This is a genomic window from Antribacter sp. NEAU-D49 (genome assembly GCF_057158775.1).
In genome coordinates this window covers 228,618-343,960 of record NZ_JBXTSN010000001.1, presented here as the reverse complement: position 1 = coordinate 343,960, position 115,343 = coordinate 228,618, and the positions used below count along the sequence as shown (strand labels likewise).

General features: G+C 74.1%; 100 protein-coding genes (2 of these 100 cut by a window edge). 50 read left to right on the top strand and 50 right to left on the bottom strand.

From position 1 onward, the window contains the following. A protein-coding gene (locus AC060K_RS01560; RefSeq protein WP_483763683.1) for a LacI family DNA-binding transcriptional regulator crosses the window boundary here: on the bottom strand, window positions 1-708 show its 5' portion. 273 nt of this gene lie to the left of the window's left edge; 708 of the gene's 981 nt are visible here — the first part of the coding sequence; it begins with the start codon at window positions 706-708; the stop codon falls past the left edge of the window. A gap of 175 nt (window positions 709-883) precedes the next feature. Here AC060K_RS01560 and AC060K_RS01555 point away from each other — a divergent pair, with 175 nt between their 5' ends. Further along, window positions 884-3,664, top strand: a complete 2,781-nt coding sequence (locus AC060K_RS01555) for a substrate-binding domain-containing protein (protein WP_483763682.1) — start codon at window positions 884-886, stop codon at window positions 3,662-3,664. A 52-nt stretch (window positions 3,665-3,716) separates the two neighbouring features. On the opposite strand, the gene AC060K_RS01550 is transcribed toward AC060K_RS01555, so the two are convergent. The 4 genes from AC060K_RS01550 to AC060K_RS01535 all read right to left on the bottom strand — a co-directional run bounded on the left by AC060K_RS01550 (window position 3,717) and on the right by AC060K_RS01535 (window position 7,547). Continuing rightward, complete coding sequence (locus AC060K_RS01550) at window positions 3,717-4,250, bottom strand: hypothetical protein (RefSeq protein WP_483763681.1); 534 nt, start codon at window positions 4,248-4,250, stop codon at window positions 3,717-3,719. 82 nt (window positions 4,251-4,332) lie between these two features. Then, window positions 4,333-5,637: a phosphoribosylamine--glycine ligase gene (purD, locus tag AC060K_RS01545; RefSeq protein ID WP_483763680.1), complete on the bottom strand. Its 1,305-nt coding sequence runs from the start codon at window positions 5,635-5,637 to the stop codon at window positions 4,333-4,335. Between the two features lie 23 nt (window positions 5,638-5,660). Further along, on the bottom strand, window positions 5,661-6,953 hold the full coding sequence (locus AC060K_RS01540) for an adenylosuccinate synthase (protein WP_483763679.1): 1,293 nt from the start codon (window positions 6,951-6,953) through the stop codon (window positions 5,661-5,663). A 117-nt stretch (window positions 6,954-7,070) separates the two neighbouring features. Then, a complete protein-coding gene (locus AC060K_RS01535) occupies window positions 7,071-7,547 on the bottom strand; it encodes a DUF3151 domain-containing protein (protein ID WP_483763678.1) in 477 nt (158 codons plus the stop codon). Between the two features lie 165 nt (window positions 7,548-7,712). Here AC060K_RS01535 and AC060K_RS01530 point away from each other — a divergent pair, with 165 nt between their 5' ends. After that, window positions 7,713-8,120 carry an STAS domain-containing protein gene (locus tag AC060K_RS01530; RefSeq protein WP_483763677.1) on the top strand — a complete coding sequence of 136 codons (408 nt, stop codon included), beginning with the start codon at window positions 7,713-7,715 and terminating at the stop codon, window positions 8,118-8,120. Between the two features lie 60 nt (window positions 8,121-8,180). On the opposite strand, the gene AC060K_RS01525 is transcribed toward AC060K_RS01530, so the two are convergent. Further along, window positions 8,181-10,490, bottom strand: a complete 2,310-nt coding sequence (locus tag AC060K_RS01525) for an ATP-binding SpoIIE family protein phosphatase (protein WP_483763676.1) — start codon at window positions 10,488-10,490, stop codon at window positions 8,181-8,183. Window positions 10,491-10,634: 144 nt separating this feature from the next. On the opposite strand from AC060K_RS01525, the gene AC060K_RS01520 reads away from it, so the two are divergent. Then, window positions 10,635-11,129 carry an STAS domain-containing protein gene (locus AC060K_RS01520; RefSeq protein ID WP_483763675.1) on the top strand — a complete coding sequence of 165 codons (495 nt, stop codon included), beginning with the start codon at window positions 10,635-10,637 and terminating at the stop codon, window positions 11,127-11,129. 71 nt (window positions 11,130-11,200) lie between these two features. Here the strand turns inward: AC060K_RS01520 and fbaA are convergent, their stop codons facing one another. Both fbaA and AC060K_RS01510 read right to left on the bottom strand, forming a co-directional pair. After that, a complete protein-coding gene (fbaA, locus tag AC060K_RS01515; RefSeq protein ID WP_483763674.1) occupies window positions 11,201-12,223 on the bottom strand; it encodes a class II fructose-bisphosphate aldolase in 1,023 nt (340 codons plus the stop codon). 141 nt (window positions 12,224-12,364) lie between these two features. After that, entirely contained in the window at window positions 12,365-13,018 is a 654-nt protein-coding gene (locus AC060K_RS01510; protein WP_483763673.1) for a TrmH family RNA methyltransferase, read from the bottom strand. A 93-nt stretch (window positions 13,019-13,111) separates the two neighbouring features. Here AC060K_RS01510 and AC060K_RS01505 point away from each other — a divergent pair, with 93 nt between their 5' ends. Both AC060K_RS01505 and AC060K_RS01500 read left to right on the top strand, forming a co-directional pair. After that, window positions 13,112-13,798: a VTT domain-containing protein gene (locus AC060K_RS01505; RefSeq protein ID WP_483763727.1), complete on the top strand. Its 687-nt coding sequence runs from the start codon at window positions 13,112-13,114 to the stop codon at window positions 13,796-13,798. A 193-nt stretch (window positions 13,799-13,991) separates the two neighbouring features. Next, a complete protein-coding gene (locus AC060K_RS01500; protein WP_483763726.1) occupies window positions 13,992-14,732 on the top strand; it encodes an HAD-IIA family hydrolase in 741 nt (246 codons plus the stop codon). 52 nt (window positions 14,733-14,784) lie between these two features. Here the strand turns inward: AC060K_RS01500 and AC060K_RS01495 are convergent, their stop codons facing one another. Both AC060K_RS01495 and pyrE read right to left on the bottom strand, forming a co-directional pair. After that, on the bottom strand, window positions 14,785-15,510 hold the full coding sequence (locus tag AC060K_RS01495; RefSeq protein ID WP_483763672.1) for a type III secretion system chaperone family protein: 726 nt from the start codon (window positions 15,508-15,510) through the stop codon (window positions 14,785-14,787). 98 nt (window positions 15,511-15,608) lie between these two features. Further along, on the bottom strand, window positions 15,609-16,187 hold the full coding sequence (gene pyrE / locus AC060K_RS01490) for an orotate phosphoribosyltransferase (RefSeq protein ID WP_483763671.1): 579 nt from the start codon (window positions 16,185-16,187) through the stop codon (window positions 15,609-15,611). A gap of 38 nt (window positions 16,188-16,225) precedes the next feature. Between pyrE and AC060K_RS01485 the strand changes: the two genes are divergently transcribed. Continuing rightward, a complete protein-coding gene (locus AC060K_RS01485; RefSeq protein WP_483763670.1) occupies window positions 16,226-17,266 on the top strand; it encodes a magnesium and cobalt transport protein CorA in 1,041 nt (346 codons plus the stop codon). On the opposite strand, the gene AC060K_RS01480 is transcribed toward AC060K_RS01485, so the two are convergent. After that, window positions 17,244-18,365: an FAD-dependent monooxygenase gene (locus AC060K_RS01480; protein ID WP_483763669.1), complete on the bottom strand. Its 1,122-nt coding sequence runs from the start codon at window positions 18,363-18,365 to the stop codon at window positions 17,244-17,246. The genes AC060K_RS01485 and AC060K_RS01480 overlap by 23 nt on opposite strands. Window positions 18,366-18,427: 62 nt before the next feature. On the opposite strand from AC060K_RS01480, the gene AC060K_RS01475 reads away from it, so the two are divergent. Further along, complete coding sequence (locus AC060K_RS01475; RefSeq protein ID WP_483763668.1) at window positions 18,428-18,967, top strand: TetR/AcrR family transcriptional regulator; 540 nt, start codon at window positions 18,428-18,430, stop codon at window positions 18,965-18,967. A 19-nt stretch (window positions 18,968-18,986) separates the two neighbouring features. On the opposite strand, the gene AC060K_RS01470 is transcribed toward AC060K_RS01475, so the two are convergent. After that, complete coding sequence (locus tag AC060K_RS01470; protein ID WP_483763667.1) at window positions 18,987-19,763, bottom strand: SDR family NAD(P)-dependent oxidoreductase; 777 nt, start codon at window positions 19,761-19,763, stop codon at window positions 18,987-18,989. Window positions 19,764-19,835: 72 nt separating this feature from the next. After that, window positions 19,836-20,267, bottom strand: coding sequence for a rhodanese-like domain-containing protein (locus tag AC060K_RS01465; protein ID WP_483763666.1), 432 nt, complete (start codon window positions 20,265-20,267; stop codon window positions 19,836-19,838). Between the two features lie 71 nt (window positions 20,268-20,338). Between AC060K_RS01465 and AC060K_RS01460 the strand changes: the two genes are divergently transcribed. Further along, entirely contained in the window at window positions 20,339-21,313 is a 975-nt protein-coding gene (locus AC060K_RS01460; protein ID WP_483763665.1) for a helix-turn-helix domain-containing protein, read from the top strand. Window positions 21,314-21,317: 4 nt separating this feature from the next. Here AC060K_RS01460 and AC060K_RS01455 read toward each other — a convergent pair whose 3' ends face one another. Further along, the gene (locus tag AC060K_RS01455) at window positions 21,318-21,932 is read right to left on the bottom strand and encodes an alpha/beta fold hydrolase (RefSeq protein ID WP_483763664.1); all 615 of its coding nucleotides are present in this window, start codon (window positions 21,930-21,932) and stop codon (window positions 21,318-21,320) included. A gap of 114 nt (window positions 21,933-22,046) precedes the next feature. On the opposite strand from AC060K_RS01455, the gene AC060K_RS01450 reads away from it, so the two are divergent. Beyond that, entirely contained in the window at window positions 22,047-22,910 is an 864-nt protein-coding gene (locus AC060K_RS01450) for an exodeoxyribonuclease III (protein ID WP_483763663.1), read from the top strand. Window positions 22,911-23,072: 162 nt separating this feature from the next. Continuing rightward, complete coding sequence (locus AC060K_RS01445) at window positions 23,073-25,856, top strand: AfsR/SARP family transcriptional regulator (RefSeq protein WP_483763662.1); 2,784 nt, start codon at window positions 23,073-23,075, stop codon at window positions 25,854-25,856. On the opposite strand, the gene AC060K_RS01440 is transcribed toward AC060K_RS01445, so the two are convergent. Next, complete coding sequence (locus tag AC060K_RS01440; RefSeq protein WP_483763661.1) at window positions 25,845-26,840, bottom strand: ArsR/SmtB family transcription factor; 996 nt, start codon at window positions 26,838-26,840, stop codon at window positions 25,845-25,847. The two genes, AC060K_RS01445 and AC060K_RS01440, sit on opposite strands and share 12 nt — an antisense overlap. A 148-nt stretch (window positions 26,841-26,988) precedes the next feature. On the opposite strand from AC060K_RS01440, the gene AC060K_RS01435 reads away from it, so the two are divergent. Further along, window positions 26,989-28,488 carry a septum formation family protein gene (locus tag AC060K_RS01435; protein ID WP_483763660.1) on the top strand — a complete coding sequence of 500 codons (1,500 nt, stop codon included), beginning with the start codon at window positions 26,989-26,991 and terminating at the stop codon, window positions 28,486-28,488. 173 nt (window positions 28,489-28,661) lie between these two features. After that, window positions 28,662-30,110, top strand: a complete 1,449-nt coding sequence (locus AC060K_RS01430) for a family 43 glycosylhydrolase (RefSeq protein WP_483763659.1) — start codon at window positions 28,662-28,664, stop codon at window positions 30,108-30,110. A gap of 82 nt (window positions 30,111-30,192) precedes the next feature. Here the strand turns inward: AC060K_RS01430 and clpB are convergent, their stop codons facing one another. Beyond that, window positions 30,193-32,808, bottom strand: a complete 2,616-nt coding sequence (gene clpB / locus AC060K_RS01425) for an ATP-dependent chaperone ClpB (RefSeq protein WP_483763658.1) — start codon at window positions 32,806-32,808, stop codon at window positions 30,193-30,195. Between the two features lie 125 nt (window positions 32,809-32,933). Between clpB and AC060K_RS01420 the strand changes: the two genes are divergently transcribed. Genes AC060K_RS01420 through AC060K_RS01410 form a run of 3 tightly spaced genes read left to right on the top strand, consistent with a single transcriptional unit; the run spans window position 32,934 to window position 35,612 of the window. After that, on the top strand, window positions 32,934-33,695 hold the full coding sequence (locus AC060K_RS01420) for a metallophosphoesterase family protein (RefSeq protein WP_483763657.1): 762 nt from the start codon (window positions 32,934-32,936) through the stop codon (window positions 33,693-33,695). Then, window positions 33,692-34,597, top strand: a complete 906-nt coding sequence (locus tag AC060K_RS01415; protein WP_483763656.1) for an LppM family (lipo)protein — start codon at window positions 33,692-33,694, stop codon at window positions 34,595-34,597. Before AC060K_RS01420 ends, AC060K_RS01415 begins: the two co-directional genes overlap by 4 nt. A gap of 16 nt (window positions 34,598-34,613) precedes the next feature. Next, window positions 34,614-35,612, top strand: coding sequence for an alpha/beta hydrolase (locus AC060K_RS01410; protein WP_483763655.1), 999 nt, complete (start codon window positions 34,614-34,616; stop codon window positions 35,610-35,612). Window positions 35,613-35,722: 110 nt separating this feature from the next. Here the strand turns inward: AC060K_RS01410 and AC060K_RS01405 are convergent, their stop codons facing one another. Further along, a complete protein-coding gene (locus AC060K_RS01405) occupies window positions 35,723-40,309 on the bottom strand; it encodes an SCO7613 C-terminal domain-containing membrane protein (protein WP_483763654.1) in 4,587 nt (1,528 codons plus the stop codon). Window positions 40,310-40,448: 139 nt separating this feature from the next. On the opposite strand from AC060K_RS01405, the gene AC060K_RS01400 reads away from it, so the two are divergent. Together AC060K_RS01400 and AC060K_RS01395 are read left to right on the top strand one after the other, a co-directional pair. Continuing rightward, a complete protein-coding gene (locus AC060K_RS01400; RefSeq protein ID WP_483763653.1) occupies window positions 40,449-42,086 on the top strand; it encodes an AlkA N-terminal domain-containing protein in 1,638 nt (545 codons plus the stop codon). Next, window positions 42,083-42,616, top strand: a complete 534-nt coding sequence (locus AC060K_RS01395) for a methylated-DNA--[protein]-cysteine S-methyltransferase (protein ID WP_483763652.1) — start codon at window positions 42,083-42,085, stop codon at window positions 42,614-42,616. Before AC060K_RS01400 ends, AC060K_RS01395 begins: the two co-directional genes overlap by 4 nt. A gap of 63 nt (window positions 42,617-42,679) precedes the next feature. Here the strand turns inward: AC060K_RS01395 and AC060K_RS01390 are convergent, their stop codons facing one another. From AC060K_RS01390 to AC060K_RS01380, 3 genes are all read right to left on the bottom strand, one after another. Beyond that, window positions 42,680-43,639, bottom strand: coding sequence for a carbohydrate ABC transporter permease (locus AC060K_RS01390; protein WP_483763651.1), 960 nt, complete (start codon window positions 43,637-43,639; stop codon window positions 42,680-42,682). Beyond that, a complete protein-coding gene (locus AC060K_RS01385; protein ID WP_483763650.1) occupies window positions 43,636-44,628 on the bottom strand; it encodes a carbohydrate ABC transporter permease in 993 nt (330 codons plus the stop codon). The genes AC060K_RS01390 and AC060K_RS01385 overlap by 4 nt, the downstream gene beginning before the upstream one ends. A 122-nt stretch (window positions 44,629-44,750) precedes the next feature. Continuing rightward, complete coding sequence (locus tag AC060K_RS01380) at window positions 44,751-46,142, bottom strand: ABC transporter substrate-binding protein (RefSeq protein ID WP_483763649.1); 1,392 nt, start codon at window positions 46,140-46,142, stop codon at window positions 44,751-44,753. Window positions 46,143-46,377: 235 nt separating this feature from the next. Here AC060K_RS01380 and map point away from each other — a divergent pair, with 235 nt between their 5' ends. Continuing rightward, window positions 46,378-47,157 carry a type I methionyl aminopeptidase gene (gene map / locus AC060K_RS01375; RefSeq protein ID WP_483763648.1) on the top strand — a complete coding sequence of 260 codons (780 nt, stop codon included), beginning with the start codon at window positions 46,378-46,380 and terminating at the stop codon, window positions 47,155-47,157. Between the two features lie 39 nt (window positions 47,158-47,196). Here map and AC060K_RS01370 read toward each other — a convergent pair whose 3' ends face one another. Both AC060K_RS01370 and serS read right to left on the bottom strand, forming a co-directional pair. Further along, a complete protein-coding gene (locus AC060K_RS01370; RefSeq protein WP_483763647.1) occupies window positions 47,197-48,021 on the bottom strand; it encodes an HAD family hydrolase in 825 nt (274 codons plus the stop codon). 5 nt (window positions 48,022-48,026) lie between these two features. Next, window positions 48,027-49,298, bottom strand: coding sequence for a serine--tRNA ligase (serS, locus tag AC060K_RS01365; protein WP_483763646.1), 1,272 nt, complete (start codon window positions 49,296-49,298; stop codon window positions 48,027-48,029). A gap of 62 nt (window positions 49,299-49,360) precedes the next feature. On the opposite strand from serS, the gene AC060K_RS01360 reads away from it, so the two are divergent. Further along, complete coding sequence (locus tag AC060K_RS01360) at window positions 49,361-50,461, top strand: diacylglycerol/lipid kinase family protein (RefSeq protein WP_483763645.1); 1,101 nt, start codon at window positions 49,361-49,363, stop codon at window positions 50,459-50,461. 62 nt (window positions 50,462-50,523) lie between these two features. Next, complete coding sequence (locus AC060K_RS01355; protein WP_483763725.1) at window positions 50,524-55,182, top strand: hypothetical protein; 4,659 nt, start codon at window positions 50,524-50,526, stop codon at window positions 55,180-55,182. Here the strand turns inward: AC060K_RS01355 and AC060K_RS01350 are convergent. The 4 genes from AC060K_RS01350 to AC060K_RS01335 all read right to left on the bottom strand — a co-directional run bounded on the left by AC060K_RS01350 (window position 55,139) and on the right by AC060K_RS01335 (window position 59,461). Beyond that, a complete protein-coding gene (locus tag AC060K_RS01350) occupies window positions 55,139-55,939 on the bottom strand; it encodes a glycosyltransferase family 2 protein (RefSeq protein WP_483763644.1) in 801 nt (266 codons plus the stop codon). The genes AC060K_RS01355 and AC060K_RS01350 overlap by 44 nt on opposite strands. Before the next feature lie 185 nt (window positions 55,940-56,124). Further along, window positions 56,125-56,949, bottom strand: a complete 825-nt coding sequence (locus AC060K_RS01345) for a DUF5926 family protein (RefSeq protein ID WP_483763643.1) — start codon at window positions 56,947-56,949, stop codon at window positions 56,125-56,127. Between the two features lie 50 nt (window positions 56,950-56,999). Then, complete coding sequence (locus tag AC060K_RS01340) at window positions 57,000-57,854, bottom strand: hypothetical protein (protein ID WP_483763642.1); 855 nt, start codon at window positions 57,852-57,854, stop codon at window positions 57,000-57,002. A 107-nt stretch (window positions 57,855-57,961) separates the two neighbouring features. Continuing rightward, window positions 57,962-59,461 carry a glutamyl-tRNA reductase gene (locus AC060K_RS01335; protein WP_483763641.1) on the bottom strand — a complete coding sequence of 500 codons (1,500 nt, stop codon included), beginning with the start codon at window positions 59,459-59,461 and terminating at the stop codon, window positions 57,962-57,964. Between the two features lie 49 nt (window positions 59,462-59,510). Here AC060K_RS01335 and hemE point away from each other — a divergent pair, with 49 nt between their 5' ends. The 11 genes from hemE to AC060K_RS01280 all read left to right on the top strand — a co-directional run bounded on the left by hemE (window position 59,511) and on the right by AC060K_RS01280 (window position 72,220). Beyond that, entirely contained in the window at window positions 59,511-60,671 is a 1,161-nt protein-coding gene (hemE, locus tag AC060K_RS01330) for a uroporphyrinogen decarboxylase (protein ID WP_483763640.1), read from the top strand. Continuing rightward, window positions 60,668-61,894, top strand: a complete 1,227-nt coding sequence (locus tag AC060K_RS01325; protein WP_483763639.1) for a protoporphyrinogen/coproporphyrinogen oxidase — start codon at window positions 60,668-60,670, stop codon at window positions 61,892-61,894. The genes hemE and AC060K_RS01325 overlap by 4 nt, the downstream gene beginning before the upstream one ends. After that, complete coding sequence (locus AC060K_RS01320; protein ID WP_483763638.1) at window positions 61,863-62,315, top strand: hypothetical protein; 453 nt, start codon at window positions 61,863-61,865, stop codon at window positions 62,313-62,315. Before AC060K_RS01325 ends, AC060K_RS01320 begins: the two co-directional genes overlap by 32 nt. A gap of 160 nt (window positions 62,316-62,475) precedes the next feature. Continuing rightward, window positions 62,476-63,594, top strand: coding sequence for a hydroxymethylbilane synthase (hemC, locus tag AC060K_RS01315; RefSeq protein ID WP_483763637.1), 1,119 nt, complete (start codon window positions 62,476-62,478; stop codon window positions 63,592-63,594). Then, window positions 63,591-64,640 carry a uroporphyrinogen-III synthase gene (locus AC060K_RS01310; protein ID WP_483763636.1) on the top strand — a complete coding sequence of 350 codons (1,050 nt, stop codon included), beginning with the start codon at window positions 63,591-63,593 and terminating at the stop codon, window positions 64,638-64,640. The genes hemC and AC060K_RS01310 overlap by 4 nt, the downstream gene beginning before the upstream one ends. 50 nt (window positions 64,641-64,690) lie before the next feature. Then, entirely contained in the window at window positions 64,691-65,632 is a 942-nt protein-coding gene (gene hemB / locus AC060K_RS01305; RefSeq protein WP_483763724.1) for a porphobilinogen synthase, read from the top strand. A gap of 14 nt (window positions 65,633-65,646) precedes the next feature. Continuing rightward, the gene (gene hemL, locus AC060K_RS01300; RefSeq protein ID WP_483763635.1) at window positions 65,647-67,029 is read left to right on the top strand and encodes a glutamate-1-semialdehyde 2,1-aminomutase; all 1,383 of its coding nucleotides are present in this window, start codon (window positions 65,647-65,649) and stop codon (window positions 67,027-67,029) included. 52 nt (window positions 67,030-67,081) lie between these two features. Next, complete coding sequence (locus tag AC060K_RS01295; RefSeq protein ID WP_483763634.1) at window positions 67,082-68,911, top strand: ABC transporter ATP-binding protein; 1,830 nt, start codon at window positions 67,082-67,084, stop codon at window positions 68,909-68,911. Between the two features lie 57 nt (window positions 68,912-68,968). Further along, window positions 68,969-69,343: a metal-sensitive transcriptional regulator gene (locus AC060K_RS01290; RefSeq protein ID WP_483763633.1), complete on the top strand. Its 375-nt coding sequence runs from the start codon at window positions 68,969-68,971 to the stop codon at window positions 69,341-69,343. 20 nt (window positions 69,344-69,363) lie between these two features. Next, window positions 69,364-69,672 carry a heavy-metal-associated domain-containing protein gene (locus tag AC060K_RS01285; RefSeq protein ID WP_483763632.1) on the top strand — a complete coding sequence of 103 codons (309 nt, stop codon included), beginning with the start codon at window positions 69,364-69,366 and terminating at the stop codon, window positions 69,670-69,672. A gap of 79 nt (window positions 69,673-69,751) precedes the next feature. Then, the gene (locus AC060K_RS01280; protein WP_483763631.1) at window positions 69,752-72,220 is read left to right on the top strand and encodes a heavy metal translocating P-type ATPase; all 2,469 of its coding nucleotides are present in this window, start codon (window positions 69,752-69,754) and stop codon (window positions 72,218-72,220) included. A 58-nt stretch (window positions 72,221-72,278) separates the two neighbouring features. Here AC060K_RS01280 and AC060K_RS01275 read toward each other — a convergent pair whose 3' ends face one another. The 4 genes from AC060K_RS01275 to AC060K_RS01260 are packed head-to-tail and all read right to left on the bottom strand — an operon-like array spanning window position 72,279 to window position 74,932. Continuing rightward, entirely contained in the window at window positions 72,279-73,091 is an 813-nt protein-coding gene (locus AC060K_RS01275; RefSeq protein WP_483763630.1) for an ABC transporter permease, read from the bottom strand. After that, window positions 73,088-73,996: an ABC transporter ATP-binding protein gene (locus AC060K_RS01270; RefSeq protein ID WP_483763629.1), complete on the bottom strand. Its 909-nt coding sequence runs from the start codon at window positions 73,994-73,996 to the stop codon at window positions 73,088-73,090. The genes AC060K_RS01275 and AC060K_RS01270 overlap by 4 nt, the downstream gene beginning before the upstream one ends. Next, the gene (locus AC060K_RS01265) at window positions 73,989-74,294 is read right to left on the bottom strand and encodes a transcriptional regulator (protein ID WP_483763628.1); all 306 of its coding nucleotides are present in this window, start codon (window positions 74,292-74,294) and stop codon (window positions 73,989-73,991) included. Before AC060K_RS01265 ends, AC060K_RS01270 begins: the two co-directional genes overlap by 8 nt. After that, window positions 74,291-74,932 (bottom strand): hypothetical protein, encoded by a 642-nt coding sequence (locus tag AC060K_RS01260; protein ID WP_483763627.1) that lies wholly within the window; start codon window positions 74,930-74,932, stop codon window positions 74,291-74,293. The genes AC060K_RS01265 and AC060K_RS01260 overlap by 4 nt, the downstream gene beginning before the upstream one ends. 146 nt (window positions 74,933-75,078) lie before the next feature. Here AC060K_RS01260 and AC060K_RS01255 point away from each other — a divergent pair, with 146 nt between their 5' ends. From AC060K_RS01255 to AC060K_RS01245, 3 genes are all read left to right on the top strand, one after another. Further along, a complete protein-coding gene (locus AC060K_RS01255; RefSeq protein WP_483763626.1) occupies window positions 75,079-75,921 on the top strand; it encodes an MBL fold metallo-hydrolase in 843 nt (280 codons plus the stop codon). Between the two features lie 55 nt (window positions 75,922-75,976). Further along, entirely contained in the window at window positions 75,977-76,777 is an 801-nt protein-coding gene (locus tag AC060K_RS01250) for a CPBP family intramembrane glutamic endopeptidase (RefSeq protein ID WP_483763723.1), read from the top strand. A 90-nt stretch (window positions 76,778-76,867) separates the two neighbouring features. Beyond that, window positions 76,868-79,423 (top strand): flippase-like domain-containing protein, encoded by a 2,556-nt coding sequence (locus AC060K_RS01245; protein ID WP_483763625.1) that lies wholly within the window; start codon window positions 76,868-76,870, stop codon window positions 79,421-79,423. 100 nt (window positions 79,424-79,523) lie between these two features. Here the strand turns inward: AC060K_RS01245 and AC060K_RS01240 are convergent, their stop codons facing one another. From AC060K_RS01240 to AC060K_RS01205, 8 genes are all read right to left on the bottom strand, one after another. After that, window positions 79,524-79,805, bottom strand: a complete 282-nt coding sequence (locus tag AC060K_RS01240) for an HU family DNA-binding protein (protein ID WP_483763624.1) — start codon at window positions 79,803-79,805, stop codon at window positions 79,524-79,526. 196 nt (window positions 79,806-80,001) lie between these two features. Next, window positions 80,002-80,775, bottom strand: a complete 774-nt coding sequence (locus tag AC060K_RS01235; RefSeq protein ID WP_483763623.1) for a copper resistance CopC family protein — start codon at window positions 80,773-80,775, stop codon at window positions 80,002-80,004. A gap of 129 nt (window positions 80,776-80,904) precedes the next feature. Continuing rightward, a complete protein-coding gene (locus AC060K_RS01230) occupies window positions 80,905-82,941 on the bottom strand; it encodes an NAD(+) synthase (protein ID WP_483763622.1) in 2,037 nt (678 codons plus the stop codon). Between the two features lie 35 nt (window positions 82,942-82,976). Beyond that, entirely contained in the window at window positions 82,977-83,441 is a 465-nt protein-coding gene (locus tag AC060K_RS01225) for a nuclear transport factor 2 family protein (RefSeq protein WP_483763621.1), read from the bottom strand. Continuing rightward, window positions 83,438-84,595, bottom strand: coding sequence for an NAD(P)/FAD-dependent oxidoreductase (locus AC060K_RS01220; RefSeq protein WP_483763620.1), 1,158 nt, complete (start codon window positions 84,593-84,595; stop codon window positions 83,438-83,440). The genes AC060K_RS01225 and AC060K_RS01220 overlap by 4 nt, the downstream gene beginning before the upstream one ends. Continuing rightward, window positions 84,592-84,783, bottom strand: a complete 192-nt coding sequence (locus AC060K_RS01215; RefSeq protein ID WP_483763619.1) for a ferredoxin — start codon at window positions 84,781-84,783, stop codon at window positions 84,592-84,594. The genes AC060K_RS01220 and AC060K_RS01215 overlap by 4 nt, the downstream gene beginning before the upstream one ends. Before the next feature lie 2 nt (window positions 84,784-84,785). Continuing rightward, entirely contained in the window at window positions 84,786-85,676 is an 891-nt protein-coding gene (locus AC060K_RS01210) for a hypothetical protein (RefSeq protein ID WP_483763618.1), read from the bottom strand. Next, complete coding sequence (locus AC060K_RS01205; RefSeq protein ID WP_483763617.1) at window positions 85,676-86,125, bottom strand: VOC family protein; 450 nt, start codon at window positions 86,123-86,125, stop codon at window positions 85,676-85,678. The genes AC060K_RS01210 and AC060K_RS01205 overlap by 1 nt, the downstream gene beginning before the upstream one ends. Window positions 86,126-86,293: 168 nt before the next feature. Here AC060K_RS01205 and AC060K_RS01200 point away from each other — a divergent pair, with 168 nt between their 5' ends. The 7 genes from AC060K_RS01200 to AC060K_RS01170 all read left to right on the top strand — a co-directional run bounded on the left by AC060K_RS01200 (window position 86,294) and on the right by AC060K_RS01170 (window position 92,073). After that, window positions 86,294-86,902 (top strand): CGNR zinc finger domain-containing protein, encoded by a 609-nt coding sequence (locus AC060K_RS01200; RefSeq protein WP_483763616.1) that lies wholly within the window; start codon window positions 86,294-86,296, stop codon window positions 86,900-86,902. Window positions 86,903-86,951: 49 nt separating this feature from the next. Beyond that, window positions 86,952-88,187, top strand: coding sequence for an amidohydrolase (locus AC060K_RS01195; RefSeq protein WP_483763615.1), 1,236 nt, complete (start codon window positions 86,952-86,954; stop codon window positions 88,185-88,187). Between the two features lie 99 nt (window positions 88,188-88,286). After that, on the top strand, window positions 88,287-88,763 hold the full coding sequence (locus AC060K_RS01190) for an SRPBCC family protein (RefSeq protein WP_483763614.1): 477 nt from the start codon (window positions 88,287-88,289) through the stop codon (window positions 88,761-88,763). Between the two features lie 182 nt (window positions 88,764-88,945). Further along, complete coding sequence (locus AC060K_RS01185) at window positions 88,946-90,214, top strand: sensor histidine kinase (RefSeq protein ID WP_483763613.1); 1,269 nt, start codon at window positions 88,946-88,948, stop codon at window positions 90,212-90,214. After that, entirely contained in the window at window positions 90,211-90,876 is a 666-nt protein-coding gene (locus AC060K_RS01180) for a response regulator (RefSeq protein WP_483763612.1), read from the top strand. Before AC060K_RS01185 ends, AC060K_RS01180 begins: the two co-directional genes overlap by 4 nt. 141 nt (window positions 90,877-91,017) lie before the next feature. Continuing rightward, on the top strand, window positions 91,018-91,353 hold the full coding sequence (locus AC060K_RS01175) for an SHOCT domain-containing protein (RefSeq protein ID WP_483763611.1): 336 nt from the start codon (window positions 91,018-91,020) through the stop codon (window positions 91,351-91,353). A 276-nt stretch (window positions 91,354-91,629) separates the two neighbouring features. Further along, on the top strand, window positions 91,630-92,073 hold the full coding sequence (locus AC060K_RS01170; RefSeq protein ID WP_483763610.1) for a hypothetical protein: 444 nt from the start codon (window positions 91,630-91,632) through the stop codon (window positions 92,071-92,073). Window positions 92,074-92,225: 152 nt separating this feature from the next. Here the strand turns inward: AC060K_RS01170 and AC060K_RS01165 are convergent, their stop codons facing one another. The 7 genes from AC060K_RS01165 to AC060K_RS01135 all read right to left on the bottom strand — a co-directional run bounded on the left by AC060K_RS01165 (window position 92,226) and on the right by AC060K_RS01135 (window position 99,495). Beyond that, the gene (locus AC060K_RS01165; protein WP_483763609.1) at window positions 92,226-94,466 is read right to left on the bottom strand and encodes a penicillin-binding transpeptidase domain-containing protein; all 2,241 of its coding nucleotides are present in this window, start codon (window positions 94,464-94,466) and stop codon (window positions 92,226-92,228) included. A 205-nt stretch (window positions 94,467-94,671) separates the two neighbouring features. Then, window positions 94,672-95,985 carry a MalY/PatB family protein gene (locus AC060K_RS01160; protein ID WP_483763608.1) on the bottom strand — a complete coding sequence of 438 codons (1,314 nt, stop codon included), beginning with the start codon at window positions 95,983-95,985 and terminating at the stop codon, window positions 94,672-94,674. Then, window positions 95,972-96,130, bottom strand: coding sequence for a hypothetical protein (locus tag AC060K_RS01155; protein WP_483763607.1), 159 nt, complete (start codon window positions 96,128-96,130; stop codon window positions 95,972-95,974). The genes AC060K_RS01160 and AC060K_RS01155 overlap by 14 nt, the downstream gene beginning before the upstream one ends. Window positions 96,131-96,244: 114 nt before the next feature. Further along, window positions 96,245-96,931, bottom strand: a complete 687-nt coding sequence (locus AC060K_RS01150) for a TY-Chap2 family putative peptide chaperone (RefSeq protein WP_483763606.1) — start codon at window positions 96,929-96,931, stop codon at window positions 96,245-96,247. Between the two features lie 50 nt (window positions 96,932-96,981). Next, window positions 96,982-98,319: an RNA polymerase sigma factor gene (locus tag AC060K_RS01145; RefSeq protein WP_483763605.1), complete on the bottom strand. Its 1,338-nt coding sequence runs from the start codon at window positions 98,317-98,319 to the stop codon at window positions 96,982-96,984. 12 nt (window positions 98,320-98,331) lie between these two features. Then, window positions 98,332-98,703: a YciI family protein gene (locus AC060K_RS01140; protein WP_483763604.1), complete on the bottom strand. Its 372-nt coding sequence runs from the start codon at window positions 98,701-98,703 to the stop codon at window positions 98,332-98,334. 84 nt (window positions 98,704-98,787) lie between these two features. Further along, entirely contained in the window at window positions 98,788-99,495 is a 708-nt protein-coding gene (locus AC060K_RS01135) for a hypothetical protein (RefSeq protein ID WP_483763603.1), read from the bottom strand. Window positions 99,496-99,788: 293 nt separating this feature from the next. Between AC060K_RS01135 and AC060K_RS01130 the strand changes: the two genes are divergently transcribed. The 9 genes from AC060K_RS01130 (at window position 99,789) to AC060K_RS01090 (ending at window position 109,888) form a co-directional block, all read left to right on the top strand. After that, the gene (locus tag AC060K_RS01130) at window positions 99,789-100,007 is read left to right on the top strand and encodes a hypothetical protein (RefSeq protein WP_483763602.1); all 219 of its coding nucleotides are present in this window, start codon (window positions 99,789-99,791) and stop codon (window positions 100,005-100,007) included. Between the two features lie 89 nt (window positions 100,008-100,096). Next, complete coding sequence (locus AC060K_RS01125; RefSeq protein WP_483763601.1) at window positions 100,097-103,237, top strand: helix-turn-helix transcriptional regulator; 3,141 nt, start codon at window positions 100,097-100,099, stop codon at window positions 103,235-103,237. Between the two features lie 76 nt (window positions 103,238-103,313). Further along, window positions 103,314-105,542 (top strand): SpoIIE family protein phosphatase, encoded by a 2,229-nt coding sequence (locus tag AC060K_RS01120; protein ID WP_483763600.1) that lies wholly within the window; start codon window positions 103,314-103,316, stop codon window positions 105,540-105,542. A gap of 3 nt (window positions 105,543-105,545) precedes the next feature. Beyond that, entirely contained in the window at window positions 105,546-106,577 is a 1,032-nt protein-coding gene (locus AC060K_RS01115; RefSeq protein ID WP_483763599.1) for a sigma-70 family RNA polymerase sigma factor, read from the top strand. A 24-nt stretch (window positions 106,578-106,601) separates the two neighbouring features. Then, the gene (locus AC060K_RS01110; protein ID WP_483763598.1) at window positions 106,602-107,072 is read left to right on the top strand and encodes a universal stress protein; all 471 of its coding nucleotides are present in this window, start codon (window positions 106,602-106,604) and stop codon (window positions 107,070-107,072) included. Then, window positions 107,069-107,608: a fluoride efflux transporter FluC gene (locus AC060K_RS01105; RefSeq protein WP_483763597.1), complete on the top strand. Its 540-nt coding sequence runs from the start codon at window positions 107,069-107,071 to the stop codon at window positions 107,606-107,608. The genes AC060K_RS01110 and AC060K_RS01105 overlap by 4 nt, the downstream gene beginning before the upstream one ends. Beyond that, window positions 107,605-107,994 (top strand): fluoride efflux transporter CrcB, encoded by a 390-nt coding sequence (gene crcB, locus AC060K_RS01100; RefSeq protein ID WP_483763596.1) that lies wholly within the window; start codon window positions 107,605-107,607, stop codon window positions 107,992-107,994. Before AC060K_RS01105 ends, crcB begins: the two co-directional genes overlap by 4 nt. Before the next feature lie 150 nt (window positions 107,995-108,144). Further along, window positions 108,145-109,086, top strand: a complete 942-nt coding sequence (locus AC060K_RS01095) for a 5'-3' exonuclease (RefSeq protein ID WP_483763595.1) — start codon at window positions 108,145-108,147, stop codon at window positions 109,084-109,086. Between the two features lie 40 nt (window positions 109,087-109,126). Further along, window positions 109,127-109,888: a VOC family protein gene (locus AC060K_RS01090; RefSeq protein ID WP_483763594.1), complete on the top strand. Its 762-nt coding sequence runs from the start codon at window positions 109,127-109,129 to the stop codon at window positions 109,886-109,888. A gap of 7 nt (window positions 109,889-109,895) precedes the next feature. Here the strand turns inward: AC060K_RS01090 and AC060K_RS01085 are convergent, their stop codons facing one another. The 5 genes from AC060K_RS01085 to AC060K_RS01065 all read right to left on the bottom strand — a co-directional run. Beyond that, window positions 109,896-110,630: a sirohydrochlorin chelatase gene (locus AC060K_RS01085; protein ID WP_483763593.1), complete on the bottom strand. Its 735-nt coding sequence runs from the start codon at window positions 110,628-110,630 to the stop codon at window positions 109,896-109,898. Between the two features lie 84 nt (window positions 110,631-110,714). Continuing rightward, the gene (locus AC060K_RS01080; protein ID WP_483763592.1) at window positions 110,715-113,402 is read right to left on the bottom strand and encodes a phosphoenolpyruvate carboxylase; all 2,688 of its coding nucleotides are present in this window, start codon (window positions 113,400-113,402) and stop codon (window positions 110,715-110,717) included. 69 nt (window positions 113,403-113,471) lie between these two features. After that, the gene (locus AC060K_RS01075; RefSeq protein WP_483763591.1) at window positions 113,472-114,338 is read right to left on the bottom strand and encodes a DNA/RNA non-specific endonuclease; all 867 of its coding nucleotides are present in this window, start codon (window positions 114,336-114,338) and stop codon (window positions 113,472-113,474) included. A 98-nt stretch (window positions 114,339-114,436) separates the two neighbouring features. Next, entirely contained in the window at window positions 114,437-115,219 is a 783-nt protein-coding gene (locus AC060K_RS01070) for a deoxyribonuclease IV (RefSeq protein WP_483763590.1), read from the bottom strand. Window positions 115,220-115,285: 66 nt separating this feature from the next. Further along, window positions 115,286-115,343, bottom strand: partial view of an outer membrane protein assembly factor BamB family protein gene (locus AC060K_RS01065; RefSeq protein WP_483763589.1) — the 3' end only. The gene runs 1,493 nt beyond the window's last position; the window shows 58 of its 1,551 coding nt (coding positions 1,494-1,551); its start codon lies beyond the right edge, outside the window; the stop codon is at window positions 115,286-115,288.

Genomic DNA, 115,343 nt, shown 5'->3' with positions numbered 1-115,343 from the left:
GACGCCGGCCGTGGCGTCGTCGTCCGTCACGATCGCCGTGGGCCGGTCCGGCGCCGAGAGGAGCGGGCGCACGGCGGCTGCCGCCTTGTCGGCACCCTCGCCCGCCACGGTGCGCAGCGAGGCGCCGCGCTCCCCCAGCGCCGCGCGCAGAGCCGCGGTGCGACGCCGGGGCGCGAGCAGCTCTTCCGAGCCGGCGAGCATGGCGACGCGTGTGTGGCCCAGGTCGGCGAGGAACGAGCCGAGGCGCGCGAACGCCGCGGCGTCGTCGAGGATGACGTGCCGCCAGCCGGGCGGCGACACCCCCGGCACCTCGCCCACGACCACGGCGGGCGCGTTGAGGCGCCGCAGGGTGGCGAGCCGGGCGTCGTCGGACCGGGCGTGGGGGACCACGAAGGCGGCGTACCGCCGCTCGGTCCACCAGGTCTCCATGAGCGTCGCGGCGCCCGCGACGGTCGGTGCCACGTGGACCGCGAGGGTGGGCCCGTCCACGCCGAGCGCCTCCTGCGCGCCCACGACGAGGTCGAGGGCGGAGGCGGCCCGGGCGCCGTTGCGCCCGTCGTGCACGAGGACGAGGCCCGCTGCGGCGGGCCCGCTCCGGAGCGACCGAGCCGCGGTGGCGGGACGCCAGCCCAGCTCGTCCGCCACGCGCAGCACGCGTTCGCGGGTCGACGCGGAGACTCCCGGCCGGCCGTTGAGCGCGTACGACACGACGGCCGTCGAGACGCCCGCCGCCCGTGCGACGTCGACGATGGTGGGGCGCCTGTCGGGGCGCGTAGTATGCGGATGTACCGGATCATTCGGTCGCGACGATGAGACCATGATCCCGTAGCATGCACCCTCGGAAGAATCTTTGCACGGCGTCGACGGAGACGGGTGTACGGGCATGGCTTCAGGAAAGCGGAGGTATACCGTCGGGGTCCTCTCCCCGGTGGTCGGTGGACACTACTTCGGTCGGATGCTCGCGGGGATCGCCCGCGCCGTCCGAGCGGACGGTCATCGCGTCATCGCGGTGCAGACGTATCCCGCCGATCTGGAACGGGAGCAGTTCCCCGAACGGCCCCCACAGGGCGTCCCTGTGGGGCTCGACATGGTGGACGGGCTGATCGTCATCACGTCGGCGGTGGACGGCGAGACGCTGGCGCGCCTCCAGGGGCGCGGTACGCCGCTCGTCCTGGTCAGCGAGCGCGCGGACGGGATCTCGGCGCCGGTGGTCACGCCGGACAACGCCGGCGGCACCCGGGCGGCGGTGGAGCACCTGCTGGGCCACGGCCACCGGCAGATCGGGTTCCTCGGCAGCCTGCGGCAGTCGGACATCCTCGAGCGCTACGAGGCGTACCGCCTCACGCTCCTGGAGCACGGCATCGAGCCGCAGCCGGAGTGGTTCTACGGCACAGCCGACAACCAGGAGGCGTCCGGCAGCGCCGCGGGCCGCGCGGCCCTCGCCGCCGGGCTCCCCACCACCGCCACGCTCGCGGCGACCGACCGCAACGCGGTGGGCTTCGTCCGGGCGCTCCAGGCCAAGGGCCTCCTGCTCCCCCGGGACCAGGCGCTCGTCGGGTTCGACCACTCCGACGGGGGTGCCCGCCTCCGGCCGCGGCTCGCCTCCGTGGACCCCCACCACGACCGGGTCGGCGAGCTCGCCGTGACCGTGCTGCTCGCCCAGATCCGGGGCGAGCGGGTCCCGGGGCAGCACCTCTCCCAGACCACCCTCGTCACCCGCGAGTCCTGCGGCTGCCTCGACGGGTGCGCGGGCGCCGTCGTCTCCGGCGTGCCGCACGAGCCCGGCCGGTCCGCGTGGCAGCGGCTCGGCGACGTGGCCGAGGCCGTCTTCGACGGGGCCGACGCCACGCTCGGCGTGGGCGCCCCGGCCCTCGACCACTGGCTGCGCGGTGTCCAGCGCATCTTCCGCGCCGCCGCCGGCCTGGGCCAGCGGCCCGGGCGCGAGGCGCTGTCCTCCCTCGCGGAGAGCACGCGCGCCCTGCGGCCCCACCCGGAGGCGCTCGAACAGCTCGTCCCGGCGCTCCGGGCGGTGGAGGACGAGTTCGCCGAACAGGTGCGACGACGCCGCGCCGAGCCCCCGGCCACCACCGGCAGCATCCCGGTGGTCCCCCCGCAGGGCGCACCGACGACGCCGCTCCGCCCAGCAGTGCCGTCCGCGCTCGTGGCCGGCGGCGGACCCGGAGCACGGGGCTCCGCCACCAACCGGCTCAAGGCCGCGGCGAAGGCCCCGACCCGCCCCGAGCGGCTGCGCGCCGTAGCCCGCTCCGGTACCGACGTGCTGGTGGCCGTCGGCGCCGGCTGTACGCAGGCGCTCCTGGCCCGGTCCGGCCAGCTCGAGCGCACCATCGTGGACCAGTACGAGCTCGACCTCGAGCTCCTGCACGCCGACGCGCGGTCGATCCGCTCGCTGCGCTGGCTCCCCCGCGGGCACCGCGGCCCCACCACGCTGGCCCTGTGGACGGACGTGGAGGACGGTGCCTCGACCGGGCCCCGGGACGGCGAGCCGCAGGACACCAGCAAGCGCCAGCTCGAGATCGTCGGCACCACCGCGACCTCCCCTCAGGCCCGGTCCCTGGTGGGCGCCCGCCTGCCCGTGGCAGCGTTCCCACCACCGGCGCTGGTCGCCGAAGGGCTCGGCGTCACCTTCCTCATCCCGGTCACGTTCGAGCAGAGCGACTGGGGCCTGTTCATGACCGGCGGCAGCGTGGACACCCACGCCACCAGCGCCCGCGACAAGTTCGACCACTGGGCCGCCCTCCTCGCCGTCGCCCTCGACCGCGAGGCCCGTCTCGCGTCCCTGCGGCGCCAGCAGGCCGCGCTCGCCGAGGCCGCCGAACGGGAGAAGGCCCTCGCCCTCGACCTGCGGGCCGGAGCCGAGCGCTACGCCCTCGTCGAGGACGTCGCCCTGGAGGGCACCTGGGACTGGAACATCGCCACGGGCGAGGTCTACTACTCGCGTACGTGGCGGGCCCTGCTCGGCCTGGCCGACGACGAGGTGGGCACCGGGATCGAGGAGTGGACCGGCCGCGTCCACCCCGACGACGTCCGCGAGCTCCAGGTCGCGGTGGCCGCCCAGCTCGCCGGCGCGACCGAGCCCCTCGACCTCGAGCACCGGATGTTCGCCGCCGACGGCCGCGAGATCTGGGTCCGCTGCCGGGCCACCACCGTGACCGACGACGCCGGGGTGCGCGCCCGCATGGTGGGCGTGCTCATGGACATGTCCGACGCCAAGGCCAGGGAACGGGCGCTGCGCGGCCGTGCGCTGGCCGACCCGGTGACCGGCCGGGTCCACCCGGAGCTCTTCGCCGACCGCCTCAGCCGGGCGGTCGAACGCGCCCGGCGTGAGCCCGGCTTCGACTGCACCGTCCTCGCCGTCGACCTCGACGTCGCGCCGTCCGACATGCTGCTCACGGCCGTGCGGGCCGGGCTCTCCGACGGGGACTCCCTGTCGGTGCGCGGCCGGGTGCTGTTCGTGCTCCTGGACGGGACCCAGCCCGAGGCGCGGGCGCGGCGCGAGCGGGGGGTGCGCGCCGTCGTCGGGCAGGAGGCGTGCTGCGCCTCCGTGAGCTCGTTGCGGCGGTACGCCGACGGCACGCTCGTGCTGCGGGAGCTGCGCACCGCGCTCGCCCGCGAGCGGGCGCAGAGCACGCGGGACCCGAGATGACCGCCCCGCCGCCGGGGCAGATCTGTCGTCCGCCCCGGGGGCGGGGCGGACGTCAGATCTGGCCCGACACGTCCAGGTACGCGACCCAGCCGCCCACACCGGCCATCACGAGGCCGAAGGCGGCGGCGGCCAGCCCGATCTTCTGGTTGGTGCTCAGACCCTGTGAGAAGCCCAGCCGCTTGGCCGCCGCGGTGACCAGCTTGCGACCCTCCTCCGAGGAGAAGGTGTAGTCCACGACCTTGCCGACGGTGGCGTCGTCGCGGATGCCGAGCTGGATCTCCCGGCGGTACGACACGACACGCCCGGACACCCGCTCCGCCTGCGCCGAAACGTGCGGCACGCCGGCGGTCCACTCGACCCGGCGCAGGTCGTCGGTCACCTTGTACCGGCCGGGAGCCGGCACCTCGACGTGATGGGTGTAGACCATGCTGAGCTTGTTCCGCGCGAAGAGCGTCCACCACTTCGCGTCGACGACGTCCAGGGTCACGTCGAACCCCTTGTCCGTCGGGGTCACCACGTACGGCGTGTCCTGCGTCGCCTCCAGAACTGCCTGGTAGAGCTCGTTCGCCGCAGCCGGCATCGCCATCTTCAGTGTCCCCTCGTCGTCGCGCCGACGGCCGCCGCCGGCGTAGGCCGGGCGACCCTCCGCCCGGCACAGGTCGCCCGCGTCAGGCGGGGACCGTCACCTCGCCCGCGGCCGCACGAGCCGCGATGTCCGTACGGTAGTGGGACCCGGGCAGGGTGACCAGGCCGACGCCCGCGTACGCGGCGCGGCGCGCGTCGGCCAGGTCGGTGCCGAGCGCGGTGACCGAGAGGACGCGGCCACCCGCGCTGAGCAGGTCGCCGTCGGCGGACAGCGCGGTGCCCGCGTGCAGCACGTGGACCCCGGGCAGTGCGCCTGCACCCTCGGTGCCCGTGATCACGTCGCCGCTCCGGACCGCGCCCGGGTAGCCGTGCGAGGCGACCACGACGGTGACCGCCGCATCGTCGCGCCAGCGGAGCGGCTCGAGCCCGGCCAGCTCGCCGCGGGCCGCGGCGAGCAGCACCGCAGAGAGCGGCGTCGTGAGCCGGGCCAGGACCGACTGGGTCTCAGGGTCGCCGAACCGGGCGTTGAACTCCACGACCCGCGTGCCCCGCGACGTGAGCGCCAGGCCCACGTAGAGCACGCCCACGAACGGCGTGCCGCGGCGGGCCATCTCGTCGACGGTGGGCTGCGCGATGCGGGTCACGACCTCCTCGACGAGCCCGGCCGGAGCCCACGGCAGCGGGCTGTACGCGCCCATGCCGCCGGTGTTGGGGCCCTCGTCGTCGTCGAACACGCGCTTGAAGTCCTGCGCCGGGGCGAGCGGCACCACCGTGGAGCCGTCGCACACGCAGAAGAGGGAGACCTCCGGGCCGTCCAGGTACTCCTCGACCACGACGACCGGGTCGCCGCCCGGGCGGGGGCTGGCGAAGCAGGCCTGCGCGTGCTCGAGCGCCGCCTGCCGGTCGGACGTCACGACGACGCCCTTGCCCGCCGCGAGGCCGTCGTCCTTGACCACATAGGGCGGGCCGAACGCGTCGATCGCCGCGGCGACCTGGTCCACGTCGGTGCAGACGTGAGCCATGGCGGTGGGAACTCCCGCGGCAGCCATGACCTCCTTGGCGAACGCCTTGGACCCCTCGAGCCGCGCGGCCTCGGCCGACGGGCCGAACACCGGCACGCCCGCCTCCCGCACGGCGTCCGCGACGCCCGCCACGAGAGGCGCCTCGGGCCCGATCACCACGAGCTCGGCACCGAGCTCCACGGCGAGCGCGGCCACCGCCGCGCCGTCCAGGGCGTCGACGGCGTGCAGCGTGGCCTCCGCGGCGATGCCTGGGTTCCCCGGGGCCGCGTGGAGCTCGTGCTCCTCGCGGCCCGCGGCGGTCTCCGCGGCCAGGGCGTGGACGATGGCATGCTCACGGGCACCGGAGCCGACGACGAGGATCTTCACGGCGACAGTCTCTCCCAGGAGGCTCAGCGGGGGTGGATCAGATCGTGGATCGGGATGATCTGGTCGCGGGCAGGGCCCACGCCGATCGCCGAGATCCGCGTGCCCGACATCTCCTCGAGGGCACGCACGTACCGCTGGGCGTTGACGGGCAGCTCCTCGAACGTGCGGGCGTGGGAGATGTCTTCCCACCAGCCGTCGAACTGCTCGTAGATCGGCTTGGCATGGTGGAACGCCGTCTGGTCCGTCGGCATCTCGTCGTGGCGCACGCCGTCCACGTCGTACGCCACGCAGACGGGGACCTTCTCCATGCCGGTGAGGATGTCGAGCTTGGTGAGCACCAGGTCCGTGAGGCCGTTGATGCGGGTGGCGTAGCGCGCGATCACCGCGTCGTACCAGCCGCAGCGGCGCGGGCGGCCCGTGGTGACGCCGTACTCTCCGCCGGCCTTGCGCAGGAACTCGCCCTTGTCGTCGAAGAGCTCCGTGGGGAACGGGCCCTCGCCCACGCGGGTCGTGTACGCCTTGATGACGCCGATCACCGAGTCCACCCGGGTGGGCCCGATGCCGGAGCCCGTGACCGCACCACCTGCGGTCGCGCTCGACGACGTGACGAACGGGTAGGTGCCGTGGTCGATGTCGAGCATCGTGGCCTGGCCCGCCTCGAACAGGACCGTGCGGTCGGCGTCCAGCGCCTTGTTCAGCTCGACGGACGTGTCGGCCACCATGGGGCGCACGCGGTCCGCGTACTTGAGGAGCTCGTCGACGGTCTCGTCCACGGTGATGGCGCGGCGGTTGTAGATCTTCACCAGGAGGTGGTTCTTCTGGTCGAGAGCGCCCTCGACCTTGGCGCGCAGGATCTTCTCGTCGAACAGGTCCCACATGCGGATGCCGACGCGGTTGATCTTGTCGGCGTACGCCGGGCCGATCCCGCGGCCGGTGGTGCCGATGCGCCGCTTCCCGAGGAAGCGCTCGGTCACCTTGTCCACGGTGCGGTGGTAGGGCGCGATGATGTGCGCGCTGCCCGACACGAGGAGGCGCGACGTGTCGACGCCGCGGGCGCTGATCGCGTCCAGCTCCTGGAACAGGACCTCGAGGTCGACGACGACGCCGTTGCCGATCACCGGGATCACGCCCGGCGACAGGATGCCCGACGGCAGCAGGTGCAGCGCGTACTTCTCGTCGCCGATCACGACGGTGTGGCCGGCGTTGTTGCCGCCGTTGAACTTGACCACGTAGTCGACCCGGGAGCCGAGCAGGTCCGTCGCCTTCCCCTTGCCCTCATCGCCCCACTGGGCACCGACGAGCACCACGCCTGGCATGGATTCCCACCTTCTCGGTTTGCTGAGCCGTTGTGGGAGGCGTCTGTCCGCCGTCCCGGGCCGACCCGAGTTTACCCGGGTGACATCTCGTGGGTGCCGCGCCTCGCTGAGGGCCGGTCAGGCGCGGAGCGCCGCCACCTCTTCGGCGGAGGTGCCCGAGTCGACGAGGAACTGGGTGCACCGCTCGTGCTCCCGCGTCTCGCCGACGAGCCGGGCCGCCTCGGCGAGCGCGAGCAGCGCCCGGAGGAAGCCCTGGTTGGGCACGTGGGACGCCGGCACGGGGCCGCGACCGCGCCAGCCGGCTCCACGGAGGGCGTCGAGGCCACGGTGGTAGCCGGTGCGGGCGTAGGCGTAGGCCTCGACGTAGGCGCCGACGCCGGTGCCGGCTGTGACGTTGCCCGCACTGTTGCCCGCTGCCAGGGCACGCTCCGCGAGGACCGCCCACGCGAGGGAGGCCGCCGGGAGGTCGGCGGCGACGACCGCAGGGTCCTCACCTGCCGCGAGACGGTCTCTGACCTGCGGGAACTCATCGGGCAACAGTGTGGGCGCCGGGGCCGCCCCAGATCCGGCCAGGAGGTTCTCGTGGGTGCTCATGCGGGCATTCTGACAGCCGGCGCCCCACCCGGCCGAGCGGGCCGGCAAACGCGACGGGCAACAGTCCCCCGGGTGCGAGGCAACGAATTCACCACTTCTCATCCAGAGCGGGCGATTTTTGCCGCTCGCCCGGTGCGAACGCGCAACAGTCGATACGCTCGCCTCATGATCGAGATCGCGACGTCTCCCACGACGACGACGCTCGTCATCGCCGGCGACCTCGATCTCGCCGAGCGCGACCAGTTCCCCGAGATCGCAGCGCGCGTCGTGGGCCTCCGCCGGCAGCTGCTCGTCATCGACATGTGCCGGGTCACCTTCATGGACTCCACCGGCGCGGCGTTCCTCATCTCGCTCGCCGACTCCGGCCGCAAGCGGGGCGGCGCCACGGTGCTGCGGGGAGCCGACGAGCGCGACCTCTTCGTGCTCGAGGTCTGCGGCGCGCTGGAGATGTTCCGGGTCGACTCGGACCACCGGTGCGAGCCGGCCACCCCCGCGTCGGGCTTCCACGTGGTCTCCGCCCGCGGGTCGGCGGACGACGACGAGGAGGACAGAAGAGGCGCTTCGACCGGCTAGTCGAAAAACGATTTACACCGTCGTGCGGACGCCCGTCGTCCCCACGGTGACGCGCGCCGTTCAGCGGGCGCGCTGAGGCTGCTGCCGCAGCTTGGCCCAGACGAGCTTGCCGGAGCCGGCCGGGCGCCAGCCCCACTCGGCCAGCCGCTCGACGATCTGCATGCCGAACCCGCCGAGCCGGTTCGGGTGACCGTCGGTGGACACGGGGGGCGCCGGGTTGGAGTCCTCGACCTCGATGCGCAGGCCGTCGCCGGTGTCGAAGAGCCGCAGCGAGATGTGTCCCCAGCCGTGCAGCACGCCGTTGGCCACCAGCTCCGACACCACGAGCTCGGCGGACGCCGACTCGGCGATGCCCCAGGCCTGGCAGGTACGCAGCACCGCGTGCCGGGCACGGCCGATCGACGACGGCTCGCTCGGCAGCAGCCACCGGCGCCACCGCGGAGACAGGGCAGGCTCCCGGGCGTCGCCCACGGGGTCCGGGATCCGGACCACGACGATCGCCACGTCGTCCTCGGGCGCGTCCGCAAGGCGCGACAGCAGCTCCTCGCCCACCCCGGCGGCGTCGCGCGCCGTGATGGCCGACGCCGTGTCGAGCAGGACCTCGAGCCCGAGCCGCAGCGACCGGTCCCGGCGCTCGATCAGCCCGTCCGTGTAGAACAGGAGGGTGTCTCCGGGCTGCAGCCCGTGCTCACCGGTCGAGCGCTCGCGCGAGCCGAAGCCGACGAGCGCGCCCCCGCCGTCGTCCAGCCGGATCACCTCGCCGTCGCGCAGCAGGAGGGGCGGCAGGTGCCCGGCGCGCGAGTACTGGATGGTCCAGCGGCCCTCCTCCTCCTCGCGGTGCAGGGCGGCGTAGACCATGCTCGCGGAGCGCGGGATGCCCATGCCGGCCACGAGCTGGTCCACCCGCTGCAGCACCTCGCCCGGCCGGGACAGCTCGAACGCGTAGGAGCGCACCACGGAACGCAGCTGGCCCATGGTGGCGGCCGCCTCGACGTCGTGCCCCACGACGTCGCCGATGACGATGCCCACGAGCTCCGGGGCGATCTGCAGCACGTCGTACCAGTCACCGCCCACCTGGGCGTGCTCGGCGTTCGGGGCGTAGTACGTCCAGACGTCGAGGCCGGCCACGTCCGCCTGCTCGGGCAGCATCGCCCGCTGGAGCGTCTCGGCGAGCCGGTGCTCGCGCGCGTACATGCGGGCGTTGTCGATCGCCGAGCCCGCCCGGCGGGCGACGACCTCCACGACCGAGCGCACCGCCTCGGGCTCGTCCGTGCCGTCGGCGAACATCAGGTCCTCGGCAGTGGGCTCGTGCGGCCAGACGACCAGCACGCCGAGCACCTGCCGGCGCCCGGCCACCCCGTGCACCACGACGGACCGGGGCAGCTCACCGGCCTCCTCCGCGACGCGGCGCGAGAGGTCGCGCTGGAGCCAGCCGGAGGCCGAGTAGGGAGCGTGCGCGATGTCGAGGTGCAGGGTCACCGGACCGTCGAGGACCCCGTCCAGCACGTCCTGCACCGAGTCGACCACCTCGAGGAGCGGGGCGGGCGAGCCGCCCACCACGTCGCCGAGCGCGTCGGTCACGACACGGCGCTGGCGGTCCGCCTGCTGCGCCGGGTCGTCCCCCGGGATGTAGCGGGCATGCCGGCGCCCGCGTCCGCTCGGCGGCGCGCTCACGTCGATGCCCTCGGCGTGCATGAGCCCGTCGTCGTTCACGTAGAAGCCGGCCCAGCGCACCATGGTGCCGAGCAGCTCCGCGATGTCACGCAGCGCGTACGGGTACTCGAGGTCGGTGAGGATCTCCGTGGTCTGCGCGATGAGGTCGAGGTCCTCGCGCTGCTGCCGCTCCAGCTCGAGCGAGGCGAGCTGCGTGGCGTGCTGCTCCATGTGGTCGGACACGTCGACGCTGAAGCCGATCCAGTGCGTCACCTTGTCGTCATGACCGGCGCGTGCCGGGGTGAGCGTCAGCTGCGCCCAGCCGAACCGGCCCCCGCGCAGCGGGCTGCGGATCGTCGCCGCGGCCTCCTGCCCGGACGCGACCAGCTCGGTGAGCCGGTCCAGGTCGTCGGGCTCGACGAGCATCTCGGCCAGCTTGCGCACGCTCTCGCCCGCCAGGTCGGCGAACCGGATGCCCGAGTAGTGCTCGAACGCGGCGTTGGCCCACAGCATGGGCATCGAGTCCTCGTAGGGGCCCGTGACGAAGACAGGGATCCCGAGCGTGGACGCGGCGCGGAGCAGGATGTCGCCGACCGAGGGCGGCGTGGCGCGCGGGATACCTGTTCCTGGGGTCCGCGAGGCGCCCCCGCCACCCAGATCCGGAGAAAGGTTCTGGACAGGCGGGGTGGAGGGCGTGAGACCGTTGATATCGGTCATACTTTCCTCCAACCCCTGTGTCTTCAGCGTGCCCTGTATCCCAGCAGGTCATTCAACCGTAGATTGGGACAGTCCGAGACACGAACGCGCACGCAATATCATCGGACCGCTCGACCTCGCCCAGGCGCTCTCGGAAGGAGAACCGTGCAGGACGGACCGAACGACGCACCACGCGGACCGCAGGTCGCGGCCCCGCAGGAGGTCGCGGCGCACCAGAGCTACCCGGAGATCGGCGATCCCGCCAGCGTGCACGTCATCGTGGGCCGCTCGCGCGCCCGCATCGTGCTGTCGGGAGAGATCGACGCCGACATCGGCGGAGACCTCCACGAGGCGACCGCCGCGGCGGAGGAGTCACGCCTCCCCGTGGAGATCGACGCCCACCACGTGACCTTCATGGACTCCTCGGGAGTCGCCTTCCTGGCGCGGCTCGCCAGCCGCAGCCCGCACCCGGTGCGTGTGCTGCGCGCACCGCCCACCGTCCGGTTCCTGCTCGAGGTCACCCGCATCGGTGACCTCCTCGAGATCGTGGACGAGGATCCTGGCTTCGACCTCGACGAGGACGGCCCGCGCCCGACGTCGGCCCCGACGTCGGCCCCGACGTCCGCCTTGGCGCCGGTGCCCGGCGACGACACGGCCTGAGGCCCCTGGTACGACACGAGGCGCCGAGACCGTCAGGTCTCGGCGCCTCGTGTCGTCAGGCTGTGGCCTGGTCAGGCCATCTTGTTGCCGGCCGAGCGCAGCTGCTGGCACGCCTCGACGATGCGCGACGCCATGCCGGCCTCGGCGAGCTTGCCCCAGGCGCGCGGGTCGTAGGCCTTCTTGTTGCCGACCTCGCCGTCGATCTTCAGCACGCCGTCGTAGTTGGTGAACATGTGGCTCACGACGGGACGCGTGAACGCGTACTGCGTGTCCGTGTCGATGTTCATCTTGATGACGCCGTTGTCGACGGCCTCGCCGATCTCCTCCGCCGTGGAGCCCGAGCCACCGTGGAACACGAGGTCGAACGGGTTCTCCTTGCCGATCTGGTCGCCCACGATCTTCTGGATCTCGGCGAGGATCGACGGGCGGAGCTTGACCGCACCCGGCTTGTACACGCCGTGCACGTTGCCGAAGGTGAGGGCGGTCAGGTAGCGGCCCTTCTCGCCCGCGCCCAGAGCCTTGATCGTGGCCAGGCCGTCCTCGGGCGTGGTGTACAGCTTGTCGTTGATCTCGGCCGTGTGGCCGTCCTCCTCACCACCGACGACGCCCACCTCGATCTCGAGGATGGTGCGCGCGGCCTGCGAGAGCTCGAGGAGCTCGGCGGCGATCACGAGGTTCTCGTCCAGCGGGATGTCGGAGCCGTCGAACATGTGCGACTGGAACGTCGGGTTCTTGCCGGCCTTGACCTGCTCGGCCTCGAGGGCGAGCAGCGGGCGCACCCAGGAGTCCAGGTTGGACTTGGTGCAGTGGTCCGTGTGGATCGCGATGTTCACGCCGTAGCCCTTGGCGACCTCGGTCGCGTAGGCGGCGAGGGCGAGGGAGCCCGCGACACGGTCCTTGACCGTGGAGCCCGACGCGTACTCGGCGCCGCCCACGGAGACCTGGATGATGCCGTCCGACTCCGCCTCTGCGAAGCCCTGGAGGGCGGCGGTGACCGTCTGCGACGAGGTGATGTTCACCGCCGGGTAGGCGAACTTGCCGGCCTTCGCCCGGTCGATCATCTCGGCGTAGACCTCAGGGGTTGCGATGGGCATCTGCGGAACTCCAAATGAAAGGTGACGGTGGGCGGCCGTTCTCTCGAGGTCCGGGTCCGCCCGGGTATGCACCTCGATCTTGCCACGTCCTTGAGGCGCTCGTTGCGACGGATCGAGGCGCGGACGGGTGGTTCCGGAGGGTTATGCGTGCTGCGTCGCCCACGTGTGCATCGCGATCGCCGCGGCCGCGCCCGCGTTGATCGAGCGGGTCGACCCGTGCTGCGTGATGTGCAGCACGACGTCGCACGCCGCCTGGGCCTGCGGCGTGAGCCCCGTCGACTCCTGACCGAAGAGCAGGACGCACCGCTCCGGGAGCCGGTACCCCTCGATCGGCACGGAGCCGGGCACGTTGTCGATGCCGACCACGGGCAGCCGCCCGCCGTCCGGGCAGGCCGGGCTGACCGGCCCGGCCGTCGCCGCCCACGCCGCGAGGTCGGCGGCAGTGGCGTGGTGGTGCACGTGCAGGTAGCGGTCGGTCACCATCGCGCCCCGCCGGTTCCAGCGGCGGCGGCCCACCACGTGCACGCCGGCGACGTTGAACGCGTTGGCCGTGCGCACCACCGACCCGATGTTCAGGTCGTGGGCCCAGTTCTCGATCGCCACGTGCACCGGGTGCCGGCGGGTGTCCAGGTCGGCCACGATCGCCTCGACGGTCCAGTACCGGAAGTGGTCGGCGACGTTGCGCCGGTCGCCGTGCTCGAGGAGCTCCGGGTCGTACCGCGGGTCGTCCGGCCAGGGGCCTTCCCAGGGTCCGACGCCGACCTGCACGTCCTGATCACCGATCTGCTCGTCCACCTGCTCATCCTCGCCCGTGCGCGCCGCTAGGCTGACCCCGTGCCGATCCTCGACGCCGTCGCGCTACTGCCCGCCCTTGCCGGCCCCGTGCCGATGCTAGGACCGGATTGGATGGACCCCCAGCTCCTCATCGACCGGTTCGGCGACCTGGCGCTGATCGGGATCGCCGTCGTCATCTTCGTCGAGACGGGCCTCCTCTTCCCGATCCTGCCGGGTGACTCGCTGCTCTTCACCGCGGGTGCGCTCGTGACGCAGGGCACCCTCGACATCAACATCTGGGTGCTGTGCGCCATGCTGTTCGCCGCCGCGTTCCTCGGCGACCAGACGGGCTACCTGATCGGGCGCACGGTCGGCCCCAAGATCTTCGACAAGCCCGACTCGCGCTTCTTCAAGCGGGCCTACATCGACCAGACCAACGCCTACTTCGACAAGTACGGCGGCCGGACGATCATCGTGGCGCGCTTCGTGCCGATCGTGCGCACCTACGCCCCGGTCGCCGCCGGCGTGGGCCAGATGGGCTACAAGCACTTCGTCACCTACAACGCCGTGGGTGCGCTGCTCTGGGCCGTGGGCGTGACGCTGCTGGGCTACGCGCTCGGCAACATCCCGTTCGTCAAGGAGAACATCGAGGCGCTCCTCCTCCTCATCGTCGTCGCGTCCGTCATCCCGATGGCGATCGAGATCTGGCGCGCACGCCGGGAGGCCAAGGCCAACCCGGCGCCCGAGGTGGCCGACGGCGAGCCGCAGGTCGTCACAGGGCCGCCGCGCCACAGCCGCTGACTGGGCGCTGACCTGGCGGGCCGCTGACCGGCGAGCCGCCGGTCGGGCGAGCCGTACGGAGGGTGAGACGACCGCGCCGGGCGAGCGCCCGGCGTCGGACACTAGGCTGAGGCGCAGGGCGACCGCACTGCCCTGCCGCAGCGAGAGAGGCGTCACCGTGCCCGAGCGTGTCATCGAGTCCTGGCTCACCGACATGGACGGCGTCCTGGTCCACGAGGGCACAGCCCTCCCGGGTGCGCCGGAGTTCGTCAAGGCGCTGCGCGAGAAGGACCGGCCGTTCCTGATCCTCACGAACAACTCGATCTTCACCGCGCGCGACCTGCGCGCCCGGCTCGCGACGAGCGGGATCGACGTGCCGGAGGAGTCGATCTGGACGTCGGCGCTCGCCACCGCGCAGTTCCTCAAGGACCAGATCCCCGGCGGCAGCGCCTACGCCATCGGCGAGGCCGGACTCACCACGGCGCTGTACGAGGCGGGCTACACGCTGACGGAGTCGGACCCCGACTACGTGGTGTTGGGCGAGACCCGTACCTACTCCTTCGAGGCGATCACCAAGGCGATCCGCCTGATCCTGGGCGGCTCCCGCTTCATCTGCACCAACCCGGACACCACGGGCCCGTCGCAGGAGGGTCCGCTGCCGGCCACCGGCTCCGTGGCGGCGATGATCACGGCGGCCACGGGCCGCAAGCCGTACTTCGTGGGCAAGCCGAACCCGATGATGTTCCGGTCGGCGCTCAACCGCATCGATGCGCACTCCGAGGTCACCGCCATGATCGGCGACCGGATGGACACCGACGTGGTGGCGGGCATCGAGGCCGGGCTGCAGACGTTCCTCGTGCTGACCGGCTCCACCAAGGCGGGCGACGTCGAGAAGTACCCGTTCCGTCCGAGCCACGTGGTGGACTCGATCGCGGACCTCGTTGGTCTGGTCTGAGCCCGGAGCGGAGTGCCGGCCTCGGACCAGCACGTGGATGGTCTAGTCCTCGTCAGATCGTCGGGATGCCGAAGCCCGGGATGCTGCCGCCGCTCTCGAACCGCGGTGCGCCCTTCTCGAGCGGCAGCACGATGCGCGCCACGTCGGCGACCCGCTGGGTGCGCTCGGCGAGAGACGTGGGGTCGGTGCGGCCGTACTTCCACAGCAGCACCGACGGACCCTCGACGCGGAGCCGGGCGCCGTGGAAGTCGGGCAGCATCACCAGGCTCGTGAGACGGGCGTCGAGGGCGCGACGGGCGAACACCTCGTCCGACGCGCGGACGCGCCACTGACCGTCGAACGCGGGGTTGTCGATCTGGACGTCCTGCCCGCCGAAGATCTTGGAGATCTTGTCCCGGAACCCCTCGGGCGACAGCTCGAGCACGGGCTGCCCGGGGATCGCGTCGATCGCGACCACGTGCACCTGCCCGATCCGGCCGACGCGCCGCGCCTCGCCGGAGCGCGAGGCGGGTCGCCAGGAGTACGTGAACGACACCATCGGGTAGCCGTCGACGGCGCCGCGGAGCACGTCGCTGACGGCGCCGCCGATCCCGCGGGCGAACGGGTCGCCCGTCCACCGGCCCACGAGGGCCGGGTCGGTGGCGGAGTACTCCCACCCGTTGTCCTCGGCCCAGCGCTCGATGTCCTGGCCGCGGCGGCTGCCGCGCAGCCGCCCGGCGAGGTACCCGCCGCCCAGGATGAGCAGCAAGACCAGGACGAAGAAGACAAAAGGCTCCATGCCAGTAAAGGTACAGTCACGTCAACCCAAAGTCTGCACCCGTTTGTGATATGACATGGGTGATGTGTGTGGCGGCTGCGGACACGCCGTCACGACCACTAGCCGTCGAGACCCAGGTCGTCCAGGCCGAACAGGAAGTGGTACGGGACGCCGAGCGCCTCGATCTTCTCCTGCGCGCCGGTGGCGCGGTCGACGATGGTCGCCACCCCGACCACCTCGCCGCCCGCGGCCCGGACCGCCTCGACGGCGGTGATGGGCGAGCCGCCCGTCGTGGACGTGTCCTCGACCACGACGACCCGCCGGCCCGCGACGTCGGGCCCCTCGATCTGGCGCTGCATGCCGTGCGCCTTGGCTGCCTTGCGGACGACGAACGCGTCGAGGTCCTGGCCCCGCGAGGCGGCCGCGTGCAGCAGCGCCGTCGCGATCGGGTCCGCCCCGAGCGTCAGGCCGCCGACGGCGTCGACCTCGGCGGTGCCGAGGCCCACCTCCTCGAGGTGGTCCAGCAGGACGTGCCCCACGAGCGGCGCCGCCCGGTGGTGCAGCGTGATGCGGCGCAGGTCGATGTAGTAGTCGGCCTCCAGGCCGGAGGACAGGGTCACCCTGCCGCGCACCACGGCGAGCTCCTTGATGAGCTCCAGGAGCTGCTCGCGCGGGGTCGGGGAGAAGTCGGAAGTCACGGCCTCCAGGGTACGCGGCGGTCTGCCACAGTTCTCCTGTGACCATCATGGACAACGCCGTGTACGTGGACGGACGGCGGACCGCCAACCCGGTCAGCCTGGAGGAGACCTGCGAGACGGCCCGCGAGCGCGGGGGCCTCGCCTGGGTGGACCTGTACTGGCCCGAGCCGGGCGAGATCCATGCCGTGGCCCAGGAGTTCTCGCTGCACCGCCTCGCGGTGGAGGACGCCGTCAACGCGCACCAGCGCTCGAAGCTCGAGCAGTACGACGACGTGCTCTTCGTGGTGCTCCACCCCGCCCGGCTGGTCCGCGAGGGGCCCGGCCCCGCGGTCGCCGAGTTCGGCGAGGTGCACGCGTTCGTGGGCCCGGACTTCGTCGTCACGATCCGGCGGGCGCAGACGCCGGACCTCACGGCGATGCGTACCCAGCTGGAGGGGGACCCGGAGCTGCTCCGGCACGGCCCGGCGGCCATCCTCACGACCCTGCTGGACCAGGTGGTCAACACGTACCGCGCCGTCATCGCCGACCTGCGGTCGGACATCGACGAGATCGAGGACAAGCTCTTCTCGCGCGACCCGGAAGTGTCGCTCCGCATCTACGAGACGTCGCGCGAGGTGCTGGCGCTGCAGCGCGCGACCCACCCCGTCGTCGAGATCCTGAGCATGCTGCACGACGCCGCCGACGGCGACGACCCGCGGCACGACGCCCGGTACCTGGAGCTCCAGCGGAACCTCCGCAACGTGCTGGACCACGCACTGCGCCACAAGGACGCGGCAGACACCTTCCGCTCGCTCCTGACCAACGCGCTGAACGTGCACTCCACGCTGGTCACGCAGGAGCAGAACGAGGAGATGCGCCGCATGTCGGAGCAGGGTCTCCAGCAGGACGAGCAGGTCAAGAAGATCTCGGCCTGGGCGGCGATCCTGTTCGCGCCCACGATGGTCGGCACCATCTACGGCATGAACTTCACGCACATGCCGGAGCTCGACTGGGCGTTCGGCTACCCGCTCGCCCTCGGCGCCATGGTGGCCGCGGGCGGCGTGTTCTGGGCGATCTTCAAGCGCGTGGGCTGGCTCTGACGACGGTCTCCTCGATGGCCGCCGCCCGCCGGGCGGCCGATGCGCGCCGCGCCGCGAACGCCCGCCGGGCGGCCAGCATCCGGCCCGCCCCGGCCAGCACCGCGTCCCGGACCGGCTGCGACGGCCCGGCGAGCGCGAGGCGCATCATGAGCTCCGAGCCCTGCTGCAGCCGCTGGGTGCGGCGCCGGCGCTCACGGTCGTAGGCGGCGAGCGCCTCGTCCACCGGAAGCTCGCCGAGGAACCGGCCCAGCATCACAGCGTCGACGAGCGACTCGCACGCGCCCCGGCCGAGGTTGGGCGCCATGGCGTGGGCGGCGTCTCCGACGAGCACCGTGCGGTCACGGACCAGGCTCCGCAGCGGCGGGGTGGTCCAGACGCGCTGCGCCAGGGTGGTGGAGGGGTCTGCCGCCGCGAGCACGCGGACGACGGCGGGTGCGGTGCTCGCCCGGTGCCGGGCGCGCGCCAGCTCGAGGGCCTGGGCGACGTCGACCCGCCGAGGGCCGAGCTCGCTGCGGAAGGCGGTGTACCAGTTGGTCCCCTCCCGGTGCGGCCCGGCCCCGAAGAGGGTGCCTCGCCCCCAGTGCTCGCCGTGCTGGTCCGCCGGCAGGCGGTCGGGGACGACACCGCGGACCGCGAGGTAGGGCGTGAGCCGCGCGGCGGCCCGCGTGGGGTCGACGGCGGCCCGGACGACGCTGTGCACGCCGTCGGCGCCGACCACGAGGGTGCCTGGCGCGACGTCGGGCACCGCGTCGACCCGGCCGACGACGCGGCGCACATCGTCGGGTACCACGGCGTCGAGAGCCTCCAGCAGGTCGCGGCGCCCGACGAGGAGGTTGCCGGGCACCGGGGTCTCCATCCACAGGGCGCCCGTGGCGGACCGAAGCGGGAACTGGTCGCTGCGCGGGTTGTCACGGAGGGCGTCGAGCGCGCCGACGGCGTCCAGCGCCGCCTGCGCCTCCGGCCACATGGCGAGGCTGGTGGTGACGGCCGCGTGCTCGGCGCGCTGCTCGTGGAGCGTGACGTCGAAACGCTCGGGGTCGAGGGCGGCGGCGAGGGCCAGGCCGGCGATACCGCCGCCGACGATCGTGACGGGCTGCATGCAGCGACGGTACTACGTCTGTAGTGAGATGTCACTACAGGAGTAGTGGTTACGATAGGCCCATGCCCGACCGCCGCCCCGACCTCGCAGACGCCGGCATCGTGGTGGTCGCCGAGGAAGGCCTGAGGGCGCTCACCCACCGTGCCGTCGACCGCGCTGCCGGGGTGCCGCTCGGGACCGCTTCCAACTACTGGCGCACGCGGGCCGCGCTGGTCGACGCCCTCCTGGAGCGGATCGAGCAGCGCGACCTGGAGGCCTGGGGCAACGCCTCGCTCGGCGAGACGCCACGGACCACCGGAGAGCTGGCCCGGCTGATCGCGGGCACCGTGCTCGCCCAGGCGGGGCCCCTCCGCACCCTGACCCGGGCGCGCTTCGTGCTCGCGCTCGAGCGGCCGGACGCCGTCGCGGCCGGGCACGCCCGGTTCGTCACGCTGGGCGAGACCCTGCTCCGCGGCCTCGGGCACGACGGCGACGTCGCGGCGCTCGCCCGCCGCGGCGCCGACTACTGCGACGGGGTGCTGCTGCACGCCCTCACGGCGCGGCAGCACGAACCCCTGGACGGGGGCAAGATCGCCGCCGCCCTCGAGGCGCTCCTGGCCTGACGGCCGATCCCTCGGCCGCTCAGCGGACCTTGCCGAGGGTGCGGACCGCCCAGCGGGGCAGCACGCGGAGCGCCGCCGAAGCCGCCTTGTAGCGGACGGACGGCGTGGAGATGACGACGCCGCGACGCACGTCGGTGAGGGCAGCCGCCACGACGTCGGTGGCGTTGAGCCAGCCCCACGACGGGATGGACGACTCCGGGATCCCCGCGCGGGCGTGGAACTCCGTGTGCACGAACCCCGGGCACAGCACCGTCGCGGTGACCCCCGTACCGCGCAGCTCGACCGCGAGCCCTTCCGTGAAGGACCGCACGTAGGCCTTCGCCGCGGCGTAGGTTCCGCCCGCGGTGAGCGCCGCGACCGACGCGACGTTGAGGATCGCGCCGCGGCCCCGCTGGGTCATCTGCCCCAGCGCCGCGTGGGACAGCTCGACCACCGCACGGACCATGACGTCCACGCCGCGCAGCTCGGTGCTGAGACGTCCCTCGACGAAGGAGGCGCTCGTGGCGAAGCCCGCGTTGTTGACCAGCAGGCCCACGGGGCGCAGCCCGTTGTCCTGAGGCCGGCCGCCGACGACGGCGAGGCGACGGGCGACACGGGCGACGTCGTCGGGCACCGACAGGTCGGCCCGGAGGACCTCCACGTCGACGCCCGCGGCCGCCCGGAGCTGCTGGGCGACCTCCTCGAGGCGTTCCTCGTCGCGCGCGACGAGGACCAGGTGGTGCCGGGCCGTGGCCAGCTGCCACGCGAACTCGAGACCGAGCCCGGCCGTGGCGCCGGTGATGAGTGCAGTGCCCATGAGGGCAGCCTAGATCCTGCCCCACGCGGGACGTCACCCCCCGCACCGGCACCACGCCCGGTCGGATCGCGGTCAGTCGCGGTGCGGCGGGGCGGTCAGCAGGTCCGCCTCGCGCCGGGCGGGCCCGTCGGCGGTCTCGTAGGCCAGCCCCTCCCGGGCCCAGTACTCGAAGCCGCCGATCATCTCCTTCACCCGGTAGCCGAGCCGCACCAGCTCCAGCGCCGCCCGCGTGGCCCCGTTGCACCCGGGCCCCCAGCAGTACACGACCACGGGGACGGCGGGATCCAGCAGCCCTGCCGCGCGGAGGCGGATCTTGCCTGTGGGCAGGTGCACCGCTCCGGGGACGTGGCCCGCGTCCCACGCCTCCTGGGAGCGCGAGTCCACCACGGTCAGGGCGTCGCCGCGGACGAGGGCGGCGTGCACGTCGGAGGGGTCCGTCTCCACGGCCAGGCGGCGGGAGAAGTGCTCGAGGGCGGCGTGGTCGATGGTCGTCTCGGTCGTCATAGGAATGATCGTCGCCGGGCGGCCCTGCCTGCGGGAGTGGCTGGAATGCCCCGGATCGATAACATCCCGCCATGGTCCCGAACCCGCCGGCCTCGCGCCCCCACCGGGTCGCGGCCCTCGTCACGGACGGGATGGCCCCGTTCGAGCTGGCGTCCGTCGTGGAGGTGTTCGGGCTGCCCCGACCCGAGATCACCGGCCCCTGGTACACGCTCGACGTGTGCACCGTGCGCCCGGGTGAGCCCCTCCGCATGGTCGGCGGGTTCTCGCTCACCGCCGACCGCGGCCTCGACGCGCTCGCCACCGCGGACACGGTGGTGGTGCCGGCGGTGCCCGACCCGGCGTCCGGCGCCCTCCCCGAGGTGGTCGAGTCCGTGCGCGCAGCGCACGCCCGGGGGGCCCGGATCGTGTCGATCTGCTCGGGCGCGTTCGCGCTCGCGGCGGCCGGTCTGCTCGACGGGCGCGAGGCCACGACCCACTGGCGTTATGCCGCCCTCCTCGCCGAGCGCTACCCGGAGGTGGTAGTGCGCCCGGACGTGCTGTACGTCGACCACGGCGACGTGCTGACCAGCGCGGGCAGCGCCGCCGGGATCGACCTGTGCCTGCACCTGGTCCGCCTCGACCACGGCCCGGCGGTGGCCAACACGGTCGCCCGGCGCCTCGTCGTGCCACCCCACCGCGAGGGTGGCCAGGCACAGTTCGTCGAGGCGCCCGTGGTCGACCCCGGGGCCCCCGACGGCGTCGGCGAGGCGATCCGGTGGGCCCTCGACCACCTGACCGAGCCGCTCACCGTCAGCGACCTGGCGCGGCGGGCCCACATGGCGCCACGCACCTTCGTGCGTCACTTCGCCCGCCGCACCGGCACCTCGCCCATGCGGTGGGTGATCACCCAGCGGGTGGCGGCGAGCCTGCCCCTGCTGGAGGCGGGCGAACCGGTCTCGTGGGTGGCCGGCCGCGTGGGCTTCGACAGCCCCGTGACGTTCCGGCACCACTTCGTCCGCACGATGCGCACGAGCCCCGCGGCCTACCGGCGGACCTTTCGCGTCTGACGGCTCAGCCGGCCGTCGCGGCCTGCTCGCGCACGAAGCGCACGATGCGCCGGGACCGGAACGTCAAGGCAAAGCCGATCGCCGTGACGTGTCCCACGATGCGCATGGTCTCGTTGACGGCTCCCTCGAGCGCCGTGTCCTCGTCGTCGACCACCCCGTCCCGCGCCGACCTCAACGCCAGCACGCGGGAGCGCTGCGCGGGGCTGAGGGACGCCAGGAGGCCCGGCACCGTCTGGAGCGACTCGTGGAACACGCCGAAGTGGTCGAGCACCGGGTCGGCGATGTCCTCCGGGTCCTGAAACTTCCCCGCGATGATGACCACCGCCGGGAGGTGGGGCCGGCGCACGAACTCCGCGAGCACCGCACCGGCGCCGGCCGACGCGCCCACGAGCGCCACCCGCTCACCGCGCGCCTCGAACTGGTCGACGAACCGGTCGAGCGCGTCGAGCCGGTGCTCGAACGACACGTCGGCGGACCAGCGCACCCGGAACATCGCCGTGCGGACGCCGAGCGGGCGCCAGGCCCGCACCGCCTCGCGCTGAAGATGCACGAGCCATCCCATCCGGTCACCCAGACCCGGCACGAAGACGACGCGGAGCGGGGGCTGGGCGGCGGGCACGAGGGAAACCTATCGGCTCGCAAGGCCCACGGGTGCCACCGGCCGGGGCCTCCACCCACCGCATGCCATCGTTGCGATCCGGCAGCTCCCCGTCAGCGCCGTAGGGTGATCTGCGTGCGCATCGCCACCTGGAACGTGAACAGCATCCGTACGCGCGTCGACCGCGTCGTCGCCTTCCTCGAGCGGTCCGGCACGGACGTCCTGGCTCTGCAGGAGACCAAGTGCCGCGACGACCAGTTCCCTCACGCCGCCTTCGAGGCGGCCGGGTACAAGGTGGCACACACCGGCTTCAGCCAGTGGAACGGCGTCGCGATCGCCTCGCGCGTGGGGCTCGACGACGTCGCCACCTCCTTTCCCGGCCAGCCCGGCTTCGCGAAGGAGTCCGTGGTGACCGACGCCGGGGGCGACGCGGTACCGGGAGGCGAGAGCCCGGCGTCGGGCACCCTGCTGGACGTGCCGCCGCCCGTGGAGGCGCGCGCCCTCGGCGCGACCTGCGGCGGGGTGCGCGTCTGGAGCCTCTACGTACCGCACGGCCGCGCCGTGGGAGATCCGCACTACACGTACAAGCTGGCCTGGCTCGAGGCGCTCCGCTCCGCCGCCCAGGGCTGGGCGGAGCCGGGGGCCCAGGTCGCCCTGCTGGGCGACTGGAACGTCATCCCGCTGGACACCGACGTGTGGGACGTGACCAAGTTCGCCGGGCACACCCACGTGACGCCCGCCGAGCGCGACGCCTTCGCGGCGTTCGGCGCGGCGGGGTACACCGAGGTCTCGCGGGAGTTCGTGCCCGCCGAGCACACGTATACCTACTGGGACTACCAGCAGCTCGCCTTCCCCAAGAACAGGGGTCTCCGGATCGACTTCGCGTACGTGACCCCGGCACTCCGCGCACGCACGTCCGGCGTCACGATCGACCGCGAGGAACGCAAGGGCAAGGGCGCCAGCGACCACGTCCCCGTGATCGTGGACCTGGCGGACTGACGTCAGCCGCCGGCCTCGGCCAGGCCGGCGATCACCCTGAGCGTCCCGACCGCACCCTTCGGCGGAGGGCGGATCGCCCTGCCCGGGGCAACCTTCCTGGGCAGCCGGGCACACGTCAGGCAGGATGGTTCTTTACGCAACCCATACTTTCGTTGGAGAAGGATGCCTGCACGTGGTGTGCCGCCGCGCAAAGAGCTCTCGGTCAGGCTGCTGGGACAGTTCGCCGCGACCGTCGACGGGCGTCCCGTCCGGCTCTCCGGCCGCCTGCGCTCGGTGCTGGCCGTCCTCGCCCTGAGCGCCGGCGAACCCGTGTCGACCGAGCGGCTCGTGGACACCGTCTGGGGAGAGGCCTGGCCGGCAGACGTCCGGCGAGCCCTGCAGATCTGCATCACCCGTCTCCGTGCGCAGGTCGGCAGCAGCACGATCGAGACCACGCCGTCCGGCTACCGGCTCGTGATGCCTCGCGACCAGGTCGACGCCCTCGCGTTCCTCGCCCAGGTCGACGCTGCGTCGTCGTCCACCGACGCGACGGTGGAGCGCGCCCGGCTGGGACAGGCTCTTGCGCTCTGGAAGGGCGATCCGTTCACCGACGTCGGCTCGACCTGGCTGCACCAGGTCGCGGGCCCGCGGCTCGTCGAGGCGCGGCTGACGGCCCTCGAGCGCCGCATCGACCTCGACCTGGAGAGCACCGACGTCACCTCCCTCGTGGCGGAGCTCCGCGAGCTCACCGCCGCCCACCCGCTCCGGGAGCGGTTCTGGGGCCAGCTGATGATCTCGCTCGACCGGTCGGGCCGGCGCGGCGAGGCGCTGGAGACCTATCAGACTCTCTACCGGGGTCTCGTGGACACCCTGGGCGTCGAGCCGGGACCGCAGGCGCAGGCCGTCCATGCGCGCATCCTCGCCGGGGACGACGGCGCGGGCGACGACGGCGGCACGGTCGCCGTGCCCCGGCAGCTCCCGCCGCCCGTACGCACGCTGGCCGGCCGGATCCGGGAGCTCGAGGAGCTCGACCGGTTGCTGCTGACCGACGCGGCCTCCGTCGTCGTGGTCACGGGCCCTCCCGGCGTCGGCAAGACGGCCCTCGCGGTGCACTGGGCCCAGCGGTCCGCGCCCCGGTTCCCCGACGGCCAGCTGTACGCCAACCTCGGCGGGTTCGGCCCCTCGTGCGCACCCCTCGACCCGGGCACCGTGCTGCGCGGCTTCCTCGACGCGCTCGGCGTGCCACAGCGCCGGGTCCCCGCGGACCTCGAGTCCCAGACGGCGCTCTTCCGCAGCGTCGTGGCCGGCCGTCGGGTGCTCGTGGTCCTGGACAACGCCCTCGACGCGGCCCAGGTGCTGCCGCTGCTGCCTGGCGAGCCCGCCTGCTCCGTCCTCGTCACCAGCAGGGTCCGGCTCACCGGACTCGTCACGGCGGCGGACGCCGACCCGCTGTCGCTCACCTCGCTGACCCCGGACGAGTCGGCGACCTTGCTGACAGCACGTCTGGGAGAGGACCGGCTCGCCGCCGAGCCCGCAGCCGCACAGTCGATCGTCTCGGCCTGCGCCGGGCTGCCGCTGGCCCTCGTCATCGTCGCCGCACGGCTCGCCGAGAGCCCGCGGACCCGGCTGTCGACGATCCAGGAGGCGCTCGCCTCCGACGCGGGGCCCCTGGACCTGCTGTCGGCCGTGGACACCGCCGTGGACATGCGATCGGTGTTCTCCTGGTCCTACCTCTCCCTGCCTGAGGACGCAGCCCGGACCTTCCGGCTGCTCGGTCTCCACCCCGGCCCGGACGTCGGGCTGGCCGCCGCGGCCGAGATCGCCGGAGCACCTCTCGCCACGGCCTCCCGCGCGATGGAGGTGCTCCGGCGTGCCCACCTCCTCGACGAGGTCTCCCCGGGACGGTTCGCGATGCACGACCTCGTCCGGCAGTACGCGGGCGACCTGGCCCGGCGGGACCCCGCGGGGTCGGTCGCCGCCTGCGCGCGGCTCATGGACCACTACCTCGCGACGGCGCACGCCGCCTCCCTCGTCCTCGAGCCGCACCGTGACCTCGTCGTCCCCTCACCGAGGTCCGGCCCCGTCCCCGACCTCGCGACAGCAGACCCCTTCGCCTGGTTCGAGACCGAGATCGAGAACATCAGGGCCTGCGTCGGCCTTGCCGCGCGCGAGGGCTTCGACCGGCACGTCTGGCAGCTCGTGTGGTCGACGCAGATCGCGATGGGCCGGCTCGGCCGCTGGACCGACCTCTACTCGCTCCAGCGCCTCGCGCTCGACTCGGCACAGGCGACCGGCGACCTTGCCGCTGCGGCCTGGGCGCACAGGTCCCTCGCCAGGACCCTGCGCCGGCTCGGCCGGTTCGAGGAGGCCGCGACCCATCTCGACGACTCGCACCGCACGTGCACCGAGATCGGCGACGCGCACGGACTCGGGTATACCGCGAACAGCCGGGGCGTCCACCTGGCCGACCAGGGCCGTGGCGACGACAGCCTTCCCCACTTCCTCGAAGCGGTCGAGCACTTCGAGCGGGGGAGCGACCGCGCCGGGCTCTCGCTCGCCCTCAACGGCGCCGGCTGGGGGCTGGCGCACGTAGGCCGCTTCGACGAGGCCCTGGCACGTTGCGAGCGAGCCCTCGAGCTGACGCAGCAGATCGGCGACGTCCAGGCCCAGGCCACCACCTGGGACAGCCTGGCGTACATCTACCGCGGTCAGGGCCGCACGGAGCGTGCCGTGGAGTGCTGCCGCAGGTCCGTGCGGCTCTTCGAGGAGATCCAGGACCTGCCGAACCTGACGATGACGCTCGAGGAGCTCGGCGACCTGCTCGCCGAGGCCGGCGACGCGGCCGGGGCGCTGACCGCCTGGCGACGCGCGGTGGCACTGGCGGAGGAGGTCGGCGTCGACGCGAAGTACCGGCTGTACCGGAAGGCGGTGCACGGCACGCGGAGGATCGACCGCTCAGGCCGGTGAACGGCGCCGCACCCTGCCCTCGCCCTCGAGCAGGCGGCGGCCGAGCGGGGTCAGCGAGTGCAGCACCCGGCTCCCCTCCCGGCGCGTGGTGACCAGGCCGGCCTCACGGAGCACTGTCGCATGCTCCGAGGCGGTCGCGGGAGAGACGTGCAGGCGGCGGGCGAGCTCGCCGGTCGCCGCGGACACCTCGAGCGCCTGCAGAGTGGCCGCTCGCGTCCGGCCGAGGAGGGCGACGAGCGCGCGGGACGACGCCGTCGGCGGTACCGGCTCGGCCCAGCCGAGCTCGTGCTCGATCGGATAGACGAGCACCGGGTCCAGCCGCGGGTCCAGCAGCGTGATGGGAGCCCGCCAGCAGAAGAACGACGGGACGAGCGTCAGCCCCCGGCCGTCGAGATGCACGTCCCGGTCGGCCGCCGTGTCCACGCTGAGCACGTCACCGTCCCAGCGCACCGACGGGTGGAGGGAGCTGAGCAGCCGCTCGGTGCCACCGGTGAGCAGGGAACGCATCCGGTCGGAGCGCTCCGACTCCACCTGCCGGGAGACGGCACCCCAGAACGGCCGGACGGCGCTCTCGTGGAAGTCGCGGAGTGCTCCGCCCAGCCCCTGCAGAGCCGTCACCGAGCCCGCCGCGAGCTCGTGCACCCACCGCGTCCCGGCCCGGCCGGGGTCCACCAGCTCCATCTCGCGGCGGAGGCGCGGACGGGGGGTGCTCAGCACCGCCTCGACGCCGTCCCCGAAGTCGTCCCGCCCCGCGCCGGGAGTCAGGAAGTCCGGTGAGTATCCGCGCGGCGCAGCGAGCCTCAGGAACGCCACCGAGCGCGGCGTCAGCCCTGCGACGGCTGCCGACCGCCAGCGCCCGAAGACGACCTCGCCCGCCGGCCGGTTCACGAGGTGGGCGGCAAGCAGCGTCTCCCACATCCGGTCGGGGCCGGAGGCGACCCGGACGCGAGCAAGGTCCGCAGGAGCGAGGTGGATCCGGAGCATATGGTCCCCGTTCACGAGCCAGTCACGCGCCGGCGTCGGCCGACGTGTGACCAGTCAACGGTGCACCGCTTTCCAGACGCTTTCAGTTCCCCACGCACCAGGTCGCGGAGGGTTCGGCGGTCCCGCGGAGGATCGGTAGGTTGGCCCCATGACGACGACGCCGGACACGCCCCACGCCGCCGAGCCCGAGGACTCGGGGGTGGCGGCCGCCCGGACCTCGGACCGCGAGGCGACAGCGGAGCAGGTCGCGGGCGCGGCAGAGACGGACGCGGCGGAGACGGCGCCGGGGACGGAGACGGACGCAGGGGAGACGGAGGCGAAGCCGGTCGACGGCACGCTCCCCGACGAGGCGGCGACCGACGAGGCGACGCCGGGTGACACGCCGACCGACGAGGCGACGACCGGTGACACGCCGTCCGACGAGGCGACGCCGGGTGACACGCCGTCCGACGAGGCGACGACCGCCCAGGCGACAACCGCCGAGGGCGACGCGGAGGACGGGCCGGAGACCGGCGGCGACGAGGCGTCCGACGAGGCGTCCGAGGACGCCGTGCGCGACCTGGCGCTCTTTGCTCTGACCGTCGCGCACGAGGGTGCCCCCAAGGGCCCGGTGACAGTGACCCCGAGCACGGAGCCGGCCGAAGCGGACGCCGAAGCGGACTCAGACGCCGAGCAGACCACCGACGCGACCGCAGCGACGGAGGCCGAGCCGGCGCCCGCCGTCACCGAGACCGCGGCGCCGGCTCCCTCGGAGGTCGCGACCGAGGACGAGCCCGCCCTCTTCGCCCCGCCCACCCAGCACGCGGCCGTACCGCGCCCACCGGCCGAGCAGGCCCAGGTTCCGCCGCCCGCCGACCCGACCGAGGTGCTGCCTCCAGCCGCGGGCCCCACCGAGGTGCTGCCTGCGATCCGGCAGCCCGGCTCGCCCGCCGACGCGACGGAGGTGCTGCCGCCCTTCCCGTTCCCGGCCACGGCGCAGCGCCAGAGCGGCCAGGCACCGCGCCATCCCGCGCCGCGGCGTCCTTCCTCGGCCATCCCGCTCGGACCGGTGCCGGTGCAGGGAGGCGCCCAGGGCGGCGTCGGGCAGCAGGCGCACGACTACGCGCCGGAGGCGGCGTACGCGGGATGGGAGCCCGCCGCACCGCCGGACCCCGCGGCCCGACGCCGGAGGCTGGCGCTCGCCGGGAGTGTGGCCGGTGCCGTGGTGCTCCTGGCGCTGGGGGCCGTCGCAGTGGTCAACGCCGTGGACCCTGGGGACTGGTCGTACCTGGAGGGTGACGTCGCGTCGGCTCAGGAGGCTGACGCCGTCCAGCTGGTGCTCGGCACCTGCGTGGAGCAGCTCCCGCCGGACGGCGACGTCGGTGAGGTGACCGTGGTGCCGTGCGCGGAGGAGCACTCGGCGCAGGTGGTGGGCCGCACGGACTTCGCGCCCGAGGCGATCTGGCCCGGCGAGGACGCCGCACGCCAGCGCGTCTCGCAGGTGTGCGGACCCGAGCAGCTGGGCGAGGCCGCCCGCGCCGCGGAGTCGTCGGCGTCGCTGACGTACGTGGTGTGGACGCCGAGCGAGGCGTCCTGGGCCGACGGCGACCGCGTGGGCCTGTGCCTGGCGTCGAGCGACTCGCCCACGGTCGGCTCGCTGCTCGAGTAGCCCGGGCCAGCGCAGCACCGGCCGAGTCGTTGACGGGACTTACCCGGGGCTTGAGCTGATCTTGACGACACCGCGCACACCCGCGAGAATTGCGATGTTAGCGCTCACATTGCGGGGTCATCGTGGACCGCCGGGGGACGTGCGGGGCGCAGCACCAGACAAAGGAGTCACGCGTGAACCTGCCCACCCAACTGTGGCGACGTCTCGTCGCCGGAGGCGTCACCGCGCTCGCGGCGCTCGCCCTCGCCCCCGCCGCTCCGGCGGGTGCCCAGTTCATCGACGTGCCCAACCCGCTCGTGCAGCAGCGGGCGGACACGGCGATCTACAAGCACACCGACGGCTACTACTACATGACCGCCTCGGTGCCCGACTACAAGCGCGTCGAGCTGCGCCGGTCGCAGACCCTGGCGGGGCTGGGGTCGGCGGCGACGAGCACCGCGTTCACCGCGCCCGCGAGCGGTGCCCTCGGCGGCTGGATCTGGGCACCCGACATCCAGTACTACGACGGCGCCTGGTACCTGTACTTCTCCGCCTCGCCGAGCACCGCGCGGTTCGACCAGCGCCTCTACTGGATCCGTAACACCTCGGCGAACCCGATGACCGGCACCTGGAGCGCACCGCAGCGGATGACCACCGGCTGGGAGTCGTTCCAGCTCGACCCGGCGTCCTTCACGCACAACGGCGTCCGCTACTTCGCTTGGGCGCAGGACAGCCCGAGCACGAGCTACAACAGCCACATGTACCTGGCGCGGATGACGTCGCCGACCACGATCGACACCGCCAGCACCGTCGAGATCGCCCGGCCCACCCACTCGTGGGAGATGGAGGGAGTGGCCGGCGTGGTGGAAGGCCCGTCGCCCATCGTCAAGAACGGGCGCGTCATCATCGCGTACTCGGCCTCCGCCACGGACTCCCGCTACAAGCTGGGCTACGTCTACGCGTCGGCGTCGGCGAACCTGCTCTCGGCGTCGTCCTGGACCAAGAAGTCGACCCCCGTCTTCCAGACGGCGAACGGGGTCTACGGGCCCGGGCACGGCAGCTTCACCGTCGCCGAGGACGGGACGACGGACATGCTGATCTACCACGCCCGGAACTACGCGAACCCCACACCGGACGCCCTGACGGACCCCAACCGTCACACGAGGGCCCAGCAGCTCTACTGGGACGCCAACGGATTCCCGTTCTTCGGGCAGCCGCAGGAGACCGGGTCGGGCCAGCCCGGCATCCGGGGCCGGCACAGCAACAAGTGCGTCGACGACTACGACTACAACACGGCCGACGGCGCGCTCGTCCGCCTCTACACCTGCACCACCGGGGCGGTGCAGAAGTGGGAGTTCACCTACACGGGCGGCTATTACCGCATCAAGAACGCCTACGCGAACAAGTGCCTGGACGCGTTCCAGGGGTCGACGGCACTGAACTCCGACATCGGGCTGTGGTCGTGCAACGGCGGGACCGCACAGGACTGGTCGATCGTCGACCAGGGCAGCGGCTGGTTCTCCCTGCGCAACCGCGCCAGCGGCCTGTGCCTCGACAACTACGACTGGGACACCGCGAACGGCGCCCGCCTGTCGCAGTACACCTGTAACGGGGCCCACGCCCAGCACTGGCGCCGCGGCTGACCCACGTGCGCTGTGGGTACACGTATGTCGTGGCCGGCCGTCGGAAAGGCGGCCGAACGTGTACCCACAGCGCGGTGACGGGTCAGCCGGTGAGGATGACCGGGCGCAGATCGAGGCCTTCCGCACCCTCCGGCCGGTCCACCACGACGGTGTCGCCGTCGGACACGTCTCCGGAGAGCAGCTGGCGGGCCAGCCGGTCGCCGATCTCGCGCTGCACGAGCCGGCGCAGCGGGCGGGCGCCGTACGCCGGGTCGAAGCCCTCGAGCGCCAGCCACTCGCGCGCCGCGTCCGTGACCTCGACGGTGATCCGCCGGTCCTTGAGGCGCTCCGCGAACGCGGCGACCTGCAGGTCCACGATGCGGCCCAGCTCGTCGAGCGTCAGGGCGTCGAAGAGGACCACGTCGTCGAGCCGGTTGAGGAACTCCGGCTTGAACGCCGCACGGACGGCCGTCATGACAGAGTCGCGCCGCTGGGCGTCGTCCAGCATGGGGTCCACCAGGAACTGCGAGCCCAGGTTCGACGTGAGCACCAGGATGGTGCTGCGGAAGTCGACGGTGCGGCCCTGACCGTCGGTGAGGCGGCCGTCGTCGAGGACCTGGAGCAGCAGGTCGAAGACCTCCGGGTGGGCCTTCTCGACCTCGTCCAGCAGGATCACCGAGTAGGGCCTGCGCCGCACCGCCTCCGTGAGCTGGCCGCCCTCCTCGTAACCCACGTACCCCGGGGGCGCACCGACGAGCCGCGCCACCGAGTGCTTCTCCCCGTACTCGGACATGTCGATCCGGACCATCGCACGCTCGTCGTCGAACAGGAAGTCGGCGAGCGCCTTGGCGAGCTCGGTCTTGCCGACGCCCGTAGGGCCGAGGAACAGGAACGAACCCGTGGGCCGGTCGGGATCGGCGACGCCCGCCCGGGCCCGCCGCACGGCGTCGGACACCGCGCGGACCGCGGCCCTCTGACCGATGAGCCGCTCCCCGAGGACGTCTTCCATGCGGAGGAGCTTCTCGGACTCGCCCTGCAGCAGGCGGCCTGCGGGGATGCCGGTCCAGGCCGAGACCACCTCGGCGATCTCGTCGGCGCCCACCTTGTCGGCGATCATGGGCGCCTCGGCGGGCGCGTCGCCGTCCTCACGGCTCGCCTCGGCACGCTCCGCCTCCGCGAGCTGCTTCTCGACGTCCGGGATCTCGCCGTACTGCAGCCGGGCCGCACCTTCGAGGTCTCCTTCGCGGAGCTTGCGGTCGGCCTCGGTGCGCAGCTCGTCGAGCCGCGCGCGCAGGTCGCCCACGCGGTTGTGGCCGGCTTTCTCGGCCTCCCAGCGTGCGGTGAGGGACGAGAGGGCCTCGCGCCGGTCCGCAAGATCGGCCCGCAGCCGCTCGAGCCGTTCCTTCGACGCGGCGTCGTCCGACTCGCTGAGGACCACCTCCTCCATCTCAAGGCGTGTGACGGCGCGCTGCAGCTCGTCGATCTCCACGGGCGAGGAGTCGAGCTCCATGCGAAGCCGGGACGCAGCCTCGTCCACGAGGTCGATCGCCTTGTCGGGGAGCTGGCGGCCGCTGATGTAGCGGTCGGAGAGCGCCGCGGCGGCCACGAGCGCCGAGTCGGCGATGGTCACCTTGTGGTGGGCCTCGTAGCGCTCCTTGAGCCCGCGCAGGATCGCGACGGTGTCCTCGACGGACGGCTCGCCCACGAAGACCTGCTGGAACCGGCGCTCCAGGGCGGGGTCCTTCTCGATGTGCTGCCGGTACTCGTCGAGGGTGGTAGCGCCCACGAGCCGCAGCTCGCCGCGCGCGAGCATGGGCTTGAGCATGTTGCCCGCGTCCATGGCGCCCTCGGAGCCCGCTCCCGCGCCGACGACAGTGTGGAGCTCGTCGATGAACGTGACGATCTCGCCGTCGGAGTCGGTGATCTCCTGGAGCACCGCCTTGAGGCGCTCCTCGAACTCGCCGCGGTACTTGGCGCCGGCGACCATGCTCGCCAGGTCGAGGGCGACGAGGCGCTTGCCCTTGAGGGACTCCGGCACGTCGCCCGCGACGATGCGCTGGGCGAGGCCCTCGACGACCGCCGTCTTGCCCACGCCCGGCTCGCCGATGAGGACCGGGTTGTTCTTGGTGCGGCGCGACAGGACCTGGACGACACGGCGGATCTCCGCGTCGCGGCCGATCACCGGGTCGAGCCTGCCGTCTCGCGCGCGCTGCGTGAGGTCCGTGCCGTACTGCTCGAGGGCCTTGTAGGTGCCCTCGGGGTTGGGGCTCGTGACCCGGCCGGAGCCGCGGACGGCGGGCAGCGCCGAGCGCAGCGCGTCAGCCGTGGCGCCCTCGGCCGCGAGGATCTGGGCGGCCGGCGACTGGCCTGCGGCGATGCCGATGAGCAGGTGCTCGGTCGACACGTACTCGTCGCCGAGGCTCTGCGCCTCCTTGCCCGCGAGGTCGAGGACCGTGGCCATCGCGCGGCTGGCGCTCGGCTGCGCCGTGCTGGTGCCGCTCACGCTGGGCAGGGCGACCAGGGCGGCGCGGGCCTTCTGGCCCACAGCCTGCGTGCCGGCCCCGACGGCCTCCAGCAGCCCGACGGCGACGCCGCCCTGCTGGGCGAGCAGGCTCGCGAGCAGGTGGACCGGCTCGAGCTGCGGGTTGCCGGCGGCGGACGCCGACTGGATGGCGTCTCCGATCGCCTCCTGCGACCTGGTCGTGAACTTGGTGTCCATGGCACCTCCGAAGTACTGGGTGATTCCACTGGGGGCAACCTCGCCAAAGTTGAGTCTATTCCACTCAACTTCGGGTTGGCGACCCGGCCCCGCGCGCGCCGGCGTCGCTGTGGCAGGATCCCCGCATGCCTCTGGAACGGATCGCCCTCATCTCCGACGTCCACGGCAACCTCACGGCGCTCGAGGCCGTTCTTGACGACATCGCGGCCCGCGGGATCCGCCGGGTCCTCAACCTCGGCGACTACGTCGGCAAGGGCCCGCGGGGCAGCGAGGTCACCGACCGCTGCCAGGAGGTGTGCGAGGTGAACATCCGGGGCAACTGGGACGACTTCCTCCCAGGGATGCCCGACGACGCGGAGCCCGAGATGATCTGGTGGCGCGACGAGCTGCGACCGGACCAGCACGAGTGGCTGCGCACGCTGCCCCTCAGCCACGACCTCGTCCTGAGCGGGCGCCGCGTCCGGCTGTTCCACGCGTCCGCGGCGAGCGTCCACACCCGTGTGCACTTCCACCACACACCGGAGCAGTTCGCCGGCATGTTCGCCGCCACCGACCTCACCGGGCCGGGACCGGAGCCCACGATGGTGGGCTACGGCGACATCCACGACGTCTACATCGAGGTGGACGGCGGCCGCACGCTCTTCAACGTGGGCAGCGTCGGCAACCCGCTCGACGAGCCCGTGCCCGCCTACGTGATCCTGGAGGGCGTCCCCGACTCCCCGGATCCCGCGCCGTTCGGCCTCCAGGTGGTCCGGGTCCCGTACGACGTGGATGCCGAGGTTGCCGTGGCGCACCGGCTCGGCATGCCGCAGGCCGACGTCTGGGAGGTCGAGCTCCGCACCGCCGTCTACCGCGGGCGGCAGAAGCCCGGCATGCTTGCCACGTGACCCGTACCCGCCGCAGCGCCGCAGCCGGGGTGCTCGCAGCCGCACTCACCCTGCTGCTGTCGGGCTGTATCCGGGCCGACGTCGACGTCACGCTCAACCCTGACGACACCGCCGGCTCGACGCTCGTCATCGCCGTCGAGGACGAGTTCGCGCAGAGCACGGGGCGTGACGCCAAGGACGTGCTGAAGGACGCGCTCCGCGGCAAGGGCGACCCGGAGCGGGGCGCCGAGCGCACCGAGGAGTACCGCGAGGGCGGATACACGGGCACCCGCTACGTCTACCCGGTCGCGCCGCTGGCGGCCCTGCCCGAGTCGGCGGGTCTGCCCGTGACCGTCGTGCGCGACGGGGACGACTACGTGGTCGACGCGACGGTCGACCTCACCGAGGAGGCCCTGAACATCCGCGGCGTCCGCGCCGAGGACGTGCTGACGGTGACGCTGAGCGTGACGTTCCCGGGCCCCGTGGCCGAGTCCGACGGCGCGCTGACGGGCACCACCGTCACCTGGACCCCGCCCGTCGGCGAGGTCTCCACGATCCACGCGCGAGGGTCGGCCGTGGACCCCGCCTCGATCGTGCCGACGCCGTCCCCGACCGAGGCGGGCGCCGCGCCCGGGGCGAGCGGGACGTCGTCGGGCGTGCCGGACTGGCTGGCGCCGCTGATCGCTGCGGGCGGCCTCGTGATCCTGCTGCTCGTCGGGGTGGTGGTGTGGCAGGCGCTGCGGGTGCGCCCGTCCGCGGGCGCCCCACCCCGCGGTCACGCGCCTCCGGCCGCGTCGCCCTACCCGGGCCAGTACCCTGGCGCGCACGGCCAGGAGCACACGACCCTGCAGTATCCACGGCCTCCGCACCCGCAGGGACCGCAGGACCCCCACCGGCCACCGAGCTTCCCGCCCGGCGCGTGATCGCGAGAGGACCCGCATGACCGCATGGCACGACGACGTGCTCGGCCCCGACTTCCAGGCGCGCAGCCTTCCGCTCCCGGACGCGGGGGCCGACGACGTCACGGCCACCCTGGTCCGGCACGTCGCCTCGACGACCGGCCCCGATGACGGGCCGGGCTCCGCGGCGGCTTCCGGTGCGGAGCCGGGCTCCGCCGAGGAGTCCCGCTCCGGCCGGCCCGCCGTCCTGTACGTGCACGGGTTCGTCGACTACTTCTTCCACCGGCACGTCGCCGAGGCCTTCGCGGCGCGCGGCTACCCGTTCTACGCGGTGGACCTGCGGGGATACGGCCGGTCCCTGCGCGAGGGCGGTGACCCGAACTACGTGCGCGACGTCGCTGTCCACGCGCTCGACCTGGACGCCGCGACGGCTGCGGTGCGGGCCGAGGGGCACGACCGGGTCGTGGTACTGGCGCACTCCATGGGTGGTCTTGTCGCGTCACTGTGGGCGAGCACGCGCCCTGGCAAGGTGGAGGCGCTGATCCTCAACTCGCCGTGGCTCGACCTCAACGAAGGGTGGCACCACCGGGTCGTGACCACCCGGCTGCTGCACGTGCTGGGCCCGGTCGCCCCGCGGCTCCCGCTCGGCGCGCTCGGCGAGAGCTACGGACGCGCCCTCCACGCGGAGTGGAAGTACGACCTGGCGTGGAAGCCCTATGCCGGCTTCCCCGTGCGGGCGGCGTGGCTGCACTCGATCCGGCGGGCGCACGCCCGGGTGGCGCGCGGCCTGGATGTCACATGCCCGGTGCTCGTGTGCGCCTCCGACCGGACCACGACCGGCAAGCGCTGGCACGAGGAGCTGCTCACCACCGACAGCGTCCTCGACGTGCGGCACATCCTGCAGCGGGCTCCCCGGCTCGGGAAGTCGGTGGACGTGGTCACGATCGCCGGGGGCGCCCACGACCTCGCGCTCTCGCCGGAGCCAGCGCGCCAGACGTTCCTCACGACCGCCCTGGACTGGCTCGACGCGCACGTCTGACGGGCCAGCCGTCCGCCTCGAGAACGTCATCAGGTATCGCCCGGACGCCGGTGGCGATACCTGATGACGTTCTCGGAGCAGACCTCGAGCCGGCGGGCCGGTGCGGCGCCCTACCGCAGGTCGCGCAGGTAGGCCGCAGCTCCGCCGTAGCCTGCCGTGCGGCGCTCGTCGAGCGTCGCGATGATGAGGAGCACCCCGCCGGCCGCGGCCAGCGTGAGCATCCACGGCACCGCCGAGATCTGCGTGCCCAGCTGGGTGAGGAAGACCACCAGGATCTCGATCGGCAGCACCCACACCCCCACCAGGAACGGTGCGGCGAGGCGGGCGCGGCTGCCCACGAGGACCGCCGCCAGCGCCACGCCGATCACCAGCACCGCACGCCAGGTCAGCGGGTCGGTGTAGGTGGCGAGGACCGACGGGCCCAGCAGTGCCAGGAGGCCCGGAGCCAGCAGCGCCCAGGAACCCGTGCGGCCCAGGGGCCAGGTCCCCCGCCCGCGCTGCCCGACGTCGGCCGCGACCGGGGCCGGGCTCGCGTCGCCGGCGGCCACGCGGTCCGAGGCCGCCCGGTCCGAGGCCGCCCGGTCCGAGGCCGCCGCTCGTGCCGCGAGGTATCCAGCGAGCGCCAGACCGACGCCGAGCGGGACCGAGAAGACCTCGACCCGGAGGTCGCGTGGAGACCACGCGGCGATCGCCACGGCGAGCGCACAGGCCCAGACGAACCACGGCGGAGCGCCGATCCCGCCCGGCGTCTGAGGGTCGTCGCCGGAAGCGAGCAACCGGCGCACCGTCGCCACCAGCAGGATCAGCAGTGCCACCTCGACGACCCAGAGCACGATGATGGCGCCCCAGGACTCCCGGACGTTCACGACCGCGCCCGCAGTGCCCAGCAGCAGGGCGGGGGCGAGGCCCCACCGGGCGAGGGTGCCGGCCTGACGCCCGTCGACGAGGGGCCGGGTCAGGAGCGCCGCGGTGGCGGCGAGCCCCGCCGCGGCGACCGACCAGGCGAGCCCGACGGCGAACGCCTCGCTGGTCCGCAGGATCGTGCCGCCCAGCACGAGTACCGGGCTGTCAGCCACGTGCAGGGCCTCGACGGTGCCGGCCACACCGGTCAGGGCCGCGGCGGGGAGCAGACTCAGCGTCGCGGCGCGGGTCCACCCGCCATCGACGAGGGGCCTACGGCGCAGCAGCGCTGTGACCAGCAGGAGGGCCGCGCCGGCTCCGACCAGCACGAAGGCCCGCAGCGACCCGGCGCCCTGCGCCACCAGGTGGACCACGAGGCTGGGCACGAGCGCGAGAGCGAGCCCGACCCGGGCGAGGCGCCACGAGGTGGTCGCGGCGGCGGCCGAGCGCCGGCCGGTGCCGGCAGCGGCGGACGCGTCGGTGCCCTCGGAGACGGAGCCCTCGGTCGCGACCACGAGCCTCTTCACCGCCCGGCGGGCGAGCAGCGCCCCGACCACGATCGCGCCGACCGCGGGCGGCAGGGTGTAGGCCTCGACGAGCCGCACCCCGGCGTCGGCCAGGGCCGTCCAGACGGCCGCCGTCACCAGGAGCGCGGAGAGCCAGGTGGCACGCCGGCGGTCGGGCTCGCGAGCGACCACGCCGGCGCCCGCGGCGAGGAGGAGCAGGACCGCGACGGCGATGTCGGGCCCGGCGGCAGGTCGCGCGTAGGCGAGCCCGACCGTGAGGGCACCCGTGACGACCGCGCTCCCCTCCAGCACCCACCGGAGTCGCGGGACGAGGGATGCGGTCACCCGGGCGGAGACATGCTCGGCCACCCTCGGCGCACCGCCCGCGGTGATCGCGACGAGGGTCGCGACGACGGGCAGCACCACCGGAGAGCCGCTGGTCTGCAGCAGCATCGCACCGGCGCTGACCACGCCCACCGAGGCGGTGGGCAGGACCAGGGCCGCAGCCCAGACGCGGACGGACGGGACCAGGCCCCGACGGGGCGTCAGCACCAGCACCACCTCGAGGGCCAGCATCGCCACCGCAGCGCCGGCGGACCACCAGGTGCGCTCCGACGCCACGGTGACCACACCGATGACGAACGGCACCGAGGTCACGCCCAGGACCGCCAGCCACTCGCCGGGCCGCACCCGGCCCCAGAGGGTCACCAGGAGGGCACCGAACGAGGCAGCCGCCGAGACGGTGCAGGCGATCGCGACACCGTCGAGCCCCAGCCAGCCGAGCCACTGCATGAGGACCCACAGGACGTACGCGTACGCGCCGCCGACGAGCCAGGGATGCACCGGGCGGGGGACCGACGCCCGGGCAGCCAGCAGCAGCCCGGCGACGACGACGCCGCCCACGATCCCCGTGACCCGCCACGACCAGGAGCTCACCATGGTCAAGCTCAGGGCGAGGAAGGCGCCGGCGACCGCGGCGACCCGCCAGAACCGGACCTCCTGCGCGGTCATCGCCCGCCCGCCCAGGCGGCGAGCGAGCCCCGTCGCCCGCACCAGTACTCGCAGGGTGGCCTGGACAAGGCCGACGATCCCCTGGGACCAGGGCGCGCACCGGGCGGGGTCGGCGGTCGCCGCCAGCAGGAGCGCCGCCAGGAGCGCCACCAGGATCCCCGAGGTGAGCGCGAGGAGCCTGCCGTCGAGAGCGAGGGCGACCACCAGGGTGAGCGTGGCCCACGGTGCCACCACCCGTGCGATCGCGCTCAGCGGTCCTGGCACACCGAGCCGCGCCGCGAGCAGCGTGACGACCACGAGCGTGGCGTGGCCCAGGTGGGCCCAGACCTCGACCGACCCGATCCGCGACCCGTGCTCCGCGAGCGGCCCGCCGTGCGGCGCCCACCCCGGGGTGCCCCCGAGCACGGATCCCAGGGCCTCCATCGCCAGACCGGCGTGCAGGACCAGCGCCGGCACCGCCGCCACCGCGGTGATGGACCAGGCGCCGAGGAGCAGGTCACCGGCGGCCCGTGCCCGAGGCGCCCGCACCCGCAGGACCGCGACGGAGACCGCCGCGAGCAGCAGCAGCACCGCGCCCGCGCCCAGCGGGAACCAGCCGACCGCGGGGTCACCCGGAACCGCACCGAGCAGACCTCCGCTCACCGCCCCGACGGATCCGCCCACGAAGGCCCAGGCCCGCTCGCCGGTGACACGCCACAGCAGCCCGGCCACCACCGCGGACAGTCCGAGGAACACCGCGGGGCCGCTCATACCGGGCAAGGAGCCCACCGGGCCGACCACGAACCCGAAAGCCAGCGCCAGGGCGTAGGCGAGCCCTCGGACGACGGTCAGGATCGTCCGCTCCGGGCGGAGCGCGCTGTCGACGCGAGGACCGGACGTGCGGACCAGGAGCCGCGCCGCCGCAGTCGCCAGGGCGACGAGGACGAACCCGGAGCCCATCACCCATCCGACCGTATGGTCGGCGACCAGGGCGCCCGCGACCAGGGCGGGCGTCACGGGGAGCGCCAGGACGCCTGTCGAGACCCACGACCGCACTCCGGCGGCGTGGCCCGCGGTGGCCGCGACGGTTCCGACAGCGGCCCAGGCGATCGCCGAGGCCCACTGCGGGGCGACCATGCCCACCACCTCGGCCTGGGGCGTAACGGCGACCACCACGAGCGCGGCGGGGAAGCCAGCGGCCCGCACCCAGCGGAGCACCGCGGCCTCGGGCCGCATCGGCGCGTCGAGCCGCGCACCAGCCCAGGTCGCGACGCGCCCTGCCCCATACGCCACCAGAGCCGTGCCGACGAACGCGGTGGTCCAGGTGGGCAGCGGCAGGAGGAGCGCGGACAGGCCCGCGGCGAGCAGGACCGGTACGAGCGGAGCGCCCAGCAGCGCAGCGGTGACCCAGGACCGTACCCGGAGGCGGTGGCCGAGCAGGCACAGCACGGTGACCACTACCGCGAGCAGGATCCCGCGGGCCAGCGCGGGCTCCACCCCGGACAGCAGGCCCGCCTGCAGGGCGAGCTCGACGTCCACCCAGGTGAGGACGACGGCGAGCGCCGCGACCGCCTCGCCCGACGACCGGAGCCCGGCGCGACGCATGAGGGCCGCCACCGCCAGCGCGCCGACGGTGACGCCCGTGGTGACGACGGCTCGCAGCGTCAGCTGGTCGGCGAGGGTGAAGAAGACGAAGACCACGGCGGCGACGGCCAGGAGCCCCGCGCCAGCCCCGGCGAGGATGGGCTGGAGGCCCACGGTCGAGCGGGCCGGGACCGGCGGAGCGGAGGCCGGGAAGGGAACGGCGCCCGTGCCCCGGTCGGCCGGCACGGAGCCCGGGCTACCGAGGCGGCCCGGCACGGCGGTCGCCGCGGGGTTCTGCACGGCGGCCGGTGCAGCGCCGCGCGCGCCCGCCGCCGCACCGGGACGCAACGGCGTCGGCGCGCCCACGACCGGCGCACCGGCGGGCACGGGCGGCGCACCGGCGGCGTCCGCGACCATCGCTCCCCCGAACCGGTCGGCGACGCGTGATGCCTGCTCCGCCCAGGCCCGTCCCGGGACCGACCGTGCCCAGGCTGCGGCCTCAGGCTGCTCGGCGCGGAGCCGGTCGAGAGCCACCTGCCGGCGTTCGAGAGCAGCGGCCGCCTCCTGGGACAGCCGCGCGATCTGATGCGCCTCGGGGCCGCCGAGGTCGAGCGAGCAGTGCCCGCATCGCGGCGACGGCAGCCGCGCACCGCACGCGGGGCAGTCGGCGGTGTCGGGCAGGCGGGCGAGCGCGACGTCGACCCAGGGCTCTCTCATGGCCGTCATCCTGGCCGACCCTGGAGGTCTCCTGGACGTTGTCCACAGGGCGAGTTTTGTGAAGGTCCCGGGCCGGGGGCCTGACCGTCGTGTCCGAAAGCCGCTAGCACCGCCCGCTCCGCCGGGCGAGGATGGCGGCATGGACACGCACTTCTCCGAGCGCTACCGCGCCATCGCCGCGCGCGACGAGCGCTTCGACGGCCAGTTCTTCACGGCCGTGCGGTCCACCGGCATCTACTGCCGGCCCTCCTGCCCGGCCCGCACGCCCAAGGCCGAGAACGTCACCTTCTATCTGACCAGCGCAGCCGCCCACGAGGCGGGCTTCCGCGCCTGCAAGCGCTGCCTGCCCGAGGCCGCTCCGGGCACGCCCGAGTGGAACCTGCGACGGGACCTGGCCGGCCGGGTGATGCGGCTGGTGGCCGACGGCGTCGTGGACCGGGAGGGCGTCGACGGCCTCGCCGTCCGCCTGGGCTACAGCACCCGGCACATCCACCGGCTGGTCGCGAGCGAGCTCGGCGCCGGGCCGCTGGCCCTGGCCCGCGCGCAGCGGGCGCAGACAGCCCGGGCACTGCTCGTCGGGACCGCCCTGCCCGTGGCCGACGTCGCCTTCGCGGCCGGGTTCGGCTCGATCCGGCAGTTCAACGACACGGTGGCCGAGGTGTTCGCCACCACCCCGTCGGAGCTGCGCGCGCGGGCCCGCAGGACCGCGGCCGGGGTCGGTCGCACGTCGCCCGGTCGGCCGGAACCGGCGCCGCGACAGGCGACCGACGCGGGACTCAGCGCCGACGCGTCCCCGCAGCCGGTGCGGATCGACCTCACGCTCCCGTTCAGGGAGCCGTTCGACGCGCGAGGCGTCCTGGAGTTCCTCGCCGTCCGCGCCCTCGAAGGCGTGGAGACCGCCGACCTGTCCGGCCCCGACCTGCGGTACGCGCGCACCGTCTCGCTCCCGCACGGGCCGGGCGCGTTCGAGGTGACCTACCGGCCGCAGCCCGGCACAGCCCGGACCCGGCCCCGGCTCGACCTCCACCTGGAGGTGACGCACCTGACCGACGTACCGGTCGCCGTCGCCCGGGTCCGCCGCCTGCTCGACCTCGACGCCGACCCCGCGGCCGTCGACGCGTCGCTCGCCGCCGATCCCGTCCTGGCCCCGCTCGTGGCCGCAACCCCGGGGATCCGCGTGCCCGGCGCCGTGGACCCCCACGAGCTCGTGGTCCGAGCGATCGTGGGCCAGCAGATCAGCGTCGCCGCCGCCCGCACCCACCTGACGCGCCTGGCGGCGGCCGCCGGCACGCCCTGGTCAGCGGGCATCCCGGGCCTCACCACCCTCTTCCCGACACCCGACCAGGTGGCCGACGCCGCCCCGGAGCACCTCCGCCTGCCCGCCCGGAACGTGCGCACGGTGGTCGACACCGCCCGCGCCCTGGCCTCGGGCGAGCTCGCCGTCAGCGTCGGGGACGACGCCGACGAGCTCCGGGCGGCACTCGTCGCGCGGTCCGGGATCGGACCGTGGACCGCCGGGTACGTGGCGCTGCGCGTCCTGGGCGACCCCGACGTGCTGCTCGACCGCGACGTCGCCCTCCTCGCGGGCGCCCGCTCCCTGGGGCTGCTCCAGCCGCCCGACCGGACCGGGTCCGCCGGCCGCGCCCAGGAGTTCCGCGCCCTCCAGGCGCGAGGCGCGGCGTGGGCACCGTGGCGCTCGTACGCCGCGATGCACCTCTGGCGCGCAGCCGCACCCTCGCCCTCCGAAGCCTCAGCAACCACCAGGAGCCCCCGATGACCGCCCTGACCACCTCGCTCACCACCCCGGACGGCCCGTTCAGCGTCATCGTGGACGACGTCGCGGTCCTCGCCGCCGGCTGGACCGACGACGTCGCGTCCCTCGTCGCCCTCGTGCACCCCACCCTGCGGCCCGTGGAGGTGCGGGACCCCCGCACGGCGGCGGCGACGTCGTCGGGCGGCCTCGCCCGCGCGATGCTCGACGACGCGGCCAAGGCCGTCGAGGCCTACTACGCCGGTGACCTGGCGGCCCCCGGCCGCGTGCCGGTGCGCCAGGCGAGCGGCCCGTACCGGACGCACGCGTGGGACGTGCTCCGCGAGGTCAGGCCGGGCGAGCGGATCACCTACAGCGAGTATGCGGTCCGGACCGGCCGGCCCGCCGCCGTGCGGGCCGCCGCAGGGGCGTGCGCGATGAACGCGGCGGCGCTGTTCGTGCCGTGCCACCGGATCCTGAGGACGGACGGCACGCTCGGGGGCTTCCGCTACGGGTTGCCGGTCAAGGAGCGTCTGCTGGCGCGGGAGCTCCTCTGAGTTGTCAGAAGCTCACCGGCACAGATGCCGGTGAGCTTCTGACAACTCAGGATCGAAGAAGCGTCAGCCCTTGACCGAGCCCGCCAGCAGGCCGCGGACGAAGTACCGCTGCAGGCCGAGGAACACGATCAGCGGGACGACCATCGAGATGAACGCACCCGCCGACAGCACGTGCCAGTCGCCGCCGCGCGAGCCGGCCATCTCGGCCACGCGGACCGTGAGCGGGAACGTCTGCGGACCGCCCATGACGAGGGCGACGAGCAGGTCGTTCCAGACCCAGAGGAACTGGAAGATCCCGAACGCCGCGATGGCCGGGGTAAGCAGCGGCATCATCACCTGGAAGAAGATCTTCACATGGCCGGCGCCGTCGACACGTGCCGCCTCGACGAGCGAGGCGGGGATGTCCTTCATGAAGTTGTGCAGGAGGAAGATCGCCAGCGGCAGGGCGAAGGCCGAGTGCGACAGCCAGATCGTCCAGAAGGACCCGTTGACCCCCCAGTCCACGAAGAGTGACAGCAGCGGGATCAGCGTGATCTGGATCGGCACGATCTGGAGCGCGAAGACCGCCACGAACAGGATGTCCCTGCCCTTGAAGTCGATCCAGGCGAAGCCGTAGGCCGCGAGCAGCGCGATGGTGATCGGGATGACCACCGCCGGCAGCGTGATGACGAACGAGTTCACGAAGAAGCTGACCAGGTTGGTCGAGCTGCCGAACAGCGCGGCCTCGTAGTTGCGGACGGACAGCACGGGCTCTCCGGCGATCGCGTCACCGAAGACCGTCCACCAGCCGCTGCGCCGGATGTCCAGCTCCGGACGGACGGACGTCACGAGCAGGCCGAACGTCGGGATCGTCCACAGGATCGCGATGATCAGGGCGAGCGCGCTCGCCCACGGGTTGCTCAGCCGCGCCTTCGCCTTCCGGGCCCGGTCGCTGACGCGCGACGACGCCTTGGTGGTCCCGCGCGCGTCCGTCACGGCCGCGTCGCCCGCCGTGGCGGCGGCTCCTGCTGCCTGGGTGCTCATCGGACCTCCTCAGCGAGACGCATCTGGCGCACGTTGTAGACGATGATCGGGATCACGATGACGAACAGCAGCACGGCCAGTGCGGCACCGAAGCCCGCGTTGTTCTGCCGGAAGCTCTGCTCGTAGAACTCGTTCGCCACGATCGAGGTGCCGTACCGGCCGGCGGTCATGGTGCGGACGATGTCGAAGGATTTCAGCGTGGTCATAGCGATGGTCGTCAGGACCACCACCAGGGCCGGCCGGATGCTCGGGATCGTGATGCGCCAGAACATGCCGAACCCGCTGAGCCCGTCCAGGCGAGCGGCCTCGACGATGTCGTCGGGGATGGCCCGGATCGATGCCGAGAGCAGCGTCATCGCGAAGCCCGTCTGGATCCAGATGAGCACGATCATCAGCAGGAAGTTGTTCAGCGGGCGCTGCAGCAGGAACTGGATCGGCTCGCCGCCGAGCCACACGATGGTCTGGTTGAGCAGACCGGTCTGCTGCACCGAGCCCTGGTTGGGCTTGTACTCATAGACGAACTTCCAGATGATCGACGCGCCCACCATGGAGATCGCCATCGGCAGGAACACGAGCGCCTTGGCGAACTTCTCGTAGCGGCTCTTGTCCACCACCACCGCGTACACGAGGCCGAGGAACGTCGCCGCGGCGGGCGCGACGAGCACCCACAGGGCCGTGGTGCCGAGGACGAGCAGGAACTGCGGCTCGGTGAACGCTCGGACGTAGTTGTCGAGCCCCACGAACTCCGAGCCGTTCCTGTTGAACAACGACTTCCGGATCGTGTCGAGCCCGGGGTAGAGCAGCCCGATGGCGAGCATCGCCAGCGCCGGTCCGACAAAACCGGCCGTGACCAGCCACTTCGGTGCGTTCTTCGGACGGTCCACGATGAAGAGGATCAGTCCCATCACCACCACGAACAGCACCATGGCGACCAGCATGATCAAGAACTTGTGCCCAGGGTCGTCCCCGGCGTAGATGAACCAGTCCATGGATCCTCCGATCCTTGCCGAACCTGTCGTCGTCGACCGGCCCGATCCCAGCGTAGGACGACGGAGGCGCGGGACCCAGGGTCCCGCGCCTCCGCGCGTCGCTCAGGACCGAGCCGGGCGTGTCACTGCGGCCAGGAGCTCTCGATCTGGTCCGTGACCTCCTGCGAGGAGAGGTCGGACGCGAACCACTCGGTGATGCCCGCCCAGAAGGAACCGGCACCCACCTCGCTCGGCATCAGGTCGGAGCCGTCGAACCGGGCGACGGTCGCCGGGTCGGCGAGGACCTCGGCGGACGCCTTGTCGAAGTCCGTGGCGAGGTTCTCGGGGTCGAGACCGTAGTTGGCGCTCACCCAGCCGCCGTTCGGCGTGACCTTGGCCTTGGTGTTGGCCCAGTCGGCGCTCGAGAGGTAGGTCTGGAAGGCCTGCACCTCGGGACGGTCGCTGAACGCGCCGATGAACTCGCCGGCCACGAGGGTCGGCTTCTCGTCGGTGGTCTGCGCCGGCAGGTAGAACGCGAAGACGTCGCCGTCCTCGGCCACGGTCGTGCCCTCGGGCCACTGCGTCTGGTAGAAGTTCGCCGCGCGGTGCATGTAGCAGGCACCGTCCAGGATCGGGAAGCCGGCGTCGGTCCACGGCGCCGTAGCGATCGAGTCGACGCCGCCGAGGCCGCCGTTGACGAAGTCGGGGTTCTTGAGGATCTCGCCGGCCGCGTCGAACGCCTCGACGATCTGCGGGTCGTTGAACGGGATCTCGTGGTTGACCCACTGGTCGTAGACGTCCGGTCCGGCGGTGCGGAGCACCACGTCCTCGATCCAGTCGGTGCCCGGCCAGCCGGTCGCGTCACCCGACTCGACGCCGGCGCACCACGGCTTCACCTCGCCACCGTTGTCGTCGACGATCTGCTGCGAGAGGGCGAGGAGGTCGTCCCAGGTCTCGGGGATCTCGTAGCCCGCCTCCTCGAACATCGAGGGCGAGTACCAGACGAAGGACTTGACGTTCGAGCCGAGCGGAGCGGCGTAGAAGGTGCCGTCGACGGTGCCGTAGCCCTTCCACGACTCGTGCCAGCCCTCGTCCACGTTCGCCTCGACCTGCGGGGGCGCAGGCAGGACGGCGTCGTACTGCTGGACCAGCGTCTTGAGCAGACCCGGCTGCGGCAGGATCGCGATGTCCGGCGGGTTGCCCGCCTGGACGCGGACGGGCAGCTGCGCCTCCATCTCGCGCGACGCCTCGTACTCGATCGTGACGCCGGTGCACTCCTCGAACGGCTTGTACGAGGCCACCTGCGTCTCGGCCTCCGGCTCCACGATCGTGGTGTAGACGGACACGGTGGTGCCGTCGAGGTCGCCGAACTCCTCGTAGGGAGCGCAGTCGATCGTCGGCGTCTCGGCCTCGCCGCCGCCACCACCGCCGCCGTCGCCACCGTCACCGGTGTCCGCACAGGCGGTAAGGGTCAGCGCCAGGGCTGCGCCTGATGCGGCGAGCGTCAGGGCGCGTCGCCGTGTACGGATAGTCATGACGTACCTCCACTGCTTCGTGGTGCTCGGTTGACGTGCTCGTACGGCTAGGGACCCTGCCAGGCCCCTAGCCTTGAGGCAACCCCGTTTCGCAAGGACATGCAAGCGCTGACACACCACCTGAGCATGTCGAATGCATTACGAAAGACTCCTCCCAAAAATGGCCCGCGCAGCAGTCGTAGGCTTGTCCCCGCACACGCGTACGCGTGGTGCGCCGGTGCAGGAGAGGACGGACATGATCGAGCTGAGGACCCCGCGCGAGATCGAGGAGATGCGGCCCGCGGGGCGCTTCGTCGCCGAGGTGCTCACCACCGTCAGGGCTGCCGCCGCCCCCGGGGTGAACCTCCTGGAGCTGGACGAGGTCGCCCACAAGCTGATCCGCGACCGCGGGGCCGAGTCGTGCTACATCGACTACCACCCGTCGTTCGGCGCCATGCCGTTCGGCAAGGTGATCTGCACGTCGGTGAATGACGCCGTCCTCCACGGGCTGCCGCACGACTACGCGCTCCAGGACGGCGACCTGCTCAGCATCGACTTCGCCGCCTCGGTGAACGGCTGGGTGGCCGACTCGGCCCTGTCGTTCGTCGTGGGCACCCCGCTCCCCGGACGGGCCGAGACCGACGCCCGCCTGATCCGGACCACCGAGGTGGCGCTCCAGGCAGGCATCGCCGCGGCCGTCGCCGGGAACAAGGTGGGCGACATCTCGGCCGCCATCGCCGAGGTGGCGCTGGCGGAGGGCTACGCGATCAACACCGACTTCGGCGGGCACGGCGTGGGCCGCACCATGCACGGCGACCCGCACGTGCCGAACAACGGCCGCAAGGGCCGTGGCTTCCCGCTGAAGCCGGGCCTCGTGATCGCCATCGAGCCGTGGTTCCTGGAGACCACCGACGAGATCTGGACCGACCCCGACGGCTGGACGCTCCGGTCGGCGGACGGTTCCCGCGGCGCGCACAGCGAGCACACCGTCGCCATCACGGAGGACGGCCCGCTGGTCCTCACCGCCCGGGACTGAGGGCCTGCCGGCCGGGGGCCGCCCGGCCGGGCAGCCGTGTTACGGCAGGAGCGACCGGAGGACCGCCACCACGCCGTCGTCGTCGATCGAGCCGGTGACCTCGTCCGCCGCAGCCCGGACCACCTCGTCGGCGTGGCCCATGGCCACGCCGCGGGCGGCCCACCGCAGCATCTCGACGTCGTTGCGCCCGTCGCCCACGGCGACGGTGCGCGCAGAGTCCACGCCGAGCTCCGCCCGGACCTTCTCCAGCGCCGTCGCCTTGGACACCCCCTGCGGGGCGATGTCCATCCAGGCGGACCAGCCCACGGCGTAGGTGACGTCCTCGAGCCCCATCCCGGCGGCGATCCGGTGGAAGTCCGCGCTGGTCTCCCCGGGGCTGCGCACGACGACTCGGGTGACCTCGCGCGCCCACAGCTCCTCGAACGCGACGACCTGGTGCTCGCCGTTCAGCTCGCCCTCGGGGAACAGCTCGTTCATACGGAAGCCCAGGCCCACGTCCTCGACGGCATACCGCGCGTGCGGCAGGTGCTCGCGGAGCAGCCGCAGCGCCGGCTCGGGGTCGAACGTGACGGTGTCCTCGACGACGTAGCCCTCGGGCACCTCGGGGTCGAGGCGCACGGTGACGGCGCCGTTCGAGGCAACCATCCAGCCCGACTCGATCCCGAGGTCTGCCGCGACGTACGTCATCGCCACGAGCGACCGGCCGGACGCGAGCACGACATGGTGCCCGGCAGCGCGCACCGCCGCCACCGCGTCGCGCGCCGCCGGGGACAGCACGTCGTCGTACGTGACGAGCGTGCCGTCGATGTCGAGCGCGACCAGCAGGGTGGCCGGCGCGGCAGACGCCTCGGGACCGGGTGCCATCGGCGCTACTTGACCGGCTCGAGGACCTCGAGGCCGCCCAGGTAGGGCCGCAGGCCCTCGGGGACGCGGACCGAGCCGTCCGCCTGCTGGTGGTTCTCCAGGATCGCGACGATCCAGCGCGTGGTACCCAGCGTGCCGTTCAGGGTAGCCACGTTGCGCGTGGTGCCGTCCTCGGTGCGCTCGCGCACACCGAGGCGACGGGCCTGGAACGTGGTGCAGTTGGAGGTCGAGGTGAGCTCGAGGTAGCGGTCCTGGGTGGGCAGCCAGGCCTCGCAGTCGAACTTGCGCGCGGCGCTGGAGCCGAGGTCTCCCGCCGCGGTGTCGATCACGCGGTACGGCAGCTCGGCCTTCTGGAGCATCGCCTCCTCCCAGGCCAGCAGGCGCTGGTGCTCGGCCGCAGCGTCCTCCGGGCGGCAGTAGCTGAACATCTCCACCTTGTGGAACTGGTGCACCCGGATGATGCCGCGGGTGTCCCGGCCCGCCGACCCCGCCTCGCGGCGGTAGCAGGCGCTCCAGCCGGCGTACCGCATGGGCCCGCCGTCCAGGTCGAGGATCTCGTCGCTGTGGTAGCCCGCGAGCGCCACCTCGGAGGTGCCGACCAGGTAGAGGTCGTCCTTCTCGAGGCGGTAGACCTCGTCGGCGTGCTTGCCGAGGAACCCGGTGCCCTGCATGGTCTCCTGCTTGACCAGCGTGGGCGTGATGACGGGGGTGAAGCCCTCCGCGATGGCCTGGTCCATGGCCGCGTTGAGCAGCGCCAGCTCGAGCCGCGCGCCCACGCCGGTGAGGAAGTAGAACCGGGCGCCCGACACCTTGGCACCGCGCTGGGTGTCGATGGCGGCCAGGCCCTCGCCCAGCTCCAGGTGGTCGCGCGGGGCGAAGCCCTCCGCCGCGAAGTCGCGGATCGTGCCCTCCTCGCGGAGCACCACGAAGTCGTCCTCGCCGCCGGGCGGCGCGCCCTCGACCACGTTGGCGATGGAGTACAGGACCTCCTTGAGCTGCGCGTCCGCCTGGTCGGCGTCGGCCTGCAGCGCCTTGACCCGCTCGGCGACCTCCTTGGTACGCGCGAGGAGCGCCTGCTTCTCGTCGCCCTGCGCCCGCGCGACCTCCTTGCCCATCGCCTTCTGCTCGGCGCGCAGCTGCTCGAACTCCGCGAGGGAGGAGCGCCGGCGCGCGTCGGCGTCGAGGGCCGCGTCCACGAGTGCGGGGTCGTCGCCACGGGCCACCTGGCTCGCGCGGACGACGTCGGGGTTGTCGCGGAGGAGTCGGAGATCGATCACATCCCGAAGCCTACCGAGTGGCCGGTGCGCCTCCGACACGTTATCCACAATAGATTGGCTGCATGGAATGGCAGGTATGGCTCGGCATCGCCGCGATCGTCATCGCCACCGCGGCCCTCGTGGTCGCCTGTGTGGTCTGGTCCCAGCAGGCCTGGATGCGCAAGCGCCAGGCCGCAGGACCCGTGCACGTCACGCACGTCCAGTCGGCCCCTGCCACCCCTCGCCGGGTCGCCGTCGTCGCGAACCCGTCCAAGGACGGCGTGGACGAGCTGGAGGCCAAGGTCAAGGAGTTCTGCGCGGACAACGGCCTCGAGGAGCCTCTCTGGTACGAGACGACCGTCGAGGACCCGGGCGTGGGGCAGGCCCGGCAGGCCGTCGAGGACGGCGCCGAGATCGTGCTCGCGGCCGGTGGTGACGGCACGGTGCGAGCGGTGGCCGAGGCTCTGGTCGGCACGCGCACGCCTATGGGTCTCCTCCCCATGGGCACGGGCAACCTGCTGGCGCGCAACCTCGACGTCTCGGTCACCTCCGTCGACGACGCCCTGGACGTGCTCGTGACGGGCCGCACGCGCGCGATCGACGTGGGCTGGCTCCGCGTGGCCCAGTTCGCCGAGGGCGACGACGGCGACACGTCGGAGGAGCACCTCTTCCTGGTCATCGCCGGCCTGGGCTTCGACGCGGCGATGGTCGCCGACGCGGACGACGGCCTGAAGAAGAAGGTGGGCTGGGTCGCGTACTTCGTCGCCGGGCTGTCGCACCTGCACGGCCGCCGGATGCGGGCGCGGATCTGGCTCGACGACAGCCCGCCCGTGGAGACCCGCCTGCGGTCGCTCATGGTGGGCAACTGCGGCATGCTCCCGGGCGGCATCACCCTCCTCCCCGACGCCGTGGTCGACGACGGCGTGCTGGACGTCGCCGCCATCGACACCCGCGGCGGGATGGTGGGCTGGGCGCAGCTGTTCGGCGAGGTCGTGATGCAGAACTTCGGCGTGCGCAACGACCTCCCGGAGAAGCTGGGCCGCATCGACCACGCCAAGGCCCGCCGGGTGCGGGTGCGCGTGACGGGCGGCGAGCAGGCCCAGGTCGACGGTGAGCCGCTGGGCCGGGCCATCGACCTGGAGACCTGGGTGCAGCCGGCGTCCCTGCAGGTCCGCACGCCCTGACCACCGGTTGTCCACAGGCCGGCATCCGCTCGGGAGGGCCCCGCACGTAGGCTGGCGGCGTGATGCCCCGTACCCGCCTCCTCGCCTCGGCCGTCGCCCTCGTCGCGGTCCTGGCCTCGGTGGTGGGCACCTTCGGCGGCCCGACGGCGGCGCGCGCCGAGGCCGTCGCCGTCGCCGCGGCGGCCCCTGACCCGGGCAGCGAGGGCCCGCTCGTGGTCGTGGGGGTCGGCGGGCTGCGCTGGCCCGACGTGTCCCGGGGTTCCACCCCGACCCTCTGGCGGATGATCGGTGAAGGCTCCGTGGCCTCGCTGAACGTCCGCACGGCCGCTCCCTTCACCTGTCCGCTCGACGCCTGGCTCACGCTCTCGGCCGGCCGGAGGGTCGCGTCGGCGGCGTCCGTGGAGCCGGACCCCGTCGCGCCTGCCGAGCCGGAGCCAGGGGTGACGGACACGATCGGCGCGACCGTGGCGGCGTCGTGCACCTCGCTGCCCCGGCCCGTCCTGTCGGCGGAGACTCCCGGGACGGTCTCCGGCGCGGTGGTCCCGGGGTGGTCCACGCTCGTGCCGCAGCCCGACCCGGCCGACCCCACCGCGATGAGCACCGGGACCCCCGGGACGCTCGGTGAGCTCCTCGGCCGGGCAGACGCGTGCGCCACAGGCGTGGGCCCCGGGGCCGCCGTGGCCCTCGCCGGCAGCGGCGGCCGGCTCGCCCGGTACGCCGAGTCGCTCGACCCGGTGCCCGACGCCGAGGTGGCCGACCTGCTCACGGCCTGCCCCGTGGCGGTGGTCGACGCGGGCGTGCTGCCCGACGGCCCTGGCCGGCACGGTGCCCTGGACGGTCTCGACGCCACCCTCCGCCGCCTGACGAACCTCCTGCCCGAGGGGACCCGCGTGGTCGTCGCAGGCATCGCCGGCTCGCCGCTGGCGCCCCAGGGCCTCCAGGTGGTCGTCGACTGGACCGCCGGGACGACGCAGGCCCGGTGGCTCACCTCCGAGGGCACGCGGACGGCGGGTGTGGTGCAGCTCGTGGACCTCACGGCCACCGTCGCCGAGCGCACCGGCGCGCTCCCCGAGGAGACCGCCCCGGACGACCCGACGGACCCGTCCGGCGACCCCGGCGCGCCGGGGCCCGGCGACGCCGAGGAACCCGTCCTGGCGATCGACGGCCACCCCCTCGAGCAGGGTGAGGAGCGCCGCATCAACGTGGCGCGGACCGTGGAGAACCGCCAGTACGTCAACGTGCTGTCGCAGACCATCCCCGCGCTCCTGCCCGTCTTCCTCGCCGCTCTGGTCGTGCTGCTCGCGGGCGCGGTCACCACGGCCCTCTGGACGGGTCGGCGGCGGCTCCTCGTCGCCTCCGCCCTCCTGGCCTCGGCCGCCCCCGTCGCCGCATCGCTCGCGACCCTCTCGCGATGGTGGGTCTGGCCGGCCCCGACGCTCGCACTGACGGCGTCGGTCGCCGTGGGCGCCGTCGTGGCAGCGCTGGCCGCCTGGGGCTTGTCCCGCGTGCTGCCACCGTCTCCGTGGCGCCTCGCGACAGCCGCAGCGGCCGTGACCTGGCTCGTGCTGACGGTCGACGGGCTCACCGGCACCACGCTGCAGCGTGGGTCCCTCCTGGGCCCGTCGCCCGCCCTGGGCGCCCGGTTCTACGGCTTCACCAACATGACGTTCGCGGTGTACGCGACCACCGGCGTGGTGCTCGCCGCCGGGCTCGCCGCCTACGCCCTGCGCCGCGACCGCCGGCTGGCCGTCGCCGCCGTCGCCGCCATCGGCCTGGTGACGACGGTGGTCGACGGCGGCCCCCGGTTCGGCGCCGACCTCGGCGGCATCCTCGCCCTCGTCCCCGGGTTCGCCGTCCTGGCCCTCCTGGTGGGCCGGCTCAAGGTCACCGTCCGGCGGGTCCTCGTCGTCGTCGCCGCGACGCTCATGATCGTGGCAGCGGTGGCGGTCGTGGACTGGCTGGCGCCGGGCGCGTCGTCCCACCTCGGCGGGTTCGTCCAGCGGGTGGTCGACGGCGAGGCGCTGGGCGTGATCGCCGGCAAGGCGGCCGGCGCCTGGGCAACGGTGGCCAACCCCGCCGGAATGGTGGCACTCCTGGCCATGGTCGCCGCCGCGTGGGCGGTGCTCGACCCGACCCGGTTCCGGATCGCCGGGCTCGCCGACGCGTACGACGCCCGGCCGGTCCTGCGGCACGCCGTGGTCGCGCTGGTGGTGGTGGCGGGAGCCGGTTCGGCACTCAACGACTCCGGCATCGCGATCGCCGGGATCGTGCTGATCGCCGGCCTGGCCCTGCTCAGCCTGCACGCGGGCGAGCCGCCGTCCCCGGACCGGCCGGCCCGGCCCGCACCACCGGCTCGGACCCAGGCCTGGCGACTGCCGGCGACAACCAGCGCCCTCGGCGGCGGCCTGCTCGTGGTGCTGCTTCTCGCCTCTGCGATGTTCCCCGGCGCGTCCGGCACCGGCCTCGCGGGCGAGGAGTCCCACGCCGTGGGCGCGGGCGCCGACGAGGTCGGCGACCCGGAGACCCCTCTCGTCGTGGTCGGTACCGCCGGTCTGCGCTGGGGTGACGTCCGGCCCTCCGCCACCACGGGCACGTCGGCCGCACCGGCGCTGACCGGGCTGCTGACCGACGGTGCCGACGCCGCGGGTGTCGCGCTGCCGAACGGTGCCGCAAGCCGGTGTCCCGAGAGCGGATGGCTCACGCTCTCGGCCGGTCGGCTCGCGGAGGTCTCCGACACGCGTGCCGGAGACGGCTGGGACTGCCCCCCGCTCGCCGTGGGACCGGGTCCCGCCGGACAGGACCAGCCCAGCACCGACGGCGCCGCTACTGCGACGGTCGACGGCTGGGACCGGCTCACGGCGCTGCAGGAAGGGTCCCCGTACGCCGCCCACCTCGGTGCGCTGGGCGACGCGCTGCGCGGCGCGGGCGTCTGCGCCACAGCGGTCGGACCCCGCGCCGCCGCCGCGCTGGCCACCTCCGACGGCGAGGTCGGCCGCTACTTCCCGCTCGACGAGACGTTCCCCCTGCCGGACGAGGCGTTCGCCTGCCCGGTCACGCTGATCGACGCCGGCAGCGCGATCCTCGACGCCGGAGCGGCGGGCACGGACGCAGCCGACCCAGCGGCGGTCGCACGGCTCCGCGCCCACGAGGTAGCCGCCGTGGACGCGGCGGTTCGGCGGGTCGTGGCCTCCGCGCCCGCCGAGGCGACGATCCTCGTGATCGACACCGCGAGCGTTCCCGGCGCGCCTCTGGAGCTCGGCACGGCGCTCATGCGCCCGTCGCCGGACCAGGACGGCCAGCCCCGCTACCTCGCCAGCACCGCCACGCGCACGGCGGGAGTCGTGCGGATCCAGGACGTGCCGGTCACCATCCTCGCGGCGGCGGGTGCGGACACGACCGGCTTCGACGACACCCCCATCGTGCGGGCCGAGGTACGGCCGGCGGTGACGGCCATCGTCGCCGACGAGCTCGCCGACCTCACGTCCCGCGACCACCTGCGGCGGGCGGCCTACGCCTGGCTCGTCGACGTGCCCTTCTACGCGGGCCTCGCGCTCGCCGCCGCCTGCCTCGCCGTCGGCGTTGTCGCGACACGGGCGGGCCGGACGGTGGGCCCCCGCCGCCGCCGCGCCGCGGAGACCGCAGCCCTGCTCCTGGCGGCCCTGCCGGTGGGCGGGTTCCTCGCATCGCTCGCCGACTGGTGGCGGTTCCCCGCCGCGGGCTGGGTGCTCGTCCTCTCCACGGTGGTGCTCACGGCCTGCGTCGCGGGGCTCGCAGCGCTCACCCCCCGGCACCCGGTGTGGGTCGCTCCGGGCGTGATCGCCGCGATCACCTTCGTGGTCCTGACGGTGGACGCCCTCATCGGCACCCCGCTGAACCGGGCGGCGCCGCTGGGCTCGGCTCCCACCTACGGCGCCCGGTTCTACGGGTTCGGAAACCCGACCTTCTCGGTCTACGCCGTGGCCGCGGTGGTCTTCGCCGCGGCGATCGCCCAGTCCCTGGTGATGCGGGGCCGGCGCGTCGCCGCAGCCGTGGTGGTCACCGTGATCGCCGTCGTCGCCATGGCCGTCGACGTGTGGCCGACGCTGGGAGCTGATCTCGGGGGCGGGCTGGTGCTCGTCCCAGCCTTCGTGGTGGTGGGGCTCGCCGCCTCCGGGCTACGGCTCACGTTCGCGCGGTTCGCGGGCGTCGGCCTGGCCGGTGTGGCGCTCGTCGGCGCCGTGGGCGTCCTCGACTGGCTCCGCCCCGCCGAGCAGCGCTCCCACCTGGGCCGGTTCGTGAGCCAGGTGATCGACGGCGAGGCGTGGGAGACGCTCGCACGCAAGGCGGGCTATGCCCTGAGGTCGGTGCTGGGCGGCGTACCGGTATGGATCACCGTGCTGATCCTGGTCGCCGTGGCCGTCGCCCTGTTCGCGCCCGCCTCGCTGCGGGAGCGGGTCACCCCGCGCTGGTTCCTCCGAGCCGAGCGGGAGTGGCCGCTGCTGCGTGCGGCGGTCCTGGCCATCTGGACGCTCGCGACGCTCGGTTCGGTGGTGAACGACTTCGGTGTGCGGATCGCGATGATCGCCCTGATCCCGGCGGTCCCTCTGATCCTGCTGACGGTGCTCCGGACGCCCGGCCCTACGGGTCCGGCAGCGCCGCCGGACTCGCCCGCGCCGCCGGTGCGCGCCCCCGAGAGCGTCAGCTCCGGACGACCTGCTGACCTGCCTGCCGCACACCGCTGACAGCGGCGCGCGCTCGGCGCGCGCCGACCGCGAGCATGACGTCCCGGTACTGGGCGGCCCGGTGCATCTGGCCCTGGAGGTCGTTCGCCGACGCCCGGTGCCGGAGGTCGCACGGCACCTCGACGGCGACGTAGCCCCTGCGGAGCAGGTCGATCGTCATGCCCGTCTCCACGCCCCAGCCCCGGGCCAGCGGGGTAGCAGCCTCGAAGGCCTCGCGGGTGAGGCAGCGCATGCCGGAGAGCGGCTGGCTGGGGCTCCACCCCGTCATCGACTCGATCGCCCGGCGAGCGGCGCCCACCACGATGCCGCGGCCGCCGGCGCCCGGCTGCTTGGGCAGGAGAGCGATCGCGACGTCGGCCACACCCTCACGCACCGGACGGACCAGGGGTGCGGTGTTCACGGCCGTGTCGCCCAGGTCGCCGTCGATGAAGAGCAGCAGCCTCGGCGGACGCCCCTCGGCGTCGCGCATCGCCACCACAGCGGCACCCGTCTCCATCGCAGCAGCCTTGCCCCGGTTGTGCGAGTGCCGCACCACCACGGCCCCCGCCCCTCGCGCCACGTCCTGGGTGTTGTCGACCGACCCGTCGTCGACGACGAGCACGAGGTCGACGTGCGGGATCGCCCGAGCCGAGCGCACCGTCGCGGCGATGCGCTCAGCCTCGTCCTTGGCGGGGATGATCACGGCAACCCGCTGGACGTTCCTGCCTGCTTGGGCGTTACCTGGACGCGCGGTCTTGGCGACCGGGAGAGCGTTCACACCTGTCCTGCCTGGTGGGTCGATGGGTGGTGATCGTCGGCGACCTTTACTCTCTCACTAAGCAAAGGATTACCCGCGAAATCCTACTCCCTTGGTTGAGGAGTTGCCGTGAAGACGTGGGACCTGAAGCGGGCAACTTGTCGTGAACCGGCGAGTTCCTGCCCACGGAACCCACCGGAGCCGCACTAGCGAAGAGTGACCTGACGGGACACGATGCCGGCCCGAGCGCGACGCTCGTTCGCGTCCAGCGGCGCGTCGACGGCGAGCGCGGCGGTCAGCCGCTCGTCCAGCTCCTTGACCGGCCCCTCCAGGTCGGCCGCCTCGGTACCGGTCGGCAGCTCCCAGACCGGGACCAGCAGACCCGAGGCGCGGAAGGCGCCCACGAAACGGCCGCCGGCGAGACCGGACTCCCGCTTCGCGTGCAGGCGGGACAGCGCGTCGATGAGCTGCTCCTCGGGCTCCGGGCGCGCCCAGCGCAGGAACTCCCGGCTCATGCGGCACCAGTACGCGGACGACACCGACTCGAGACGCACGGTCGGGACGGTGCCCGACGCCGCGTCCTCCAGCGACTCCTTCACCTCGGGAGTCACCTCGGTCGAGGGGTCCACCCAGTAGTCGAACCCGTCGTGCACGGTGATCTCGAACGGGACGGACAGGTCGAGCACGTCCTGCAGGCGCGGGCCGTCGCCCGGCAGCGCGCCCGGCTCCACGGCGGTGCCCGGCTCCAGCGAGATGGCCTCCAGCAGCGCCGCAGCCAGGTCGCGGCTCACGTCGCCCGAGCCGACGATGCCCTGCACGGCCAGGAGGATGTTGCCGTCCGCCCGGTGCAGCGCAGTCCAGCCGCCCGGCAGGAGGGTCACCACCGTGACCTCGCGCGAGCCGTGCTCGGCGGTGGTACGAGCCGTCGCGGTGGCGGAGGGCACGACCTCGCGCATCGCCACCCAGTCGGTCTCCCCGGGCAGCCCCTCGAACGGGCGGAGCACGAAGTCGGACGCGGAGTTCTTGACCATGCGTGGAGTCTATCCGTGCCCGGAGGTTCCCACAGGTCTAGACGGGCAGGTCAGTTCTCGGCCCGCGAACGGCGCGCCATCACGAGGGATCCTGACCCGCCGACCACCAGCGCGCCGGCCAGCCCGGTGAGCGCCATAGCCTCGAAGCCCGTCATCGGCATCGTGGCCGGGGCGTCCAGCGTCGCCGCCCGCAGCGCGTCGGCGTCCGCGACGATCCGGTCGACGGCCGCCGTGTCGTACCGCGTGGCCGCGGCGGACACGAACTGCGCGCCGGTCGCCTCCGCCACGTCGGCGGCAGCGGCCTCGGCAGCAGCAGCGTCGGCGGTCCCGGCGGTCCCGGCCGGGACGACGGCGGGGTCCCGCGACACCGCCGGCGCCGGAGCCGTGCCGGTCTTCTGCGCCGCAGCCCCCGCAGCAGCGGGCGGCGCGGCCTCGGTCGCGACGGGAGCGGCAGCCGGCGCAGCCTGCTGCGGTGCCGCGGCCACCGGAGCGGCAGCCGGTGCGGCAGCCTGGGCCTGCTGCTCCTGCGCGCCGTTCCCCCGGTCGCAGTCCTTGCCCGTGTAGCCGGGCACCGAGTAGTCGGCGGGCCGGTAGTTCTGCGGCTCGAAGGACTGGGGCGCGCCGGCGGTCTGCTGCTGCGTCCGCCCGTCGTCGGCGCGGTGCCCCTCGTCGTGCCGGTCGCGGTCGCGACGGTCGCGGTCCCCGTGGTCCTGCTCGGCCCAGTCGTGGCCCTGGGACCGCCCGCCGTCGTGCCCGCGGTCGCGGTCGTGCCCGAAGCCGTCGGAGTGGGCCATCGCGGGGGCGGCCGCGGCCGTGGCCGCGGTGACGAGCGCCAAGGTCGCGACGACTCGCGTGACGTGGGTCTTTCCCGTCTGCGACGACGGCTTCGTTGCGGCGTGCTTCATGAGGTCTGCTCCAGCGGTTGACCCAGGTACCTACTGTCGAATGTGCCGACGGTACCGGACCATTACCGGCTCATAGCGGCGTGAGCGGGAAATATCGCCCGCGGCCATCACGATTCGGTAACGCGCGCTCCCGCTGCGTCGCGAGCCACGGCCTCAGCGCCGGCGACGACCGCCGCCTCCGACGCCCGCGCACGCGCCCGCGCCGACGCCCGGACCTCGACGATCCGGCCGTGCAGCTGCGCGTGGACCCGTCGGCGCACGTCACGTGCGACGGCCTCGACGTCGGACTCCTGGGGGCCGTCCTCGCCCCGCTCGGCGAGCTCGGCGGTCAGACGCTCCACCGCCGCCTCGACCTCGGCGCGCACCCGCTCCTCGGCCTCGTCGAGCAGGGCCATCACCGCGGCGTCGGCCGCGCGGCCGAGCCGCGTGTCCTCGAACGCCCGAGCAGCCGCGTCCACGATCGCCTGAGCCTGCCCGACGACGTCACGCGCCACCGCGGGCGCGTGCGCCTTCAGCGTGGCGAGGTCGTAGAGCAGGACACCCTCGACGTCGGCCACGCGCGGGTCGACGTCACGGTGCAGCGCGAGGTCGAGGATGACGAGCGCGGGCGGCTCCGGCTCGTCGCCGGCCCGCTGCGCGGCGCGCTCCCGAGCCCGCACCACCGCGGCGGCGTCCAGGACGTGGTCGAGGCTCGCCTCAGCGGGGGCGTCCGGGCCTGCCACCAGCCCGAGGCGGGCCGGCCCGGCGACACCAGCCGCACCGCCGCTGCCCCACGACGTGTCCTCACCCCGCTCGCGGGCCGCCGCGGAGGCGCCGGGACGCGACCCCCCGGCCGGGCCACGCCCGCGGGCGCCGCTGCAGCTCACCACGAGGTCCGCCTCCGCGAGCGCCGTGACCAGGTCGTCGACAGGCTCCACCCGGTGCGACTCGGCGAAGATCCCCGCCCGGCCGGACCGCGAGTAGACGCGGATGTCGTCGCAGCCGCGGGCCCGCAGGGCAGCGACCGACGCACCCGCGTACGAGCCCGTGCCGATCAGGACGGCGCGCGAGGCGCCCCACGGGGGCAGCTGGCCCTCGGCGAGATCGAGCGCCAGCGAGACGACGGACCGGCCCGCCGCGCCCAGCTCTGTGTCGGTACCGACCCGCTTGGACGTGCGCGACGCCGTCTGGAAGAGGAGCTCCAGCGTCTTGGAGGTGGTCTCCTGCTCGCGCGCCAGCTCGAGCGCCCGCTTCACCTGGCCCGCGATCTCGCGCTCGCCCACGACCATCGAGTCCAGCCCCGAAGCCACGGCGAACAGGTGCTCCGTGACCTCCTGGCCGGAGCGGACGGTGAAGCTGGCGGCGGCCGTCTCGTCGTCCACCCCGGACGCGCCGGCGACCAGCTGGGCGACGTGCCGCGTCGCGTGACGCACGCCGTCGCCGTCGAGGGGCGCGTCCACGTCCAGGTAGAGCTCGAACCTGTTGCACGTGGAGATGACCACGGCGCCCTGGACGGGCCCGCACGAGCCCACGACGACCCTGCCCACGGACGTAGAACCCGTGGACAGGCGCTCGAGCGCGTCGAGGTCGAGCTCGCGATGGCTGGCTGTCAGGGAGAGGAGAACCACAGTGCTCCGACTTTATGCGGTCAGGGGTGCCAGGGCAGAATCGGTAAGCGTGAAGTCGACCACGCTCGCCCCCGCCCATCCGCTCAGCGACGGGCGCACCTCCGCCGCACCCCTGGTGCAGGCCCTGCGGGGTGAACGGCCTGGTCACACGCCTGTCTGGTTCATGCGCCAGGCCGGTCGCTCGCTCCCCGAGTACCTCGAGGTACGGCAGGGGGTCACCATGCTCGACTCGTGCCTGCGGCCCCCGCTCGCCGCCGAGATCACGCTCCAGCCCGTGCGCAGGCACGGCGTCGACGCGGCGATCTTCTTCAGCGACATCGTGGTGCCCCTGCGGCTCGCCGGTGTCGGCGTGGACATCGCGCCCGGCGTGGGGCCCGTGATGGACCAGCCGTACCGGACGGCCGACGACGTGGACCGGCTCGTGTCCCGGACCCTCACCGACGAGGCGCTCGAGCCCATCCACGAGGCCGTCGCCCTCACGGTGGCCGGGCTCACCGAGCTCGCCGAGAAGCAGGGCCAGGAGTGGGTCACGCCGCTCATCGGGTTCGGCGGGGCGCCGTTCACGCTCGCGGCCTACCTGGTGGAGGGGCGGCCGTCCCGCGACCACCTTGCGGCCCGCACCTTGATGCACGCCGACCCGGAGACGTGGCAGCGGCTCGTGGACTGGACCGCGGACCTCACCGGCGCGTTCCTCCGCGCCCAGGTCTCGGCGGGGGCCTCCGCGGTGCAGCTCTTCGACTCCTGGGCCGGTTCGCTGTCCCTCGCCGACTACACGGCGCACGTCGCGGGTGCCTCGACCCGGGCGCTGCGGCACGTCTCCGACCTCCGGTTCGGCCCCGGCGCGGCCACGACCGGCCCCGGGACGGACGCCGGTGTGCCCGCCATCCACTTCGGCACCGGCACCGGGCACCTCCTCCCCGCGATGCGGTCCGTCCTGGCCGACGCCGGGCTCGCCGACCACGCCGTCGGCGTCGACTACCGCACCCCGCTCGACGAGGCCGCCGCGCTGCTGCCCGGCGTGCCGCTCCAGGGCAACGTGGACCCCGCGCTCCTCGCGGCACCGTGGCCCGTGCTCGAGGCGCACGTGCGGGACGTGGCCCGCCGGGGGCTCGCGGCCCCCGCGCACGTGCTCAACCTCGGCCACGGCGTGCCGCCCGAGACCGACCCGACGGTGCTGACGCGCGTGGTCGAGCTGGTCCACTCGCTGTGACGGCGGGCGGGGGCGGCGGCCCGGGGCACAGCGACCCCGAGCGGGCCGACGCCGTCGTCGTCGGCGCCGGGATCGGCGGCCTGGTCGCGGCCTACACCCTTGCCGGGCACGGCCTCCGCGTGGTGGTCCTGGAGGCCTCCGACCGCGCCGGCGGGCCGGTCCGCGGGGGGTCCTTCCCCTCGCTGCCCGACGTCCCGCTCGACCTGGGGGCGGAGTCCTTCGCGACCCGCGGCACCGCCGTCGAGGCGCTGGCCCGCGAGCTCGGGCTGAGCGTCGAGGCGCCCGCTCCGGCCCCGGCCTGGGGATTCGCCGCGGGCCGGGCGTTCCCGCTCCCCGCGGCGGGCATCCTCGGCATCCCGTCGCGGCCCTGGGCAGCGGACGTGCGCCGCGCCGTCGGCTGGCCGGGCGTGGCGCGTGCCTGCCTCGACCGCGTGCTGCCGCGCCGGTTCGCCGACACCTCCGACCTCGGTGCCCTGGCCCGCACCCGGCTCGGGCGACGCGTGACCGACCGGCTCGTCGCGCCCGTGGCGGCGGGGGTCCACTCCGCGCCGCTGTCGTCGCTCGACGTCAGCGCCGTGGCCCCCGGCCTCCTCGACGCCTTCGCCCGCAGCGGCTCCCTCACGCGAGCGGTCGCGGAGCTGCGCGCTGCCGCGCCCCCGGGCTCGGCGGTCCGCGGCATCGAGGGCGGTATCCACAGGCTTGTGGACACGCTGGCCGCCCGCCTGGACGTCCGCGTCGGCTCGCAGGTGACGGGCGTGCAGCGCGCCCCGGTGGACGACGACGGCGCCGGCTGGCTCGTGCAGTTCACCCACCCGGGCGGCGGCGCGGGCGGGGAGGGCGGCACCGGCGACGGCGGCCCCGGGTCCGCCGTCGGCGCCGGGCCGGCCGTGCTGCGCACGCCGCGACTGGTGATCGCGACCGCGGGCGTCCCGGGCCTCGCCGACGTGATCGGCCCGTCCGACAACGGTTCGGCACATTGCTTCGGCACTTTGTCGGGGGGGGGGGGGGGGGGGGGGGGGCGCGCGCCCCCCCCCCCCCCCCCCCCCCCGACAAAGTGCCGAAGCAATGTGCGCGGAGCCCCCCGCAGGCAACAGGGCCGCCGTCCCGCAGCCCGCCCGCGGCGCCGACATCCGCCTCGTCACGCTCCTGCTCGACGCCCCGGAGCTCGACGCCGCCCCGCGCGGCTCCGGCATGCTCGTGGCCCCCGACGCAGCCGCGGGTGACCCGCCCGTCCGCGCGAAGGCCCTCACCCACGCCACGGCGAAGTGGCCCTGGCTGGCCCGCCGGGTCCGGGAGGCCACAGGGCGCGACGGCGTCCACGTGGTCCGGCTCAGCTACGGCCGCATCGGCGAGCCCACCCCGGAGCCGGCCGTCGAGCAGGCCACCCGCGACGCGTCCGCCCTGCTGGGCGTGGACCTGACCGGGAGGGTCCGCGACCACCTGGTCCAGCGGTGGGACGGCTCGCTGCCGCCGCCCACTCCCGCCTACCGGGCGCAGGTCACGTCCTTCGTCGCAGCCGTGTCTGCCACGGAGGGCCTGGCTGTCACGGGTGGCTGGATCGCCGGAACGGGTCTCGCGGCGATCGTGGCCCACGCGCAGCACGCGGCGTCCGCCGTCGCAGCTCGCGGGTCCTCGCCGACGTGACCGGCAGCTTGTCGGATGATCGGCAGCCCGGGCTGCCGATCATCCGACGAACTGCCGGTCACACGGGGTCTGGGTGCGAGGCGGGCACGAGGGTGTGAGGTCCGCCGCAGGACCGCCTTCCCGTTTCGTCCGACCGGGCCGGAAGGGGGACACTGGGTATGTGACCCCGACCCCCGAGTCCGTCAGCATGCCCGGCACCCCGCAGACCGCCGCGGAGCAGCACGCCGAACGCCCGGCGGAGAGCACCCCGCTCCGCCTGGGCACGCGGGCGAGCGCCCTCGCGACGACGCAGAGCGGCCTGGTCGCGCGGCGCCTCGAGGAGCTGACGGGCCGTCCGGTCGAGCTGGTCCACATCCGCACCGAGGGCGACGTCCGCACGGGTTCGCTGGCGACGCTCGGCGGCACGGGCGTCTTTGTCACGGCCCTCCGTGACGCGCTGCTGGACGGCCGGTGCGACGTCGCCGTGCACTCCCTCAAGGACCTCCCGACAGCCCCGGCGCCCGGGCTCACGTACGTCAGCCCCGAGCGCGAGGACCCCCGTGACGTGCTCTGCGCCCGCGACGGGCTGACCCTCGACACGCTGCCGCTCCGGGCTCGCGTCGGCACGGGCTCGCCGCGCCGGGCCGCGCAGCTCCGGGCCGCCCGCCCGGATCTCGAGGTGGTCGACATCCGCGGCAACGTGGACACCCGCCTCGGCCGGGCCCTCGGCCCGGAGGCCGACCTCGACGCCGTGGTCCTCGCGTTCGCCGGCCTCGCCCGGCTCGGCCGCACGGACGCGGTCACGGACGTGCTGGAGACCGACGTCGTCTCGCCTGCCCCCGGGCAGGGCGCCCTCGCGGTGGAGGTCCGGACGTCGTCGATCACCTCGGTCGACGTCGCCTACGACGAGTCGCTCGCTCAGGCGATCCGCGCGCTCGACCACCGGCCCACCCGGCTCGCCGTCCTCGCGGAGCGCTCCGTCCTGGCCCGCCTCGAGGCCGGCTGCGCCGCCCCCGTCGGTGCGCACGCCGTCGCCGAGAGCGGTGTGCTGACGCTCACCGCCGTGGTGGCCCGCGTCGACGGCACGGAGCAGCTGGTGCACCGCTCGCAGGCCGGCCTCTCGGCCGACGCCGGCCCGGAGACGCTCGACGACGTCGCCCGGCAGCTCGGCGTGCGGGTCGGCGAGGCCCTGCTCCTGGAGGGTGCCGAGCGCCTCGCGCCGCTGCTCCGGGCGCCGGTCCCCGTGGGCGTGCCGGCCAACCACCACCCGACCGGGACCGACGACCCGGAGGGTGCGTGACGACGGAGCCGACAGCGGCCGCCCGCCGGACCGGTACCGGTACCGACGTCACGGCCGGCCGGGACGGTGCGCGTCAGGCCTCCGTCCTCGTCGCGCGGGCCGAGGACCGGGCCGGGGGACTCGTCGAGCGGCTCCGCGCCGCGGGCGTCCGGGTGACGACAGCCCCGGTGATCGAGCGGGCGCCGGTGGAGGACGCGGCGTCGCTGGGGGCCGCCCGCGAGCGGCTCGCCCGCGGCGGCTACGAGTGGGTCGTCATCACGAGCGTGAACGCGGTCGAGGCGCTCCTCGGCGAGCCGACGGCGACCCAGGCGGACGCGGGCCAGGCTGCTGCGGCCACGGCTGACCCCGCCCAGGCCGACCCGGCCGGCACTGCCGACCCGGCCGGCCCCGTCACGCGCCCCGGCTGGATCCCCGAGGCGACCCGGTGGGCCGCCGTCGGCCCCGCGACGGAGCGTGCCCTCGCCCGGCACGGCATCCCTGCCAACCTGGTCCCGGAGACGCGGACGGCCGCAGCCCTGGCCGACGCCTTCCCGCCCGCCCCACCGCCCACCGCACCTCCTTCCGCTGTGGGTATGGCTGTGGCGGCAATCGGCGCCGAAATTCCCGCCACAGCCATACCCACAGCGACGAAGCGAGTGCTGCTGCCGCTTGGGGACCTTGCGGGAGACCACCTCCCCCGGGCCCTTGCGGCCAAGGGCTGGGAGCCCCACGTCGTGACCGCCTACCGCACCGTCGCGCGAAAGCTGCCCGCGGACGTCGTCGGGGCGATGTACGACCTGGTCGTCGTGTCGTCCGGGTCCGCCGCCCGGCAGGTCGCCGCGCAGCTCGGGCAGGGCCGGGCGGTCGTCGCGATCGGCGAGCCGTCCGCCGACGCCGCCCGCCGGGCGGGACTCGACGTCGTCGCGACCGCCACCCAGCCCACCGACGCGGCCCTCGCGGACGCTGTCCTCGCCGCCCTCGCGAGCACCGCCCTCACGAGCACCGCTCGCGTCGCGAGCGCCCCAAGTCCCCCGACCACCGCACCGACCACGAAGGAGTACCCGTGAGCACCTCGGGCATCGTCTACCGGCCGCGCCGTCTGCGCGCCACACCGGGCATGCGCCGCCTGGTGGCGGAGACCCGGCTGCACCCGGCCGACCTGGTGCTGCCGCTGTTCGTCAAGGAGGGCCTCACCGAGCCCGCGCCGATCACGTCCATGCCGGGCCAGGTGCAGCACACCGAGGAGACGCTCGGCAAGGCCGTCGCGGCGGCCGCCGACGCGGGGATCGGCGGCGTCATGCTGTTCGGCATCCCCGCCCGTCGCGACGCCACGGGCTCCCAGGGTGACGCGGAGAACGGCATCCTGCAGCGGGCCATCCGCATCGCACGGCACGCCGTCGCGGGCCGGGAGGACGGGCGTGCGCCGGTCGTCATGGCCGACACCTGCCTCGACGAGTTCACGGACCACGGCCACTGCGGCGTCCTGTCCTCGGACGGCACCGTCGACAACGACGCGACCCTCGACCGGTACGCGTCCATGGCGGTGGCGCAGGCGCGCGCGGGGGCGGAGGTCGTGGCGCCGTCGGGCATGATGGACGGCCAGGTCGCGATGATCCGCGACGCGCTCGACGACGCCGGCTACCTCGACGTGAGCATCCTCGCCTACAGCGCCAAGTACGCGAGCGCGTTCTACGGCCCGTTCCGGGAGGCGGTCGACTCGGCGCTCCAGGGCGACCGGCGCACGTACCAGATGGACGCCGCGAACGGCCGGGAGGGCCTCCGCGAGGCCGACCTCGACCTCGCCGAGGGCGCCGACCTGGTCATGGTCAAGCCGGCCGGGTCGTACCTGGACGTGCTGCGGTCGGTGGCCGACCGGTCCGACGTGCCCGTCGCGGCCTACCAGGTGTCGGGCGAGTACGCCATGATCGAGGCCGCCGCCGCGAACGGCTGGATCGACCGGAAGGGCGCCGTCCTCGAGTCGGTGACGAGCATCAAGCGGGCCGGCGCGGACGTGATCCTCACGTACTGGGCGCTCGAGATCGCGGAGTGGATCAAGTGACGGAGGAGCGCACAGTGGCCCAGGAGAACGGCATCGAGCCCCAGGCGCTGCGGCGGGCCGCGGCGCCCGACCCCAACCAGGCGGCGTTCGTCCGCGCCCAGGGCGCGATCCCCGGCGGCGTGAACTCGCCCGTCCGGGCGTACCAGTCGGTGGGCGGGGCGCCGCGCTTCCTCGCGTCTGCGCGCGGCCCGTACGTTACGGACGTCGCCGGGCGCGAGTACGTCGACCTGGTCTGCTCGTGGGGCCCCGCGCTGCTGGGTCACGCGCACCCCGAGGTGGTGGCCGCGGTCCAGGAGGCGGCGGCCCGCGGGCTGTCGTTCGGCGCGCCCACGCTGGCGGAGGTCGAGCTCGCGGAGGAGGTCCGACGGCGCGTCCCGGCCGCCGAGCGCGTCCGGCTCGTGTCCACGGGGACCGAGGCCACGATGACCGCGATCCGCCTGGCACGCGGCGTCACGGGCCGGCCACTGGTCGTGAAGTTCGCCGGTTGCTACCACGGGCACGTGGACGCGCTGCTGGCGGAGGCGGGCTCCGGCGTCGCGACGCTGGCGATGCCCGGTACCGCGGGCGTGACCGAGGCGTCAGCCGCCGAGACGCTGGTGCTGCCGTACAACGACCTCGCGGCCGTGGAGGCGGCGTTCGCGCAGCGCGGGTCCCAGATCGCCGCCGTCATCACGGAGGCCGCCCCCGCCAACATGGGCGTGGTCCCGCCCGCGGAGGGCTTCAACGAGGGTCTGCGGCGCATCACGGCGACGCACGGCGCGCTGCTCATCCTCGACGAGGTGCTCACCGGCTTCCGCGTGGGTCCGTCGGGCTGGTGGGGGCTGGAGAACGCGTCCCTCCGCGCCCAGGGCGCCGAGGGCTACACCCCCGACATCTTCACGTTCGGCAAGGTCATCGGCGGCGGGATGCCCGTGGCCGCGCTGGGCGGCCCGGCCTGGGTGATGGACCACCTCGCGCCCGTGGGCCCTGTGTACCAGGCGGGCACCCTGTCGGGTAACCCGGTCGCCGTCGCCTCCGGCCTGGCCACGCTCCGGCTGGCCGACGACGCCGCGTACGCCCGGGTGGACGCCGTCGCCTCCGCCCTGTCCGACGCCGTGGGCGACGCCCTGTCCGCCGCGGGTGTCGAGCACGTCGTCCAGCGGGCCGGCTCGCTGTTCTCGGTGTTCTTCGGGCCGCTGGCGGCGTCGCGCGGGGTGCGCGACTACGCGCAGGCGCAGGCGCAGGAGTCGTTCCGGTACACCGCGCTCTTCCACTCGATGCTGGAGTCGGGGATCAACCTGCCGCCGTCCGTGTTCGAGGCCTGGTTCGTCTCGGCCGCGCACGACGACGCCGCGGTCAACCGCATCCTCGACGCCCTCCCCGCTGCGGCCCGGGCCGCAGCGATCGCGAAGGCCTGACCCCGTCAACCATGGTTGACACACGAGAGGATCGTCAACCATGGTTGACACCATGACCGACTCACCGCCCGCAGCCGCCCCGGCCCCCGTGCACCCCGGCCCGGAACGGCTCCGCATCCTGCTGGGGTTCGTCCGGCCGCACCGCCGCACCCTCGCCCTGGGCCTGGTGCTCGGCCTCGCCGGGACGGCGATGGGCCTGGCCACGCCCATGGTGACCAAGTGGGTCCTCGACTCGCTCGCCGCCGGCAACCCCCTGACCGCGCCGGTGGCCTGGCTGGTCGTGCTGATGGTCGTGGGTTCCGTGGTGGGCATGGTCCAGTGGATCCTGCTGGGCACGCTCGCCGAGCAGATCGTCTACGACGCCCGCGAGTCGATCGTGCGCCGCTATCTCCGCGCGCGGGTCGCCGCGATCACCTCCCAGCCTGCGGGAGAGCTGGTCACGCGCGTCACGTCCGACACGCTGCTGCTGCGCCAGGCGGCGTCGCAGAGCCTGGTCAGCCTGGTCAACGGGGCCATCGCGCTGGTCGGCACCCTGGTGCTGATGGCGGTGCTGGACCTGGTGCTGCTCGCCTCGACGGTGGCTGCCATCGTCGTCGTCGCGATCTCGATGGCGGTGCTCCTGCCGGGGATCGGCAAGGCGCAGCACCGCACGCAGGAGGCCGTGGGACGGCTGGGCGGCACCGTGGAGGGCACCGTCCGCGCCGTCCGGACCGTCAAGGCGAGCCGGGCCGAGGAGCGCCAGGGCACCGCGATCCTCACGGACGCGCGCGAGGCCCAGAAGCACGCCGTCACCGCCGTGCGCACCGAGGCCCTCGCCTGGACGGTCTCGTGGGGCGGCATCCAGCTCGCGATCATCGCGATCCTCGGCGTCGGCGCGTGGCGGGTCTCCGAGGACCTCCTCGCGGTCTCCAGCCTGGTCGCGTTCCTCCTGTACGCGTTCAACATCGTGGGGCCCATCACCGAGCTGTCGCAGGCGTTCACCACCCTGCAGTCCGGCATGGCCGCCGCCGAGCGCATCCGCGAGGTGGAGCAGCTGGAGGTCGAGGAGCCGCCCGTCGCGGGCGACGCGGCCGGCACCGCTGGGGGCAGCCGCCCGGTCACAGGCCAGGCGGCCGCCACCCCGGGCGACCACGTCCCGGCCGTCGCCCTCGTCGGCGTCACCGCGGGCTACGGCCCCGACGCACCGCCCGCGGTGCGGAACGTGTCGTTCGACGTGCCACGGCGCGGCCACGTCGCCCTCGTCGGCCCGTCGGGGGCGGGCAAGACGACGCTGCTGTCGCTCCTGCTCCGCTTCGTCGAGCCCGACGACGGCGAGCTCCTGCTCGACGGCGTCCCGTACTCCCGCCTGAGCCATGCCGCCGTCCGCGAGCGCTTCGCCTACGTGGAGCAGGAGACACCCGTGGTCCCGGGAACCATCCGGGAGAACCTCCTGTTCAGCCGCCCGGAGGCCACCGAGGAGCAGGTGCGGGAGGTGCTGCGGGCCGTGCGCCTGGAGGCCGACCTCGACGCCCTGCCCGACGGCCTCGACACGTCGCTGGTCTCCTCCGCCGTGTCGGGCGGGCAGCGCCAGCGGATCGCGCTCGCCCGCGCGCTGCTGCGCGAGCCGGAGGTGCTGCTCCTCGACGAGGCGACCTCCCAGGTCGACGGCCTGACGGAGGCCGCGATCCACGACGCGATCCGCGCCCAGGCGGCGCGGGGCGCGGTCGTGACGGTGGCGCACCGGCTCTCCACGGTGCTCGACGCCGACCGCATCCTCGTCCTCGAGGCGGGCCGGGTCCGCGCAGGCGGCACGCACGAGGAGCTGTACGCGTCGGACGAGCTGTACCGCGACCTGGTGGCCGCGCTCCGGATCGCCGTGGCGGAGGCGCCCGCGGCCCCGTGACCCGGGTCACGGGGCAGGAGCCCTTGACTACGTACCCCCTGGGGGTATGGTGGAAGCATGACCGAGGCGACGCAGGCACCTGAGGCGACCACGGACGTCGTCGGGCACCCGGACCACGGGGCGCCCGGCGGCGCCCACGACCACGACGGCCCCCACGGGTACGCCTCCGACAAGGAGGCCTACCTCAAGCGCATGCGCCGCATCGAGGGCCAGGTCCGCGGGATCGCCCGCATGATCGACGAGGACGTCTACTGCATCGACATCCTCACCCAGGTCTCGGCGGTCACCAAGGCGCTCCAGGCCGTCAGCCTCGCGCTCGTCGAGGACCACCTGGGGCACTGCGTCGTCGACGCGGCGAAGTCGTCCGACGACGCCGGGGCCGCCAAGGTCCGCGAAGCCTCCGAGGCGATCGCCCGCCTCGTCCGCATGTGAACCCCACCAAGGAGAACCCGATGACCACCATCACCACCCTCGCTGTCGACGGCATGACCTGCGGCCACTGCGTCTCGTCGGTGACCCAGGAGCTGCGCGGCGTGCCCGACGTGCAGGACATCTCGGTCGAGCTGCACGCCGGCGGCACCTCGCTGGTCCGCGTCGTCTCGGCGCTGCCGCTGGCCGAGGCGCCGCTGCGCGAGGCCGTGGACGAGGCCGGCTACTCGGTCACGTCCGTGGACGTGCTGGAGAACGCCGTCGCGGCCGAGGCGTCCGCCCAGGCCCCGGCCAAGCAGGCGCTCCGCACCCTGCCCATCGTCCAGGCGTAGGTCCCCGCCGCCGGGTCGGTCCATCGTGCGGGTCCACGCCGCCGGCCCCTCCCGTCACCTCTCTCCCAGGAAGCCCGTGATGACTGCCCCCTCCGCGCCCCTCGCCCCCGCCGACAGCGCCCCGCTCCGCGAGGTCGAGCTCGCCGTGACCGGGATGACGTGCGCGTCGTGCGTGGCGCGGGTGGAACGCAAGCTGGGCAAGATCCCGGGCGTCGCGGCCACGGTCAACCTCCCGCTGGAGAGCGCCCACGTGGTGCTCACCGCGGACGTGGACGACACCGACCTCGTTGCCGCGGTCGAGGCCGCCGGCTACGGCGCGACAGTCACCCGCTCGCGCAGCGCCACCCCCGAGCTGTCAGAGGCTTCCCGGCGTACAGACCAGAGAGCTTCTGACAGCCCGGGGGAGGCGGAGCCGGTAGCCGACCCCGCCACCGACACCACCCCGGACCGCGGCGCCGACCTGCTCCGGCGCCTGCGCGTCGCGGCCGTCCTGACCGCGCCGGTCCTCGTGCTCTCGATGGTCCCGGGGATCGACTTCGCGGGCCGCGAGTGGCTGATCGCCGCGCTGTCCCTGCCCGTCGTCGGCTGGGCCGCATGGCCCTTCCACACCGCCGCCGCCCGGGCCGCGCGCCACGGCAGCAGCACCATGGACACCCTCGTGTCGCTCGGCGTCACGGCGGCGACGCTGTGGTCCTTCTGGGTGCTCGTCCAGGACACGGTCCGTCCGCCCATGGGCGGCATGGAGGGCATGGGCCCGGAGCTGTACTTCGAGGTGGGCGCGGTGGTCACCACCTTCCTCCTCGCGGGCCGGTACGCCGAGCACCGCTCCAAGCGCCGCGCGGGCGACGCCCTGCGCGCACTCCTCTCGCTCGGCGCCAAGGACGCGGAGCGCGTCTCGCTCGCCGAGGACGGCACACCCCTCCGGCTGCCCGACGGCGGCTGGGTCACCACCCAGGTCCCCGTCGCCGCCCTGCAGGTCGGGGACGTCTTCACGGTGCGCCCCGGTGCCACCGTCGCCACCGACGGGGTGGTGGTCGAGGGCGCGTCCGCCGTCGACACGTCGCTCGTCACGGGCGAGCCGGTGCCCGTGGACGTCACGGCGGGGGACGCCGTGGTGGGCGGGACGGTCCTGACGTCGGGCCACCTGCTGGTCCGGGCCACCCGCGTGGGCGAGGACACGATGCTGGCGCGGATCGGCCGGCTCGTGTCGGCCGCCCAGACCGGCAAGGCGCCCGTGGCGCGGCTCGCCGACCGCATCTCGGCCGTGTTCGTCCCGGTGGTCGTGGTGCTGGCAGTGCTGACGCTCGTCGGCTGGCTGCTCGCGGGCGGCGGGGCCGACGCCGCGTTCACCGCCGCCGTCGCCGTCCTCATCATCGCGTGCCCCTGCGCCCTCGGGCTGGCCACGCCCACGGCGATCCTCGTCGGCACCGGACGCGGAGCCCAGCTCGGCGTCCTCATCCGCGGGCCGGAGGTGCTCGAGAGCACGCGCAGCATCGACACCGTGGTGCTCGACAAGACCGGGACCGTGACGGAGGGCCGAATGGCGCTGGAGTCGGTGGTCGCGGCCGCCGGCGGGGACGACGCCGAGGCCCTGCGGTACGCCGGTGCCGTCGAGGCGCTCAGCGAGCACCCGATCGCGCAGGCGGTCGCGGCGGCAGCACGTGACGCCGCGGCAGCCCGGGACGCGTCCGGGCTGCCGGAAACGCCCGGAACGTCTGCCACCGGCGAGGCGGCCGAGGACACCTCCGGTCACGGGCTCGAGGTCTCCGGCTTCGTCGCCACGCCCGGCGGCGGCGTCGAGGGCCTGGTCCGGCGGTCGCACGCGGGGCTCGCCCCCGACGGCGCGCTGAACACCCGCCGCGTGCTGGTGGGGCGGCTCGACTGGCTCGCCGAGCGCGGGGTGACGGTGCCGGAGGAGGTGCGTGCCGCCGTCGGGCAGGCTGAGGCCGGTGGTGCCACCGCCGTGACCGTCGCGTGGGACGGGACCGCACGCGCGGCCCTGACCCTGCGCGACCCGGCCAAGCCCACGTCGCGCGAGGCGATCGCCGAGCTCAAGGCCCTGGGCCTGCGGCCCTACCTGCTGACCGGCGACTCCGAGGGCGCCGCCCGTGAGGCGGCCCGGGCGGTGGGCATCGCCGAGGACGACGTCCTCGCCCGGGTGCTGCCCGAGGAGAAGGCGGCGCGCATCGCGGAGCTCCAGCGCGAGGGCCGCACGGTCGCGATGGTGGGCGACGGCGTCAACGACGCCGCTGCCCTGGCCACCGCCGACCTGGGCCTCGCGATGGGCACCGGCACCGACGTGGCCATCGAGGCCAGCGACATCACGCTCGTGCGGGGCGACCTGCGCGCAGCGGCGTCGGCGGTCCGGCTGTCGCGGACGACGCTCCGGATCATCAAGCAGAACCTGTTCTGGGCGTTCGCGTACAACGTGGCGGCGATCCCGCTGGCGGCGTCGGGCCTGCTCAGCCCGATGATCGCGGGCGCCGCGATGGCGCTCAGCTCGGTCCTGGTGGTGGGCAACTCGCTCCGGCTGCGCCGCGCGGGCTGACCCCACCCCCTGCCGAGACAGTGACTTCGTCGGACGAAGTGACTGTCTCGGCGGAGGGTTACCGGAACCGGCGGCCCTCGTCCCTCCGGTAGCCCCACACCGCGAGCGCCGCGAACACCACGGTCCACCCGGCGAGCACGGGCAGCGACGACGCCGGTGCGTCCACGCCGGTCACGGCCGCGACGAGCAGGTCGCGGCCGGCGCGTGTCGGGGTCGCGAGCGAGATCCCGTCGAGCCAGGACGGGAACAGCTGGGGCGGCAGGAAGAGCCCGCCGGCGAACGCGAGCGGGAACAGGATCACCTGCACCACGGGCAGCGCGGCCTTGGCCGACATCGAGTGCCCGATCCCCATCCCCAGCAGCACGAACGGCACCCCGACGGCGAGGATGGTCGCGACGCCCGCGAGGAGCTGCCCCGCCGTCACCGTGGCTTCGGTGAACAGCCACCCGATGAGGATCAGCGGCACCACGCCGAACAGCGAGAAGATCGCGCCGTTGAGCACGCGGCCCACCATGCGCGGTCCGGGCCCTGCGGGCAGCGAGCGCACGTACGGGTCGAAGGGGAGCTGCCGGTCCTCGGCGACCCCGAGGCCGTAGGTGAAGAGGCTGGCGGAGCACACGGCGAACAGCCCGAGCGACGCCACGGCGGTGGTGGCGAACACGGGGTTGCCCGCCACGGACTCCTGCGGCACCACGAAGAAGAACATCGACATGGCGGGGAAGAGCAGGTTGCCCAGCACCGCGATGGGCACGCGGACGGTCTCGAGGAACTGGTACCGCAGGTGCAGCCAGGACAGCGCCCAGAAGGGCCGCAGCCGGGCGGTGCCGTCGGGCGCGGTGGCCGACGTCGGAGTGGTTGCCGGGGTGCTCATCGTGCGTCTCCCTCGCTCGTCTCGACCAGGTCGGCGGGCGCCACCAGCTCGGCGAACGCCTCTTCCAGCGTGGCCCCGCGGATCTCCAGGTCGGTGAACGCGGTGCCGGAACCGACCAGCTCGCGCACGAGCGCGTCGGAGTCGGCGGTCCACAGCACCTGGCGGTCGCCGGCCTCCCTCTCGGCGCGTGCGACGCCGGGCAGCCCGCCCAGGTCGGACGCGCTGGACACCACGACCCGCCGCACCGACACGCGCCGGAGCACCGCGCCGAGGGTGTCGTCGGTGAGCACGCGTCCGTGGTCGATCACGACCACGCGCTCCGCGAGGGCCTGGACCTCCTCGAGGTAGTGGGAGGTGAGCAGCACCGTGCCGCCCTCGGCGTGGTAGTCGCGGATCGCGTCCCAGAGGGCTGCGCGACCGGACACGTCGAGCCCGGTCGTGGGCTCGTCGAGGAGCACCACGCTGGGCCGCCCCACGAGCGACAGGGCGACGGCGAGCCGCCGCTTCTGCCCGCCGGAGAGCGACCCGGTCTGCCGCCGGGCGAGGTCGAGCAGGCCGAACCGCTCCAGCAGGTCTCCGGTGGGCAGCGGCGTGGGGTAGTGCTGGGCCACGAAGTCGACCACCTCGTGCACCCGCAGGGTCGCGGGCAGCCCGGTCTCCTGCGGCGTGATGCCGAGGGAGACCCGGGACGCGGGGTCGCGCGGGTCGCCGCCGAGCAGGCGGACCGTCCCGGCGTCGGGCTTGCGCTGGCCGCTGACCAGCGACAGCAGCGTGGACTTGCCGGCGCCGTTGGGGCCGAGCATCCCGACGAGCTCGCCGGGCCCGACGGAGAGCGACACGTCGTCGAGCGCCAGGACCTCCCCGAAGCGTCGCGTCACCCGCGACACCTCCACCACCTCATTCATGTCCGGCTCCCTTCAGAAGGTTCGTCAGTGCGGTCTGGTACTCCGCGAACGCGGTGCGCCCACGGTCGGTCAGGGCCAGGTAGGTCGCCGGTACCCGGCCGTCGTGCGTCTTGGTGACCTGCACGTACCCGGCGTCCTCGAGCTTGCGCAGGTGCGTGGACAGGTTGCCGGCCGTCATGTCGAGCAGCTTGCGCAGCCGGGGGAAGGCCACCTCGTCGCCCACCGCGAGCGCCGCGAGGGTGGCGACGACCCGCAGTCGCGCGGGTGCGTGGATGACGGGGTCGAGGTCCTCCGTCATGCGACCCCCCGGCGCCGGGAGCGGACGACCTGCTCCACCACGACCATCACGAGGAACCCGCCGCCGCCCGCCAGCGCCATGACGAGGTAGGTGTGCGGCATGCCCGCGAAGGCCGCGACAGCCCCGGTGACGAGCATCCACGCGCCCGCGGCATACATGCGGGTCTCGCCGAACAGCAGGCCCCCCGCCATGTACATGAGGCCGACGACCAGGCAGGCGAAGCCGTTCGCGGCCGTGGCGACGACCTCGGGCGACGCTCCGGCCTGGCCCATCGCGCCGAGGACGACGCCGTAGGTGGTGAAGCCGAGGAACCAGGCCCACCCGTACAGCGCGCCGGTGCGGTTGCTGGCTCCCCGGAGCCCGACCGTCCGCGTGGTGCTGTGCACGACCGTGAGCGTCATGGCGCCGAGGAGGCAGCCCGCCAGCACCCAGCCTGCCCAGGCGGCGGGGACACCGGTCTGGCGCGCGCCCGCCCACATGGCCAGGTAGCCGACCAGCCAGGCGATACCCCACGCGCCGAAGAGCAGGCGCCCGTCAGGTTCGGTGGCGTCACGGGCCCGGTCGGTCTGCTCGCGGATCAGGCGCAGGGAGTCTGCTGGGTCGAACGCGCCGTCCGGCGACGTGCCGTCGTCGTTCATCAGGTTGGCCTTTCGAAGTGGTTTGTGCTGCAAACTAGTCTGCACTGCGGTGGCCTGGAGCGCAAGGGCCCGTGAGGACAACGTCGTCCCTGGTCAAGCCGTCAGGTGATGCGCGGCTCGAACCGGCTGGGGCTAGGGTGCGCTCCGTGCGACTGACTGTGGTGGGCTGCTCGGGCTCCGTCCCGGGCCCCGACTCGGCATGCTCCGGCTACCTCGTGGAGCAGGACGGCTACCGGCTGCTGCTCGACCTCGGGACGGGCGCCGCCGGACCGCTCCAGCGCCACGCGGCCCCGCACGAGATCGACGCGGTCGTGATCTCGCACGGTCACGGTGACCACTGGTCCGACCTCCCCGACCTGGGCTACCTCCGGACCCAGCCCGGCCTCCCCGTCCCCCGCCGGCCGCTCACCGTGGTGGCCCCGTCCGACCTGCCGCCCGTCGTCTGGGAGAACCCCGAGGTGTTCGACGCGCGGGTGGCCGAGGCCGGCGACCTGCGGCTCGGGCCGTTCGACCTACGGCTCGCCCGCGTGGAGCACACGGACCAGAGCTTCGCCGTCCGCGTGGCCGACACGCTCTGCTACACGGGCGACACCGCCCCCTGCGCGGCCCTCGACGAGCTGGCGGCAGGCTGCGCCGTCCTGCTCGCGGAGGCGGCGGGGCCCGACGTCGGACGCCCGCGCACCGGGTCCGTGCCGGTCGTGACGCCCGGCACCCTGCCCGGCACCCTGCCCGGCACGCTGCCCGGCACCCTGCCCGGCGCAGTATCCGGCGCGCTGCCGGACGCGCGGCCCGGGGCCGGGCGCGGCAGCCCACCGGGCCACCTCACCGCCGGCGACGCGGGACGCCTTGCCCGGCGCTCGGGGGCGAGGCTGCTGGTCATCACGCACCTGCGCCCCTGGCAGGACCACGGTGCCCTGCTGGCCGAGGCGGCCGCCGCGGCCGGCTGCCCCGTCGTCGCGGCCACGCCGCACCTGCGCCTGGAGCTCTGACCCTCACGGCCGGGCCCAGCCAGGCCCGCCCCTCAGCCGGCAGTGCTATAACCGGCTGGTGGCCAGCACCGAGACCGACGTGAGCGCGACACCCCCGGCCGAGACCCGGCGGCGTGTCGGCGCGGAGATCTGGATCGTCCTCGGGCTCAGCCTCGGCAAGTCCGCCGTGTATGCGATCGTCAACATCGTCGCGAGGCTCTCCGCGCCCACGCCGCTCGCCGAGCAGTCCGCGACGCTGAACGCGAGCCAGTCGGAGCGCCCCTGGCTCGACCTCACGTACCAGCTGCTCAGCATCGGCTTCGCCCTGGTCCCCGTCGCGCTGGCGCTGTACCTGCTGAGCGCCCGAGGCCGCGGCACGCTCGCCCGGATCGGGCTCGACCGCGCCCGCCCCCTCCGCGACACCGCCTGGGGCTTCGCCCTCGCTGCCGCGATCGGCATCCCGGGGCTCGGGTTCTACCTGCTCGGCCGGGCGCTGGGGATCACCGTCGAGGTCCAGGCGAGCGCCCTCGACCAGCACTGGTGGACAGTCCCCGTCCTCCTGCTCAGCGCCCTCCAGAACGGCCTCCTCGAGGAGGTCGTGGCGGTGGCCTACCTCTACGAGCGCACCCGGGACCTGGGGTGGGACCGCGTGCGGTTCGTGGTGGCGAGCTCGCTGCTGCGCGGGTCGTACCACCTGTACCAGGGCATCGGCCCGTTCGTGGGCAACGTGGTCATGGGCGTGCTCTTCTCCTGGTTCTACACGTCCCGCTGGGGACGACGACGCACCCTCCCCCTCGTCGTGGCCCACACCCTGCTCGACGTGGTGGCTTTCGTGGGCTACGCCCTGCTGCCGGCTGCCTGGCGGGCGCTCCTCTAAGTCAGGGGAAACCCCTGACCTACCCGGATGTTCACCCCACGTGCCCTTTTCTTGGGGCTCCGCCGACGATGCGCCCCTAGACTCGCGACTATGTCCGACACGCGCACCGACCAGGCGGACTCCGCCGGGTCCGGTGCCCCGGTGGCCGGCGAACCCGCACGTGAGGGGCGCGCCGTCGAAGCGCGCGCCGAGGTCCCGGTGGTCCAGGACCTCCACCTGGTGAGCGTCGTCGACACTCCCGAACGGCGCGTGCGGCACCCCCGCGACCTGGTCGGCATGATCCTGTGCGCCGTCGGGGTCGCTCTCGTGCTGGTGCTGTCGGTCGTGGCGCACGGCACCACGGAGGGGGTCACCGAGGACGTCCGCAGCTTCAACGATCTGCTCGCGCAGCTGCTGTTCATCCCCGTCGCCGTGCTCCAGGGTGTCGTCACGCTGTTCGCGCCGGTCGCCGTCCTGGTCGAGCTCGGCGTGCGGCGGCTCGGACGGCAGGTCGTCGAGTCGATCGTCTCGGGGGTGCTCGGCATCGTCGTCGGGATCGTCGCCACCCTGCTCGTCATGTCGCTCGGCAGCCCCGAGCTCGTCCGGGCGATGTCCGTCTGGGAGGCGGGCTCCGGGTTCGTGATCGCCGTCCCGCAGTACGCCGCCGCGCTGGCCGCGCTCCTCACCGTGGCGGGGCCCGCGACGCGCCGTCGGACCGTGCGCTGGTCGTGGAACCTCATGTTCGTGGCGCTGGGCGTCGTCCTGGTCACCGGGCAGGTGTCGCTGCCGGGCGTGCTGATGACGCTCCTGCTGGGCCGCCTCGCGGGCCAGGCGGTGCAGTACGTGTCGGGGGTGCGGAGCGAGCGCGCCTACGGGCCGGAGCTCGTCGAGGCGGTGCGGCGGGCGGGGTTCCAGCCCCACCGGCTCGTGCGCGTCCACGACCTGTCCGACGACGCCCCGCCCGTCCCCGACGTCGACGACGCCGCCGCCCTGGCCCTCACCCGCGCCGGTGACAACCGCGTCTACGCGCTGTTCACCGAGGACGACGAGCGCCGCGACGTCGTGGTCCTCGACGGCGACCGGCAGGTGGTCGGCTTCCTGACCCGGCTGTGGCGGTCGCTGCGGCTGCGCGGCATCGAGGGCCGGGCGGCGATCTCGCTCAAGGCGGTCGCGGAGCGTACGGCCCTCCTCACGTACGCCGCCACGGCGGCCGGCGTGCGGACCCCGCGCCTCCTGGGGCTCGGCGAGGGCGGCGACTCCGTGGCCCTGGTGCTCGAGCACGCGTGCGGCGCGGTGTCCCTGCGCGACCTGCCCGAGGACGAGATGACCGACGACGTCCTCGCCGAGGCCTGGGAGCAGCTCGGCCGCGCCCACGCCGCCGGTCTGACGCACCGCGCCCTCACGCAGGACGTCCTCCTGGTGCACCGGGACGACGACGGCCGTCCCTCGGTGTGGCTGACCGGCTGGGAGCAGGGCGACATCGCCTCGTCGCCGCTGTCGCGGCGCCTCGACCTGGTGCAGATGCTCGCGCTCCTGGCGCTCCACGTGGGCGGGCGCCGCGCCGTCGCATCCGCCGCGCGCGCCGTGCCCGACGACGACATCGCCGCCATCGGCCCGCTGCTCCAGTCCATCGCGCTGCCGCGGGCCACCCGCGAGGCGGTCCGGCGGCGCAAGGGCCTGCTCGCCGACCTCCGCGAGGCCCTCGTGGAGCGGCTCCCCGAGGCGGACGTCCAGCCGCAGCGGATCACCCGGTTCGGCGCCCGCACGGTCATCATGGTGACGCTCACGATCGTCGTGGTGGCCGTGGTGGTCGGCACCATCAACTTCGAGGACATCGCCGCCTCGGTGCAGCGGGCCAACCCCTGGTGGGCGGCCGTGGCGTTCGCCCTCGCGATCCTCACCTGGTTCGGTGCGGCGCTCACCCTCGTGGCGTTCTCACCGGTGCGGCTGCCGATGTTCCAGGCGACGCTCACGCAGATGGCGGGGTCGTTCGTGGCCCTCGCCGCCCCGGCAGGCATCGGGCCCGCGGCCCTGAACCTGCGCATGCTGACCCAGCGTGGCGTGTCGATGCCCATGGCGGTGGCGACGGTGGCGCTGGTGCAGGTGTCGCAGTTCGTGGTCACGGTGGTCCTGCTCGTCCTGCTCAGCGTGTTCACCGGCTCCGGCGCGCTGGTGGAGCTGCCGTCTCCGGCCGTGCTGCTCGCGCTCGGCGGGGTCGCGCTCGCCGTCGTCGCGACCCTGCTGGTCCCGGCGGTGCGCCGCTGGGCCATCTCGTTCATCGGACCGCGGGTCAAGCAGGTGTGGCCGCGCCTGGCCCAGATGCTGGGCCACCCCGGCCGCCTGGCCCTGGGCGTGGCCGGCAACCTGGTGATGACGGTCGGCTACATCCTGGCGTTCACGGCGTGCCTGGCGGCGTTCGGCCACTCCCTCGCGCTGATCGACGTGGCGCTCGTCAACCTCATCGGCAACGCGCTCGGGGCGCTGGTGCCCACGCCCGGCGGCCTGGGCGGCGTGGAGGGCGCCCTCACCGCGGGCCTCGCGGCGGCAGGCCTGCCGTACTCGATCGCCCTCTCGGCGACGCTGCTGTACCGCGTGGTGACGTACTGGGGCCGCATCCCGATCGGGTGGGTCGCCATGCGGTGGCTGGAGCGCAAGGGCCACCTGTAGCCCGCGGACGCCGCCCCCGATGGCGCCGATGACGACGCCCATGACAAAGGCCCGGCCCCCTCGGGAGGGGGCCGGGCCTTGTCGCTGAGTCAGCGACGTGTCACTTGGCGACTGCCTTCTTCAGCAGCGAGCCGGCGCTGAGCTTCACACCGAAGTTGGCCGGGATCGTGATCTCCTCGCCGGTGCGCGGGTTGCGACCCGTGCGCTCGGCACGCTCGACACGCTCGGCAGAGAACAGACCGGTCACCTTCACGGCCTCGCCCTTGGCGAGCGACTCGATCAGCACCTCCTGGAAGGCGTTGAGCGCGGTCTCAGCGTCCGACTTGGTCAGGCCGGACTTCGACGCGATCGCCGAGACGAGCTCGGACTTGTTGAGCGACATGCGTTTCCCTTCTTCGGTCACGTCACACGGCGGTCACTGCGCGACGTCGATGTCCCATCCTGCCAGCAGATCGGCGGAACTTCGCGGAGAACAGGCCTTCACGACACAACTTTCCCGTGACATTCCGCTCACAATGCCTCGTTCACGCCCGGCCAGGGGGCAGATGGGGTGAAATCTGGAGGTGTCGGGCAGGCGGTCAGGCCTTCGCGGGCGGCTCGCCGCCCTCCTCGGTGCCCGACGACGGCTCGTCCGCCTCCTCCGCGGCCCGGCGGCTCGCCTCGCGGAGCTCCTCGTTCTCCATGATCTTGCGCCGCACCACCACGAGAGAGGCGATCACGACCGCCAGGGCCGCGAGCATCGCGAGCGCCAGGACCGGCGGGCTCGCCGTGTCGGGCCCGGGGACCGCGGGCGCGGCCGTCAGGTCGTCGGCCTCTCCGGCCACCTCGGTGTCGTCGCCCGACGACGTCTCGCCCGCCCCGGTCTCGGCAGTCCCGCCGTCGGTCGCCTCGGGCGTGACGCCGGCCTCGGTGCCGGCCGCGCCCGCAGGGGCCGTGACGGTGAACCCGAACGTCCCCTCGATGGGGTGCCCGTCGGACGACACGACGTGCCAGGCCACGGTGTAGGCGCCGGCCGGCAGGTCGGCGGGGAGCGCGGCCTTGACGGTCGCCCCGGCGGTGTCGACGGCGGGCGCCTCGACCGGCACCGCGGCGCCGTCGGGCCCCGTGACGGCGAGCTGTGCGCCCGTCTCGAGCGGGGCGGCCGAGAAGGACAGCAGGATGCTCTGGGGCGCCTCGACCGACTGGCCGTCGGCGGGCTCGGACGACAGCAGCCGGTCGTGCGCGGAGGCCGGTGGCGCCCCCACGACCAGGCCCAGCACGGTCACGACCACCAGCGCGAGGAACGCTGCGGCGAGACCGAGGAGGCGTGCGGGAACCCGGGGCTGAGGGAGAGCGACGCTGGCGGCAGGCATGCCCCCGACAATATCGCCCGCGCCTGAGTGCCCCGCCCCGCCGCCCCCCCGCCTCCCGCCTCCCGCCTCCCGCCGAGACAGTGACCTCGTCCGACGAACGTACTGTTTCGGCAGCGGGCGGGCGGGCGTTCAGGCCTCCGGGACGTTGCGCTCCAGCTCGGCCAGCCACGCCGCGGGGCTCGCGTCCGACGGCATCCGCCAGTCTCCCCGCGGCGACATGGTGCCGCCGGCCGCCACCTTCGGGCCGTTGGGCAGCGCCGAGCGCTTGAACTGGGACGCGAAGAACCGCCGCACGAACACACCGAGCCAGCGGCGGACCGTCGCGAGGTCGTACTGCGCCCGGCCCTCGACGGGATACCCGGGCGGCCACGCGCCGTCGTCGGCCGTGCGCCACGCGTGCCAGGCCAGGAAGGCGATCTTGGACGGCCGGTAACCGAAGCGGAGGGTCCAGAAGAGCGTGAAGTCCTGGAGCGCGTACGGGCCCACCATCGCCTCGGTGGACTGGGGCGTCTCGCCCTCCTCCGTGGGGATGAGCTCGGGCGTGATCTCCTGCGTGAGGATCTCGCGCAGCACCACGTTGGCGTCGTCGGAGAACTGGCCCGAGTCGATGACCCAGCGGATCAGGTGCTGGATGAGCGTCTTGGGCACGCCCGTGTTGACCGCGTAGTGCGACATCTGGTCGCCCACGCCGTAGGTGCACCAGCCGAGCGCCAGCTCCGACAGGTCTCCCGTGCCGAGGACGATGCCGCCGCGGTGGTTGGCGAGCCGGAACAGGTAGTCGGTGCGCAGGCCGGCCTGGACGTTCTCGAACGTGACGTCGTACTGCTTGGCGCCCGTGGAGTACGGGTGGTCGAGGTCCTTGAGCATCTGCTCGGCCGCGGGCCGGATGTCGAGCTCCTCGAACGTGACGCCGAGAGCCTGCGACAGGCGGGTGGCCCGCTCCTTGGTGACCGCGCTCGTGGCGAAGCCCGGCATGGTGAAGGCGTGGATGTCGCTGCGGGGGCGGCCCAGCCGGTCCATCGCCTTCGCGGCGACGATCAACGCGTGCGTGGAGTCGAGCCCGCCCGACACCCCGATCACGACCTTGGGGTGCCCGATGGCGTGCAGGCGCTGCTCCAGGCCGCTCACCTGGATGTTGTAGGCCTCGTAGCAGTCGAGGGCGAGGCGCTCCGGGTCGTCCGGGACGAAGGGGAAGCGGTCCACCTTGCGGCGCAGGCCGACGTCGCCCGCGGGCGGGCGCACCGCGAACGGCACCTCGCGGAACGGGCGCGCGCCCAGGCCCCGCCGGTTGTCGTCGAAGCTGCCCTGCCGCAGGCGCTCCTGCCGGATCTTGTCCAGGTCGACGTCGACGACGGTGCGCCGCGGGCCGTCCGGGAACCGCTCGGTCTCGCCGAGCAGGTCACCGGTCTCGTAGACCATGGTCTGGCCGTCCCAGCTGAGGTCGGTGCTGGACTCACCCTGCCCGGCCGCCGCGAAGACGTAGGCGGCCAGGCAGCGGAAGCTCTGGCTACGGACCAGCAGACGGCGGTCCTCCGCGCGCGCCACGGTGATGGGGCTGCCGCTGAGGTTGAGCAGCACGCTGGCACCCGCGAGCGCCGCCTCGCTCGACGGCGGCACGGGTACCCACATGTCCTCACAGACCTCGGCGTGCACGGCGAGCCCGGGCACGTCCGTGGCGCGGAAGATCAGGTCGGGGCCGAGCGGCACCTCCGCGCCGAGGAGCGTCATGGTGTCGCCGTGCCGGTCGTCGCCCGGCGCGAACCAGCGCTTCTCGTAGAACTCGCGGTAGTTCGGCAGGTAGGACTTGGGCGCCACGCCCAGGATCCGCCCCTGGTGGACGACGACGGCCGCGTTGACCAGCCGGGTGCCGACGCTCAGCGGAGCGCCGACCACCAGCATCGGCAGGAGGTCGGCGCTCGCCCGCACGATCTCCTCGAGCGCTGCGAGCACGGCCTCGAGGAGCGTGTCCTGGAGGTGCAGGTCGTCGATCGCGTAGCCGCTGAGGCAGAGCTCTGGGAACACCGCCACGGCCACGCCGTCGTCGTGGCACTCGCGTGCCTGCTGGAGCACCGCCGCGGCGTTGGCGGCGGGGTCGGCCACCGCGACGGGGAGGGTGCAGGCCGCGACGCGGGCGAACCCGTGGGCGTAGGCCGAGTAGAAGTCCACACGCTGAGTCTAGGGAGACACCTCCGGGGTCGCCGTCAGCTGCCGTCCGGCCCCAGGGGGAGCGGCGTGGTGTCGCCGTCGGGCCGGGGGCCGAAGATCCGGCGCTCCGACGCGGCGATGGGCACGTCGTTGATGCTGGCCTCGCGCCGGCGCATGAGCCCGGACGGGTCGAACTCCCACAGCTCGTTGCCGTGGCTGCGCCACCACCGGCCGTCGTGGTCGTGCCACTCGTACTGGAACCGCACGGCGATGCGGTCGTCGGTCCAGGCCCAGAGCTCCTTGCGGAGCGCGTAGCCGAGCTCGCGCTCCCACTTGCGGGTGAGGAACTCGACGATCGCGTCGCGGCCGGTCAGGAACTCCGACCGGTTCCGCCAGCGGGAGCCGGGCGTGTAGGCCTGGGCGACGCGGTGCGGGTCGCGGGTGTTCCACGCGTCCTCGGCGGCCTGCACCTTGCGGCGGGCGCCGGCCTCGTCGAACGGGGGCAGGGGCGGTCGGGTCATGTCGTCTCCTCCAGGAGCTGTCGGCGGTAGCGGACGAGCCGGTGGGCCCGCCCGTTGGTGAGGGCGCCCACCAGCCGGGCGCCGTCCCGGAACTCGGCGACGAACCGGCCGTCCGGGTGGTCCTCCACGACCCGGGCGTCCAGGCCCGCGCCGGTGCGGCCGACCGCCTGGACCCGCCAGTCGTACAGATGGGTCCAGAAGCTCGGCAGGAGCGGCGGGTCGCCGGTCGCCGTCAGGCCGAGGAGGGTGCGAGCGGCACGCGCGCCCTGCTCGGTCGCGGCGGCGTAGTGCGGCCGGCGGGCGGAGTGCGGCCGGCGGGCGGAGGCCCCGGTCCCGGGCCGGGACACCGCCGTGACGTCGCCGGCGGCCGTGATGCCTGGTGCCACCAGGCCCGAGGGGCCCACCTCGAACCCGCCGTCCGCCAGCCAGCCGGTGGCAGGCCGACCACCGAGGGCGAGCAGGACCAGGTCGGCACGGACCACGCTGCCGTCGTCGAGGACCGCGCCCCGCACCCGGCCGCTGCCCTGCAGGGCGACCACCTGCCGGCCGGGGCGGAGGTCGGCGCCGTGGGAGCGGTGCAGCGCGGCGACCCGCTCCGCCAGGCCGGCGCCGAGGACGCGCTCGAGCGGGAGCGTTCCCCGGTCCACGAGCGTCACCGGCAGGCCGAGCGTGCGGAGCGTCGCCGTGAGCTCGTTGCCGAGGAGGCCGCCGCCCACCACCAGTGCGGCCGACGCCGACCCGAGCTCCTCCCGGATCCGGTCGGCGTCGTCGAGGGTCCGGAGGGTGTGCACGCCGCCGAGCCCGCGCAGGGCCCGCGGCACCGGCCGCGGGACCTCGCCGGTCGCCACCACGAGCCCGTCGAAGGCGACGCGCCCGCCGTCCGCCGTGAGCACCTGCCGACCCGCCCGGTCGAGGCCGGTAGCGGCGTGCCCGAGCAGCCACTCGGCCTCGACCTCCGCGGCGGACGGCAGGGTGAGCGCGGTGGCCGCACCCCCGAGGAGGAACTCCTTCGAGAGCGGAGGGCGCCGGTACGGCAGGTGGCGCTCAGCCCCCACGATCGTGAGCCGGCCGCCCCAGCCCTGCCGTCGCAGCTCGACGGCGGCGCTGAGCCCGGCGACCCCCGCACCGACCACCACGACCGAGCGCAGCCTCATGCGGCGGTCACGCGGATCGCCTGGACGGGGCAGGCCCGGACCGCCTCGGCGACGGCCGCCGCCTGGTCCGGGCCGGGCGACTCCACGTACTCGAGCTCGTCGTCCTCTGTCAGGGAGAAGACGTCCGGGGCGGCGAACACGCACTGGGCGTGGATCTCGCAGGCGGCTCGGTCGACCTCGACACGCATGGTCACACTCCTCTCACCGGGGGGTTGAACGTCGAGTACTTCTCCAGGTGCCAGCGGAACGGCAGCCGGTGCTCCAGCTCGACGACGCGGGTCACGTCGAGCTCGACGAGGCGCTGGGCCCCCGGGCGGCGGGCCGTCCGGTCCGCGTCCCAGTCGACACGCATCCGGCCGGCGACGTGGAGCGTGCGGCCCGCCGCCCAGTCCACGACGAGGAGCCCGGCCCTCGGGTCGAGCAGCGTGTTGCCCAGCGTCATGTACATGGAGTTGCCGACGTAGTCGGGCCACCCGAGGTGCGTGGCGGTGGCCTCGACGAAGCCGGGGCTGCCCCCGCGGTGCGAGACGTCGAGCCCGTGGCCCGGCGCGCCCGTCCCGACGAAGAACGTGTCGGCGCCCGCCAGCCAGGCCTGCTGGGCGTCGGTCAGCGTGGTGCTGTCCGACCGGACGGGGGCCACCGGCAGGTCGTCGCCGACGATCCGGCGGGTCTGGATGTACTTCGGGCAGTTGGAGTAGACCTGCTCCGTCGTGACCTGCAGGCCCGCGCCGGTGGTGCGAGCCCGGCCGTTGACCCGCATCCGGCGGCGGGTCGCCGGGTCGATGGCGAGCATGCCGACCTCCTCCTCCGACGCGAAGCTGCCGCTCAGTGGGTCCGCCGCCGGCAGGGAGGCCCCGACCACCAGCGTCGAGGGGTCCTCGACGACGGCGAAGCCGGGGTCTCCCGTCAGGACGGTCGACCAGATCTCGCCGTCGGCCCGGCCGGCCACGACCACCATCCGCTGGGCCGCGAGGAAGTCCGCCGCGACGTCCGGGACCGTGCCGCCGACCGAGGCGCTCCCCCAGTCGTCGGCGTCGACGCCGGCACGCCGCCGGACCGCCACCTCGCCGGGGTGCCTCATCAGAAGAACCCGCACGTGGGGGCGCCGGCCACCGGGGCGGTCGTGCCGTCCACGCCCGTCGTGGCGTAGATCTCGAGCCGGATGCCGTCCGGGTCGCTGAAGAACACGCCGCCCGACCCGGCCCCCTCCCCGTGGGCAACCACGCCGTCGTAGGCGAAGTCCACGTCGAGCTCCTTCAGCACCCGCTCGGCGGCCCGGACCTCGTCGACCGAGCCGACCTCGAACGAGAGGTGGTGGAGTCCGGGCAGCCCGGTCGGGAACTCTCCGGTGCTCTGCTGCCACAGGGCGAGCGCGAGCACGCCGTCCTTGCCGAGCAGGGCGAAGGCGCGCTCGCCGTCGGAGCGGGCCAGCACCTCGATGTCGAAGACCTGGCGGTAGAAGTCGACCGAGCGATCGAGCTGGGTCACGTTCATCGCCACGTGACCCGTCTTGAGCACGGTGGTACCCACGGTGTTCTCCTCACCGGCGCACGGCCGACGACCCCTCGATCGTCTAATGGATGTGATCCGTGCAACCGTTAGGTGAACCGTAGTGCAGGTCACTAACGACTAGCAAGGGGTGATCCGTTAGAGATCCGGTAGGCTGGGACACGGACGACCGGAGGGAGGCGACACCGCATGACAGACGCGCCGGTGCTCTACGCCTCCGAGCCCCGCAGCGTGCGGCTCATGAACACCGTCTGGGCCGACCGGTCGGGCGTCCATGACTCGCTCGAGTCGCTCGAGACGTTCCGCGAGTGGCTGGCCGCCGGCGGTCTGGGCGAGCCCGCCCCGGCCGGCGAGCCCGCCCCGGCCGGTGAGCCCGCCCCGATAGGGAACCCCGACCTCGCCGCGGCCCGGAGGCTCCGCGACGCGCTCCGGCGGCTCGCCGCGTCAGCGACGGACGACGACCGGGAGGGCGCCGTCGACCCGGCGCTCGCCGTCACGGCCGCCCTGGCCGAGGTGAACCGGCACCTGGCGACGCAGCGGGTGGTGGCTCGCTACGACGAGGCGCTGTCGGTCGACCGCGCATCGACGGCGACCGGGTTCGCCCGCCTCCTTGCCGACCTCGCCCTGGAGGGGACCGAGCTCGCCGCCCGCAGCGCGACGGGGGAGCTCCGCGCCTGCCACGGACCGGGGTGCGTCCTGTACTTCGTCAAGGACGGCGCCCGCAGGGAGTGGTGCTCGGCCGGCTGCGGCAACCGGGCGCGCGTGGCGCGGCACTACCGTCGCCATCGGCAAGGCTGAGAGCGCCGACGATTGCCGTAGGTAATTGCTTTCGGTAATGATTGCCCCCATGACTTCCCGCTCCAGCATCGCGATCGTCAACGCCTACGTCGTGCCGGTCGCCGCCGCCCCGATCGAGAACGGCACGGTCCTCGTCGAGGACGGCGTGATCACCGCCGTCGGCCCGGACGTGACAGTCCCCGACGGCGTCCCCACCCTGGACGCCCGCGGCCGCCACGTGCTCCCCGGCTTCGTCGAGGCCCACGGGCACATCGGCACCCACGAGGAGGGCGAGGGCTGGGCCGGCAACGACACCAACGAGATGACCCACCCCGACGGCTCGGCCCTGCGGGCCCTCGACGGCATCAACATCGAGGACGAGGGCTTCCGTGACGCGCTGCTCGGCGGCGTGACGAGCGCGGTCATCAAGCCCGGCTCGGGCAACCCGATCGGCGGCCAGACCGTCGCGATCAAGACGTGGGGCGGCCGCACCGTCGACGAGCAGATCATCAGCGAGTCGGTGTCCGTGAAGAGCGCCCTCGGCGAGAACCCGAAGCGGGTCTACGGCGACAAGAAGCAGCTGCCGTCCACGCGCCTGGGCGTCGCGAACGTCATCCGCAAGGCGTTCGTGGACGCGCAGAACTACGTCGCCAAGCGCGACGCCGCCGCAGCCGAGGGCAAGCCGTTCGACCGCGACCTCGGCAAGGAGACCCTCGCCCGCGTCCTGGCCGGCGAGCTCGTGTGGGACCAGCACGTCCACCGGGCCGACGACATCGCCACCGCCCTGCGCCTCCAGGCCGAGTTCGGCTACCGGCTGGTGATCAACCACGGAACCGAGGGCGCCTTCCTCGCCGACGTCCTGGCCGAGAAGGACGTCCCGGTCATCTTCGGCCCCCTGTTCACGTCCCGCTCCAAGGTGGAGCTGCGCCACCGCGCCATCGTGAACCTGGGCATCCTGGCCGCGGCGGGCGTGCGCGTCGCCATCACCACCGACCACCCCGTGGTGCCGATCAACTTCCTGGTGCACCAGGCGTCCCTCGCCGTCAAGGAGGGTCTTGACCCGCAGGTCGCCCTCGAGGCGCTCACCACCAACCCCGCCGCGTTCCTGGGCCTCGACGACCGCGTGGGCGCCCTCGCACCGGGCCTCGACGGCGACGTCGTGGTCTGGTCGGGCGACCCGCTGGACGTGAACTCCCGCGCCGAGCACGTCTTCATCACCGGCACCGAGGTCTTCACCTGGGACGCCTCCGCCGACAACGGCCGCGGCAAGGGCGTCGTCAGGGAGCGCATGGAGCGCTTCGCCTGACCCTCTGTCGCGTTGTGGGTATGGCTGTGGCGGGAATCCGGGCCGGGATTCCCGCCACAGCCATACCCACGACGAACCGGGGTCGGGCACGATGGGGCCGTGCCCGTCGTCGAATCCTCGCTCGTCGTCCCCGTCGACGTCGACACCGCCTACGCGGTGTCGCAGACCACGGGCGAGGTGCGGCTCCTCTGGGACCCGTTCATCCGGCGGCAGCGGCTGCTCGACGGCGCCGCCCGCCCGGCCAAGGGGGTCCGCGTCGCCACCACGCACCGTTCGGGGCTGCGGATGACGAGCGAGTACGTGTCGTACAACCCGCCCCGGAACGTCGGCATGAAGATGCTCACGGGCAGCTGGTTCTTCCAGCACTTCGCCGCGGGCTGGCGGTTCACCCCCGAGCCCGACGGCCGCACGCGCGCCGTCTGGCGGTACTCCTTCAGCTGCCGTCCGCGCTGGCTCGCGCCGCTCGCCGAGCGGGTCGGCGTCGTCCTGCTGCGCAAGGACATCGACCGGCGGATCGCGGGCTTCGCGCGCGGTTGCCAGGACCCGCGGGTGCTGGACGCGGTCCGGGAGGGGTGACCGCGCCCGCCGCCCCGCCGGCCCGCGGCGCCCGCCGCCCCGCCGCCCCGCTGCCCCGCAGAGACAGTCACCTCGTCCGACGAGCGCACTGTCTCGGCGACCAACCGACCGGCACCACGGGACCACCCCGCCCGGCACCGCAGGACGACGCGTCGCACCGGCCGGCGGCGTAGCGTGCTGGCATGATGCCCGGCCCGGCCGGTCCCTCGGACCGCCTCACCGGTCCGCTGGACCGCCGTCGTCCGCGGATCTTCCTCGCCGTCCTCGCCCTCGTGGTCACCGTGCTGGGCTCGTTCGGCGCGGCGCACGGCCCGTGGGCCGGACCAGGCCGAGGCAGCGGACCGGGTCGTGGCCGGTGGAACCCCGGGACGTGGGAGTCCCTCGGGGCGCCCCCCGACGGCCTCGGGCTCGCCCTGCTGCTCGTCCCGCCGCTGGCCCTGGTGCTCCTGCTGCCGCGTCGCCCCGTCGTCGCGGTGGCTGCGTCGACCGCCGCGGCGGGCCTCTTCCTCACCCTGGGGTACGCGTGGGGGCCTGTGCTGGTCGGTCCGGTGACGGTGCTGGTCGGGGCGCTCCTCAGCGGTCCGTCGGCCCGCGGCCGGTGGGTGGCGTGGTCGGGAGCCGCGCTGCTCGGCGTCACGGTCGCTGTCGCCGGCCTGCTGCGCACCGCGCCCGGCAACCCCAGCCCCGCGTCCCTCGTCGCCGGTGGCGCCTGGGTCGCGGTGGTGCTGCTCGTGGCGGGCACGGTCCGCGACCGCGCCGGGCGCCTGGCCGCGGCCCGGGAGGCGGAGCTCCGCAGCGCGGCGGAACGGGAGCGCACCGCGGTGACCGCCGAACGCCTCCGGATCGCCCGCGAGCTGCACGACGTCCTCGCGCACTCCCTCTCCGCGATCACCGTCCAGGCGGGGGTCGGGCTGCACCTGCTCGACCGCGACCCCGGCCAGGCCCGGACAGCCCTCACCAACATCCGCGACACGAGCCGCGACGCCCTCGACGAGGTCCGTGAGGTGCTGGGCATCGTCCGGGACGACGCTCCCCTCGCCCCCACGTGGGACCTCGCGAGCCTGGAGCGGCTCGCCGCCCAGGCCCGCGCCGACGTCGCCGTCGCGCTCGACGTGGACCCCGCCGCCCACGACCTGCCCGACCGTCTCGCCGGCGTGGTCCATCGCGTGGTCCAGGAGTCGCTCACCAACGTGCGCCGCCACGCGGCGGGCGCCACCCGCGTCGACGTCGTGGTTCGCCGCCAGGGCGGCACGGTGGAGGTCACGGTGTCCGACGACGGCCGCGCACCCCGGGCGGAACCCTCGCCCGGGTACGGGCTGCTCGGCATGCGGGAGCGCGTCGAGGGGGCTGGCGGCACGCTGGAGGCCGGGCCGCGCGACCCCGGCCCGGGCTGGGAGGTCCGGGCCGTCCTGCCCGTCCACGCGCGCACCACGACCGAGGGAGACACGTGATCGACGTCCTGCTGGCCGACGACCAGGCGCTCGTCCGGGGAGGCTTCCGGGCCCTCGTGGACTCCGAGGACGACATGCGGGTCGTGGCCGAGGCCGCCACCGGCGACGACGCCGTGCGACTCACGCTCGAGCACCTGCCCCAGGTGGTCCTCATGGACATCCGCATGCCGGGGCTCGACGGCCTGGAGGCGACCCGCCGGATCGTGGCGTCGCCACGGGCCTCGGGCGTGCACGTGGTCGTCGTGACCACGTTCGAGCTCGACGAGTACGTGACCGAGGCGATCCGGGCCGGGGCGTCGGGCTTCCTCGTCAAGGACACGGAGCCGGCCGACCTGGTGCGCGCGGTGCGGGTCGCCGCGGCGGGCGACGCGCTGCTCTCGCCCACGGTGACCCGGAGGCTGCTGGCGCGGGTCGCCGAGGCCACCCGCGCCGTCGCGCCGGTGCCGGGCCTCGACGAGCTCACGCCGCGCGAGCGGGAGGTGCTGGTCGAGGTGGCGGGCGGGCTCGCCAACGACGAGATCGCCGCCAGGCTGTACCTCTCCGAGTCCACGGTGAAGACGCACGTGTCCCGGGTGCTCACCAAGCTCGGTGCGCGCGACCGGGCACAGCTCGTGGTGCTGGCATACGAGGCGGGCCTGGTTCGGCCGGGCTGGGCGGGGTGAGCAGGCCTCAGACCTCGCGCACAGGCGGTACCAGGGCGGTACGCGGGACGGTACGGCAGGCCGACGCGCCGCCCGGCGTCGGACGGGAGCCTTGAGGGGTTCCCGCCGGACCGTCCGGCGCGACCGACACTGGAGGTCGAGATGCTCACCACCCTCGCGGACGCCGTCGCGTCCGGGCCGCACGGTCACTGGGGCCCGGGCCCCTGGTGGTTCGTCTTCCCCCTGCTCTGGTTCCTGCTGTTCGCCACGCTGATCGTGCTGTTCGCGCGCCGGGCGCGGAACGGTCTCGGCCGGGGCCACGCCGGCCCGCCGCCGTGGGCGGGCCACCAGGGCTACCCGGGCTATCCGCCCATGGCCGGCAGCGACCCGGTCGCGATCCTCGCCGAGCGGTTCGCCCGCGGTGAGATCGACGAGCCGGAGTTCCGGTCACGGCTGGCAGCGCTGAGGTCGCCAGGCACGCCACCCACCGACGCCTGACCCCAGCCCGCGGGCCGGGGGCCCGGGCCCCGGGGCCCGGGCTCCGACCGTGTGATCGGTAGTTCGGTGGGGGGGGGGGGGGTGGCCCCCCCCCCCCCCCCCCACCGAACTGCCGATCACACGGTCCAGGGCGCGGACGCGCAGCCACCGGTGTGACCCGCAGACGTGAACCTGACCACACCAGACCCGGACCACCCGCAAGAAGCCGGGCATCTCGCTCGGATCGTTTCGATATCGACTTGCGAACGAGCCCCGCCACGGGATCAAATCGTTAGCATGCGTAAGTACCTTGCCGCTACCGCGGTCCTGACCTCTGCTCTGCTCCTCGCCGCCTGTTCGGACGAGGGTGCCACCACGGACGACGCCACCACCGCGAGCCCGTCCGCCACCGCGAGCGAGACCTCCTCGGCCGTCTACGACACCGTCGGTGCCTGCCGCACCTTCTTCTACGGTGAGGGGTCGCTCAACTCGTACATCCAGACGGCGGCCCCGCTCGTCGCCGCCCCGCTCGACGAGACCAGCACGGGTCCGGTCACCAGCGCGAGCCAGCGCCTCGCCGCCCTCATCCCGCTGGTGGACGACGAGACCGCCGCCTACCTCGAGCCCATCAAGCTGCCCTTCGACCAGGCGATCGAGGGCACCGTGGCAGACCCGGCCGCCGTCACCACCGCGGTGGACGAGTACTCCGCCGCCTGCGAGACCGCCGGCTACACGGGCTGACCCGGCACCACCGGGCACCACCGCCGCCCGGGCGTGCCGCAGGACCGACGAGGCCGCCGGACCCCCACGAAGGGTCCGGCGGCCTCGTCGTCTGCGGCGCCCGGCCGGGCACCTGGTCCCCCACCAGCAGGGTGAGGGGGCTTCGCCCGCGCTCAGCCGCCCAGGAACGCCTGCATGATCGGCCCGGCCGTGGTGGACCCGAACTCGCCCTCCGCGACGAACACGGCCACGGCCAGATCACCGGCGATCGCCACCATCCAGACGTGCGGCGGGCCGGAGTTGTCGCCGTGCTCGGCGGTGCCGGTCTTGGCCCCCACGATGCCCGGCACGTTCTGCAGCACCTGCGCGGAGCCCTCGCGCACCACCCCGGCCATCAGCTCGCGGAGCGAGGCCGCCTCCTCGGCGGTCACGCCGTCCGACGCCGGAGCGGCCGGCTCCTCCGACGGCACCAGCACCGGCGCCACCCGGTGTCCTGCCGCGACGCTGGCGGCCACGTTCGCCATCGCGAGCGGCGACGCCAGGATCTCGCCCTGGCCGATCATCGAGGCCGCGTGCGTGGTCGCACCTGCCTCCGTGGGGACGCTCCCGAAGAAGCCGCCCGTCCCCAGAGCCGACTCGACGCCCAGACCGAGAGCGGCCGCGGAGTCATGGAGCGCCTGCTGGCTCACCGTCTCACGCTGCCCGATCATCGCCGTGTTGCAGGAATGGGCGAACGCCGTGGCCAGGGGGATCTCGCCGAGCGCACTCGTGGGGTATCCGGGCACGTTCTGGAACGTCCGCCCGTCCACGCTGATCTCCGTGGGGCACGAGACGGTCGACGACGGCGTCAGGCCGGATCGCAGCATCCCGAGCGTGGTCGCGATCTTGAACGTCGAGCCGGGCGGGTACTGGCCGAGCAGCGCGAAGTTCTGCTGGTCGTTGCCCGGCCCGTTCGCGGCGGCGACGACCTCACCGGTGGAGGGCCGGATGGCGACGATCGCACTGGCCGGGGCCACACCCGCGAGAACAGCCTCGGCACGCGCCTGGATGTCGACGTCGAGGGTGGTCTGCAGGGGCGTCCCGCCGACCGGCTCGACGGCGAACACCTGCCGCGGCTCGGCACCCTCGGCCGCCTCCTCGGCGGGCTGGACCGTGACCGCGACGCCGGGGACGCCGCGCAGCTGCTCGTCGTACTGGAGCTGCAGCCCCGACAGGCCCACCTGGTCGCCCTGCTGGATCTTGCCCTCGGACTTCTCGATGAGCTCGGCGGTCGCCTCGCCGGACCGGCCCAGGACCGGTCGCGCGAAGTCGGAGCTGGGGGCCAGGTGCTGGATGTCCTCGCGCACCAGGACGCCGGGCACCGACCGGATCGCCCCCAGGTCGTGACTGGTGTCGCCCTCCCGGACCGGGTACGCCTCGACGTAGGCCTTCTCGCCCGCGTCCCGGACGGCCGCGGCGAACCTGTCCGCGTCGAGCTCCGGCATGAGGGCGGCGAGTGCCCGGGCCGACCTGTCCCACTGGTCCGCCGTGAGGTTGAACTTGTCGATGCCCACGCGGTAGACCGTGCGGGCCGTGACGATCTTGGCACCGCCGGCGCCGAGGATCTCACCGCGCTGCGGCATGGTGCGGTCGACCGCCAGCCGCTCCCCGGCCTGCAGCTCGGGGACCAGGACGGTGGGGTCCCAGGTGGCTACCCACTCACCGGTCTCCTCGCCGTCCGCCGGCTCCGCGTAGGCCAGGTCGACCCGGGTGGTGTAGTCCCAGGCGGCCTCGGTCGTGACCGGCCAGGACCACTGGAGGGTCGCGGTGGCCCGCTTGCCGGCGTCGTCGCCCTCGGTGACCTCCTCGAGGTCGGCGACGGAGACGCTGTGGCCGCGGTCGCCGACGGCGGCGGTGAGCTGCTCGAAGACGGCCGTGTACTGCTCCTGGGGCACCACGGAGGTGGTGGTGTGGACGGGGACGCCGGACACGTCGCCCGACTCGAGCGCGGCCGCCAGCGCGTCGGCGGCGTCCTGCGGCTCAGGGACCGACGGGCCGCGGAAGAAGAGGAACCAGACGAGGACGGCGGCCGCCACGAGAACGACGGCGGAGACCACCGCGGCCACGACCTTGCCGCGTGATCGCGCCGGACGGGCAGGGCTCGCCGGCTGCTCCGGCCCGCCCTGGGGACCGAAGACGTCGGGCCCACCCGGATAACCAGGCCCGCCGGGGTGGCCAGGCCCGCCGGGGTAACCCGGCCCGCCCGGCTGCCCCTGGCCCGGGTACCCGCCGCCGGGGTGGCCCGGGCCCGGGTACCCCTGGCCCGGCACGCCCGGCGGGTACGCCCCGCCTGGGTGCGCGCCGGGCTGCCCGGCGCCGGACGGCGGTCCGGGCACACCGGCGTACCCCGGCGTGCCGGGTCCGGACTGATTCACGGGATAGCTCGACTCTGGGCCCACGCGGGTGAGAGTAACGGAGGCCGACAGACCACGCCGCCGCCACGCGCCGGCCATGACCGGCCCGCACCGGCCCGCACCGGCCCGCACCGGCCGAGAACAACCTTGTGCAGGCAACGCAACCCCGTTGCCTGCACAAGGTTGTCCTCGGCCGCGCCGGCACACCGCAACGCGCCGCGTCGCCTCAGCGACGCTCGTCGAGCGCCCGCCCCAGCCGCTGGACGGCCTCGGTGAGGATCTCCGCGCTCGTCGCAAGGTTCACCCGCACGTGCCCCTGGCCACCGCCGCCGAACGTCGCGCCGTCACCCAGGGCGACCCGCGCCCGGTCGACGAAGAACCGGTACGGCGACACGTCAGGCAGGGCGGTGGTGGCGTCCACCCAGGCGAGGTACGTCGCCCCGCCCGCACGATGCCGAAGCTCCGGCGCGTGCTCGGCGATCAGGGTGTCGAGCAGCGTGCGGTTGCGGGCGATCCCTGCCAGCACGCGGTCCAGCCAGTCGGACGTGTCGCGGTAGGCGGCGGCGTGGACGAGGACCGCGAGGTGGTTGACCGCGTGGTCCGCCTCCTCGGGCACCCGCCGGAGGTCGGCCACCGCATCGGGCCCCGCGACCGCGACGGCAGCCCGCATCCCGGCGAGGTTGTACGCCTTGGAGGCGGAGTGCAGCGCGATCGCCGGCTCCGACCCGGGCACGGCGAGCACCGGCACGAAGTCGTCCCACGCGGCGGCCGGCGCGGGCCCCGCAGCCCCGACGGCCCCGGCGGCCGGCGCGCCACGGCCGCCACCACCCCCGCTGCCGCCTGGCAGCGCGAGCCCAGCCGCGCCGCCGTCGGGCATCCCGGCGTAGCCCGCGATCGGCGCGTGGATCTCGTCGCTGACGACCCGCACGCCGTAGCGCGCGGCGAGCGCGAGCGTCGCGGCCAGCTCCTCGCGCGTGTGCGCGGTGCCGGTCGGGTTGTGCGGGTTGCAGAGCAGGAGGACGGCGCGACGCCCCGCCCCAGGTCCGGGTCCGTGGGGGTTCACCGCGCGGTCGAAAGCGGTCTCGAGCGCGGCGAGGTCGAGCCGGCCGTCGCGCAGCGGCGCCTCGACCACCTGGCGGCCCTCGTTGCGCACGAACCCGTAGAACGGTGCGTACACGGGCGGGGTCACCACGACGGCGTCGCCCGGTCCGGTCAGCACCCGCAGGAGCTCCATGGCGCCGACCATGACGTCGGCGACGGTCCGCGTCCGGGCGGGGTCCACCGTCCAGCCCCAGCGCCGCTCGGCGAGCTCGGCGAGCGCCTCACCATAGGTGCGGCCGTGGTCGTAGCCGAGGTCGCCGGCCGCGAGCGCCCGTCCGACCGCTTCCGCGACGACCGGAGCCACAGGCGTGTCCATCTCCGCGACGAACATCGGCAGCACGTCGGGCGCGAAGGCGCGCCACTTGACAGAGGTCCGACGCCGGAGCTCGTCCAGGCCGAGCGCGTCCAGCGGGGTGGTGGTGAGGTCAGGCGTCCGCACGCCGCCACGATACGCGCCGCACCACGGGGAGCGGGGTGTACCGGGCGCGGGAGGCGGCGAGCGCGAGGAGGCGCTGCTGCTGCCGACGGTTCAGGATCTCCATCCGGCGGAGGTCACGCTCGTCCTGCGTCAGCGTCGCGGTCATGGTCCACTCCTGGTTCGACGTGCCGTCCATCACTGACCAAGACGCACGAGCACCCTGATCCGTTGGTGAGGGAGCGAAACGTCACCCGTTCGTGACATCGCAGGTCAAGCAGCGTCAGGGCAGCAGGTCGCCGAACACCGAGTGCACCAGCGGCTGCAGGCGACCGTGCGTGTGGAAGAGCGCCGCCAGGTCGTGCTGCGCGCCTCCGGTCCACGCGAGCCCGGAGTCGTGGAGGAGCGCCACGGGCTTGCCGTGCTGCTCCAGGACCCAGAACCGGTAGGCCTCGGCGGGTGCCCCCGCGGGAGCGAGCGCGGCGATGACGCCCTGGAACTCCGGGGGCGCGTCGAGGCGGCCGGTCCCGGCCTCGTCGACCACGACGGAGCGGCCCACGATGCGGTCCGGCGTCATCACCGTCACCGCCTGGAGGTGGCAGATCACCTGGTAGGTCAGGGTCCGGGCGGACGGCGGGCGCACGTCGACGGTGACCGGGAACCCGGCCGCCTCCTCGAGCACGTCCACGAGGGCTGTGGGCTCGTCGCGGACGATCTCGAACCACGGTTCGGTGACGACGAGCCGCATCTCGCGGCCGACGTGCAGGGTGCTGCCCAGGCGGTCGAGAGCCCACCGCTGGACGAACACGGGGGACGACGCGGCGCCCGTCCAGCCTCCGATCCAGATGCGGTCGGACAGGCCGTCGGCAGAGCGCACGTGCACGACGGAGCACGCGGGATGTCGGCGGACGAGCTCAGTCGCGAGAAACCAGGATGCGTGCTCGACCCACCAGCGGGCAGCAGGGGTCACGCCCGGACCGTACAGGTAACTCCCTGGAAGGACCATGCCGGCCCTGCCTTTCACCCGCCGCGGGGCTCGCCGTCCGGGGTCGCGCCGAGTGCGGCGGCACGCCGTCGTTCCAGGTGCCGCCGCAGGTGCGGGTCGGTGGTGAGGCCGATCGCGCGGGCGTACGCCTCGTCCGCCGCCGGGTCTCCCGCTTCGGCGAGCAGGTGGGCGCGCACGGCCCAGCCCGGCTGGAACGTCGCCGGTACGGGGCCGTCGGCCCGGTCGAGCTCGGCGAGGCCCGCGGCGGGACCGTCCGTCCGGCCGAGGACCGCCGCGAGCGCCACCCGTGCACCGAGGCTGGGCGCCACGCGGACCAGCGCCCGGTGCAGCACCAGCAGGGCGGCCCAGTCGGTCCTCCCGGTCCGGGCGCGGTCGGCGTGGGCCGACTGGACGGCGGCCTCCAGCTGGAACCGGCCGACCCGGCGGAGGCCACCGACCCGGCGCGCCCGCTCCAGGAGGACGTCGCCCCTCCGGACAAGGCCGCCGTCCCAGCGGCGGGGGTCCTGCTCGTCGAGCGGCACCAGCTCGCCGTCCACCACGCGTGCGGGCGCCCGCGCCACGGAGTGGCAGAGGAGCGAGGCCAGGCCGAGCACCTCGGGCTCGCGGGGCAGCAGGTCCGTGAGCAGCAGCGCGAGATGCAGCGCCTCGCCGCCGAGCGACGTCCGGACCTCGGGCGCGTCACCGCGCCAGTCCACGGCGTACGCGCCGTAGACGGCCTCGAGCACCGGTCCCAGCCGGTCGGGAAGCTCCTCGGTCCCCGGCACGCGGAACGGGATGCCGGTGTCGCGGATGCGCCGCTTCGCGCGGACCAGCCGCTGCGCCATGGCGGCCGGCGGTACGGCAAACGCAGCAGCGACGTCGCGCGCCTCGACGCCCAGCACCGTCTGCAGCATCAGCGGCGTCCGGATGCCGGGCTCCACCGCCGGGTGGGCGCACACGAACAGCAGGGCGAGCCTCCGGTCGGGCAGCTCGCCGAGCGCCGCGTCGGCCGGGGCGCCCGGGTCCGCACCGTCCGCGGGGACGCGCAGGACCGAGGCGAGCGCGGCGTCGTCGGGCAGCGGGCCGCTGCGGAAGGTGGCCGACCGGTACAGGTCGCGGAGCCGGTTGCGCGCCACCGTGAGGAGCCAGCCCTCCGGGTTGGCGGGCACGCCGTCGGCCGGCCAGGTCCGCAGGGCGCGCTCGAACGCGTCGGCGAGGGCGTCCTCGGCGCGCCCGATGTCGCCGTCGCGGGCCGCGAGGAGCGCCAGGAGGCGCCCGTACGACGTGCGGGCCACCAGCTCCGCCCGGGCGAGCACCGTGCCCGACGGCGGACCCTCACCCCCGGCGGTCGGCCCGCCGGGAGCAGGGGTCACGACGCCGTGCACTCAGCGCGTCCAGGCGCCGTCGGCGTAGTGGGTGGCCGAGGGACGCACCTCGACCGTGCCCCACTGGGCGCTGGGCGCCTTCCGGGCCCAGGCGAGCGCGGAGTCCAGGTCGGGCACGTCGATCACGAAGGTGCCGCCGAGCTGCTCCTTCGTGTCCGCGAAGGGGCCGTCCTGGACGCGGAGCTCGCCGTCGCGCAGGGTGACCGTCGTGCTGGCGCTCGAGGGCTGCAGCACCTCGGCCGAGATCAGCGCGCCCGCCTCGTCGAGGGCCGCCGCATAGGCCTGGAAGGCGCGCTCGCCGTCGGCCTGGACGTCGGGGCCCAGGTCGGCCGCCGTCATCTCGGGGTAGTGCAGGAGCAGGGTGTATCGCATGGGTCGGTCCTCCGGGTCGTCGGTGGTGCTCGGACACCACCATGACGATCCGGAAGGGTCCCGGTCGACAGGCGCCCGGGCGGGTCAGACGCCCGCGGGCGCCGGCTTGACCACCGGCTCCCAGACCTGCGGCTCCAGCGTCACCGGCTCCTCCTCCACGATGCCCGCCCAGCGACGCGCCTCGGAGATCGTCTCGCTGAGGAGCGTCCGGAGCCGGTCGTCCACGTCCGGGACGAAGGCCTCCGAGATGCCCTGCACCGCCGTCGAGACCACGCTCGGCGCCGCGTCCCGCACGAACCGCTTGGGTCGCACGGTGGTGCCCGCGCAGAAGCGCTCCGCCCAGGCCGCGGTGCGCGGCACGGTGGCCAGGGCGTCCCGGCTCGCGGGCGCCAGCGTGCCCTCCGGACGGCCGTCGAGGGCGTCGAGCATGCGCTCGCTGCCCAGGATGGCCACGGCGAGGGTCTGCTGGCGGTCCGCGGGGGCCACCGGCAGCGCCGCCTGCGCCGCGTGGAGGGCGATCTGGACGTCCCACCGCGGGTCGTCGCTGGTCAGACCGATCACGGACGGGATCAGCGGGGCCAGCTGGGGCCGGGCCTGGTCCGAGGTGAGGTCGTTCACCGCGCGCGCGAGCATCGCGATCAGCGGGTGCGTGCACTGCGGGTGATCGCTCCACCGCTCGCCGGCGAGATAAGACGCCAGCTCCATGAAGCACGCGCCCTTCTTCGGGTTCCTGTGCTTGCCACGGCCGAGCATCGGCAAGATGTCGTACGGTCCTGCTTCGGTTCCAGTCACGAGTCCACCCCCGTCGAGGTTGGTGCCTCTTCCAGTGTGCGACCGCTGTGACGCGGATCGCAACGGCTGGCAGGCCCTGGATGTGCAGAAGGTCGGAGCGTGCCCGACTCGTCCGATGCTGCCTCAGACCTCGCGGTCCCGCACCCCGGGCGCCGTCTGAGGTACCTCAGACCACCTGAGCACGCCCCTGACCGGCCACGACTGCGCGACCTCCCGATCCGCGGGCCCCCGACTCAGGACGAGAGTCGTGGTCATCGGGAGGCATACGGCCTGCCGAGGACGCAGGAGGAATCATGAGCACGCTGTTCGGACCGGCGCTCGACGCCGAGGTGGCATACCGCCAGGAGCAGGCTCGGTCCGCCTACGGCCGGGGCTCCGGCCGGTGGGGCGGGGTCGTGCGCGCAGGCCGGCGGGTCGCGGCGAAGGTCGCCGGGGCGGGACGGGAAGCCGCGAGCGAGTCCGGGGGGGCGCACGGCGGCGTCCGGAAGACGCACGGGCGCCGGTTCGCGTGACGGCCGCACCTGTGACCACCCCACCTGTGACCATCGCACCTGTGGAAAAGCCCGCCCTCGATGTGGGCGACCGGTGGCACGATGACGGCATGCGCAGGTCTGCCGGAGTACCGCTGGTCGCCCGCCGCGAGGAGGCTGCCGCCCTTCTCGCGGCGGTCGAGCGCGCCGCCGTGGGAAAGCCGGGGGTGCTGCTGCTGGGTGGCGACGCCGGGGTGGGCAAGTCCCGGCTGCTCGCCCACGTCACGGAGCAGGCCCGTCGCGCCGGGGCGGTCGTGGTCACCGCGCACTGCGTCGACCTCGGCGAGGTCGGCATCCCCTATCTCCCTTTCACCGAGGCCCTGACGCAGCTCCAGGGCGGCGGGGCGGGGCCCGAGGTCGCCGCACGGGTGCAGAGCCTCGTGGCTGAACGGCCCGCGCTGTGGCGCCTGCTCGAGCCGGGCGGCGGCGGCGAGGCCGACCACGGTGAGCGCCTGCAGCTCTTCGACGGGATCGTGCGCAGCCTGGAGGCCGCCGGCGAGGCCGGGCGCCCCCTGCTGCTGGTCCTGGAGGACATGCACTGGGCCGACGCGTCGTCCCGTGACGCCCTCCGCTTCATCGTGTCGCGGCTGCGGTCCCAGCACGTCGCGTGCGTCGTCTCGTACCGCACGGACGACGTGGACCGCCGGCACCCCTTGCGCCGCCTCCTGGCCGAGCTGCACCGGGACCCGAGCACCGAGCGGGTCGACCTCGCGCCGTTCACCACCGACGAGCTGCGGGAGTTCACCACCGCCCTGGCAGGCGAGCCCCTCACCGTCGGTGCGTTCGAAGAGGTGCGCGTCCGGTCCGAGGGCAACGCGTTCTTCGCCGAGGAGCTGCTGGAGGCGGGCCCCGAGGGTGGCCTGCCCTGGTCCCTGGCAGACGTGCTGCACGCGCGCCTCGAACGCCTCGACGCCGCGGTGCAGCAGGTCGTGCGGCTCGCGTCCGTCGCCGGGCGCCGGGTCCGCGAGGACGTCCTGCGGGCCGCCGCCCTCCGCCTGCGCCCGCCCGGGACGCCCGACGGGGTGGCGCTCGCCCCGAGCGCGCCCGCCCCGAGCGCGCTCGCCCCGGGCACGCCCGGCCCCGGCGGGGCGGTGGCCGGGTCCCCCTCGGCCGGTGCCGCGGCACCTGGTGCCACGGAGCGGATCGACGCCGCCCTGCGCGAGGCGGTCGCCCACCAGGTGCTCGGCGTGGAGGACGGATACCTGGCGTTCCGGCACGCCCTGCTCGCCGAGGCCCTGTACCTGGACCTGCTGCCGGGCGAGTGCGCGGCCGCACATCGCGCATACCTGGCGGCACTCGCCGAGGACGGCCCGTCGGGGCAGCCGCTCGGCTCGCCGGCAGAGCGCGCGCACCACGCGCTCCAGGCGCACGACCTGCCGACGGCGCTCGTCGCGTCGCGGGACGCCGCCCGCCGTGCCGCCCGCATCCTCGCGCCCGAGGAGCAGCTCCGGCACCTCGAGCAGGTGCTGAACCTGTGGGACTCGGTTCCTGGCGCCGCCGGCCTGCTCGGCGAGGACCAGGTCGACGTGGCTCTGGCCGCCAGCGACGCCGCCGCGCGGGCGGGCCACAGCAACCGGTCCGTCCGGCTCGCTCGGCGCGCGGTGGACGCCCTGGCCCACGACCCGGTGCGGCAGGCCACGGCCCGCCACGTCCTGGCCCGCCGTCTGCTCGACCTCGACACCGCGGGGGCGGTCGAGGAGTCCATGGAGCAGACGGCCGCGGCGCTGGCCGCACTCCCGGAGGAGTCGTCGTCGGCGAGAGCCTGGACGCTCGCGATCCGGGCCCGTGCCGCCATGTACCTCGCCCGGGAGGGCAGCGAGCAGGACGACGAGTCCCGGCGGGTCGCGGAGCAGGCGATCGAGGTGGCGCGCGCGGTCCCGGACCCGGGGGCCGAGGCCGACGCGCTGACCACGCTCGCCGTGCTCCTCGTGGACGACGCCGACGAGTCCGTCCGGCTGCTCGAGTCCGCCCGGCAGCGTGCGGCCGACGCCGGCGAGGTCTTCACCGAGCTGCGCTGCTGGTACAACATCTCGGCCAACCGCTTCTACGCGGGCCACCTCGACACGGCCCAGGAGGTCCTGGACAAGGCGCTGTCCCGGGCCGAGGAGCTGGGCCTCGGGTGGAGCGGGGCGGCGATGGAGCTGCGGGTGGTGGGCGAGGTGTGCCGGTACTTCCTGGGCGACCTCACGGACCGGCCGGTGGGGGACGTGACCCCCGAGGCGGCTCCGTGGCTGGCGGGCTCCGGCATGTACGCGGCCGTCGCGCGTGGCGACGCCGACGTGGTGGAGCGCGGGTTCGCCCTGCGGTCCGGGTGGGACCACGACGGCATGATCGCCCTCGTGGCGGGCGGGTGCCTCGTGGACGCGCTCACCTGGGCCGGCCGCTACGACGAGGCCGTGACCATCGGCGAGGAGCTCACCGCGCACCTGGGCGCCGTGTGGTCGGAGTTCTTCCTGGGGCGGGTGTGGCTGTCGGCGCTCGCCATCGCCGCCCTGGCCGACGCCGCCGACTCCGACCCCGGTCCGGGGCGCGCCGACCCGGACCGCGTGGCGCGCGGGGACGCCCTCCTCGCCGTGGCGCGAGAGACCGCCCAGCGAGGGCGACCGCGCGGGGGCGTCCTGGGCCCCGAAGGGCGGGCGTGGCTCCAGCGAGCCGCCGCGGAGAACGCCCGTCTCCGGGCGATCGCGGGCCTGCCGCCCCTCGACGAGACCGGCGGCGTCCCCGACGAGACCGGCGGCGTCCCCGACGAGCCCTCGGCGTGGCGCGCGGCGGCGCGCCAGTGGCAGGAGACGGTGACGGCCTTCGGCTTCGGCTACCGGTACGAGGTGGCCCGCTCGCGGTACCGGTGGGCCGAGGCCCTCCTCGGCGCGGGCGAGCGCGAGCTCGCCGGGGTGGAGGCCACCGAGGCCCTCACCGAGGCGGAGGCCATGGGCGCCGTTCCCCTGGCTCAGGCCGTCCGTGCCCTGGCCCGCCGGGGCCGGCTGGACCTGCCGGGAGTGCGCCACGCGACGACGTCGGCCCTCACGGACCGCGAGGAGGAGGTGCTGACCCTCGTGGCGCAGGGACTGTCCAACCGGCAGATCGGCGAGCGCCTCTTCATCTCGACCAAGACGGTCAGCGTCCACGTGTCCAACGTGCTCGCGAAGCTCGGGGCGTCCGGGCGGGCGGAGGCCGTGAGCCTGGCGCACCAGCGCGGCCTGCTCCAGGTCTGAGCGCGCTCCCGGACGGCACTGCGCTGACCTGGGTGCATCTCTCGCGCAGTGGGGCCTTTCCATCAATACTGGGCAGGTGCCGACGGATCTCCAGGCTGTGCGCGAGCTCGTGCACGTCGGCCTGGGCAACGCCGTGGCGGACGAGGCTTTCGACCGGTTCGCGCGGCTGGTCCGCCGTCAGCTGCGGGTGCCGATGGCGATGGTCGCCTTCGCCGTCCCGGGCGGCTACGTGTACCCGGGCGCCGAGGGCCTGCTCGAACCGTTCCAGACGGAACGCCGCTTCCTGAGCCCCGCCCCGTTCAGCCAGCAGGTGATCCGCACGGGGGCGCCCGTCGTCGTCCACGACACGCGTGCGGACCCCGAGCACGGCGACAGCTACGTGGTCCGCGAGATGAGCCTGGGTGCCTACGCCGGCTACCCCGTCTTCGACCTGAGGGGCCGGGCCGTGGGCGCCCTCTGCGCCATGGACACCCGGCCACGGCGCTGGCGGGAGGAAGACCTGGAGGGCCTCGCCGACCTCGCCGCCGCGTGCACCGCGGAGCTGCGGATGCGGGCCGAGCGTGAGCGGTCGCGCCGCATCCAGCAGGCCGCCGTGCGCGCGAACCGGCGCAGCCGCTTCCTCCTGTCGCTCAGCGAGGCGTTCGCCGACGCCACCACGGTCGACGAGATCGAGGAGGTCATCGCCGACGTCGCCACCACGGGCATCGGGGCGCGCTACTGCGCGCTGGCTCTCACGGACAACGACCGGCGAGGCCTCACCTACGTGTCCCTGCTGCACACCGAGCCCGGCCTCCCGGCGGGGTACCGGCACGCGCGGATCGAGGACCCGCGGCCGTGCGCCCAGGTGGTGCGCACCGGGGAGTCGCTGTTCTTCCGCACCACCGAGGAGATGATGCACGCCTTCCCCCGCTCCCGGGGGAACGTGGACGCGAGCATGGGAGCGCGCTCCTACCTGCCCGTGACCGCGGGCGGGTCGGTCATCGCGGTGATCTCGTTCGTGTGGGAGCAGGACCGCGAGCCGGACGAGGACACGTTCGCGCTGGAATCCGCGCTGGCGCACTACACGGCCCACGCGCTCGAGCGGGCCCGGCTGCTCGACGAGCGGCGCGAGGCCGCCAAGACGCTGCAGCTCTCCATGCTCTCCAAGCTGCCCGACGTCTCACGGCTCGACCTGGCGTGCACCTACTCGCCGGCAGCACGCGGCGACCAGGTGGGCGGCGACTGGTACGACGCGGTGCAGGTGGACGACGACGCGGTGCTGCTCATGATCGGCGACGTCACCGGCCACGACATGCGCGCGGCGGCCAAGATGGGGCAGCTCCGGTCGCTGCTGCGGGCGCTCGCGTGGAGCCACGACGAGTCGCCGTCGGCCCTCCTCACCCTGCTCGACCGCGCGAACGCGGGGCTCGGGCTCGGTGCGACCGGCACGGCCGTGGTGGCACGGCTCGACCGCCACACCGGGCCCGACTCGGGGGCGTACGAGCTGACCTGGTCCAACGCGGGCCATCCGCCGCCGCTGGTCCTGCGGGCCGACGGCCGGATCGAGCGGCTCAGCTCGATGCCCGACCTCATGCTCGGCGTGAAGCCGTCGGTCGCGCGCACTGACCACGTCACGGTGCTGCGGCCCGGCGAGACGCTGCTGCTCTACACGGACGGCCTCGTGGAGCAGCGCGGCGGGAACGCGGACGAGTGGCTGTCCGACCTCGAGGCCATGTTCGCCCGCCTGAGCACCACGGCCACGGCCGCGCTCCCGGTCACCCTGGTGCGCCGGCTCGTGGGCGACCGGCAGCGCGACGACGTGGCGGTCCTCGCCGTCCGCGTGCGCGTGCAGGCGCCGACGGGCCCGCCGTCGCCGTCCGGCCCGGCGCTCGCCGAGCGCAAGGTCGCCGCTCGGCTGAGCGAGCTCGCGCCCGCCCGGCTGTGGGTCGACGACGTGCTGGAGGCGTGCGGCGTGCCGCTGACCCAGCGCCGCACCATCATGCTCCTGACCAGCGAGGTCCTGACCAACGCGCTGGACCACGGCGAGGCCCCGTTCGTCGCCACGGTCGAGGTCGACGAGGAGCGCGTCCGGATCGGCGTGCGCGACTCGTCCCCCGCCCAGCCGCAGCTGCGGGAGCCCAAGATCCGGGACTTCGGCGGGCGTGGCGTCCAGTTCCTCGAACGGCTCGCGTCGCGGTGGGGCGTGGACCGCCACCAGGAGCCCGCGACCCGCGCGAGCAGGCGGTCGAGGCGCAAGGGAAAGACCGTCTGGTTCGAGCTGGACCGCCAGCCCGGGACCGTGTCAGTACCCCGGCGTACGGTGTGAGTCATGACACAGACAGCGAGCACCACGACCGAGAGCACGGTGTCCACCGGCCTCCGGGACGGCGAGCTGTCGTCGGCCCTCGAGGGGCACCGTCGTGAGCTGACCGGATACTGCTACCGGCTGCTCGGCGGCGCGTTCGAGGCGGACGACGCCGTGCAGGAGACCATGCTTCGTGCGTGGAAGTCGTACGACCGGTTCGAGGGCCGGTCGTCGCTCCGCACGTGGCTCTACCGGATCGCCACCAACGTCTGCTTCGACCAGCTGGGCTCGAGCCGGTCCAAGCGTGAGCGTCCGATGGGCCTGGGCCCGGCGTCCACGCCCGTGCTGGAGAACTTCGGCGACGTGCTGCCCGAGGAGTCGTGGGTGGAGCCCGTCCCGGACAACCACGTGCTGCCCGGCCCCGGCGACCCCGCCGACACCGCGGTGGCACGCGAGTCCGTCCGGCTCGCGTTCGTCGCGGCGCTGCAGCACCTGCCCTCGCGCCAGCGGGCCGTGCTCATCCTCCGTGAGGTGCTGCGCTGGCCGGCCACGGAGGTGGCCACGCTGCTCGACACGTCCGTCGCGTCGGTGAACAGCGCCCTGCAGCGGGCGCGCGCCACCCTCGCCGACCGCGACCTGAGCCGGTCGGAGGCACGGGCCGAGCGGGTGGCCGGCCCCGACGCCGCGGAGGACAACGCCCTCCTCGAGCGGTATGTCGAGGCGTTCGAGCGGTACGACATGGACGCGCTGGTGGGGCTCCTGCGGCAGGACGCGGTGCTCAACATGCCGCCGTACACGATGTGGGTGCAGGGACCGGAGGCGATCACGCGCTGGATGCTGGGGCCGGGGATGAAGTGCGCGGGCTCGCGCTGCCTTCCGGTACGGGCCAACGGGTCGCTCGCGTTCGGCCAGTACCGCCCCGACCCCGCGGGCGGGCACGCGCCGTGGGCGCTGGTGGTGCTGGACGACGACGGGGAGAAGGTCACCGGGATCACCTCGTTTCTCGACACGGCGACGTGGTTCGCGCGGTTCGGCCTGCCGGAGCACCTCGACTGAGCGTCGCACCCGTACCCTCGGGGTGTGAGTGTGCGATCCGTGGTGGTCGGCGTGGACCACAAGCAGCCGGAGCTCCCCCGGCGCGCGGCGGGGCTCGTCCAGTCCCTGGGCGGCAGCCTCGTCGAGCTCGTGTGCGTGTGGGTCGACGAGTCGGCGGTCACGAGCTCTGGTGGCTTCACCGTCTCGGTGGATCCTGACATCGCCGTGACGGGCGACGCGTACGGCGCCGACCCGCTCGACGGCCTGGGCCGGGCCATGGCAGACGTCGGGCTGCCGTGGAGCTGCGTACGCACTGCTGGCGACCCCGCACGGGAGCTTGCCCGCGTGGCCGACGAGGTGGGCGCCGTCATGATCGTGGTAGGCGCCCGGCGCGCGGGCCTGCGGAGCTGGACGACCCACCTGGTGGGCGGAACGGTCGCGGGCCGGCTCGTGCACGACCAGCGTCGGCCGGTCGTGGTGCTGCCGCCGGGCGCGCCGTCCCCCGACCTGTCGTGAGGCGGCGCGCGCCCGGTGGCGCCGGTGGGCACGGCGGCGAGCCGGGCGCCGGTCTGCGAGCGCCGGCCGGCCGCCGGCCGCCGCACCGGGAACCCGCGCTGATCGGGCTCGTCGCTGCCGGGGGTGCGGTCGGGTCCGTGCTCCGGTACCTGGTGGCCCTCGCGCTGCCCGCAGCGGGGTGGCCGGTGTCCGGCTGGCCCGTCGCGACCCTGCTGGTCAACGTCGTGGGCGCGTTCGCCCTCGGCTGGCTCCTGGAACGGCTCGGCCGCGCGGGCGCGGAGACGCCGCGGCGGCGCGGGCTGCGGCTCGCCCTGGGCACCGGGCTGCTCGGCGGCTTCACCACGTACTCGGCGTTCGCGCTGGAGATCTGGTCCCTGCTCGACGGCGGGCGGGGTCTGAGCGCCGTCGGCTACGTCGCCACGACGATCATCGTGGGCACCGCGGCGTGCGTCGCGGGGATCGCCGTCGGGGCGCGGCCCTCCGGCCGGGGCGGGCGGCGCAAGGACCTGCGAACGGACGCGGGAGGAGGCCGGTGAGCCCGTTGCTGATCGCTCTCGTCGCGGCCGGCGGCGCGCTGGGTGCCGCGGCGCGCTTCGTGCTGGACGGCGAGGTCCGGACCCGTGCGCGCGCAGGCTTCCCGTGGGGCACCTTCACGGTGAACGTGCTGGGCTCGCTCGTCATCGGGGTGGTGACGGGTGTCCTCCTGGGCCCGGAGGCCATGGACGGAACGGTGGAACCCTGGCGGGCCGCGCTCGCCACCGGCCTGTGCGGCGGGTTCACCACGTTCTCCACAGCCACTGTGGAAGCCGTGCGCCTCGCGCAGTCGGGACGGCTGCGGCTCGCGGTCGCGTCCGTGCTCGGCACGCTGCTGGTGACGGTCGCCGCGGTCGCCGTCGGGATTGCCGTGGGAACGCTGTTCTGACGTCGCGACCAGGCGATCGTGCAGCGTTTCCGGCCGGATTCGCTGCACGATCGCCTGATCACGGAGTGTGCGGCGGACGCCGGCGGGCACGCCGCGTCCAGCAGCCGCGCGGACGTGCCCGTGTCGGTGGCGGGTGGCAGGCTGACGGGCATGAGCCTCATGCTCCTCGACACCGCCAGCCTGTACTTCCGCGCCTACTTCGGCGTGCCCGACTCGCTGCGCTCGCCGGACGGCCAGCCCGTCAACGCCGTGCGCGGCCTCCTGGACACGATCGCGTGGCTCGTCACGGAGCACGGGCCGGAGCGCATGGTCGCGTGCTGGGACGACGACTGGCGGCCTGCCTTCCGGGTGGCGGCGATCCCCTCGTACAAGGCGCACCGCGTCGCCGTCCCGGGCGACGGCACCAGCCCCGACGTCGAGGAGGTCCCCGACGCGCTGACGGCACAGATCCCGGTGATCGTCGACGTCCTGGGGGCGATCGGCATCGCCCGCGTGGGCGTCCCCGGCTACGAGGCGGACGACGTGATCGGCACGCTCACCGCCCACGAGGTCGCGGCCGCGGGCGACGTGGACATCGTGACGGGCGACCGCGACCTCTTCCAGCTGGTCGACGACGAGGCGGGCGTGCGGGTCCTCTACCCCGCACGGGGCGTCCGGGACCCCGATGTGGTGGACCTCGCGTTCCTCCAGTCGAAGTACGGCATCCGCTCCGGCGCGGCGTACGCCGACCTGGCGCTGCTCCGTGGCGACCCGAGCGACGGCCTGCCCGGGGTGCCCGGTATCGGCGAGAAGACGGCGGCCAAGCTGCTCGCGCAGTACGGCGACCTCACCGGCATCCTTGCCGCGCGGGACTCGGGCGACGCGGGGCTCACCGCCACCCAGCGCCGGCGTCTCCAGGAGGCCGACGACTACCTGCGGGTCGCGCCGGCGGTGGTCCACGTCGCCCGGAACGCCCCCGTCGGAGAGGTCGACGCGACGCTGCCGGCCGCACCCCACGACCCAGCGGCGCTCGACACCCTCGCGGAGCGCTGGGGTCTTCGGTCCAGCGTCGACCGCGTCCTCACAGCCTTTGCCGCGCGCGCGGCCGGCTGAGCGCGCCGTCCACGACCCGCCCCACCCAGGAGGAACCCCCATGCCGACCACTCCCGAGCTGCCCAAGGGCGCACCCGTCTGGATCGAGCTCTGCACCACGGACCCGGACGCCGCCGTGCCGTTCTACACGGCCCTGTTCGGCTGGGAGCACCAGGGCTCCGGGCCGGAGCTCGGTGGTTACGGCACCTTCGCCAAGGACGGCCGGCCCGTCGCCGGCTCCACCCCGGTGCAGAGCCCGGAGCAGGCGGGGTGGTCCGTCTACCTGCAGACGGCGGACGCCGACGCGGCCACCGCGCGCGCCAGGTCGGCGGGCGCCACGGTGGTCACCGAGCCTGCGGACGTGGCCGCGCGGGGCCGCTACGCCTGGCTGTCCGATCCCAGCGGCGCGCAGGTCGGATTCTGGCAGCCCGGTACCCACCGCGGCAGCGAGCTCGTCGTGGAGCACGGCGCGCCCGCCTGGTACGAGCTCATGACGACCGGCTACGCCGCAGCCCTGGACTTCTACGCGAGGGCTGCGCTGTGGGACGTCCACACCATGAGCGACACGGCGGAGTTCCGGTACTCCACGCTCGGCGAGGGCGAGTCGGCCCGGGCCGGGATCATGGACGCGTCCGGCTTCCTGCCCGACGGCGTGCCCTCGTTCTGGGTGGTCTACCTCGGCGCCGACGACCCCGACGCCACGGCGAAGCACGCTGAGGAGCTCGGCGGCCGGGTGCTGGAGCCGCCGGCGGACACGCCGTTCGGCCGGCTGGCCACCGTGGCCGACCCGCAGGGCACCCAGTTCAAGATCATCGGCGTCTGACGAGCCGTCAGCGCAGCGCCGCCACCGCGGCGTCGTAGCGGTCCAGCACGAGCTCGACCAGCCGCGCGTCAGCCTTCTCGGCGTACGGCGCGCCGGCCACCGGCTCGCTCACCACGTCGGCCCCGGCCTCCAGCACCCGGTCGAGGAAGTAGCCGGGGGCCAGGAGGTACGACACGACGACGACCCGCGCCCCGGCGCCGCTCGACGCCCGGGCGGCCGCGACGGCGTCGGGCACCCGGGGGGTGGCGCCCGCGCCGTACGACGCGACGACCGGGCGGCCGACGCGCTCGGCGAGGCCGCGCGCGACCTCCTCGACCGCGTCGGCGGCGGCCGCCACGGACGACCCCGCGGCCGCGAGGACCAGGACGTCGTCGGGCCGGGGAGCCACGTCCGCGAGGCGGTCGGCGAGGATGTCGACGAGCCGCGCGTCGGGGCCGAGCGGCTGGGCCGCCGCGGCCGTGGTGCCCTCCGACGCCGCGTTCACCCCGGCCACCGCCTCCGCGATGTCGACCCGGACGTGATACCCGGTCGAGAGCAGCAGCGGCACCACGACCGCCGAGCCCGCGTCCGCGACGGCCTGGGCCAGCACGTCGGCGACCTCGGGCTGCTGCACGTCCACGAACGCCTCACGCACGTCCAGACCCGGCCGGGCGGCGCGGACGCCGTCGAGCAGGGCACGGACGGCGTGCTGCCCCGCTGGGTCGTCGGTGCCGTGCGAGGTGCCGACAAGCACTGGTTCCATGTGAAGTCCTTTCGGGTCCCGAGGTGTCAGAAGCTCCCCGGTGGATACGCCGGAGAGCTCCTGACAACTCGCCGAGGGGCAGCGTCAGCCGGTGTTCTGCAGGCCCGCCGACACGCCGTTCACGGTCAGCAGCAGCAGATGCTGCAGCCGGCCGGCGTAGTCGCCGTCCACGGTGGCGGAGCCGTCCACGCCCGTGCGCAGCCCGCGCAGCGCCCGCACCTGCAGCAGGGACAGCGCGTCGACGTACGGCGACCGGAGCTGGACCGCGCGGCCCAGCACCCGGCGGCCGGCCAGCGGCCAGGCGTTGCCGGAGATCTTGAGCACCATCTCGCGGGTGAGGCGCAGTTCGTCGAGCACCATCTGGGCGAGGTCGTCCCGCGTGCCGAGCGCCAGGTACTTGGCGGCGATGCGCTCGTCGGTCTTGGCGAGCGACATCTCGACGTTGTCGAGCAGCGTGGCGAACAGCGGCCACTCCGCACGGGCGGCCCGCAGCGCGTCGAGGTCGCCGAAGTCGCGCAGGGCCGTGCCCAGGCCGTACCACCCGGCGAGGTTGATGCGCGCCTGCGACCAGGAGAACACCCACGGGATCGCGCGGAGGTCGTCGAGCGACGACACGGACAGGCCTCGGCGGGCGGGGCGCGAGCCGATGGGCAGCAGGCCCACCTCCTCGAGCGGCGTCACCTGGGCGAACCACTGCGGGAAGCCCTCGGCGCGGACCAGCTCGTGGAACCGGGCGCGGGACGACGCGTCGAGCGCCGTCGCCAGGCCCGCCCACCTGGCTGCGGTCTCCGCGTTCCGCTTCTCCGTGGAGGGCGCGGACGCGAGCAGCGTCGCGGCCGCGACCTGCTCGATGTGGCGCGCGGCGATGGTGGGGTCGCCGTAGCGGGCCAGGATGACCTCGCCCTGCTCGGTGAGCTTGAACCGGCCGTCCACCGAGTGCGGCGGCTGGGCCAGCACCGCGCGGTTCGCGGGGCCGCCACCACGGCCGAGCGCCCCGCCGCGGCCGTGGAACAGGGTGAGGGTGATGTCGTGGCGGCGGGCCCAGTCCGCGATGCGCGACTGCGCGTCGTGCAGCGCGAGCGTCGCGGACACGGGGCCCACGTCCTTGGACGAGTCCGAGTAGCCGAGCATGACCTCGACCCGCCGGCCGTTGGCCGCGAGCCGCGTCTGAACCTGCGGCAGCTCCAGCATGGCCTCGAGGATGTCCACGCTGTTCTCGAGGTCGGCGAACGTCTCGAACAGGGGGATCGCGTCGAGCACCGGCGCGGCGGCCGGGTCCTCGAACGCGGCCTCGGCCAGCTGGTAGACGGCTGCGAGATGCTCGGGCGCCTGCGTGAACGACACGATGTACCGGCGGGCGGCCCGCTCACCGAAGCGGCGCTGCACGGCACCCAGCGCCCGGAAGGTGTCGAGGACCTCCGCAGTGCGCTCGGAGAGGTCCCCGTGCGTGCCCTTCTCGGCGATCTCCTCGAGCGCCGCGGCGTGGACCTGGGAGTGCTGCCGCACCTCGAGCTCCGCGAGGTGGAAGCCGAACGTCTCGACCTGCCACACGAGACGCTGCAGGTCGCCGTAGGCGGCGCGCGGCGCCCCGGCCTCGACGAGCGACTCCTGGACCACGCGCAGGTCGGCCTCGAGGTCCTCGGCCGACGCGTAGGCGAGGTCGGCGTTGCGCGTCCGGGTGGCGGCGATCCGCTCGGCGATCGCGAGCAGCACCGCCCGGTGCGGCTCGCGCGGCGACGCGGCGGACGCCCGCTGCGTCACCTCCTCCGACAGCTGCCGCAGCCGCTGCCAGAGCGCGTTCAGCCCGGCGGAGGCCGGCGTGCCGTCCTGGTCGAGCGTCAGCTTGCGGCCCACCTCGCGGGCCACGCCCTCCAGCGCGGACAGCGCGTGCTCCGACGCCAGCGTGGCGGCCTGCCGGGTCACCTCGGCGGTGACGTTGGGGTTTCCGTCCCGGTCACCGCCGATCCACGATCCCAGCCGCACGAACGGGCGTGCCACGGGAGCGGTCCGGCCCGCGTCCTCCGCCAGCAGCCAGTCGTCGAGGCGGCGGTACACGTCGGGGAAGACGTCGAACAGGGTGGCCTCGAACACCCCCATGACGGTCTTGACCTCGTCGATCACCGTCGGCTTGGACACCCGGATCGGCGACGTGCGCCACATGGTGTCGATCTCCGCGAGCAGCAGCCGCTCGTTCTCGACGAGGGACACACCACCCGGGCTGCGCAGGTCCCGCTCGGCGAGCAGGCTGTGGATCCGGCGGATCGCCCCGCTCACGGCACGACGGCGCGCCTCGGTGGGGTGCGCAGTCAGGACCGGGCGGAACTCGAGCTCGCCGAGACGACGCAGCGCCTCCTCACGGCCCACCTCCTCCGTGAGCTGCGCGAACGCCTCGGGGAGGGTGTCCTCGAGCACGGCCGGTCCGGTCCGGGTCTCCGCCTCGCGGGCCCGCAGGACGCGCACGCGGTGGTACTCCTCCGCCAGGTTGGCCAGGTGGAAATAGCACGTGAACGCGCGCGCCACCTGCTCGGCCCGGTCGAGGGCGAAGCCGTCCACGAGCGCGGCGGCCTCGTCGAGGGCAGCGGCGTCGCCGTCGCCGTACGCACGGATGGTCAGCTCGCGCAGCCGCTCGACGTCGTCGAGCAGGTCCTGCCCGCCGGCCTCGCGCAGGATCGTCCCGAGCAGCCCGCCGAGCAGGCGTACATCGTCACGCAGCAGGTCCGGCACCTCGTGCCGAGCCACGCCACGGGCGGTCTGGAGTTCGGTGTCGCTCACAGCACTAGACCTTATGCCGATCCGGGGTTGAAGATCTCATGGCGTCCGGGTGATGGGCAGCACATCTCCTCACCCCAGTCTGATCTGCTCCCTCGTCCGCAGGTGGGCCCACCGTCGCGCCCGCGGCAGTCGCTGGATCGTCACCTCAGGCGCCCGCTCGCTGCCCGACGGCGGCAGCTCGCCCCGGGAGAGCACGTCCGCCTCGCGCAGCGGCCCGAGGTCCAGGCCGGTGAGCGCCGGGACGTCGGCCACCGGTACCTGGTACGTGCGGTACGGGCCCAGCGGCGGGATCCTGTCGGCGGCGAGCGCCTGGGCAGTCACCATCTCGAGCTCCGCGTCCTCAAGCTGCGGCGTCTGGTCCAGCACGAAGGCGGTGGCGGCCAGACCCTCCGGCCCGGGCGCCCAGACCACCACCTTCCAGAAGAGCCGGGGGATGCCCACGCCGCGGTAGACGGGGTCGTCGCCGGCCAGGACGGGGCCCGTGTGGACCACGATGCGGTGGTCGTGGGCTCCGGCGTACTCCAGGACGTGGTCCTCGAGCCCGTTCCACAGCTCCTTCGACTGGTTGAAGCGCGCCACCTGGGGAGCAGCGTTGGTGTACGAGAACGTGTCGCCGTTGGCACGGCGGGCCGTCTCGGGGTCACCCCAGACGGGATCGAGCCGGCGGACGAGGTGCCCGCGGTCGAGCGGGTTGCTGCGGTACAGCTCGGGCCCGGCCTGCTCGTGGACGGGGACCCGCTCGTCGAGGTGCCACCTGCCCGAGCGCGGGAGCGCGCGCAGGCCGGCGCCGTCGATCACGCAGGAGGTCACCGCCGCGAGGCGGCGCGCCGGGTCGAGGAGGACCGTGAAGTGCGTGTAGTCGAGGCGGCGGACAGCCTGCCCGGGAACGGGGAGCGGGACGGTGGTCCCGAGGAATGCGGGATCGTAGCCGGTCACGGCGCCCAGCCAACCAGGTTCAGGCGTTGTGGGTATGGCTGGGGCGTGAATTCTGGACAGGATTCACGCCCCAGCCATACCCACAGCGGAGGGGCGGGTCAGGCGACCCGCTCGCGCAGCCAGGCGATGTCGGGCCCCATGTCGCCGTGGGTCTCGCAGATGACCGGCGCCCCTGCCGCCACGACCACCCCGGCCAGCAGCTCCCCGGGGATCTGCCCCTCGCCGAAGTGGGCGTGCCGGTCGGCACCCGACCCGGCCGTCTCACGGGAGTCGTTCGCGTGCACCAGGTCGATGCGGCCGGTGATGGCGCGCACCTGCTCCACGGCGGTGGCGAGGTCGATGCCGCCGGCCCAGGCGTGGCAGGTGTCGAGGCAGAAGCCCACGTTCTCGGCCCCGTCGGCCGACGACACTGCCGCCCACAGCTGCTCGATCCGCTCCAGCCGGCGGGCCATCGAGAACTCGCCGCCCGCGGTGTTCTCGATGAGCACCGGGACGTCCGTCTCGAGCGCGTCGATCGCCTTGCGCCAGTTGTCGAAGCCGACCGCCGGGTCGTCCTTGGCGGTCACGTGCCCGCCGTGCACCACGACGCCCTTCGCGCCGATCAGCGCCGCGCCGTCGACCGTCTGCTGCAGCAGCTTGCGGCTGGGGATCCGGATGCGGTTGTTCGTGGACGCCACGTTGATCAGGTACGGCGCATGCACGTACAGGTCGAGGCCCGCCGCCTCGGCGTCGGCCCGGAGCGCCTCCGCACCGCCCGGGTAGATGAACTCCGGGCCCTTCCAGCCCTGCGGGTCGCCCAGGAACACCTGCACCTGCTCGGCCCCGATGGCCTTCGCCTGGGCGATCGCGTCCTGCTGGTCCACGTGCGCGCCGATCTTCATGCGTCCACCCTAGGACGGCCCACCCACAGCGGCGCCCGGTCGACGCGGCCCGGTCGACGCGGCACGTCACCCGAGCCCCGCGATCCCGTCCTCGCTCACCACGACGAGGTGCCCGTCCACCGCC

Coding starts and splice junctions, on each gene's coding strand:
- AC060K_RS01225 (WP_483763621.1), bottom strand. CDS start 83,441: ATGACCCGACCGCCCCTGCCCCCGTTCGACGAGGCCGGCGCCCGCCGC.
- AC060K_RS01340 (WP_483763642.1), bottom strand. CDS start 57,854: ATGAAGCACGCCGCAACGAAGCCGTCGTCGCAGACGGGAAAGACCCAC.
- AC060K_RS01195 (WP_483763615.1), top strand. CDS start 86,952: ATGACTTCCCGCTCCAGCATCGCGATCGTCAACGCCTACGTCGTGCCG.
- AC060K_RS01470 (WP_483763667.1), bottom strand. CDS start 19,763: ATGGGCACTGCACTCATCACCGGCGCCACGGCCGGGCTCGGTCTCGAG.
- AC060K_RS01185 (WP_483763613.1), top strand. CDS start 88,946: ATGATGCCCGGCCCGGCCGGTCCCTCGGACCGCCTCACCGGTCCGCTG.
- AC060K_RS01445 (WP_483763662.1), top strand. CDS start 23,073: ATGCCTGCACGTGGTGTGCCGCCGCGCAAAGAGCTCTCGGTCAGGCTG.
- AC060K_RS01505 (WP_483763727.1), top strand. CDS start 13,112: ATGCTAGGACCGGATTGGATGGACCCCCAGCTCCTCATCGACCGGTTC.
- AC060K_RS01355 (WP_483763725.1), top strand. CDS start 50,524: ATGCCCCGTACCCGCCTCCTCGCCTCGGCCGTCGCCCTCGTCGCGGTC.
- AC060K_RS01245 (WP_483763625.1), top strand. CDS start 76,868: ATGTCCGACACGCGCACCGACCAGGCGGACTCCGCCGGGTCCGGTGCC.
- AC060K_RS01370 (WP_483763647.1), bottom strand. CDS start 48,021: ATGGCACCCGGTCCCGAGGCGTCTGCCGCGCCGGCCACCCTGCTGGTC.
- AC060K_RS01390 (WP_483763651.1), bottom strand. CDS start 43,639: ATGAGCACCCAGGCAGCAGGAGCCGCCGCCACGGCGGGCGACGCGGCC.
- fbaA (WP_483763674.1), bottom strand. CDS start 12,223: ATGCCCATCGCAACCCCTGAGGTCTACGCCGAGATGATCGACCGGGCG.
- AC060K_RS01345 (WP_483763643.1), bottom strand. CDS start 56,949: ATGGTCAAGAACTCCGCGTCCGACTTCGTGCTCCGCCCGTTCGAGGGG.
- AC060K_RS01535 (WP_483763678.1), bottom strand. CDS start 7,547: ATGAGCACCCACGAGAACCTCCTGGCCGGATCTGGGGCGGCCCCGGCG.
- AC060K_RS01385 (WP_483763650.1), bottom strand. CDS start 44,628: ATGGACTGGTTCATCTACGCCGGGGACGACCCTGGGCACAAGTTCTTG.
- AC060K_RS01090 (WP_483763594.1), top strand. CDS start 109,127: ATGCCGACCACTCCCGAGCTGCCCAAGGGCGCACCCGTCTGGATCGAG.
- AC060K_RS01235 (WP_483763623.1), bottom strand. CDS start 80,775: ATGCCTGCCGCCAGCGTCGCTCTCCCTCAGCCCCGGGTTCCCGCACGC.
- AC060K_RS01265 (WP_483763628.1), bottom strand. CDS start 74,294: ATGACGGAGGACCTCGACCCCGTCATCCACGCACCCGCGCGACTGCGG.
- AC060K_RS01275 (WP_483763630.1), bottom strand. CDS start 73,091: ATGAGCACCCCGGCAACCACTCCGACGTCGGCCACCGCGCCCGACGGC.
- AC060K_RS01480 (WP_483763669.1), bottom strand. CDS start 18,365: ATGCAGCCCGTCACGATCGTCGGCGGCGGTATCGCCGGCCTGGCCCTC.
- map (WP_483763648.1), top strand. CDS start 46,378: ATGATCGAGCTGAGGACCCCGCGCGAGATCGAGGAGATGCGGCCCGCG.
- AC060K_RS01320 (WP_483763638.1), top strand. CDS start 61,863: ATGCTCGTGGCCCCCGACGCAGCCGCGGGTGACCCGCCCGTCCGCGCG.
- AC060K_RS01125 (WP_483763601.1), top strand. CDS start 100,097: ATGCGCAGGTCTGCCGGAGTACCGCTGGTCGCCCGCCGCGAGGAGGCT.
- AC060K_RS01525 (WP_483763676.1), bottom strand. CDS start 10,490: ATGACCGATATCAACGGTCTCACGCCCTCCACCCCGCCTGTCCAGAAC.
- AC060K_RS01280 (WP_483763631.1), top strand. CDS start 69,752: ATGACTGCCCCCTCCGCGCCCCTCGCCCCCGCCGACAGCGCCCCGCTC.
- AC060K_RS01435 (WP_483763660.1), top strand. CDS start 26,989: ATGACGACGACGCCGGACACGCCCCACGCCGCCGAGCCCGAGGACTCG.
- AC060K_RS01410 (WP_483763655.1), top strand. CDS start 34,614: ATGACCGCATGGCACGACGACGTGCTCGGCCCCGACTTCCAGGCGCGC.
- AC060K_RS01270 (WP_483763629.1), bottom strand. CDS start 73,996: ATGAATGAGGTGGTGGAGGTGTCGCGGGTGACGCGACGCTTCGGGGAG.
- AC060K_RS01400 (WP_483763653.1), top strand. CDS start 40,449: ATGGACACGCACTTCTCCGAGCGCTACCGCGCCATCGCCGCGCGCGAC.
- AC060K_RS01460 (WP_483763665.1), top strand. CDS start 20,339: ATGGTCCCGAACCCGCCGGCCTCGCGCCCCCACCGGGTCGCGGCCCTC.
- AC060K_RS01555 (WP_483763682.1), top strand. CDS start 884: ATGGCTTCAGGAAAGCGGAGGTATACCGTCGGGGTCCTCTCCCCGGTG.
- AC060K_RS01475 (WP_483763668.1), top strand. CDS start 18,428: ATGCCCGACCGCCGCCCCGACCTCGCAGACGCCGGCATCGTGGTGGTC.
- AC060K_RS01500 (WP_483763726.1), top strand. CDS start 13,992: ATGGACGGCGTCCTGGTCCACGAGGGCACAGCCCTCCCGGGTGCGCCG.
- AC060K_RS01215 (WP_483763619.1), bottom strand. CDS start 84,783: ATGCGTGTCGAGGTCGACCGAGCCGCCTGCGAGATCCACGCCCAGTGC.
- AC060K_RS01440 (WP_483763661.1), bottom strand. CDS start 26,840: ATGCTCCGGATCCACCTCGCTCCTGCGGACCTTGCTCGCGTCCGGGTC.
- AC060K_RS01405 (WP_483763654.1), bottom strand. CDS start 40,309: ATGAGAGAGCCCTGGGTCGACGTCGCGCTCGCCCGCCTGCCCGACACC.
- AC060K_RS01550 (WP_483763681.1), bottom strand. CDS start 4,250: ATGGCGATGCCGGCTGCGGCGAACGAGCTCTACCAGGCAGTTCTGGAG.
- AC060K_RS01130 (WP_483763602.1), top strand. CDS start 99,789: ATGAGCACGCTGTTCGGACCGGCGCTCGACGCCGAGGTGGCATACCGC.
- AC060K_RS01095 (WP_483763595.1), top strand. CDS start 108,145: ATGAGCCTCATGCTCCTCGACACCGCCAGCCTGTACTTCCGCGCCTAC.
- AC060K_RS01285 (WP_483763632.1), top strand. CDS start 69,364: ATGACCACCATCACCACCCTCGCTGTCGACGGCATGACCTGCGGCCAC.
- hemB (WP_483763724.1), top strand. CDS start 64,691: ATGCGCCGCCTGGTGGCGGAGACCCGGCTGCACCCGGCCGACCTGGTG.
- AC060K_RS01465 (WP_483763666.1), bottom strand. CDS start 20,267: ATGACGACCGAGACGACCATCGACCACGCCGCCCTCGAGCACTTCTCC.
- AC060K_RS01295 (WP_483763634.1), top strand. CDS start 67,082: ATGACCGACTCACCGCCCGCAGCCGCCCCGGCCCCCGTGCACCCCGGC.
- AC060K_RS01175 (WP_483763611.1), top strand. CDS start 91,018: ATGCTCACCACCCTCGCGGACGCCGTCGCGTCCGGGCCGCACGGTCAC.
- AC060K_RS01240 (WP_483763624.1), bottom strand. CDS start 79,805: ATGTCGCTCAACAAGTCCGAGCTCGTCTCGGCGATCGCGTCGAAGTCC.
- clpB (WP_483763658.1), bottom strand. CDS start 32,808: ATGGACACCAAGTTCACGACCAGGTCGCAGGAGGCGATCGGAGACGCC.
- AC060K_RS01540 (WP_483763679.1), bottom strand. CDS start 6,953: ATGCCAGGCGTGGTGCTCGTCGGTGCCCAGTGGGGCGATGAGGGCAAG.
- AC060K_RS01395 (WP_483763652.1), top strand. CDS start 42,083: ATGACCGCCCTGACCACCTCGCTCACCACCCCGGACGGCCCGTTCAGC.
- AC060K_RS01070 (WP_483763590.1), bottom strand. CDS start 115,219: ATGAAGATCGGCGCGCACGTGGACCAGCAGGACGCGATCGCCCAGGCG.
- AC060K_RS01260 (WP_483763627.1), bottom strand. CDS start 74,932: ATGAACGACGACGGCACGTCGCCGGACGGCGCGTTCGACCCAGCAGAC.
- AC060K_RS01140 (WP_483763604.1), bottom strand. CDS start 98,703: ATGCGATACACCCTGCTCCTGCACTACCCCGAGATGACGGCGGCCGAC.
- AC060K_RS01220 (WP_483763620.1), bottom strand. CDS start 84,595: ATGAGGCTGCGCTCGGTCGTGGTGGTCGGTGCGGGGGTCGCCGGGCTC.
- AC060K_RS01530 (WP_483763677.1), top strand. CDS start 7,713: ATGATCGAGATCGCGACGTCTCCCACGACGACGACGCTCGTCATCGCC.
- AC060K_RS01085 (WP_483763593.1), bottom strand. CDS start 110,630: ATGGAACCAGTGCTTGTCGGCACCTCGCACGGCACCGACGACCCAGCG.
- AC060K_RS01210 (WP_483763618.1), bottom strand. CDS start 85,676: ATGAGGCACCCCGGCGAGGTGGCGGTCCGGCGGCGTGCCGGCGTCGAC.
- AC060K_RS01200 (WP_483763616.1), top strand. CDS start 86,294: ATGACAGACGCGCCGGTGCTCTACGCCTCCGAGCCCCGCAGCGTGCGG.
- AC060K_RS01495 (WP_483763672.1), bottom strand. CDS start 15,510: ATGGAGCCTTTTGTCTTCTTCGTCCTGGTCTTGCTGCTCATCCTGGGC.
- AC060K_RS01380 (WP_483763649.1), bottom strand. CDS start 46,142: ATGACTATCCGTACACGGCGACGCGCCCTGACGCTCGCCGCATCAGGC.
- AC060K_RS01155 (WP_483763607.1), bottom strand. CDS start 96,130: ATGACCGCGACGCTGACGCAGGACGAGCGTGACCTCCGCCGGATGGAG.
- AC060K_RS01115 (WP_483763599.1), top strand. CDS start 105,546: ATGACACAGACAGCGAGCACCACGACCGAGAGCACGGTGTCCACCGGC.
- AC060K_RS01420 (WP_483763657.1), top strand. CDS start 32,934: ATGCCTCTGGAACGGATCGCCCTCATCTCCGACGTCCACGGCAACCTC.
- AC060K_RS01170 (WP_483763610.1), top strand. CDS start 91,630: ATGCGTAAGTACCTTGCCGCTACCGCGGTCCTGACCTCTGCTCTGCTC.
- AC060K_RS01290 (WP_483763633.1), top strand. CDS start 68,969: ATGACCGAGGCGACGCAGGCACCTGAGGCGACCACGGACGTCGTCGGG.
- AC060K_RS01360 (WP_483763645.1), top strand. CDS start 49,361: ATGGAATGGCAGGTATGGCTCGGCATCGCCGCGATCGTCATCGCCACC.